We start from the raw sequence: 115,343 nt of genomic DNA on the forward strand, positions 1-115,343 counted from the left end.
GTGAAGACGGCTTCAATCGCCTGCGCGTGTTCGGCACACTGATGCCGCGCGGTGGTGATCTGGTCACCCATGGTTACGTCAATATCATGCCGGGCGGCAAGGTGCTGTTCGATGTGACCGAGGGCGGCGGCACGGCAACAGGCCGCCTGCGCGTGGGCACCTTCTTCGATGACGAACAGACCGACGGCGCGCTGGTGATCTCCAAGGGCGCCTTCCTCGAACTGAACGTGGCACAGGGCTACTACGGCCAGGACTTCCGTCGCGATCTGGTGGAAGGACCGATCTACCAAGGTGGTTTCGAAGAAGCCGTGCGCTTGGGGGATACCGGCTACAGTGCCAGCATCACTGGTGGTGATGTGTTCCGCCCGCGCCACAACTCGCTGTTGAGCTTCAATGTGAAGCAGACCGCCGATGGTCTGTGGTTGACCGCCAACCCCGGCTTCGACCAGGTGGGGCTGTTCGCCAACGGCACTTCGGGCGATGGCCTGGGCCGCGCATTGGCAACCGCCTCCGATCGCCAGGACAAAGGCCTGAAGTCGCTGCTCGGTGCACTGCAGTTCGCCGATCGCGACGTAATCGCACAGCAGGCCGGAGCCCTGCGCGGTGATGCGCACGCCAGCCTGCGCCTGGCCGACACTGCGCTGGTGGGCAGCATCGGCAACGTCGTGCAGCAGCACCAGGCCGCGATGCGCAGCGGCGGGGACGCCGACGGCCTGGCTTCGCAGGCCGCGCAGTCGGTCTCATCTCAACCGGGCATGCGCCATGGCAGCCTGTTCAACCAGCTCGCCATGCATCTGGTCGAGCCGGCGTCGGGCAGCGCTGCGGGCAGCGGTGATGCTGGACGCAACCATGGCATCTGGGCCCGCGGTTTCGCCAGCCATGGCCGCATCGATGCCGACGGTGGCGTGGCGGGGCTCAGCCACAACATCGGCGGCATCGTGATCGGTGCCGACACCCGCGTGGCCGATGACCGCGTTACCCTCGGCGTCAGCGTGGCAGCGGCCGACATGTCGACAAAGGCCAGTGACGGCTCCGGGTTCACCGGCGATGTGCGCGCGCTGGACGTGGGCGGCTACCTGGATGCGACCTACTCGCGGGGCTACCTGTCGGCAGCGGTGCGCTACACCGACCTGCGCCACGATACCCGCCGCAGCATCGGCGGTATCGATGGCCTGCAGCAGCCACTGCGCGCCAGGTACAGCAACGATGCGATCTCCGCACGGGCGGAGCACGCGTTCTCCTTCACCACCGGCAAGGGACTGGTGATCCAGCCGTTGCTGCCGGTGGTGGATTACGCGCGCACCTCGGCCACCCGCTTCAATGAAGGCCAGGGCGCGGGTGCCTTGGTGGGTCGCAGCGGCAGCCTGGAGAGCATCCGCGTGGGCGCAGGCCTGCAGCTGTTCAAGACCTTCGAGGGCAACAACGGCGAGCGCATCACGCCGCGCGCCCGCGTGGTCTGGCAGAAGGAACTGGGCGACTCGCAGGCCCGTTACAGCACCGGTTTCGCCGCTGCACCGGATCTGGTGTTCGGTGCCAGCAGCCAGGCCGTGGGCGAGCAGGTGCTGGCCTGGAACCTGGGTGTGACCAGCCGGGCCAGCGAGCGTCTCTCGATCATGGCCGATTATGTAGGCGAGCGCCGCGACGGGCAGATCCAGCATGGCGTGATGCTGGGGCTGGGCTACAAGTTCTAAGCGGTACACGGCACCGGCGATGTGGACATCGCCGGTGCCGTCCCCAGAAGGCGCGTTGCTGCGGTATGGTCGGCGTGGCATCCCACCCAGGCTCTTCCATGCAGATCGCCGTCTTCAGCGCCCGCCCTTACGATCGTCGTTTCCTTGAGGAAGCCAACCAGCGCGACGCCGCTGGAGAGGGCTTCGTGTTTGTCTACTTCGATGCGGCCTTGGATGTGCATACGGCTGCTCTGGCCCAGGATTGCGCGGCGGTCTGTGTGTTCGTCAATGATCGACTTGATGCACCGGCGCTGCACGCCCTGCATGCAGTGGGTGTGCGGGCAGTGCTGCTGCGCTGCGCGGGCTTCAACAATGTAGATCTTGCAGCGGCAAAGGCGCTTGGCCTGTTTGTTGCCCGCGTGCCGGCCTATTCGCCAGAAGCGGTGGCCGAGCATGCACTGGCACTGGTGATGACCCTCAACCGTCAGACCCACCGCGCCTACAACCGCGTGCGCGAGGGCAATTTCATGCTGGATGGCCTGCTTGGGCGCACCCTGCATGGCCGCACGGTCGGCATCGTCGGCACCGGCAAGATAGGCTTGGCCACCGCGCGCATCTTCAAGGGTATGGGCTGCACCGTACTGGGGCACGATCCGTATCCGTCGGCAGGCTTTGCGGATGTGGGCGAGATGGTGGGCATGGAGGAACTGCTGGCCCGTGCAGACATTGTGTCGCTGCATTGCCCTTTGACACCGGACACCCAGCATCTGATCAACGACACCTCACTGGTGCGGATGAAGCCGGGCGCGATGCTGGTCAATACCTCGTGCGGCGGGCTGGTCGATACCCATGCGGTGATCCGCGCGCTGAAGTCGCGTCGGCTGGGTCATCTGGCCATCGATGTGTACGAGCAGGAGAGCGCGTTGTTCTTCCAGGACCTTTCCGGAGAGATCATCGACGACGAGGCCTTCCAGCGGTTGATGACCTTCCCGAACGTGCTGGTGACCGGCCACCAGGGCTTCTTCACCGTGGAGGCGCTGCAGGAGATCTCGGCGATCACGCTGGGGAATCTGCGGGATTTCGCGGCGGGGCGGGTGTGTGCGAATGCGCTGGGTGTGGAGTGATACAGGCGCGTATCGGCGAGTTGTGACCCGTTCAAAGTGCAATTTCAGCGCTGGCAACAGTGCGATGTGAAGCCAAGGCATCTGCCTGCCTGGGTGATGTTGCGCAATGCTTGCGTTTTGTGAACGGATCGATACAATTCGAAAAATTCATATTGAGTTCAGGATTTTCACAGTTCGTTGATTTCATCCACAGGATTTGGAGAGAGCATGAAGCTCCGTGCGACAGGTACGTCCCGTTCCAGTTTTCTGTTGTTGTCTGCGATTTCCCTGTTCCTTTGCGGTCCGGCGATCGAGCCCACCGCTGCGAAGTCGGCCAAGGTCGTCTACAAAAAGGACGGTAAAGGAGGAGCCGGCTCTCGTTCACCTCCGGCACCCGCGCCACGTACTTCCAATCTTGGTCGGATCACGGTCAAGCCACCGACAGGTGGTACCACCAGCCTGCCTGGCATTACCGTCCGGCCGCCTTTGACATCGACACCGACCCTCGGCGGATTGTGGGGGCGAGGAGGCGGAGGAGGAGGTGGCTACGGAAACGGAGGGGTCTGGCCTTCGCAGACCGCCAAGGAACAGGAAACCGATGACCGCAGCGATCTGTGCGGCATCAACAAGGACGACGTCCGCGGCAATCCTGTCGTTCTCTATTCGGGCAACAAGATCGAACCCGAGGTGGACTTCGCTAGTGCAGGTGAGATGGGCCTGTTCCTGCAGCGTACCTACAATCACCACTGGAGTGCGACCGGCCTGTTCGGCAACCATTGGCTGAGTAACTTCGACTTCTCGCTCGCGTTCTCCGGCGGCCAGTCCATCGCCTGGAACCAACGACCGGATGGTCGCCGCATCAAGTTCCAGCTTGATACCGGCAGCGGTCGCTGGAACGAAACCAAAGCGCAGGCCGTGGCCTACATCGTCAAGAATGCCAATGGCACGTTCACTCTTCACAATGAGGAGCGCGGCACGGAAACCTATAGTGCCGAGGGTTACATCACCGAGCTGCGCAACGAACAGGGCGTGGCCTGGACGTTCGCCTACAACAACCGGTACCTTCAGAGCGTCACCCACTCATCGGGGCGACGGGTGCAGTTCGTCTGGACCGGGGGACAAGTCACCCAGGTCACCGACCCATCTGGCAACAGCTACCAGTACGCCTATACAGCAAACGTTTTCGGTGCCGGCCGTGGTCGCCTTGCGAGCACGACACTGCCGGGTGCACCGACCACTACGGTCAGCTATCACTATGAGGATGGACGCTTCCCGGGGGGCTTGACCGGCAAGTCGTTCAACGGTGTGCGCTATTCCACCTTTGCCTACGACGAGAACAAGCGAGCCACGCTCAGTGAGCACAGTGGCGGCGTCGAACGCTACACCTTCAGCTACAACGTGCAGAGTAGCGAGGCCGTGGCACCTCCCCCGTCGCCGATTCGTCCTGGCGGCGTGCGAAATGATGAGGAACGTGGCTGGTGTGAGGACACCCGCAATGGTCGCATATGCTATCAGCCGCGTTCCTTGCCGGGCCCGATTCAGCTGGGCGCTGGTGCCGCGAACATGGCAATCACGGCGGGGAACGGCGCGCAGCCGCTGAACGCAATGGAAACCAAGCCGCGCCCGATCAGGATCAAGGTGACTGAGACCAGTCCGCTGGGGCGGAAGACCACTTACTCGTACGAAGAGGGGCGGCAAGTCTCGGTCGCCGGCGATGCCTCACCACGCTGTGCGGCGTCCTACAAGGAGCGCAGCTACGACAGCAATGGTTATCCCGACCTAGTCCACGATTTCGCCGACAATCTCATCAATTTCGACTACACCGCGCAGGGCTACCTGCTGAAGCAAGTCGAAGCAGTGGGCAGCAGCGCCGAGCGGACGACGACCTATGAGTGGGACACCGCGCGCAACCGGCCGTTGAAGGTCACAGTCGTCGGCGACAGTGAAGTGGTCTATGCCTATGACGCGCGCGGCAACCTGGCCAGTACCACGGCACACAATCTGAGCGGTCGTGGCGTGGCAGGGCAGGCCCGCACGGTCACCCAGACCTACACCTACCATGGCAACGGTCTGACCGCTTCGGTAAGGACCGACGGGCCACTGGCGCAGGACGACGTGACATCGACCTACAACTCCCAGGGTGACCTGGTCAGTGTGGTTAATGCGTTGGGCCACACGACTACTTACAGCGGACACAATGGCCTCGGCCAGCCGACCCGGGTCACGACTCTGAACGGCCAGATCATTGAGTATGTCTATGATGCGCGCGGCCGCGTCGCAACCCAACGCGAGAGTTTTGGCAACAACTGGGCGACCACGACCTTCGGCTACGATGGCGCTGGCAACCTTGCCAGCGTGACACGTCCAGATGGAGTGACCGAGCGCTACGAGTACGATGCTGCGCGCCGACTGCTGTCCGAAGTCGTCCCGGTTGGCGATGGCACCTATGCGTGGACACGCTACAGCTATGACGCAGCATCGAATGTGATCCGCAAAGAAGTGGCTCACGCCGATTTTCCGGCGGGCAGCTCCGTGACCGGTGTGATTGATGAACTTACCCATGATGCAAACTGGAACTGGTTCTTGCGCGGGTGGGCCTGCACTACGGGCTCCAACGCATCCATTGAAGTACATGGGTATGCCGACGGTGGAGTGTTCCTTGCCGGGACTCTGGCGAACAAGGCCAGTGAAAGTGGAGTGGCAGCGGCCTGTCAGGCTGGGGGGAGTGCCTATCGTTTCGAGCTGCCGGTAACGCTTGCCCAACGGCAGCAGTTGGGTGGGCGCAAGATCGTCATCTATGGTCTGTCCCCGCAGGGAGGCGGCTACAACCGCGCGTTGGGAAATTCGGGTGTGTTCGCCATCCCCCAAGCCACGATCGCCGGCGATATCAGTGGAGTCACCCACGATGGCCAGGGCAATTTCTCAGTTGAAGGCTGGGCCTGCTCGGTCGGTGTGGATGCGTCCATCGATGTGCACGCTTATGTCGGTGGATCCGCCGGTGCAGGCGCCTTCGCCGTCAGCGGGCGCGCCAACCTGCCCACCGATGGAAATGTTGCCAACGCCTGCCAGGCAAAGGGCTCTGCCTATTGGTTCAAGCTTCCGTTGGATGCTGGCCTGCGCCAGACGCACGGCGGCAAGTCTATCCACGTACATGGCATCTCTCCGGTCGGCCAAGCAAACCTAACCATCAACCGTTCGGGAACGTTCACCGTTCCGTCGATCGTACGCAATGCGGAGTTCATAACCTTCAACGCGTCGTCGACCCACATCTACAACGGCCAACAGGTGACCTTGACGGCGCAGGTGCGCAACACCGGTAACGTTACGTGGGACGGCAATACCTACCTTGCCTGGGGGCAAGACTTCCTCACCCAGTCACACGGCCTGTCGGCACCGGTCCCGCCGGGTGGTGTCGCCACCTTCGAGTTCGACGTGGCTCCGTATCACAACGGTGTGGGTATTGGGACTTACAACTATGTCGCGCGGATGGCGACCAGCGGTACTGCATGGGGGCCCAATCCGTATGTGGGCATCGTGGTGGAGAACCTTGATTGGTACTGCCCGGGTGGACCCGGCAGCCTCGATTGTCAGGAGCCGATGATCGTTACCCCGCCCGTGTGGCTGGACACTTTGGAAGGAGCCCGCTGATGTCCATGATTGCGCTGACCATGATGGGGTTGAACGCGGTGACCTTCAGCGTCAACTACGATTATGACGAATTGGGCCGCGTCGTCGCCGAACGCGGCAACAATGGACAGAACATCCGCTACGCCTACGATGCCGAAGGGCGGGTAACCCAGATCACCGATTCGCAGAATCGGGTCACCCGCTTGAGCTATGATCCGCTTGGACGGGTGGTGCGGTCGATCGACGCCGCCGGTGGCAGTACCAGCTTGTCCTATGACCTCGGTGATCGCCCGGTCCAGGTAATTGATCCTCGCGGATTGGCGACGACGTATGAGCACGATGGCTTCGGCCAGCTGCTCAAACAGGTGAGCGCGGACACTGGCACTACCATCCATCAGTACAATGCAGCGGGCCAGCGGACGGTGACGACGCGCAATGATGGCAGCACCGTTGGCTACAGTTACGATGGACTGGGGCGGCTGGCCTCGATCGAATCGGAGGGGCAGCGGCAGGACTTCAGCTACGACTGGTGCGCTTGGGGCAAGGGCCGGCTGTGTGGGCTGGCTGCACCGGAGTCATCCACTCACTTCGCCTTCGTTCCCAGTGGCCAGGTATGGATCCGGCGCGACTTTACTCTGGCCCATGGGCAGCAGACCGACCACAGCACTACATATGCCTATGATGGCATCGGCCGCCTCAGCGAGATCACCTATCCCAATGGCGACAAGGCCAACTACGGCTACGACACAGGCGGCCACCTGACCTCGTTATCCGCAGTGGTCGATGGAGCGACCATGCCGGTGATTACCCAGGCAGCTTGGAAAGCCACGGGCGCGCGCGCGCACATGGCCTACGGCAACGGCCTGGTGCGCGGCTACAACCATGATCTGGACGGGCGCCTGACCGCCATGTCGGTCTGGGGCCCGAACAGCGCCAAGCTGAGTTATTGGGACTACCAGTACAGCGCCGATGGTGAGATCACCGGCATCGTCGATACAGTCACTCCGAGCATGACTCAGACCATCGGATACGACGCGCTGAGCCGGTTGACCAGTCTGAGCCGCTTTGGGGTCAGCAACCAGTTGACTTACGATGCCGGTGGCAACCACAACCGCTATCAAGCTGGAAATCAGTTGACCCAGTACGGCATCGACCCAAGCAGCAACCGGGTACTGAACTACACCAACCAGGATGGCAGCCGGGTCTATCAGTATGATGCGCTCGGCAATCGCATCAGCGAGACGGCCGGCAGCCGGGTCACGACCTTCGACTACACTCCATTCAATCGCATGAGTCGCAGCAACGTGGCTGGATTCATCACCGACTATGTGCTCAATGCTCAGGGTCAACGGGTGGCGAAGGTCAACGCCAACGAAACCACCCATTACTTCTATGCCGGGCAGAACCAGATGCTGGCCGAGTTGAAGAATGGTGCATGGTCGAACTACTTCTGGTTCGGCACCGAGCTGGTGGGGTTGGGGCGCAGCGGTCAGGTCAACTTCGTCCACACCGATCACCTGGGGCGTCCTGAATTCGTCAGCAACGGCAACCGTGCCACAGTCTGGAAGGCCTACAACTATGCGTTTGGCCGCAGCGTGCAGCAGGACGACATTGGTGGCTTGAACATCGGTTTCCCGGGGCAGTATCAGGATGCAGAGACCGGGCTCTGGTACAACGGCTTCCGCGACTACGATGCAAGCATTGCCCGCTATGTGCAGAGCGATCCCGTGGGATTGGCAGCGGGTACCAATACCTACGCTTACGTAGGCAGCAATCCGCTCAGCCGGGTCGATCCGCTGGGCCTGGCCGAGTGCGGAGAAGACGAGAAAAAGGTTGACCTGTTGGGGGCCGTGCTGGGCGTAGCCGATGTGGTCGAAGGCTACGCGACGATGTCAATGGCGTTGTCTAGTGCGGCGATCGCCGCGGCCGGCGAGCAGTCGGAAGTTGTATTGGGTTCAATGGCCGTGGCGGCGAACGGATATGCAAGCATCAATGATGGCGTCAATGGGTTCATGACCGCATTCGACGGCATCGAGCGGCCGTCGAGTTACGAGCAGGTGGGCGGAGCATTGCTTGGCGCACATGGTGCCGAGTTTGGGCGATTGGCCTCCAAGGTCACTACCTACTCAGGCGCATTGCGTGGTGTTCGCGGGATGCTGAGAGGTAAGGCGACAGATTCGGATGTATTGAGTACGATCAAGGGCGCCAAGCAGACCGCCGACGATTCCTGCACCTGTGAGTAATCTATGTTCAGAGCCAATATGAAGTGGGTCAATCTGGTGGTGACGCTGCTTATCGTTATTCTAGCGATCCGTTACCTGTGGAACCGGGGAATGGCTGGACAGCTGGGAGGCATGCACGATGTAGCCTTGGCGGGATTCGCATTCTTCTGCCTGTTCATCGCTTTCCTGACAGTGCAGTCGATCCGCCGCGGCAGGGGCAAGCGGGGGTAGTCGCAATGGCCGGACTTGGATTGACCTACCGAACAGCACGCCCTACAATTCCCTGCTACGCCGGAATAGCTCAGTTGGTAGAGCGGCGCATTCGTAATGCGTAGGTCGCAGGTTCGACTCCTGTTTCCGGCACCAGTTGCATGAAAAGCCCCGACCTTGGTCGGGGCTTTTTGTTTGTGCCCACGGGCAATGGCCGGTCGGCAGCTTCACCCATGGAAACACACCTTCATTGGCGCCTCACCATCACCGCATCCCGCGCCAACCACCACGCGAGCTGCCGCAGGTACCCGCCCACCGCACCGGCCATTACACCCAGCAGCAACCGCCGCAACACACGCGCAGATCGCAGGCCAGCCTCCCGCAACCAAGGCAGCATCGCCATCACCTGTGCACCCAGCAACAGCGCCAGCACATCCAGCCCCAGCGCATCCACCACCGGCAACAACGGCAGCAGATCCGGACTGCAGGCCAGCACGATCACCAGCACCGTACCGAGCACGGCCATCACGCGGCGCCCAGCGGGCAGGGTGGTCCAGTGCAGCAGTCTGGCAATCAGGCGCATGGCGTTCCTTGTGTCATGGGCGTGAGCCCTCACCAGGGCGCAAGCGCACCGGCTGCCGCAGCACGGTCTTCAGCCGAGCGGCTTCGGTCCTGCGCGGGTCGCTCAGGTAGATCTCGTGATGGGGGCCGGCAAAGGCATATCCCAGAGCAGGCATCAGCTCGTCATGAAGATGCGCCAGGATCGGCCCTTCGTCATCGTAGGCACCCACATGCAGGGTCTGCAGGCAGAGACCTTCCTCGAGCGTTTCATGGCGAAGGCTGGCCGGCGCCTCACCCAGCTTCTTCCGCGCCTTGCCGAGGGCAGCCTCCAGCTGCTCTGGACTGATCCCCTCCGGCGTACGGATCATTACCGTCCACACCCACTCATCCTTGCGGCGTGCCACGAAGCTGGCGGGATCCTCGGCCGTCCACAGCGCTTCCAAGGGCGGCACCACGTAGTCCTGTCCGTCGGCTTTCAACGCGAACTTCAGCGCATAGCTCACCGCGTACAGCCACTGCACCGCCTGCAGGTAGGCCGGGGCGGTGTTCGGGTCGCCGTGGCCGTCGACCATCAGGTAGGGCAGCGGCGGTACGTTCACCGTCACGAACCGGCCCGCCGGGGGCTGGTACAGCGCGCGATCGCGTCGCTTGAAGTCGATCTTGTCCATGGGCCTTCCTCCTGCGTGGAGCATCCCATGTCCATGCCCCGGCAAGCATGCCTGAACAGGTTCAGTAGACTTTGCCGAACCCGGTCGGAGCCCCCGCCATCGCCCGGTGCCAGGATGCTGCGCTCGGGCGTTCTGCCCGCCATGCCACGCAGTGCGACAACGTGTCGCAGTCAGAATCAGGCCTTTCCTGCGCTCGATCATTGTCAATGCCTTTCTTAAATGGTGCGTGACGGCCTAAAATTGAAAGGCTGACTCGACCCCACCTCCCTGCCTGTCTTCCGGACAGGTGGGACCGGCTTTGGCCGGAACAGGCAGGACGGGGAACGGCATTCCCTCGCAATTGGATCGACCGATGATTCCGTTGAAAACCCTTGGGCGCTGGTTGCGCCCGGGCCTGCTGCTGTCGTTGCTGGTGATGCTCACCGGCTGCGATGCCGTGGCCATCCTCAGTCCGAAGGGCCAGATCGGCCAGGATGAGAAGACCCTGCTGATCACGGCTACCGTGCTCATGCTGCTGGTCGTCATCCCGGTCATCATCATGACCCTGACCTTCGCGTGGAAGTATCGCGCCTCCAACACCAAGGCCCGCTACGAGCCGAAGTGGTCCCACTCGACGGCGATCGAGGTGGTGGTGTGGTCCATTCCCTGCATGATCGTGCTGGTGCTGGCGGTCCTGACCTGGCGTTCGTCGCACGCGCTGGACCCGTACAAGCCGCTGGAATCGGACGTCAAGCCGGTCACCATCGAGGCGATCTCGCTGGACTGGAAGTGGCTGTTCATCTATCCGGAAGAGAAGGTGGCGGTCGTCAACGAAATCAAGTTCCCGGTCAACACGCCGCTGAACTTCAAGATCACGTCCGATACGGTGATGAATGCCTTCTTCATCCCGCACCTGGGCAGCATGATCTACTCGATGGCTGCGATGGAGACCAAGCTCCATCTGATCGCCAACGAGACCGGTGAATTCCCGGGCATGTCCTCGCACTACAGCGGCGCGGGCTTCGCCAAGATGCATTTCACCGCCTACTCGGTCACCGATGCCGAATACCGCCAGTGGCTGGACCAGGTCCGCGCCGGCGATCAGACCCTGGACAAGGCTTCGTTCAAGGCCCTGGGTGATGCGCGCAACGCCGAGTGGTATCCGGTCACCTACTTCGGCAAGACCGAAGAAGGCCTGTTCGACTGGGTCCTCGCCAAGCACATGGGCGACAACAAGCATTACGGCATGAAGCACTCGCACGCCGGTGCCGCCGCTGCCGATGCCGCCAGCCATGAAGCGCACGAGGGCCATGCCCCCAGTGATGCACATGATTCCAAGGAATCGGGTGAAAACCTGGATGCCAACGAACACGAACACGCAGGCCATGCCGGCCACGCGGGCTCGGGAGAATGAACATGTTGGGAAAACTCTCTATTGAGTCGATCCCCCACGATCCGATCGTCCTGACGACGTTGATCGGCGCAGTACTGGGTGGCCTGGGCGTGATGGCCCTGATCACCAAGTTCAAGCTGTGGGGCTATCTGTGGAAGGAGTGGTTCACCTCGGTGGATCACAAGAAGATCGGCGTGATGTACCTCATCGTCGCCTTCGTCATGCTGCTGCGCGGTTTCTCCGACGCGATCATGATGCGTACCCAGCAGGCGCTTGCCGTCGGCGGGTCCGAGGGTTACCTGCCGCCGCACCACTACGACCAGATCTTCACCGCCCACGGCGTGATCATGATCTTCTTCGTGGCGATGCCGCTGATCACCGGCCTGATGAACCTGGCCGTGCCGCTGCAGATCGGTGCGCGCGACGTCGCGTTCCCGTTCGTCAACTCGCTCAGCTTCTGGCTGTTCGTGTCCGGCGCGGTGCTGATCATGCTGTCGCTGTGGATCGGTGAGTTCGCTGCCACCGGCTGGCTGGCGTTCCCGCCACTGTCTGGCATCGAATACAGTCCAAGCGTAGGCATGGACTACTACATCTGGGGGCTACAGGTCGCAGGCCTGGGTACCACGCTGAGCGGTATCAACTTCTTCATCACCATCCTGAAGATGCGTACCCCCAGCATGAAGCTGATGCAGATGCCGGTGTTCACCTGGACCGCCCTGGTGACCAACGTGCTGATCGTCGCGGCTTTCCCGGTACTGACCATCACCCTGGTGCTGCTGACCCTGGACCGTTACCTGGGTACGCACTTCTTCACCAATGACGGTGGCGGCAACGCCATGCTGTACATCAACCTGATCTGGATCTGGGGTCACCCGGAAGTCTATATCCTGGTGCTGCCGGCGTTCGGTGTGTTCTCCGAAGTCATCGCGACCTTCTCGCGCAAGGCGCTGTTCGGCTACAAGGGCATGGTCTACGCCACCGCCTGCATCGGCGTGCTGTCGTTCATCGTGTGGCTGCACCACTTCTTCACCATGGGTTCGGGTGCCAACGTCAATGCCTTCTTCGGCATCACGACGATGATCATTTCGATCCCGACCGGCGTGAAGATCTTCAACTGGCTGTTCACCATGTTCCGCGGTCGCGTGCAGTTCACCACGCCCGTGCTGTGGACCATCGGCTTCATGGTCACCTTCACCATCGGTGGCATGACCGGCGTGATGCTGGCGATCCCGGCCATCGACTTCGTGCTGCACAACAGCCTGTTCCTGATCGCCCACTTCCACAACGTCATCATCGGCGGCGTGGTGTTCGGCATGTTCGCCGGCATCACCTACTGGTGGCCGAAGATGTTCGGCTTCCGCCTCAATGAGTTCTGGGGCAAGTGCGCGTTCTGGTGCTGGTTCATCGGCTTCTACGTGACCTTCATGCCGATGTACGTGCTGGGCTTCATGGGCATGACCCGTCGTCTGCAGAGCACGGTCAACCCGGCCTACGAGCCGCTGCTGCTGGTGGCTGCCGCAGGTGCCTTCATCGTGGGTGCCGGCATCCTGTGCCAGATCATCCAGGTGGCCGTGTCGATCCGCGACCGCAAGAAGACCGCCGACCTGACCGGCGACCCGTGGGATGCCCGTACGCTGGAGTGGGAAACCTCTTCGCCGCCGGCCTTCTACAACTTCGGCAGCCTGCCGGAAGTCACCGAGCTGGACGATTTCTGGGAGCGCAAGCAGCGTGGTGAAGCCTGGCCGAAGCCGGCCAAGTACACCGACATCCACATGCCGCGCAACACCGGCACGGGCGTTGTCATCGGTGCCTTCAGCCTGGTGTTCGGCTTCGCGATGATCTGGCACATCTGGTGGCTGGCCATCGTCGGCTTCGTCGGCATGATCGCCACGTTCATCTACCGCACCTTCGACCAGGACGTGGACTACTGGGTCCCGGCTGCCGAGGTGGAACGCATCGAGAACGAACACCGCAAGCACCTGGAATCCCAGGGCCTGGTGAAGTCGGAGCTGAAGGCATGAGCACCAATACCTCGACCCTGAGCCACGGGCACGCCGCGCAAGCGGCGGCCCATGGCCATGACGACCACGAGCACCACGACACCGGCGGCAACACCGTCTTCGGTTTCTGGGTGTACCTGATGAGCGACTGCCTCATCTTCGCCTCGCTGTTCGCCACCTATGTGGTGCTGGCCGGCGGTACCGATGGTGGCCCGACCGCGAAGGACCTGTTCGAACTGCCGTTCGTGGCATGGGAAACCGCGCTGCTGCTGACCTCCTCGCTGACCTTCGGCCTGGGCATGATTGCCATGCACCGCAAGCAGATGGGCCAGATGTACCTGTGGCTGGGCATCACCTGGCTGCTGGGCTTCGGCTTCATGTGCATGGAAGTGTGGGAATTCCAGCACCTGATCCATCAGGGCTATGGTCCGGACCGTAGTGCCTTCCTGTCGGCGTTCTTCGCCCTGGTCGGTACCCACGGCCTGCACGTCAGCGCCGGCCTGCTGTGGCTGCTGGTGATGTTCGTGCAGCTGAAGAAGTACGGCCTGACCCCGACCAACAAGACCCGCATGGCGTGCCTGAGCCTGTTCTGGCACTTCCTGGACCTGATCTGGATCGGCGTGTTCTCCGTCGTCTACCTCAATGGAGCGCTGTAATGGCACATGACAACCATGCACACGACCATGCCGCCGGCGGCGAAAGCCATGGCAGCGTGAAGTCGTACCTGATCGGCTTCGTGCTGGCGGTGGTGCTGACCGTCATCCCGTTCTGGATGGTGATGTCGGGCGACTTCTCGCGCACCGTCAACGGTGTGGTGATCGCGATCACCGCGGTACTGCAGATGCTGGTCCACCTGGTGTTCTTCCTGCACCTGGACCGCTCTTCGGAAAGCCGCTGGAACGTCAACGCTGCGGCCTTCACCGTGGTGGTGATCGGCATCATCGTGGTCGGTACCCTGTGGGTCATGCACAACATGAACGTGCACATGATGCACTGACGTCTTCGCGACGTTGCCACGCAGAAAGGCCGCCCTCGGGCGGCCTTTTTGTTTACTGGTAGCGCCGGGTGATGCCCGGCGACGCATCAATGCCGCCGGACATGGCAGGTGTGTGGTGGTAGTGCCGGCCGCTGGCCGGCAATTGCGGGAAGCCGGCCAGCGGCCGGCACTACCCGTAGATCCACGGCATGCGTGGATGAACCGCCGGCTCAACCCACCCGGCGCAGGAACTCGTCCGCTTCCATCGGCCGCCCCAGGTGGTAGCCCTGCAACTGGTCGCAACCCAGTTCGCTCAGGTACTCACGCTGTGCCTGGGTCTCCACGCCTTCGGCCACCACCTGCAACTGCAGGGTGCGGCCCAGCGCGATGATCGACGACACGATGGCGGCGTCCTCGTCGTTGCGCTCCAGGTCGTGCACGAACGCACGGTCGATCTTGAGTTCGGTGGCCGGCATCCGCTTCAGGTACAGCAGGCTGGAGTAGCCGGTGCCGAAATCGTCGATGGCGATATGCACGCCCATCGCGGTCAGATCGTTGAGGATCGCCAGGCTGGCGTCGACATCCTTCATCGCCGTGGTCTCGGTGATTTCCAGGGTCAGCCGCGCCGGTTCGATCCGGTGCCGTTGCAGCACCTCGCGCACGCTGTCCAGCAGCGCCGGCGAGGCGAACTGCAGCGGCGACAGGTTCACCGCCATCGACCATTCCGTATGCCCGGCCTCGTGCCATGCACGCAGCTGCGCACAGGCGCGGTCCAGTACCCAGTCGCCGATCGGCAGGATCAGGCCGCTGCGCTCGGCGATGGGAATGAACACATCGGGCGCCAGCAGGCCCAGTTCCGGGTGCTGCCAGCGCAGCAGGGCCTCGGCGCCGGTAGCCGGTGCGCCAGCGGCCGGGAACTTCGGCTGGTAGTGCAGCAGCAGCTCGTCACGCGCGATCGCCTTGCGCAGGTCCTGCAGCAGGCGCAGCTGGCGGTTGGCACTGAGCTGCATCGACGGAGTGAAGAAGGTATAGCCGTTACGGCCGGTTTCCTTGGTGTGGTACATCGCCGCGTCGGCGTGCGCCATCAGCTCGCGCTCGTTGCTGGCATCGTCCGGGTACAGGGCGATGCCGAGACTGGCGCTGACCTGCAGTTCGGCCGCATCCAGCGTGAACGGCTCGCCGGCGGCGGCGATGATGCGTTCGGCCACCACCACCGCGTCGTCCGGGATATCGATGGCCAGCACGATCACGAACTCGTCGCCGCCGAGGCGGGCGAAGGTGTCCTGCGGCCGCAGCAGGCCGCCGATGCGCTGTGCCACCGCCACCAGCAGGCGGTCGCCCAATTGGTGGCCGTAGGCATCGTTGACCGCCTTGAAGCCGTCCAGGTCGCAGAACATCACCGCCACCGCGCGGCCACGACGGTGCGCCTTCTCGATGGCCTGCTCGATGCGGTCCTGCAGCAGCATGCGGTTCGGCAGCTGGGTCAACGGGTCATGCAGGGCGGCCTGGATCAGCTTGTCGTTGGCGTGCGCCAGCGAATCGGCCAGCAGGCCGGTGCGCACGCGCATCTGCCGGTCGAACAGCGAGGCGACCAGAGCGATGCCCAGCGTGGCCACGGTGGTGACGATCACCAGCACCGCCAGCCAGCGGGTGTCGATGCCGCCACTGCCGACCGCGCCGCAGATGCTGCCTTCAGGGAAACGTGCGGCGGCCATGCCGGTGTAATGCATGCCGACGATGGCGAGCCCCATCACCAGCGAGGCCAGGGCGCGCAGGCGCAGCGTGTTGCGCTGCTCGGCCCGCAGCCGGAAGGCAATCCACAGCGCCGCACCTGCGGCACCGATGGCCACCGCAATGGAAGCGGCGAACCAGCCTGGGTGGTAGTCGATACCCGGCTGCATGCGCATCGCGGCCATGCCCAGGTAGTGCATGGTGGCGATGCCCAGCCCCATCAGCACCGCCCCGGCCAGCAGCCGCCGCCACGGCAGGCTGGGCCGCGACACCAGCCACAGTGCATAGGCCGAAGCACCGATCGACACTGCCAGCGAGTACAGGGTGATGCCGAGGTCGTAGCCGACCGGGATCGGCAGGTCGAAGGCGAGCATGCCGATGAAGTGCATCGACCAGATGCCCAGGCCCATCGCCGCCGCGCCACCGGCCAGCCACCAGCGCGCCACGCGGCCTTCGGCCGTGGCCAGCCGGCCGGCCATGTCCAGCGCCGTGTACGAAGCAAGAATGGCCACCAGCAGGGAGATGGTGACCAGGCTCTGACTGTAACTGCCAGTCATGTCGGATCCAGTGGGGGAGGGAGGGGCGCCCGCAAGGCGCACGCCCGCGACCCCTATCGGCGCAGGTGGGCGGGACTTGAGCGGTCGCAGCAGCTGCGACCCGGCTCGGCTATCCTGCCACGCCTGTTCCCGTTGCTGGAAATCATCCGATGGCTAAAGCCCGCACCGCCTACGTCTGCAATGAATGCGGCGCCGAATTCAGCAAGTGGCAGGGCCAGTGCACCGAGTGCAACGCCTGGAACTCGCTGTCGGAAATCGTGCTGGAAAGCGCGGCGGCGGCCAAGGCGCCGGCCTCGCGCCGGGCCGGCTGGGCCGGCAAGATCGACCCGCCAAAGATCACCGCGCTGAAGGACGTCGAGCAGACCGAGCATCGCCGGGTCTCGACCGGCATCGGCGAGTTCGATCGCGTGCTGGGTGGTGGCCTGGTCGAGGGCGCGGTGGTGCTGGTCGGTGGCGACCCGGGCATCGGAAAATCGACACTGCTGTTGCAGGCAGTGGCGAAGATGGCCGCCGTGCTGCCGGTGCTGTACGTCACCGGCGAGGAATCACTGGCCCAGGTGGCCGGTCGCGCGCACCGCCTGGAGCTGCCGCTGGACGGCGTCAACGCGCTGGCCGAGACCGGGGTCGAATCGATCCTGCAACACGCGTCCAAGGCCGGCCCGCGGCTGATCGTGGCCGACTCCGTGCAGACCCTGTGGACCGAGAGCCTGACCGCCGCGCCGGGCTCGGTCAGCCAGGTGCGCGAGAGCGCGGCACGGCTGGTGCGCTTCGCCAAGGAGACCGGCACCGCCGTGTTCCTGGTCGGCCACGTGACCAAGGAGGGCGGCATCGCCGGCCCGCGCGTGCTGGAGCACATGGTCGATGCGGTGCTGTATTTCGAGGGTGAGAGCGGCAGTCGCTTCCGCCTGTTGCGCGCGTTCAAGAACCGCTTCGGTGCGGTCAACGAGCTGGGCGTGTTCGCGATGGGCGACAAGGGCCTGAAGGAGGTCTCCAACCCGTCGGCGATCTTCCTGTCTGGTGGCAGCACCCACCAGCCGGGCAGTTGCGTCATGGTCACCCGCGAGGGCACGCGGCCGCTGCTGGTGGAAGTACAGGCGCTGGTCGATGCCTCGCCGCTGTCAAACCCGCGCCGTGTCGCGGTCGGCCTGGAGCAGAACCGCCTGGCGATGCTGCTGGCGGTACTGCATCGCCACGGCGGCGTGCTGGTCGGCGACCAGGACGTGTTCGTGAATGTCGTGGGTGGCATCCGCGTGCAGGAAACCGCGGCCGATCTGCCGGTGCTGCTGGCGGTTCTGTCCTCGCTGCAGGACCGCCCGCTGGCGGAAAAGACGATTGCTTTTGGCGAAGTCGGCCTGTCCGGCGAGATCCGCCCGGTGCCCAACGGCGAGGACCGCCTGCGCGAAGCCGCCACCCATGGTTTCAAGCGCGCCATCGTGCCCAAGGCCAATGCGCCCAAGGGTGGTTCGGTGAAGGGCATGGAAGTGATCGCAGTGGAGCGCCTGTCCGAGGCCATCGACGCGGCGTGACCGCGCCGGTAGCGCCGGACCATGCCCGGCGCTACCGGCGCGGATCTGGAATACGACCTCAAACACGGCAACGGTCAGCCTCCCTGTGCTAGTTTTTCCCGCTCGACGAAGGCGCCCTCTGGCGTCTTTCCGTGCCCAGGAGTAACCGATTACATGCAGGACACCGCACTCACCGCCCCCAACGCCGAAATTCGTCGCGCCGGGGTCGATCTCAATGGACTGATGACGGTGCTGGGCAAGCACCTGTATTCCACCCCGGTGGTGGCGCTGCGCGAGCTGGTGCAGAACGCGCACGACTCGATCATCCGCCGTCGCATTGAACAGCCTGGCGTCGAGGTGCCCTCGCGCATTTCGGTGCAGGTCGATGCCGCCGCTGGCGTGCTGCGCATCAGCGATACCGGCGCCGGCCTGACCCGCCAGGAGATCCATGATTACCTGGCCACTGTCGGCGTTGGCTACACCCGTGGCCTGCGCCAGGGCGGCGAGGACGATGAAGGCCTGATCGGCATGTTCGGCCTCGGCTTCCTGTCGGCGTTCGTGCTGGCACGCCGGGTCAGCGTGCGCACCACCTCGTACCAGACGCCGGAGCTGGGGCACCTGTACGTGTCCAGCAACGCCGAGCAGTACACCGTCAGTGAAATGCCTGCGCGTGCGGTTGGCACCGAGGTGGAGCTGGAGCTGCATCCGGATTTCCTGCCACTGGCCAACGAAGCGCGCCTGCACGAGGTGCTGGGCCGCTATTGCGCGCTGCTGTCCGAGCCGATCTTCATCGGCGCCGGGGCCGAGGCGCTCAACCCTGAGCCGCCGCCGTGGCGCGGCCAGGGGGAGGTCGCCGTGCATCCGGTGCAGGCGCGGCGCCAGGCGCTGCAGTTCGCGGCGCGCTTCGAGCATGATTTCGAGCCCATCGTGACCGTGCCGCTGCGCGCGGACGGCAGCAGCGATGCCACAGGCATGTTATGGGTGCAGGACGGTGCCACCTACGGCACCAGCGACAATCGCAACCTGTCGGTGTTCGTGCGCGGGATGCTGCTGGACGACGATGCGCGCGACCTGCTGCCGCCGTGGGCCGGCTTCATTGGCGGTGTGATCGAATCCTCGCGGCTGACGCCCACTGCCAGCCGCGAGGACCTGCAGCGTGACGACCAGTACCGCGCCGTGCAGCATGCACTGCTGGAAGCGCTGATCGATGGCCTGGCCGACGTTGCACGGCAACAGCCGGAAGCCTGGCGGCGCGTGCTGAGCCGCCACAACGAGGCACTGCTGGGCGCGGCGCTGTGTGATGACCGCCTGTTCGAACTGCTGCTGGAGCATGTTCGCGTGCCGACCTCGCAGGGCGACCTGCCGGCCAGCGCGTTGCCGGCACGTGGCGCGGTGCACGTCATCCTCGACAACGGCGGCGGCTTCGAGGAAATGCTGTTCCGCGCGATGGGCGTACCGGTGGCGCACGGCCATCGCTATGCGGTGGTGCCGTTCCTGCGGCGCTGGGCCCAGGCCAAGGGCCTGCGTCTGGTCGAACTCGGCACCGAGCAGGGCAATCGCGCGCTGTTCCGTACCGATGACAGTCTTGATGAGACGCAGCTGGCGTGGCTGCGCGAGCAGCTGGGCGATGGTGAACAGCTGCTGCCCGCACGCTTCAGCCCGGAGGCGCTGCCGGTAGTGGTGGTGCCCGACCGCGAGGCAGAGCTGAAGCAGCGCCTGGAAGACGACGAGAACGACAAGCGCGTTTCAATGGCGGCGCTGCGCCTGGCCCGGCAGTTCACCGCGCGCATCGAATCGCGCGCGCCGTCGCGGCTGTACCTCAATCTCGACAACCCGGCGGTGCAGGCCCTGCTGCGCGCCCAGCGCGACGGACATCCGCAGGCCGAAGCCGCTGCACGCCTGTTGCGTTCGCTGAAGATCATCGTCGCCGCGCAGGGCCGTCCGCTGGCTCGCACGGCCGCCACGCCCGGCCCGGATCTCAATGGCGCCTTCGCCGATATTGCCGGTGCCCTGCAGCAGATGCTGCGCTGAGCACCACCCCCTCTCATCCAGCCTTCGCTAGACAGGAGCATTTACCCCATGGACATCTGGAACTGGGTCGAAAAACTGCAGGGTGACCTGCGCCAGGCCGGCCAGGCGCAGAACGCGCACCTGCTGAACCGTCTCGCCGACGAGGTCAGCGAACTGCAGGTCGACCGCGTTGACGCACTGCTGCCCGAAGCGCGTGCGCTGGGCAAGGCGCTGGACAACCCCTGGGTCGATGTCTACGTCGGCCACTGGGCACTGCGCAACCGCGTCGGCAACCGCGTCGAAGGTGAAAGCGCGCTGGGCGAAGCCGTGGCGCTGTTCGAGCGTGCGCACCGCGAGGACACCCTGGAATGCCCGCAGTCGATCTGCGTGACCCAGGACCTGGCTGCCTGCTACGGCAACATCGATGGCCCCGGCTGGGTGCCGGAACGTATCGAGGTGTGCGATGAAACACTGGGTCGCATCGACCCGAGCTGGGCCTGCTTCCAGTGCCTGAGCTGCGAGAAGGCCGATGCACTGCTTGACGATGGTCGCGGCCAGGACGCGCTGGACTACCTGCAGGTGCAGTCGGATGCGATCGAAGCCTGTGGCAAGGAAGTGTTCGACAGCTTCCCGGAGATGCAGATCAAGATCCTGTTGGGCATGGGCCGCGCCGAAGAAGCGCTGGTACTGATCGAGAAGCGCGAGGCCGAAGTGGCCGCGTCCGGCGAGTACGAGCCGGCCAACTGTACGGTGCCGCGCCGCTTGTCCAAAGCCTGGGCGCTGGCTCAATTGGGCCGCGACGAAGAGGCGCTGCAGCAGCTGGTGCCGTGGAGCGAGCTGACGCCGACATACTGGCGGCTGTGGGCGAACACAGCTGCCGCACTATGCCAGCGTGATCCGACGCGCAATACCTGGGACCTGGGCACGCGCTTCAATACCATCATCGAACACTTCGCCCGCGTCGGCTCGCACCGCCTGCTGATCGAGGTGGCCGCGCTGAGCCTGGAGCTGGCCCTGCAGCGTGGCGCGCGCTGGGTCGCGCAGCGCCAGCTGGAGCTTGCCCGTAGCCATCTGGCGCAGCTGCGCCAGGACCGCGGTGCGGCTGCGCTGGTGGCGGGCCTGGCTGCGCGCATCGATGCGTTGCCGGAGGTCGCACCGCTGCCGGTGCCGGCCGCTGAACTGCTGGCTTGGCTGAACGAGCAGGGGGAGCAGAATCAGTCGCGCGATCCCGAACGTGAGGCGCAGTGGCTGCTGCAGGCACAGGCGCAGCTGCCAGATGATGAGGCGCTGGCCGAGATGGCCGCCTCTGCGCTGAGCGCCTGTGGTGCACAGACGGAAGCGCGCGCATTGCTGTGGCGCTTCGTGCGCGCGCACGCGCAGGACGATGGCCCGGCCGCCTACACGCTGATGCGCTGGCTGACCGAGCAGGGCGACGACGACGGCCTACGCCAGCTGGCAGATACCTATCGCGGCAGCGTGCCGGTGTTCGCGCACTGGTGCGAGGTGCAGCGCGCCCGCCGCGTGTCGGACTGGCCGGCGCTGGAGCAGGCCGCGCAGGCGCTGCTGGCGGCCTCGCCGGGCTCGCATGGCGCACGCGGCACGCTGGCGCGGATGTACATGGAAACCGGTCGCTTCAGCGAGGCGCAGGCCAGCTATGCGCAGCTGGTGGAGTTGCTGGAAGAGCCCAACGCCGCGCACTGGGACCACATGAGTGCGGCCAGCGCGGCACGCGACTGGGACGCGGTGCGTCGCTCGGCGGCGGCGATCGGCATGGAGCTGTCCAGCCAGGACGGCGTGGTCGAGGAGCCGTGGGGCTGGGTGATCATCCGCAGCGAAGAGAATGGCGAGCCGATGGAATACTACGCACGCCGTAGTGGCCCGGTGACCGCACGCATCGTCGAGAACGCGCCGGCCAATCGTGCGCAGCAGGTGGGCGACTGGGTGGTGTTCGACGCTGCGCTGGTGCATCCGGCGCCGGAGGAAGAGGAAGCGCGCGAGCATTTCATCCCGACCTATGCGCAGGTGCATGTGCTGGAGCGCGGCGGCTTTGCCCGCAGCTGGCTGGTCGACGGCGCGCACCCGGGCGAAGACGCGTGGAATGCCTTCGTCGAAGCCGCCGAGGCACAGGGCTGGAAGGTGTGGTCGCACAGCCGTGCGGACTACACCGTGACCGATCCGGACATGGAGGAGGGCACCCTGCCGGGCGTGCTGTTCACCGTCGCCCAGCCGCAGGATCATGCGCCGCTGGCGCTGCACCGCCTCCTGCAGCAGGAGACCGCGAAGTGGCCGCACCCGCACTGCTGGCTGCGCCTGGCCGAGGCCTGTGACCAGGATCGCCAGCCGCACCTGGACGTGATCGAGCGTTACGGGTTGTAAGCGTGATATCGGGTAGTGCCGGCCGCTGGCCGGCAACGCCATGAGATCCTGTGTTGCCGGCCAGCGGCCGGCACTACCTCAAGGAGATATACATGCGAAAGACAGGGATGTTCATGATCGCCGGGCTGCTGCTGGCCCCCGCCGTGCAGGCCGCGCAGGCCTGCCAGGAACCAGTGGCTGTGGCCCGTGCCTTCTACGAGGCAACCACCGGCAATGGCGATCTGCTGGAGCCGCCGCCGGCGCTGGTCAGCCCGGCCTTCGCCAAGGCCCTGCGTGGCGAGCGCGCCTGCCAGGTGCGTGAGGAAGGCATCTGCACCATCGATTCCGATCCGTGGCTGGACGCCCAGGACGGTGACATCGACAGCCCGGTGCGTTACAGCTGGAAAGAGATCTCGGCCACGACGGGCCAGGTTGAAATGCGCTATTCGGTATGGAATACGGCCTACCTGACCCGCCTGCCGATGGAGCGCCAGGGCCAGGGCTGCTGGCAGGTGGACGACATCCTTACCAACAGCGGTCGTTCGGTACGGAAGATCCTGGCCCAGCCGGTGCCTTGACCGTCTACGGCATCCACGCATGGCGTGGAGCTACTCCATCTGCGATTGCCGGCCAGCGGCAAGCACTACCGGGGTGGGTGCCGACCGTTGGTCGGCACGCCTTTATCGCGAATGCCCGAACACCAGTTCGATCACGAACTGGCTGCCGAAGAACGCCAGCAACAGCAACAGCATCGCCGCCAGCGTCCAGTGCACCGCTTTCATGCCGCGCCAGCCGTAGCGTCGGCGGCCGATCAGCAGCACACCGAATACGATCCACGACAGCACGCTCAGCACGGTCTTGTGCACCAGCTTCTGCGCCAGCAGGTCGTCGACGAACAGCACGCCGGTGACCAGGGTCAGGGTCAGCAGCGCGAAGCCGACGGTGATCACCCGGAACAGCAGCGATTCCAGGTCGGCCAGCGGCGGCAGCGCCCGCAGCCACGGGCGGAACTCGCGGCGACGCAGGGCGCGCTCCTGCAGCCACAGCATGATCGCCAGCAGCGCGGCGATGCTCAGCGTGGCGTAGGCCAGCAGCGCCAGCCAGGCGTGGCTGGCCAGGCGCCAGCCCAGCACCTTGCTCGGTTCGTGGCCGTAGCCGTGGTAGGCCAGCAGCAGTACCGCGGCCAGCGGGAACACCACCACGCCCAGTGCCGACATGCGCCCGCGCGCACCGACCAGCGAGGTCAGCCAGGCCATGCCCAGGCCGACCAGCGACAGTGCGGCGAAGAAGTGCATGTCCGGCCCGCCGTTGGTGCGCATCGCCACCATCACATGGTAGCCGCCATGCAGCAGCATTGCCGGCAGGGCCGGCCACAGCCAGCCCGGGGAGCCGGTGGTTTCATCGCGGCCGAGCGCGCGCACCAGCAGGGCACTGGCAGCCAGGTAGAGCAGGACGGCGATGAGAACGATTGTCATCGTTGCAGTTTCGCATACCCCCGCGGTGGTGGCGACGGCCGCAGCGTCGCAGTCCGGCGGGCAGGGCGGACCCGTTATACTGTCTGCCTTATTGTCCCCCGTTTTCAGACAGGTCGTACCGCATGTTCGAGTCCCTGACCCAGCGCCTTTCCGGCACCATCGAGCGCCTGCGTGGCCGCGGCCGCCTGACCGAGGAGAACATCCGCGAGGCGACCCGCGAGGTCCGCATTGCGCTGCTCGAAGCCGACGTCGCGCTGCCCGTGGTGCAGGCCCTGATCGAGCGCATCAAGGTGCGTGCGGTCGGCCAGGAAGTGCTGAAGTCGCTGACCCCGGGCCAGGCCCTGATCAAGGTCGTGCGCGACGAGCTGACCGCGGTGATGGGCGCCGAAGCCAGCGACCTGAACCTGAATGTCCCGGCCCCGGCGATCATCCTGATGGCGGGCCTGCAGGGCGCCGGCAAGACCACTACCGTGGGCAAGCTGGCCAAGCACCTGAAGGAAAAGCGCAAAAAGAAGGTGATGGTGGTCTCGGCCGACGTCTACCGTCCGGCCGCGATCGAACAGCTGAAGACCCTGGCCGAGCAGGTCGGCGTGCTGTTCTTCCCGTCCAGCGCCGACCAGAAGCCGGAAGCCATCGTCCGCGCCGCCATTGACGATGCGCGCAAGTCGTTCGTCGACGTGCTGCTGGTCGATACCGCCGGCCGCCTGGCCATCGACGAAGCGATGATGGCCGAGATCAAGGCCCTGCACGCGGCGGTCAACCCGGCCGAAACGCTGTTCGTGGTCGATGCCATGACCGGTCAGGACGCGGCCAACACCGCCAAGGCCTTCGGCGATGCGCTGCCGCTCACCGGCGTGGTGCTGACCAAGACCGACGGTGACGCGCGTGGCGGTGCCGCGCTGAGCGTGCGCTACATCACCGGCAAGCCGATCAAGTTCGTCGGTGTCAGCGAAAAGCCGGAAGGCCTGGACGTGTTCCATCCGGACCGTATCGCCAGCCGCATCCTCGACATGGGCGACGTGCTGTCGCTGGTCGAGCAGGTCGAGCAGCAGGTCGACAAGGACAAGGCCGCCAAGCTGGCCGAGAAGGTCGCCAAGGGCAAGAAGTTCGACCTGAACGACATGCGCGACCAGCTCGAGCAGATGCAGAACATGGGCGGCATCGGCGGCCTGATGGACAAGCTGCCGGGCCTGGGCAACATCCCCGACCACCTGAAGCAGCAGGTCAGCCAGGGCAAGGAAGTGCCGCGCATGATCGCCATCATCAGCTCGATGACCAAGAAGGAGCGGCGCAACCCGAACCTGCTCAATGGCTCGCGCCGCGCGCGCATCGCCAAGGGCTCGGGCGTGACCCCGGCCGACGTCAACAAGCTCATGAAGCAGTACATGCAGATGGAAAAGATGATGAGCAAGATGGCCGGCGGCGGCATGAAGGGCATGATGCGCAGCATGAAGGGCATGATGGGCGCCATGGGCGGCCGCGGCATGCCGTTCCGTTGATACGGGCCCCGTCCGCACTCTGATGTAGCGCCCGAGCCCATGCTCGGGCGGCGGCGCCGAGGCGCCGCATCAAACAATCAAACAGTCGAGCAAGCTCGACTCTACCCCTGTTCTGCGCGCACCATGGAGGCCTGTCCGAAACGATGGGCCGCCATGCAGATGTCCGCTGTTGCTTCCCGCGCCGAGGCGTTCTGCCAGCGCTTCGACGTTTCCGTTCCGATCCTGCTGGCACCGATGGCCGGTGCCTGCCCGGTGCCGTTGTCGGCCGCGCTGGCCAATGCCGGCAGCATGGGCGCGATGGGCGCGGTGTTGTCGTCGCCAGCCGATATCGGCCGCTGGATGGATGACTTCCGCGCCGTCTCCACCGGCCCGGCGCAGGTGAACCTGTGGTTGCCGGACCCGGCAGCGACCCGTGACGTCGCCGCCGAGGCAGCCAGTCGTGCTTTCCTCGCGCAATGGGGACCGGATGTACCGGCCAGTGCTGCCGACGCCACGCCCGCCGGTTTCGAAGAACAGTTCGCAGCGCTGCTGGCCGCCTGCCCGGAGGTGGCCTCGACCATCATGGGCGTGCTTTCGCCGCGCCACGTGCAGCAACTGAAGGATGCGGGCATTGCCTGGATTGCCTGTGCGACCACGCTGTCTGAAGCGCGTGCTGCACAGGATGCTGGCGCCGACGCGGTGGTGGCGCAGGGCGTGGAGGCCGGTGGTCATCGCGGTTCATTTGATCCGGCGATGGCCGAGCGTCAGCTGGTTGGACTGTTCGCGCTGCTGCCACGCCTGGCCGACCACCTGCAGATTCCGGTGATCGCCGCCGGTGGCATTGCCGATGGCCGTGGCATTGCCGCCGCGCTCACCCTGGGTGCCAGCGCGGTGCAGATCGGCACTGCATTCCTGCGCACGCCCGAAGCGGCGATCGCTTCGGCGTGGGCCGATGGATTGGCGGCCAGCGAACCAGAAGACACCTGGCCGACCCGTGCTTTCAGTGGCCGCCTGGGTCGCGGCCTTGCCACGGCCTACGTGCGCGCTGCCGCCGCCGAAGGTGCGCCGGCGCCGCGCCCGTACCCGGTGCAGCGCGGCCTGACCGCGCCGATGCGCAAGCAGGCAGCGCAGGAAAACCGGTTGGCCGCAATGCAGGCCTGGGCCGGGCAATCGGCATGGATGGCGCCGGCACGACCGGCCGCCGATGTGCTGCACGACATGTGGAGCCAGGCGCAGGCATTGCTGAAATGACGGTGACCTGCAACGGCCGGCCAGCACAGGTCGAGGATCTGCTGCCAGCGCTGGTCAACTACGGCCACTTCACCTCGCTGCAGGTGCGGGGTGGGGCGGTGCAGGGACTGGAGCTGCATCTGGCGCGGTTGTCGCACGCTACGCGTGAACTGTTCGGCAGCGAGCTGGTTGTGGCGCAGGTGCAGGCCTGGATGGCGCAGGCCCTGCAGCTGGCTGGGCTGGCTGATGCCTCGCTGCGGGTGACGGTGTACTCGCGCCACTTCGATTTCCGCAATCCGCTGGCGGTGGTACCGGTGGACGTACTGGTGGCGGTGTCCTCGCCGGTGACGCTGGCCGCCCCCAAGCGTGTGTGCAGCGTGGCCTGGCAGCGCGAACTGCCGCACATCAAGCATGTCGGCACCTTCGGCCTGTTCGCCGAGCGCCGCGCGGCAATGGCTGACGGCTTCGACGATGTGCTGTTCGTTACCGCCGATGGCGAAATGGGTGAAGGCAGCACCTGGAACCTGGCCCTGCACGATGGTGAGCGGCTGCTCTGGCCGCAGGCGCCAGCCCTGCGCGGTACCGCCGAGGCCTTGCTGAAGCAGCACTGGCCCGGCCCACAGGCCACGCGACCGCTGGCGCTGGCTGAACTGGGGGGTGTGAAGGCGGCCTTTGCCTGCAACGCCAGCGGCCTGTGGGCGCTGGACGCCATCGACGGGCATGCCCTGCCGGGTTCGCAGGCGCTGGCGGAACAGGGCAGGGCGGTGCTGGCGGCGGTGCCCTGGCGGGGATTGGGGTCAGATCCCTTGTCCCCTGCAAAAGGGATCTGACCCCGGCTGGCCAACCCCGGGGTTGGCTCCGGCCGACACTGCCGCTATAATCGCCGGCTTACCGCGCCATCCTGGCGACTGGGCAATAGGAAAAAAAGACCATGGTCAAGATTCGACTGACCCGCGGCGGCGCCAAGAAGCGTCCGTTCTACCACATCATCGTGACCGACGTTCGCAGCGCCCGTGATGGCCGCAACATCGAGCGCGTCGGCTTCTACAACCCGGTTGCACAGGGTGGCGAGAAGCGCATCGAGCTGGATCTGGCCCGTGTTGACCATTGGGTCAAGAACGGCGCCCAGCCGACTGAAAAGGTCCGCAACCTGATCAAGGAAGCGGCCAAGTCCCAGGCCGCTGCGGCCTGATCCCGAAGGGCCGCGCCTGGCGCGGCCCGTCTGGTTGAACGCAGATGAAAGATAACGAGCGCCGCATCCTGCTGGGCAGGATTGTCGGCGCTTTTGGTGTGCGCGGCGAAATAAAGCTCGAGTCCTGGACCGAGCCGCGTTCCGCTATTTTCCGTTACCAGCCGTGGATCCTGCGCAGCCCCAACGGGCAGGAATCGACGCTTGAAGGCGCCCGTGGCCGCGACAGCGGCAAGCATCTGGTGGCCCGTTTTCCGGGTATCGAAGATCGCGATACGGTCGAGGCGATGCATGGCACCGAGGTCTACGTGGCCCGCAGTGCACTGCCACCGCCGAATGCCGATGAGTATTACTGGGTCGACCTTGAAGGCCTGGATGTGAAGACCACCGAGGGCGTTGCCCTGGGCCAGGTCTCGCACCTGTTCAGCACCGGCGCCAACGATGTGGTGGTCGTGCGCGGCGATCGTGAGCGGATGATTCCGTTCGTGTTGCCGGAGTTCGTCAAGTCGGTCGACTTCGAGGCCAACCTGGTCGTGGTCGACTGGGACCCCGAGTTCTGAGTGTGAGCATGCGTTTCGACGTCATCACCCTGTTCCCCGAGTTCCTCGCCCAGTCCGCCGGACTGGGCGTGGTCGGGCGTGCGCAGGAGAAGGGCCTGTTCAGCCTGCACGGCTGGAACCCCCGTGATTACGCTGAAGGCAACTACCGCCGGGTGGACGACCGTCCGTTCGGCGGTGGCCCGGGCATGGTGATGCTGATCGAGCCGCTGCAGGCCTGCCTGCAGGCGATCCGCGATGCTGATCCGACCCCGGCGCGGGTGATCCATCTCAGCCCGCAGGGTGCGCCGTTGACCCAGGCCAAAGTGCGGGAACTGGCGGCGTTGCCGCGCATGGTCCTGCTCTGCGGCCGCTACGAGGGCATCGACGAGCGCTTCCTGGAAGCCAATGTCGACGAGGAGATTTCCCTTGGCGATTACGTGCTGTCCGGCGGTGAGCTGGGCGCGGCGGTGATCATCGACGCCGTGGCCCGTCTGCAGGACGGTGCCCTGAACGATGCTGAATCGGCCGCCCAGGACAGCTTCGAAGGTGACCTGGGCCTGCTCGACTGCCCGCATTACAGCCAGCCGGCCCAGCATCCGCTGGGTGACGTGCCGGAGGTGCTGCGCTCGGGCAACCATGCGGCCATCGCCGCCTGGCGCCGCCAGCAGTCGCTGGTCCGGACCGCGCATCGGCGCCCGGACCTGCTGGATGAACAGGCACTGGGCAAGACCGACCGAAAACTGCTCGACCAGGCCCGCCAGGCCCGGAAACAGAAGGCCAGCCCCTAGCGCAGGGCTGGCTTTTTCGGCTATCATGGCCAATTACCGCCAGCTTCGGCCGGCGCGCGCAGTACCCACAACAAACGTGCAGCACAGTCCAGTGACTGCATCAGCCTACGTTGTCGAAACGACACGCCCACCCGAACAAGAATCGGTGTAACCCATGAGCAAGCTGAACAAGTCCATCGTCGCGGAATTCGAATCCGCCCAGATCACCCGCGAACTGCCGAAGTTCAGCCAGGGCGACACCGTTGTCGTCAACGTGAAGGTGAAGGAAGGTGCCCGCGAGCGCGTGCAGGCCTATGAAGGCGTTGTCATCGCGACCAAGAACGGCGGCCTGAACTCCTCGTTCACCGTCCGCAAGATCTCGCACGGCTACGGCGTCGAGCGCGTCTTCCAGACCCACAGCGCCATCATCGACTCGGTCGAAGTGAAGCGTCGTGGTAAGGTCCGCGCCGGCAAGCTGTACTACCTGCGTGGCCTGGAAGGCAAGGCTGCCCGCATCAAGGAAGACCTGGCTGCCGCTGCTGCCGCCAAGGCTGCCCGTCTGGCCGACAAGGCCTGATAAACAACTTCGGTTGTTGCCGCGACGGCCACCTTCGGGTGGCCGTTTGCGTTTCCGGCATCGCATCGGCCACGATCAGGCGATGAACGAGATCAACCCACGCTATCCCGCCGTGATCCAGTCGGCGTTGCGCTTCCTTGACGGCAAGGGGCTGGCGCGCGTGCAGTCGGCACCGTTGCTGCACCGGTTGTTGTGGCGCATGGGCATCGCACTGCCGCCGCCGATCCTGGCCGGCTTCGCCACCAACGCACTGGTGCAGGGCCTGCTGTTCGGGCTGTTCTGGACCGGACTGATGTGGCTGATGTTGTGGCAGGGCAGCGAGCGCCCGCTGGTGCTGCTGTTGTTGGCCGGTCTGTTGGCCGGTGCCCTGTTCGGTATCGTGATGGCGGCCCTGATGCGCTCGCTGCGGCGTCACCGCAAGCTACCGGACTGGCGGCAGTTCCTGGCCCGTCAGGCGGACTGAGCCGATGGCGCACCGCGCCATGACCGACAGGCGCGCGTCGCGCTAGGCTGCCGTTTCATCCTGATGGACGTGCCGTGCGATGCCTGCCAAGCGAACCGCACCCTCCACCGCGCCCAAGCTGCTGTCCGGTGGTAGCCCGCAGATCGCCAAGGGCGAGGGCGATGCTACGGTGCAGGCCTATATCGCGGCGATGCCGGACTGGAAACGACCGCTCGGCGCGCGGTTGGATGCGCTGATCGAGCAGGCCGTGCCCGGCGTGCACAAGGCGGTGAAGTGGAATTCGCCGATGTATGCGGTTGCCAAGGGCGAGGGCTGGTTCCTCAGCTTCCATTGCTTCACCCGCTACATCAAGGTGGCATTTTTCCGGGGCGCCGCACTGAAGCCGATACCGCCCGAGCCGTCCAGGAGCGCAGACACGCGCTACCTGCACATTGCACAGGACGGCGTGCTGGATGAAGCCCGGTTCCTTGACTGGGTGCGCCAGGCCGCGGCATTGCCCGGCGAGCGCATGTAAGCCCACCGTTCCGATCTGCTTGCCGACGAGAACCGCTGATGGCCACGCACGCGCCGAATCCTACCGATGCCGGAACCCCGGCTGCCGAACTGATCGATGCACGCATCGCCGAGCTGGGCGACTGGCGTGCCGAAACGCTGGCGCGCGTGCGCGCGTTGATCCATGAAGCGCTGCCCGACGTGCAGGAAACCTGGAAGTGGCGCGGCACGCCGGTGTGGGAGCACAACGGCATCCTGTGCACTGGCGAAACCTACAAGCAGGCGTTGAAGCTGACCTTTGCCCATGGTGCGGCGCTGGCCGACCCGAAAGGCCTGTTCAATGCCAGCCTGGAAGGCAACACGCGACGTGCGATCGACATCCATGAAGGCGCGATGCCCGATGCCGCAGCGTTGAAGGCGCTGCTGCGCGAAGCGGCTAAGTTCAACGCGGCGAAAAAGAAGCGGTAGAGCCGGCCGCTGGCCGGCTGTTGCGCGATGCTTCCGGAGAGGCATGAAGCTGCCGGCCAACGGCCGGCACTACCGTGGTAATCACCGGCGGTCGGTACTAACGTGGCGGCGCGGACTCCAGTGCGGCATCTGGGTCGGCCACCGGCGAGGGCGGGCAGGCCGGAATCTCCGACGGCGTGGCCAGTTCTTCGGCATGCGACGGCTTGCCGATCATCGTGGCCTTGCGCCAGCCACCCCAGCGGTAATACGCCAGCGACAGCAGCATCGACACCAGCGAGCTGACCGGGAAGCTCCACCAGATCGCATCGGCGCCCCAGTACGGCTGCAGCAGCTCGGCGAACGGTACGCGCACGCCCCACAGCGAGCCGGCCAGGATCAGCAGCGGCGGAATCACCGCGCCGGTGGAGCGCACCACGCCGGAGATCACGAAGCTGACGCCGAAGAACAGGAACGAACCGATCACCACATGGTTGAGGTGGCGGGCGATGTCCAGCGCCTCGCTGGCCGGCGGCAGGAACAGCGCCAGCAGCTGCCGATCGAACAGCACCAGCGGCAGGATCAGCGCGCCGGTCAGCAGGAAGTTGAACAGCACGCCCTGCCGCGCGGTGCCGCGCACGCGGTCCCAGCGCTGTGCGCCGACGTTCTGCGCGGCCATCGTCGAGCACGCCGCACCGATTGCCATCGCCGGCATCTGCAGGTAGTTCCACAATTGCAGCGCGGCGCCGTAACCGGCCCCGGTGTCGGTGCCGTACTGGTTGACCATGGTCATCAACAGGATCACCGACAGTGAGATCAGCACCATCTGCAGGCCCATCGGGACGCCCTTGATCACCAGCGCCTTGAGGATGGTCAGGTCGAGCTTGAGCAGGCGCATGTCGTCACGGCCCAGCCACAACGTGTGGCGCTTGTGCCGCATGTACAGCAGCAGGCCGGCCAGCGACAGCGTCTGCGCGACCAGCGTGGCCCAGGCCGATCCTGCGATACCCAGCGCGGGGAATGGTCCCATGCCGAAGATCAGCACCGGATTCAGCAGGATGTCCAGCGCCACCGACACCATCAGGAAACGGAACGGCGTGCGTGAATCACCGGCACCGCGCAGCGCGGCGGTGAGGAAGGCGAACGCGTACAGCGTCGGCATCGCCAGGAAGATGATCTGCAGGTAAGCCTCGGCCAGCGGCAGCGAGGCAGCCGGCGTGCCCATCGCTGCCAGCAGCGGATGCGCCATGAACCAGCCGGCGATGGCGATGATCACCGACAGGCCGATGAAGAAGGTGGCGCTGGTACCGACCACGCGCCGCGCCTGCGCGATGTCGCGCGCACCGATGGCCTGGCCGATCAGGATGGTCGAGGCCATGCCGAAGCCGAACACCGAGCCGATCAGGAAGAACATGATGTTGTTGGCGTTCGCGGTGGCGGTCAGTGCCGCCTCGCCGAGGAAGCGCCCCACCCATACCGCATTCACCGAACCGTTCAGCGACTGCGCGATGTTGCCGGCCAGGATCGGCAGGGAGAACAGCAGGAGATTGCGGCCGATCGGGCCGGAGGTCAGGTCAAGCGGCGCTTTGGCCATGGAGTGGTGATCGAATCCCGGGAGGCGCACACTAGCACCAAGCCGGTTTGCGGGATGTGGCAATGCATCAACGACTGCGGGTGAAGCGGAGCATGACGTTGGCCTTGATCGGCGTTGTACTGGCCGCATGTTCGACAGGTGACCGGCTGGGCGATACCCAGGTGCGGCCGACCGACCGTCCCGAGTGCCTGGTCGGCAGCCAGCGCCAGGACCTGTCCGCCGGTGTACCCACGTTGATCGGGGGCAGCGGCTGCCGCACCGACCCCGACCATCCGCGCCCTCTGAACAAGCCACCGGAGTAGTCCGCACCGATGCCTGAGCTTTCCCCGTTGTCGCCCAGTGTCCGCCTGGACATCTGGTTGTGGGCGGCCCGTTTCTTCAAGACCCGCAGCCTGGCCAAGCAGGCCATCGAGACCGGCAAGGTCAGCGTGGCCGGGCAGCGCCCGAAGTCCTCGCGCGCGGTACGCGTGGGTGAGCAGCTGCAGGTGGATCGTGGCGAGGAGCATTTCGAGATCCAGGTGCTGGGCCTGAGCGACCAGCGCGGGCCGGCGCCAACGGCACAGCAGCTGTATGCCGAGAGCGAGGCTTCGAAGGCGCGCCGTGCCGAACAGCGTGCACTGCACATCGCGGCACGCGATGGTTTCCAGCCGCCGGAACACAAGCCGGACAAGCGCGCGCGGCGTTTGATCCGGGCGTTGGGCGACATCGACGCGCTGTAGCGAAATCCTGATTCCAACGGATTGTTCCTATCGCGGTGCGAAAGAGGGCGCCGGTCACGGTGCGTTCGGATTGCGCTGGGCAGGCTGGTTTTTCACCTATCGGAGGCCTGCCCATGCGTCGTCTGCTGTTATGCCTGTCCCTGCTTGCTGCTGCGCCACTGCACGCTGCCGACATCACCTTCTGGGACGTACCGCAACGCGGTGGCAACAGCATGAACATGTCGCCTCCGGACCGGAAATACTTCGAGGCGCTGCGTGCGACCGGTGCGACCTGGGTGCGGCTGGTGCCGGACAAGTGGAAGGGGCAGGGCGGTCGTGACTTTCTGATCGGCAACGCCGATGACTATCGCGGACTGGTTCCAGCCGACCTGGCCACGCTGCGGCGGGTGCTGGATGACGCCGATGCGGCCGGGCTGAAAGTGGTGCTGACGCCGCTGTCGCTGCCGTTACTGCGCTGGAAGCAGCACAACGGCGATGTGGTCGACCAGCGCCTGTGGCAGTCCTTCGACAACCAGGAGCCCGCCCGGCGTTTCTGGCGCGATCTGGCCACGGCGCTGAAGGATCATCCTGCCTTGGCCGCCTACAATCTCATCAATGAACCGGTGCCCGAGTACGGTGCAGGCCTGGCCGAGCATGCGTCCAGCGAGGCGATGAAGCAGTGGTATGCCGGTGTGCAGGACGGCCCACGCGACCTGCGCCGCTTTTATTCCGGGTTGATCGCCAGCATCCGCGAGGTCGACGCCGCGATGCCGCTGATGCTGGATGCGGGCTGGTACGCCGCCGCCGACGGTTTCAACTACTGGCCGGCACCGTTGGCGGATTCGAAACTGCTGTACAGCGTGCACATGTACGAGCCGTACGCGGCAACCAGTGCGCCGAACCAGACGCGCGCCAAGCCCTGGCGTTATCCGGCACAGGTGCCGTTCGGTGGAGGCAGCGAGCGTTGGGATGCGGCGCGTGTGCGCCGTTACCTGCAGCAGCCGATGACGTGGGCCGCCTCGCATGGTGTCGGTGCCAACCGCATGGTGGTGGCCGAATTCGGCTGCATGCGGCGATGGCCGGACTGCAGCCGCTACCTGCAGGATGTGCTGCAGGTGCTGGAACAGGACAAGGTGCACTGGGCCTTCTACGCCTTCCGCGAGGATGGCTGGGACGGCATGGACTACGAACTGGGCGACAAGCCGCTGCCGTGGTCGTACTGGCAGGCGCAGGAAAAGGGCCGCCATGTCGAGCCGCCGCGCTTGATGCAGGCGCCCTTGTTCGCACCGATCCTGCAGCGTTTGAAGGCGGGCAACCAGTAAGCCGCCGGGCATGGCCCGGCGCTACCCATGGAGATGCCGATAGCGCCGGCCCATGCCCGGCGAGGCTTTCCGTCAGCGCTTGCCGCCGAGCAGATTGCCGCCCAGCTTGAACAGATCGCCCACGCCCAGCTGACCATCACCGTCCTGGTCCAGCAGGCTGCCGAGCAGGCCACCGGCCAGGCCACCCTGCTGCTGCACCTGCTGCTTTTCCTGGCCCAGGGCCTGGCTGAGCGAGCCGGCATCGGCTTGGCCGCCGCCCAGACGCTGTGCCAGGAAGGCCATCACGATGGGAGCAAGGATCTGTAGCAGCTGGCTGGTGCGGCCACTGTCGAGTTGGGTGGCCTGGGCCAGGCCGGTTTCCACCTTCTGCTGGCTGCCGCCGAAGATGTGGCCGAGGATACCGGCGCCATCGCTGGCCGCACCGCCGCCGCCACCGCCCAGCACCGAACCGAGCACGCTGCCCAGGTCCAGGCCGCTGTGGTTGTTCTGCAATGCGCCGAGCAGCGCTTGTGCGCCCTGTGGCTGCGAGGCGTTGTTGCCCAGCGCGCCCATCAGCACCGGCAGCGCGGCACTGATCGCGCCGGAAGCCTGGGTATCGCTGATGCCAAGCTGCTGCGACACCTGTTGCAGCGGGGCGCCCTGCAACTTGGTCAGAAGTTCATCGGTCAGGCTCATCTGGGGAATCCTCGATTGGGGTTGGGCGTGCAGAAGGTACGACGCGGACCGTTAAAACGGCGACGCCGCCTCCCGGGGAGGCGGCGTGCCGTACGCAGGGGAGGGCGATCAGAGCTCGATGTCTTCCGCACCCGGGGTCGCAGCGGGGAAGTCCGCGTCCGGCTGCGCCGGCTTGAACGGGTCGGACGGTTGGCCGGCCAGTGCCTTCAGGGCCGCAGCGATGCCGGCACCATAGGCCGGGTCGGCCTTGTTGCAGTTGTCGATGTGGCGCTGCTTGATGAAGTCCGGCGCATCGCCAAGGGCGCGGGCGGTGTTGGCGAACAAGCGCTCCTTCTGGGCCTGGTTGTAGCTGCGGAACAACGCCCCGGGCTGGCTGAAGTAGTCGGCGTCATCCTCACGGAAATTCCAGAAGTCGGCGTCGCCCCGGATCTTCATCGGCGGCTCGCGGTACTGCGGTTGCTCCTGCCACTGGCCGTAGCTGTTCGGCTCATAGTGCGGCAGGCCACCGTAGTTGCCATCCACGCGCATCGCACCATCGCGGTGGTTGCTGTGCACCGGGCAGCGCGCTGCGTTCACCGGAATCTGGTGGTGGTTCACGCCCAGGCGGTAGCGCTGCGCATCGGAATAGGCGAACAGGCGTGCCTGCAGCATCTTGTCCGGCGACGGGCCGATGCCCGGCACCAGGTTGCTCGGTGCGAACGCCGACTGCTCCACGTCCTGGTACCAGTTGACCGGATTGCGGTTCAGTTCGAACTGGCCCACTTCGATCAGCGGGTAGTCGCTCTTCGGCCACACCTTGGTCAGGTCGAACGGATGCACGCGGTAGGTTTCCGCGTCCAGCTCCGGCATGACCTGGATGAACAGCTTCCACTTCGGGAAGTCGCCCTTCTCGATCGCGGCGAACAGGTCGCGGCCGTGGCTTTCGCGGTCATGGCCGACCAGGATCTGTGCCTGCGCGTCGGTCAGCGATTCGATGCCTTGCTGGCTGACGAAATGGAACTTGACCCAGAAGCGTTCGCTGTCGGCATTGGTGAAGCTGTAGGTATGCGAGCCGAAGCCGTGCATGTGGCGGAAGCTGCGCGGGATGCCGCGGTCGCTCATCACCACGGTCACCTGCAGCAGGGCTTCGGGCAGCAGCGTCCAGAAGTCCCAGTTGTTGCGCGCGCTGCGCAGGTTGGTGTGCGGGTCGCGCTTGACCGCCTTGTTGAGGTCGGCGAACTTGCGCGGGTCGCGCAGGAAGAACACCGGGGTGTTGTTGCCGACCAGGTCCCAGTTGCCTTCTTCGGTGTAGAACTTCAGCGCGAAGCCGCGGATGTCGCGCTCGGCGTCGGCGGCACCGCGCTCGCCGGCTACCGTGGTGAAGCGGGCGAACATCTCGGTCTGCTTGCCGACCTTCTCGAACAGCCTGGCGCGGGTGTACTTGCTGATGTCGTGGGTGACAGTGAAGGTGCCGAACGCGCCCGAGCCCTTGGCGTGCATGCGGCGCTCGGGAATGATCTCGCGGTTGAGGTTGGCCAGCTTTTCCAGCAGCCAGACGTCTTCCATCAACAGCGGGCCACGCGGGCCGGCGGTCTTGCTGTTCTGGTTGTCCACCACCGGTGCGCCGAAGGCCGTGGTCATCGGCGTGACCGGATCATCACCATGCTTCTGCTTCGGCGTGGTGCTCAGCTCGCGCTGCTGCTGGGCGCCTTCCTCAGGCGACGGGGCGCTGTGGTAAGGGCACTTGGCGTTGTTGTTGTCGGACTGGCTCATCGGCTGGCTCCTGGTGGCGGTGAAGACGTGGGAGAAACATCTTCACTCGACTTTAGCTATGGCCAGATGAAATGAATAATCGAATGATTCATTCAGGTTGATAGATTCTGTCAATTGGAACGCAGAATCAGATTTGCGCAACCTTTCGATGGGCCTCCCGCAAGGCGGCGGGAGGCCATGGGCGTGCGCTGCGGTTACAGCAGCGCCTTCAACCGGTACAACGCTTCCAGCGCCTGCTTCGGGGTCAGTTCGTCGGGGTCGATCGCGGCCAGTGCTTCCTGTGCCTTGCTCGACGGTACCGCGAACAGGCCGAATTGCTGCGGTGCATCCAGCGCCTGCGGCGCCAGCTCGGCGGCATGGCTTTCACCGCCGCGCTGCTCCAGCTCGGCCAGGCGGCGCCGTGCCTGCGCCACGGTGGCGCGCGGCAGACCGGCCAGCGCGGCCACCTGCAGGCCGAAGCTGCGGTTGGCCGGGCCATCCTTCACCGCATGCATGAACACCAGCGCCTCACCGTGCTCGACCGCATCCAGGTGCACGTTGGCGATGCCGCTGCGGCCGCCTTCGTGCTGCTCGTCGGCCAATGCGGTCAGTTCGAAGTAGTGGGTCGCGAACAGCGTGTAGCAGCGGTTCTCATAGGCGAGGTGGCGCGCCACGGCATCGGCCAGGGCCAGCCCGTCGTAGGTGGAGGTGCCACGACCGATCTCGTCCATCAGCACCAGCGAATGCGCGGTGGCGTGATGCAGGATGTAGCTGGTCTCGGCCATCTCGACCATGAAGGTCGACTGCCCGCGTGCCAGATCATCACCGGCGCCGATGCGGGTGAGGATACGGTCGATGGGGCCGATCAGCGCACGGCTGGCCGGCACGAAGCTGCCGATGTGGGCCAGCAGCACGATCAGCGCGTTCTGCCGCATGTAGGTCGATTTACCACCCATGTTCGGGCCGGTGATGACCAGCATGCGACGGTCCGGATGCAGGTCCAGGTCGTTCGGTTCGAACGGCTGCTCGCGCACCGCCTCGACTACCGGGTGGCGGCCACGCTCGATCTTCAGGCAGGGCTCGGCCTGCAGTTCCGGGCGTGCCCAGTCCAGAGACTGCGCGCGTTCGGCGAAGCCGGCCAGCACGTCCAGTTCGCTCAGCGCGGCAGCACACTGCTTCAGCGGTTCCAGCTGCCCGCCGAGGGTATCCAGCAGCTGCTCGTACAGGTACTTCTCGCGCGACAGCGAACGGTCGCGCGCGGACAGCACCTTGTCCTCGAAAGCCTTCAGCTCTTCGGTGATGTAGCGCTCGGCATTGGTCAGCGTCTGCCGGCGGGTGTAGTGCACCGGGGCACGATCGGACTGGCCCTTGCTGATTTCGATGTAGTAGCCGTGCACGCGGTTGTAGCCCACCTTCAGGGTGGCAATACCGCTGCTTTCGCGCTCGCGTGCTTCCAGGTCGACCAGGAACTGGTCGGCATGGGTGGACAGGCGGCGCAGTTCGTCCAGCTCGGCATCGAAGCCGTCGGCCAGCACGCCACCATCGCTCAGCTTCAGCGGCGGCATCTCGGCGATGGCGCTGGCCAGCAGGTGCGCGCATTCGTCGTGCTCGCCGAGTGCGGCGTGCAGGGCCTGCAGGCGCGGCGAATCCAGCGGTGCCAGCACGTCGCGCACGGCTGGCAGCAGGCCCAGGCCATCACGCAGGGTAGAGAAGTCGCGCGGGCGCGCCGAGCGCAGGGCGACGCGGGTGAGGATGCGTTCGAGATCGCCGAGGCGACGGAACTGCTCGCGGATGTCAGCATCGCTGCCGCGGTCGATCAGCGTTTCCACTGCGTGGTGGCGCTGTACCAGTACCTCGCGCAGGCGCAGCGGGCGATGCAGCCAGCGCCGCAGCAGGCGTCCGCCCATCGGCGTCACCGTGCTGTCGAGCACGCCCAGCAGGGTGTTGCGGGTATCGCCGTCTACGCGCGTGTCCAGTTCCAGATGGCGGCGTGTTGCTGCATTCATCGCGATCGCTTCGCCGGCGGTTTCCATCGCGATGGAGGTCAGGTGCGGCAGGCGCTGCTTCTGGGTTTCCTCCACATAGCCGAGCAGGGCGCTGGCTGCTGCAGTGGCGCGGGGCTTGTCATCGATGCCGAAGCCGCTCAGATCATGCAGCTTGAAGAAGGCCAGCAGCTGGCGGCGCCCGCTGTCGGCGTCGAACAGCCACGGTGCGCGGCGGCGCACGCCGGTACGCTGGCGCAGGAATTCCGGCCAGTTTTCCTCGTCGGGCACCAGCAGTTCGGCCGGTTCCAGCCGTGCCAGCTCGGCTTCCAGTGCGTCGTCGGTTTCCACCTCGTTGACCAGGAAGCGGCCACCGGCCAGGTCGGCCCACGCCAGGCCGTAACCCTGCTTGCTGCGCGACAGCGCCATCAGCAGGGTGTCGCGGCGTTCATCCAGCAGGGCCTCGTCGGTGACCGTGCCGGGGGTGACGATGCGCACCACCTTGCGTTCGACCAGGCCCTTGGCCAGGGCCGGGTCGCCGATCTGTTCACAAATCGCCACCGATTCGCCCAGTGCCACCAGCCGTGCCAGGTAGCCTTCGTAGGCATGCACGGGTACGCCGGCCATCGGGATCGGCGCGCCGCCGGAGCTGCCGCGCTGGGTCAGGGTGATGTCCAGCAGCCGTGCCGCCTTGCGGGCGTCATCGTAGAACAGCTCGTAGAAGTCACCCATGCGGAAGAACAGCAGCAGGTCCGGATGGTCGGACTTGGCCGCGAAGAACTGCTTCATCAGCGGGGTGTGGTCCTTGGACGCCTTGGCGTTGCTGGTGTTGTCTTTTGTATCAGTCACTTGGGGCGTTTCGCGTCTTGGGCAGGGCGTCGGGGCGTGGCCATGCGACCACGGCCGGCAGGGCCGTTAGTGTAGCGACCTGGGGCGGTCGGTGATCCGCAGCGTCGGTGGTCCGGGCAGGGCCGTTGGCCGGGCTGTCTGCAGGCCAACGCCACACGCCCATACACCTGTGGTTTGGTTGATTTCCGTAGGCCCCCACGGTAGTGTCAGCCCCGGCGATTTCCGCCAAACGGCCTCCATGGAAACCGGGGCAACTCATCCCCGGGCGGGCGTTGATGGAAAGAACAAGCATGACTGCAGCCAGCACGGCCGCCGAACCTCGTTACACCTGGCGTACCGTCCTGCTCAGCATTCTGGTCGCCCTTGTCCCGCTTGCCGGATCCGCACCCTACAACCTGCTGAAGGCGGTGCTGCTGCTGGCCCTGCTGGTCACCGGCGTGGTCCTGATCCACCGCCAGCCCGATGTCCGCCTGCGCTACCGCATCGCCCGGTTCATCGTGATCGTCTGCTTGCTGCGCCTGGCCTACTCCTTCTACAGCATCGGCTGGCACGGGCTGCGCTGGAACGAACTGGACCTTCCGGCACAGACACTGATCTACCTGGGCACGGCCGCGGTATTCGCCACCGCCCTGGACTGGCGCCTGATCTGGAAGATCTTCGCGTTGTCGACCCTGATCTTCGGTGGCTCGTGCATCGTGCAGCACCACATGATGGGGCTGGAACGCGCACATGGTTTCAGTGGTGGCGAGTGGACGGCCATCGAGTTCACCATGGTCACGCTGTGCATGGCGCTGTTCTCGGTCATCCGGCTGATCCAGCCGAACGTCCATCCGGCCGAGCGCTGGCTGCACGGCATCGCCATCGCGGTGGGCGTCTACGGTTCGATCCTGGCGCAGAGCCGGGGGCCGATCCTGGCGTTCATTCCCGCGATGTTGATGGTGATCGCCGTGCACGTCCGGCGCACCCGTCGCTGGCGCGGCGCGCTGGCCTTTGTCGGTGCGCTGGTCATCGGCGTGGCCGGTGCCACCACCATGCTGAACCATCAGGTCATCCAGCGCTTCGGTGAGGTCAGTGGCGAAATCTCCGGTTTCAGCCAGGAGAACGAGGTCGGCTCGGTCCGCGAGCGCATTGCCATGTGGGGCGTGGCGGTCGACGCCTTCGCGGAGCACCCGTTGGCCGGTGTTGGCCTGAACCAGTTCGGCACCTATGCACGCGAAGGTATCGCCCGCGGCGAGGTCTCCGACTCGATCGTACGTTACAACCACCCGCACAACGAATACCTGGAAGCGGCGGCGACCGGAGGTGTGCCGCTGTTGGTGATCATGCTGCTGATCTTCATCCTGCCCGGCATCCACTTCGCGCGACGTCTCGGCCATGCCGATGAGACGACCGCGATGATCGCCACCGCAGGACTTGCCGTGGTCATTGTCTACGCACTCTCGGCGTTCACGGACAACGTGTTCTACCGGGCGATGCCGCATTCGTTCTATTTCTACCTGGTGCTGGGCTTCATGCTGGCGACCGCATTGCCTGCGCGCAACCTGCACCGGGAAGGGAGTGCCCGCTGATGGCACATATCCATCTGCTGGCCGCCGACAACCAGCGTGGCCTGTCCCATGACATCCAGGTGATCGAGCGCTCGCTGCAGCAGCTGGGGCACGAGGTGACCGTCAGCCGTCTGGATGCAGTGCGCAATGGCGGCGCCTGGAAGCTGCGCGGGATGCGCCTGCGCAGGCTGCTGGCCTCGTGGCTGAGCCTGGGCCGGAAGCCGGCACGGTTCGACATCAACATCTCGCTGGAGCATGTCCGGCCGGCAAGCTTCGGCCTGGCGAAGGTCAACCTGCTGATTCCGAATCCGGAATGGGTGTCTGCACGCAGCCTGCGCATCCTGCCGCGGTTCGATGCACTGCTGACCAAGACCGAAGAAGCCACGCGCATCTTCAATGCGCTTGGCCTGCGCGCGCTGGAGGTCGGCTTCTGCAGTCGTGACCGTCACGACCCTTCGGTACCGCGCAAGCCGCGCAGCTTCCTGCATGCAGCTGGTACCAGTCGCATGAAGGGCACGGCAACGCTGGTCGAGGTCTGGAAGCGCCATCCGGAGTGGCCGTTGCTGACCGTCCTGCGGAGTGGTCCTTCGGACGAGGACGAGGGCGGTGCCGCGAACCTGCGGATCGTCCGCGAGCGCCTGCCCGATGAGGAAGTGCAGCGCCTGCAGAACGAACATGCGTTCCACCTGTGCCTGTCGCAGACGGAAGGCTGGGGCCACTACCTGGTGGAGGCGATGAGCTGTGCGGCGGTGGTGATCACCTGCGATGGCGCGCCGATGAACCAGATGATCGACGACAGTCGTGGCATCCTCGTTGCTGCCCATGAGGGCCAGCCCTGCCACTTGTCCAGGACCTGGCACGTGGACGAGGCTGCGCTGGAACAGGCCATCGAGCGTGCCTTGGCGATGGATGCGCTGGAGTGGAGCCGTTTGGGCGCGGATGCGCGCGCGTGGCATCTGGCCAGCGCGGTCGCGTTCCCGAAGCGGCTGGGTGAGGCCCTGGCCAAGCTCTGAGGCGAACACGCTGTGGTTGGTGCGTGCTCAGGCGGGGACCAGCGTGACATGCGGGTGGCCGTTGAAGATCTCCATCACGATCTCGAAGTAGGTCTGTCCCTGGCCCTGTTGCAGCGCCGCCAGCTGGTCGGCGATCACCGCGGTGTTGAAGGTGCCGGCCTGATCGAGTTTTGACTGCAGCCAGGCCTGGGTGGTCACGCGGCCCAGTGCTTCGCGGCTGTGCTCGATGTCGCGCCACACAACCGTGGTGGAGGCATGACCAGCGAGAGCGCCGTAGCCACCCCACAGCAGATCATCCAACGCGTCCAGGCTGGGTCCCAGCTGCCAGTCTTCGTCGGCCATGAACACGCGATTGATTTCCACGTAGAGACTGGCGATGTCGTTGATGGACGCGCCTTCGATGTGCAGGATCCGGGTCATCTGCCGACTGTAGCCGTCCCGGGCGTCGCCATGCCATGACATGCCCGGTCCGGGACAGTTCTGTCATGTGCAGATAATCCAGGGTCATCGTGCACAGGGTGTGGCGTGATTATGGCGTTAAATCCATGTGATTTTCATCGGGCGCTGGCGTGTCAGCGGTATTCGATAAATGATATGGCGCCATTATCCGCTTCTTTATTTTCTGACTACCTGCACAGTTTCATGTATTTGGATCGGTCCATATATAAAGTCCCGTAAAGTTTCCCGTCGCTGCGCCGCCATCGAACGTACGGCCACGATCAAGGGAATTGAGATGCTTGCCTTACGTAATCTCCGTGTGGGATCCCGGCTTGGCGCCGGCTTCGGTCTGCTGCTGCTGTTCATCATGGCCATCGTCGGCCTCGTGCTGTATGGAAATCAGCTGAAGTCCGCCCAGTTCGAGAAAGTGGTGGACGTCAACATGGTGAAGATGCGTTTGTTGAATGACATGCTTGATACCAACAACGCGGTGCTGATGCATCGCCGCCTGATGGTGATCAAGCGTGGTGACGAGTTCGACAAGGATTACCAGCGTGCCCAGGAGTTGTCGCGGACCTATGACGGTATCTGGGCCAAGTACATCAAGATTCCGCGTGATGCTACGGGCGATACCCTGGTCGCACGCATCGAGGCCGCCCGCAAGGCCACCGATGCGTCAACCCAGCAACTGCATGAGCGCATGAAGTCCGGGGATTTTGATGGCGCAGCGAAGGAGCTGCTGGCCGAGCACGGATTGGCAACGGCCTGGAATGAATCCATTTCGGCCCTGCTGCGCCATCAGGAAACGCTGACCGAACGCAGCCGCGAAGAGTACCGCGCAACAGAATCGTGGACCGGCACGCTATCGATCGCGTTCGGGGCACTGAGCCTGTTGCTGGGCACGTTGGCGGCCTGGGCGATCACCCGCAGCCTGACCCGCCCGCTGGAAGGAGCGGTGAAGCTGGCCGATGGCATCGCCAATGGCCGTCTGGACAGCAGCATCGACGCCACCGGCAACGACGAGGTGACCCAGCTGCTGAAGTCGATGCAGCGCATGCAGGCACAGTTGCAGTCGGTGATGGCGGCACAGGGCGAGCTGGCCCGCCAGCACGATGCCGGCAGCCTCAGCTACCGCATGGATGAAAGCGCGTTCCCCGGCGACTACGGGCGCATGGTGCACGAGACCAATGCGCTGGTCGGCTCGCACGTGCAGGTGCAGAACCGCTTGATCGAGGTGATGAAGCACTACGCGCGTGGCGACCTGTCGGTGGACATGGATCCATTGCCCGGCGAGAAGGCGGCGATCACCCAGGCGATGGATGAGACCAAGAGCAGCCTGTCGGCGATCAACAGCGAGATCCGCCGCTTGGCAACCGCCGCTGCGGCAGGTGACTTCAGCCTGCGTGGTGACGAGGATCGCTTCGCCTACGATTTCCGCGACATGGTGGCGGGGCTCAATCGCCTGATGCAGACCACCGACGAGAACCTGGTACAGGTCTCGACCCTGCTGCAGGCCATCTCGCGCGGTGACCTGACCGTGCGCATGCAGGGCGATTTCCATGGTGTGTTCGCGCGCATGCGTGATGACTGCAATGCCACGGTCGATCAGCTCAAGCAGATCGTCGGTCGCATCCAGGCCAGTGCATCCAGCATCAACCTTGCGGCAGGTGAGATCGCCTCGGGCAACACCGACCTGTCGCGGCGTACCGAGCAGCAGGCGGCTAACCTGGAAGAGACGGCGGCATCGATGGAGGAGCTGACCTCCACCGTGAAGCAGAATGCCGAGCATGCACGCCAGGCCAACCAGCTCGCCATCGGCGCGCATGGTGTCGCCTCGCAGGGCGGCGAGGTGGTCGGCCAGGTGGTCACCACGATGACGGCCATCGAGGCGTCGTCGAAGAAGATCGCTGAGATCATCTCGGTCATCGACGGTATCGCGTTCCAGACCAATATCCTGGCGTTGAACGCCGCGGTGGAAGCCGCGCGTGCCGGCGAGCAGGGCAGGGGGTTTGCAGTGGTTGCCAGCGAGGTACGCACACTGGCGCAGCGTTCGGCAGGCGCGGCCAAGGAGATCAAGGGCCTGATCGAAGACTCGGTCGGCAAGGTCGCCGACGGATCGGCCCTGGTCCGCCAGGCCGGCACCACGATGGGTGAGATCGTGGCCTCCGTGCAGCGGGTGACCGACATCATGGCCGACATCTCCGCCGCCTCGCAGGAGCAGAGCTCGGGTATCGAGCAGGTCAACCAGGCGGTGGTGCAGATGGACGAGACCACCCAGCAGAACGCGGCCCTGGTGGAAGAAGCGAGCGCCGCCGCACGCTCGATGGAGGAGCAGTCCAACCTGCTGGCCGAGGCGGTATCGGTATTCCGCACCGGCGCAATGACGGCCGCAGCTGCGGTACGCCCGGCCTTGGCTGCAGTAGCTGCCACTGTTACCCCGGTGCGCCGTTCTGCACCGCTGTCGCCACGCATCGAACCGACGCTGGCGGCCAATGCGGGCGGCTGGGAAGAGTTCTAGCAGGGTTGAAATGCCGGCAGGGAGACGGCGCCCATCGCGATGGCTGATCGCGATGGGCGCGGATTTTCTTCCTGAACGGGTGATGGCCGATGAAGTGGCGGACACATGCATTTCACTTCCGGTTGCCAACCGCGGGAGGAAACTTGTGCCATACCGGACCTCAGGAGATGGCCATGAAGACTTCGACCCGATTGCTTGTGCTGGGCACGCTGCTGGCGGCATCGTCCGTTGCCGGCGCACAGACCTACGGACCACGTGATGAAGGACGCAAGTTCAATGACGGCAGCCGCGTGGTCTGCAAGAACGTGGAAGTGCAGCGCAACTCGCGCGACCCGAACCGCATCACGGGTACCGCGACTGGCGCCGTGATCGGTGGCCTGCTCGGCAACCAGGTCGGCGGCGGCAACGGCAAGAAGCTGGCCACCGTGGCGGGTGCCGTCGCCGGTGGTGCGGCGGGCCGCCAGATCCAGGGCAACAGCCAGCAGAAGAATGGTGATCGCGTGGTTGAACGCCGCTGTGAGCGCGTCTACCGCTGATTGATCGACCCGTCACCCCTTCCACACTGCAGTACTCGGACGCCGGCCCCACGCCGGCGTTCGTCGTTATGCAAAAAGGGGACGGGGGGGATTAAGTCGCAATCCCCCCAATCGGCCGCTTACGACTTAATCCCCTCCGTCCCCTTTTTTGCGAGGAGGCGCCAGGCGGCGAGGGCACCGTAGAGCAGCAGCAGGGTGCTGAGGGTGATCAGCTCGTGGCTGACTTCCGCAAGACTGGCATCCATCTGGTTCAGGCGCACCATCAGGTTGATGCCCGAGGTGGTCGGCAGCAACTGCGCCAGCCAGACCAGCGGTTGCGGCGTCATCACCGCCGGCCACGACAGGTTGGCCAGGAAGAACAGCGGGATCGAGGTGGCAATGATGTACTGGAACGCACGCTCGCGGGTGCGGAAGAAGCTGCCGACGAACAGGCCGAACGCCACCGTGGCGGCGATGAACAGGGTGCCGCCCAGCAGCTGGCCCAGCGGGTTGCCGCCGCGCGGATAGTCCTGCACCCAGGCGGTGAAACCGGCGTAGTAGAACAGGCCGAACAGTCCGATCAGGCCGAAGCCCAATGCCATGCCCCCCAAAGTCGGGAGGTCGAAGCGCAGTCGCCGACCGAGTGCGAGGCGGCGGCCGCCGAGCAGGACGCCGATGCCCATCAGCAGCGTCTGGTGCACGATCAGCTCGGCCACGCCGGGCACGATGGCGCTGCCGTAGCCTTCCTGGGTGTTGTACAGCGGGCGCTGCACCAGGGTGATCGGTGGTGCCTGCGGCGCGCCCATGAAGGCGGCCTGGCCGACCACGGCGTCACGCCCGAAGGCACCCAGTGCATCGGCCACGCTGCCCAGCACCCAGCTGGCGCGGCCCAGGTAGGCACCGTTGCCGAGCAGCACCAGCTTGGCAGGATGGCCGCGCAGGATGTCGCGCTCCAGGTTGGCCGGGATCAGCACGACGCCTTCGGCGTGGCCGGCTTCCAGCTGTTGGCGTGCGCTGTCGATGTCGGCCGGTTGCCCGACCACGCGCGCGACCCGCAGTGCATCGAGCTTGCGCAGCAGTTCGCGGCTGGTCGCGCTGTGGTCTTCATCCACCACCAGCACCGGCAGGTTGCCGGCCACCTGGTGGCGGTATGCGGCCGGGTAGAAGAACGAATACAGGATCACCGCGCCGACCATCACCACGATCGCATAGCGGTCGCACAGCACCGCCATCAGGGTCTGCCGCAGGCTGCGCCAGAGTGCGCTCATGCGTCGGCTCCCGCCGGTTGCGCGGCTTCGGGCGTGCGCGCGAAGGCGATCAGGCGCAGGCCGCCGATGCCACCGGCCACGACCGCCATCAACAACAGCGTGGCCAGTGGCCATACCGAGACCTGCAGCGGCGAACCGATGAACTGCTGCTGGGTCTGCAGCTTGATGTAGGCGCTGAGCGGCAGCAGCTGGTGCCAGACGCGGGTGAACAGGGGGCCGTCCAGTACCGGGAAGGTGGCGCTGGAGAACGCCAGTGCGGTGCCGATGCTGAGGCCGACCGCGGACAGTGCGGTACCCATGTCGCGGGTGACGCCGACGAAGAACAACGCGTAGGCGGCGGTGGCCAGATAGAACAGTGGCTGTGCGAGCAGCAGCAGGAGCACGCTGCCTGCCACGCCATCGCCGCGCAGCCAGGCCAGGTAGCCGATGCCGAGTGCGCCATACAGCGAGAACAGCAGGATGTACGGCGCGACCTTGCCGGCAATCGCCGACCATGGTGTGCGGCCCATCCATGCGGGCAGGGTCCCGTCGCGGATCTCGCGGCCGAGGCTGCCGGCCACCGCAAGTGCCAGCACCAGCGACAACACCGCCGGGAAGATCAGCGGTAGCAGGAACAATTCGTAGCTGCGTGCAGGGTTGTAGAGGATGTCCGACTGCACCGCGATCGGCGCCGCACGCAGCTTGCCCGGGCCGACCTGCAGGCCGATGCGCTCGCGCAGCAGGCGCGCGTTCCAGGCCGAGACCGCGTCGCCGATATCGCGCGCAGCGGATTGTCCAGTGGTCATGTAGGTAGCGTTGTAATAGGCGAACACCGTGCCCTGGCGGCCACGCAGCGCCTGCCGGGTGACGTCGCGCGGCACCAGCACGATGGCGAACACGTCCAGGCTGCGCAGCTGCGAGCGTGCGTCTTCCAGGTCCGCCGGCTGGCTGGCGATGCGCACGCCGGGACTGGCATCGAGCATGCGCAGCAGCAGGCGGCTGTCACCGCTGTGGTCGAGGTCGACCACGGCGATCGGAATGTCGCGCATTACCGAGGGCGTGAACATCCACGCCATCACCGCCAGCATCAGCAGCGGCAGCACGGTGACCAGCAGCACATCGGCGCGGTTGCCGCGCAGCGACTGCAGTTCACGCCGCCAACTGGCGGCGAAGCCGCCGCGGCCGGGGCTCAGTGCTGGGGCCATGCGAACAGCACGCTCATGCCGGGGCGGAAGCCCTCGATGCGGCGTACCGGGCGCACCCGCACCTCGAAGCTGCGGACATCGTAGCCGGACGACTGGCGGGTGGTACGCCAGGTTGCATAGTCGCCGGCCGGGTTGATGAAGTAGACCTCGAATTCGCCGTCCAGGCCGAGCGCCGGCACGCTGCCCTGCAGCTTGCTGCCGACCTTCAGGCCCTGCATCTGCGATTCGCGCAGGTTCATCGCCACCCACATGCGGTCGATGTCGACCAGGGTGAACACCGGGTAGCCGGCCGGTACCAGTTCGCCCGGGTCGGCCATGCGCTTGTTGATTTCGCCGGCCACCGGCGCGCGCCCTTCCACTTCGACACGCGCGGCGTTGACTTCGGCCACTGCGCCCTGTGCCTGCTGCACCTGGCCCTGGGCGGCGCGCTTGTCCTGCTCGCGTGCGCCGGCCAATGCCATGTCGTACTGCGCGCGGGCGGCACGTGCCAGTTCGCGCGAACTGGTGGCCTGGGCATGCGCTTCATCGCGCTTCTGCCGGGTCATCACCCCTTCGTTGAACAGGTTCTGCACGCGCTGGTAAGTGGCTTCAGCCAGCGTCGCACCGGCTTCGGCCCGCTTCCAGTTCGCTTCGGCGGCGCGGATGTCTTCGCTGCGCGCACCTTCGTCGGCCTTGTCGGCCACTGCCTGTGCGGCGGCCAACGCGCCGTGCGCCTGCTGTTCCTTGGCGGCCACTTCGGGGCTGTCGAGCAGGAACAGCACCTGCCCTGGCTGCACGCGGTCGCCCTCGCGCACCTTCAACTCGGCCACGCGCGCGGTGATCTTGGCGGCCACGTTGATGGTGTCCGCATCGGCCATGCCCTGGATCTGGTCGGCAGGGCTGCGCCAGGCCAGCCACAAGCCCAGTACCACCACGACCAGCAGCACCACTATCAGGATCGGGCCCAGGCGGCGCTTGGCCGGAGGTGTCGTCGCATCGTCGTGCAGCACATCACTCATGGTCGATCACCTCGTCCGCACGCCGCCGGAACTCTTCGAAACGGTCCATCTGTCCACTGACCTCCAGCAATTGCGCCAGCGCAATATCGTATTGGTAGGCGGCCTGCGCGCGCTCGACACGGGCGCCACCCAGACCGAGCCGCGCGTCGATCACATCCAGCGAAGTCGCTTGGCCTTCGCGGAACGCCAGCTCCTGCAAGCGCAGGTTTTCCTGTGCCTGGGCGATGCTGCTGTCGAGCAGCACGTACTGTTGGCGCGCGGTCTCCAGCTCGTTCCAGGCCTTGCGCACGCCCAGCGCGACCTGGTTCTCGGCCTCGCGCAGGCCCGCTTCGGCCTGGTCCTGCTGCGCACGTGCGGCGCTGATCTGCGCCGGACGCGAGTTCGGCGACAGGAAGGTGTACTTCAGGCCGATGCCGAACGCCCAGTCCGGATCGGTCAGCATCTCGTCGCGGCGACGGAAGTCGTACTGGCCGAAGGCAAAGATCTGCGGCTTCAGCTTGGCCTGCTGCACGCGCACGCCCTGTTCGGCCTGTGCCACCATCGCCCGCAGGCGTGCGATCTGCGGCTGGCGCGCCTGCGCCGTGCGCTCGAAGCTGGCCACCGGTTCCAGCGGCACGCGCTGCACGAACAGCGGCGATACCGGCTGTACCTCGCCGCCACTGCGCAGCAGGGTGGCCAGCGCGGCCTTCAGCGTGGCCAGGTCGTTCACCGTCTTCTGGTACTCGCGCTCGGCCTTGTCGCGGGCCACGGTGGCCTGCAGGCGCTGGGCGCGGGTGGCGAAGCCCTCGCGTTCCAGTTTCTCTGCGTCGGACAGGTGGCGGTTGAGGCCATCGCGTACGTCGCGGCGCACGTCCACTGCCTGCTCGGCCAGGCGCTGGCCGAAATAGGCCTGGGCCAGCTGCACGGTCAGCGACTGGCGCTGTGCTTCGCGCTCGGCACTGGCCTGTTCGTGGGCGGCGCTGGCGGCACGTTGCGCGGCCGGAATCACGCCGCCGGTGTACAGCGGCAGCACCGCGGTGACCACTGGGCGGGTGCGCCAGTCGCGTTCGGTGAACGACAGCGGCGAGTCGATGCCAAAGGCCTCGGCGACAGGCGCCAGCGAACCCAGTGGCAGGGTGAGGGTCTTCTGGAACTGCAGCCTGCGTACTTCGCCGGTGATTTCCGGCAGGCGCAGCAGTCGGGTGGCGTCCTGCAGGTCCTGCTTGTTGCGTACCGATGCGTCGGCGGCGGCCAGTGCATCGGAAACCTGCTCCAGCCGCTGCCGAGCCTGTTCCCAGTCCAATGCGGGTGCATCGGTGAGAGTCTGCGCCGCTGCAGCCAGTGGCAGGCAGGTTGCCAGCGCCAGCGCGGCCTTCGCGCGGTGCATCCTTGTACGTCGGCCGATCACGCCCATGCCGTCCCAGTGATGAAGAAGTGCGCAAACGGTAGTGCGCGTGGCGTGAAGCCGGGGTCTGCGATCATTGGTTGGTCCTCAACGAAGGGTGCCGCTGGCTGCAGCGCGCAGCGCCTGGGTGATGTGCTGCAGCGTGCTTGAGCGCACGGCTGCATGCTGCCAGTACAGTGGCACATCGAGCCAGCGGCCGGGTTCCAGTACCACCACGCGGCCGGCGCGCACAGCCGGTGCGACCAGGGTTTCCGGGGCCATGCCCCAGCCGAGTCCGCACGCGGCGGCTTCGACGAAACCGGTGGAGGAGGGCAGGTAGTGTAGCGGCGGCTGCAGCCGCGCGCGGGTCAGGCGCCGCACGAAGCGCCACTGCAGTTCATCCTTGCGGTTGAACACCAGCATCGGCGCGCGTGCCAATGTTGCGGCCTGCATGCCGGTGCTGAAGTACTGGTGGGCGAAGCGGGGCGAGGCGATGGCGTGGTAGCGCATCGCGCCGAGCGGGTGCACGTTGCAGCCCTTCACAGGCTGGCTTTCGGCGGTGACCGCGCCGAGCACACTGCCATCGCGCAGCAGCTGTAGGGTGTGGTCCTGGTCGTCCATGCGCAGGTCGAACAGGTAGCCATGACCTTGGTGCAGGTCGGCGATGGCCGGCACGAACCAGGTATCGAGCGAGTCGTCGTTGACCGCCAGCGGGATCGGCGTGCGTGCGGTGTCGTTGCCGCGTTCGGGCAGCAGTTCGGCCAACGCCTCGGCTTCCAGCGCCTGCATCGGCCGCACACGGCGCAGCAGCGCTTCACCTGCGGCGGTGGGCCGGCACGGTGCCTGGCGCACGACCAGCACCTGGCCGAGCCGATCCTCCAGTGCCTTGATCCGCTGCGACAGCGCCGACGGGCTGATCGACAGGCGGCGCGCGGCCGCCTCGAAACTGCCTTCTTCCAGCACCGCGGCGAAGGCGGCCAATTGCGGATGTACCAGGTCCACGTGGAAGCCTCTTCAGTTTTTCTGCACAGGATAAAGAAAAAGCAGATTGTCTTAACGGGACCATTGGCCGCACCCTGCGCGTCCCTTCACTGCCTGGCCCGTCCCTGATGTGGATTGCCGCTACCGCCGCCGGTCTGTTCGCAGGTGCTGGCCTGATCATCGCCATCGGTGCGCAGAACGCCTTCGTGCTGCGCCAAGGCCTGCAGCAGCATCATGTGGGAACAGTGGTACTGGCCTGCGCCGGCGCAGACATCGTGCTGATCCTGGCCGGGGTGGGCGGGATGGCCGCGCTGGTGCTGCAGTGGCCGCTGCTGCTGCAGGTGCTGCGTTTCGGTGGCGCGGCATTCCTGCTCTGGTACGGCCTGCAGGCGGGGTTGCGCGCGTGGCAGGGTGGCGGTGCGCTGGCCGCAGCTGACGCACAGGGCGGCAGTGGACGACAGGTGTTGCTGACCTGCCTAGCCTTCACCCTGCTCAACCCGCACGTCTATCTGGATACCGTGGTGCTGCTGGGCAGCCTGTCCACGCGTTATCCCGGCGATCTGCGCTGGGCCTTCGCCGCCGGTGCCTGCATTGCCAGTGTGGCCTGGTTCTGCACGTTGGGCTATGGTGCACGCCTGTTGCAGCCGGTGTTCCGCAGGCCGAGTGCCTGGCGGATGCTGGACGCGGGCGTGGCGGTCTTCATGTTCTGCCTCGCCATACTGCTGCTGTTGCGCCCGCTATCGCCATGAGTGAATGACCCACGCCGCTGTTGTGTGCTTGATCTGCCGATACGTTTCACGCGGCCGGCTATCCCACGCTTGAGTTGTACCGCGTGCATACGCTGATCACAGCGGGAGTTCCCATTGCAGGCGAAGACCGGGCACGGAACGTCGGGTGTTGCGAAGTACCTGCGATCCGCCTTCGTCGAAACGCCACTGGCCGGTATCGAGGTCCTGCGCCAACAGGTTCGAGGCGGTCAAGCGCAGCTTGCCGCGCCGTTCGCTTGCGTACTGCGCCCAAGCCTCCAGCTCGCGTCGATAGGACGTGATGTCCAGCTCGCTCAGGCTGTAGCGTATTCTGCCTCCGCTGCGATGGGTGTACGCCAGGCCACTGCTCCAGCGCGATGAAATGCGGTAATCGAGCGACGCACTGGCGGTGAATGGCACCTGGTCTTCAATCCGATTGTCAGGCCCGGGAAGATCCCTGACCCGGGAGTGGTTCCAGGTGGCGTTGCCGCGCAGCTCGATATCCGGCGCTCTGCGGTACAGACGTGCCAGCGGCATCCTGCCATCCATTTCGATGCCCCAGGCCGTGGCGCGGGTACCGTTGACCGGCGTCGATACCCAACGCCCTTCACGCAGGATGGTTTCATTGCGGATCGGCGCGTCGATGCGGCGCAGGTAACCGCCGATGCTCCCCTGTGTACCTTCACGGCCGTGCATTTCCCAGGCCGCATCCAGACCCCATGCCAGTTCCGGACGCAGCGCTGGATTCCCGATCTCGTCGGGGTTCAGTGGGCGGTTGTTGGTGGAGGTATACGGCCGCGGGACCAGTGAGCGCAGCGCCGGTGCGCGGAAACTGCGGCTCAGTGATACCCGTAGCTGGTCCTTGCCCTTTGCGCGCTTCCAGAGACCCTGCAGGACCGGCGTGAAAACGCTGGCCCGGTGACGCATCGCAGCGAAGCCACGCCCTTCGCTGCGGGTCTGCAGTTGTTCCCAGCGACCGCCGACATAGAAGGCGCTGCGCGTTCCCAGTGGGAACTCGTCCTGCGCATAGACGGCGATGCGGTGCAGGCGCGCATCAAAGGAAAGGTCGCTGATCGTCGATGGCTCATCCGGGGAGTACCGGAGTTGCTGCAGGCGTGATTCGCGGCGCGAATCCATGCTGCTTTCGGCACCGACCTGCAATGTATGGCGACCCCGCGCCGGCAGAGTCCACTGCACGCGGGTAGTGCCGCCCAGCACATGCAGCTGCGCATCGGTGCGATCGAGAAGGTTGTCCTGCTGCCCCGCATCCTGTCCCTGCTCGCGGAAGCGGTAGTTTTCGCGGTTGCCATCCAGTGCCAGACGCAGGTTCAGGCTGCCGCCGTCCGGTAGCTCCTTCTCCCACTCCGCGCTGGCCTGGCCCTGGTCAAGGCGCAGGCGCGTGCGCTGCTGGTAATGTGGAGTACGCAGTTCCGCACCAAGCGCCGTTTCCCAATCGATGTACATGTCGCGACGGAAGTCGGATGCATCCACCAGGGCCTGCAGTGAAAGAGTGGTGTCCTCGCTGGTTCTGAGCGTCAGTGAGGGGGCGAGCGAGACGCTGTCACGATGCCCGGTGGCGCGCAGGCGGGATTGTCGATGCAGCAACGGCGCGCCAACACCATCCCAAGCATCTTCTCTGCTGCGTTCCTCCACCAGGAAGCCACGGGCAGTAGCTGTGGCGGTCAGTGCAAGATCTCGGTCCAGGCCGGCATGGGTCTGCCGCCAGCTTGCCGATGGGGTGCTGCGACCCTGATTTTCGGCCCATGAAAGTGTCAGTCGCTGGCTGTCTTTTGCAATCGGCGCGCGGGTGACGATGTTGAGTGTACCGGCGACGGCACCCGTGCCCTGGTCAGCAGTAGGCGCGCGCAGGATTTCGATGCGCTCGATCAGATCGGTGGCCAGCGAGTCCAGGCTGAAGCCAGCGGGCGTACGCTGGCCGTCCAGCAGGATCTGCGTGTAGCCGGCGCCCAGGCCGCGTAGTGACACGCTGCCTGGGCGGCCCGGAGCACCACTGGAAACGCTGATGCCGGGCAAGCGCTTGAGTGCCTCCAGCAGGTCGGTGTCGCCATGCCGTTGCAGTGCCTCGCGGTCCACCACGATGCGACTCGCGGTGTCGTCACGGCGAGCATCGTAACGCTCGGCCTGGACGTGCACTGCATCCAGATCGGTCGTGTTTGAAGGGGCGGGTGTCGTTGGTGGAAGGGCCGCAGCATTCGCTGGTGCCATCAGGCAGCCAATAGTGAGCCACATGCCAGCGTGTGGCCGCAGCGTTGTCGGGGAAGGCGATGATCGTCGCATGGTCGTGCAGTTCCTTTGTCACGGCGGGACAGCGGGCCGCAGCAGGTCCTCCCGCGGCCGGGTATCGAAACGATGCATGGAGGCGGCGGCAGAGCGCCGATCAGTGCATTACTGCAGCCAGTCCTGGGGGTCCACTCGTGTTCCGTTGCGCAGCAGTTCCATGTGCAGGTGTGGGCCGGTGGTGCGCCCCGTGTTGCCGCTGCGGGCGATGGGATCGCCCCTGCGCACGCGCTGGCCTGGCTGTACCGCGAAGTCCTGCAGGTGCGCAAACAGCGACTGCCAGCCAGCGCCATGATCAATCACGACAACCGTGCCGTAGTTGGCGCCATCGGGATAGGCGTGGGTGGCAGCGATCACAGTGCCGTCGGCGGGGGCGAGCACGGCGGTGCCTCGGCGCGCGGCGAAGTCGGTGCCGCGATGGGCGCGCTGGCGGAAGTCAGAAACATGACCGAACACGCTGGTAACCCGCGCATTGGACAGCGGCGCAGCGAATGAAGGGGCTGGCGGCAGCGCGGCTTCCAGAACTGTTACTGATGTGACCGGCAATGGCAGCGGAAGAGACGGCGGCCCTGCCATCGCGGCGGCATGGACGGTGGCCAGACCGAGCGTGCAGGCGGTACCCAGCGCGACCAGCAGCAGGACGCTGGTGATACCGGGGCGGCGACCCGCATCGCCCTGCAGCATATGCTGCAGGCGTACCTGGTGGCCGCCGAAATCGCGATGGGTCAGGGCACTGGCTGGTTGCTCTCCCGTAGCATGGCGAAGTGTCTGGATATAGGCGTGGGCCAACAGGCGGCCATCGTTGCTGGCGCCCCCCTCGGCCAGTGCACGCGCATCGCATTGCAACTCGGCGGCCAGCTGCACGCGCGCGGCAATGTGTCGTACGAATGGATTGAACCAGTACAGCGCACCGACCAGTCGCATCAGCGCAGCGCGCTGGGGATCGCGGCGCTGCAGATGGGCCGCCTCATGGCCAATGACCAGGCGTAGCGTTCGATCCGGCAGGGCAAGACTGGCTGCCGGCAGGATGATCTGTGGTTGCGGCCTGCACAGGGCAAACGGCGTGCCGTTGCCGGCTACAAAACGCAGCGCGACCCCTTTCTGCTGCAGCTCCCGCATGACCTGGCGCGATTGCGGTCCCGGCAGTTGCATTGTCTGCAGCGGCTGACTGTCGCGCAGCAGGGCGCGCAGCCGGCGGCTGGCCAACGCCCACCGAGCGAGAGCCAGCAGGGCCCCTGCGATATGGACGGTCAGCAGCAGTGGCGTCAGCCAGGCCATCAATGGTTCGGTGGCCGCGAGTGCAGGCAGCTGCACTGGCAGCAGTGCGCCGGTGCCGCTGTCCAGCGCAACCGGCAATGCGCTGGACAGCTCCTGCAACGGCGTGGCCTGCATCGGCAGCATCAGCGCCAGCAAGGGGGGCAGCACAGCGCACAACCACGCCCCCAGCCAGAAACGCGCCGACGCATGCGAGAGCCCGAGCTGGCGCTGCAACAGTTGCGCGCCGTACCAGACCAGGCCAGCCCCCAGTAGGCTCGCAGCGAGGCTGATCATCCACAGGCCGGTTGATGGCAGGCTCATGGCTGGTCCTCGTCGCCCTGGAGCAGCAGCGCCTGCAGTTGCTCGATTTCCTTGTCGCTCAGCAGGCGGCTTTCGGCGAAGGCCTGGGTCGGCAGCGGCCCGTCGATCTCCAGTACGCGGCGAGCGAAGTCGGCACTGAGTGCGGCCAGGGTGGCCACCTTGCCGACCTGGGCGCTGTAGACATTCAGGCCGTGCTGGCTGCCCTCTTTCACCAGCCCCTTGTCGACCATCCTTTCCAGCGTCTTGCGCGTGGACGAATACGACCAGTCCAGTGCAGCAGCTGCCGCGTTGTGCAGTTCACGCGCACTGCAGGCGCCATCGCGCCACAGGCACTTCAACAACTCCAGTTCGGCGTTCGAAGGTGTTGGGGGGCGGGGCATGGCCAGACCTGTGCGTGCGATTGATGTCGCGAGTGTGCGACATCTGTCGCATGCCATGCAAGAGGGGCATCGAGGCGAGGAAGCACTGAGGTCAGTCGATCGCCATCCGGTCGATGTCGCACAACGGCGTTTCGCCGGGGCGCAGGGTCAATACGCGCACGCCGCTGCGGGTGACCGCCACGGTGTGCTCGAACTGCGCCGACAGCTTGCCGTCGCGGGTGTAGACCGGCCATTCGTCAGGCTGTTGGCGGATGGCCGGCTTTCCCTGGTTGAGCATCGGTTCGATGGTGAACACCATGCCTTCTTCCAGCACCATGCCGGTATTGGGATGGCCGTAGTGCAGGATCTGCGGTTCCTCGTGCATTTCCTGGCCGATGCCGTGGCCGCAGTATTCCTTCACTACGCTGTAGCCGTGGCTGCGCGCATGGCGGGCGATGGCGTGGCCGATGTCGCCCAGCCGCGCACCAGGACGCACGGCGGCAATGCCTTTCCACATCGCCTGGTAGGTGGTCTGCACCAGCCTGCGCGCGGCGTAGTCGACCTCACCGACCAGATAGGTGGTGCTGGAGTCGGCAATGTACCCGTTCTTTTCCAGGGTGATGTCGAGGTTGACGATCTGGCCGTTGCGCAGCACGTCGGTGGTGCTGGGCACGCCGTGGCAGATCACGTTGTCGATCGAGGTGTTGAGCACGTAGGGGAAGCCGTACTGGCCCTTGCTGGCCGGCCGCGCCTGCAGTTCATCGACGATCATGCGTTCGACGAAATCGTTGATCTCCATGGTGCTACGGCCCTGCAGCGGCAGCCGGTCGAGTGCGGCGAACACCTGCGCCAGCAGGCGGCCGGATTCGGCCATCAGCGCGATCTCGTCGGGATGCTTGATGATCGCCATTGGCTCAGGCCTGGCCCGGCGACAACAGCGGCGGCTGCACGCCCGCCGCCCGCAGTTCGCTGGCGACGATGTCCTGGAAGCTGAGCGTGGGGTTCAGCTCGCACAGCATGCCGACCCTGATCCAGAAATTGGCCTGGGCATTGATCGAGCGGCTGGAAACGGTGCAGGCACGGCGCAGCTGGTCGTGCAGGGTGTCATCGATGTTGACGATGCCCATGGGCGGTCCTGGAGGAGTTGATATACGAAGCGTATACGTTTCGTATATCCACCTCAAGGCCAAGCGGTTCAGCTGGCGTCGGTGGCAAAGCGCAGGCGGTTGCCGTCCGGGTCGTGTAGCAGCATCTCCCGGCTGCCCCATTCGGTGTCGTGTGGCGGTTGCTCGATCGGCACGTTGGCGGCACTGAAGGCGCGGTGCAGGCTGTCGACGTCGTCGACGATGAAGTACACCGCGCCGCCGACCTCGCAGTCACCGCTGTGTTCGGTGAGGAAGATCGTCTGGCCGTCGCGGGTGAGCTGGGCGAACAGCGGGAAGCCGGGTTCGAAGCGGTGTTCCCAGTCAACCACGAAACCGAGCCCCTGTACGTAGAACGGCACGGTGGTATCGGCGTGGCGCATGCGCAGCTGGGGGATGACGGTCTGGGGCATGGCGGCGGCTCCTGGGGTGGGAACCCAGTGTAGTGTCGGCCGCTGGCCGGCATCCTCGTGGGACTGGGAACAATGAGGTTGCCGGCCAGCGGCCGGCACGATCAACGCGATCAGCAGGCGGTCGGCACCGAGGCCATCGCCGCCAGTAGCTCCCGGTTCACCTGCTGGTGCCGCGCCTGCCACACCGGCAGATCCCCGGCGCTGACGTCGGGCTGGCCATCCAGCGACGACAGCCAGCGCTTGAAGCGGCTCTGGTAGTGGGCCAGCGACACTTCGCCGGTGATGTCACTGCCGGCCAGGCCACCGGCGCGCAGCGCTTCGATCACCACCAGTGCGTGTTCCAGCTGGAAGCGGCCCTGGTCCCAGTTGCTGCGGGCGACGTCCTCGGCGAACACGTCCTTGTCGATCGACAGGTAAGTCGGCTGCGGCGACTTGGCCTGCTCGGCGGCGAATGCGGCGACCAGCGCCTCCGGATGCTCGAAGCGGCGGAATGCATGGCCCATGCCCAGGCGGTGACCCCAGCCCACGTCCACGTCCATGCACCAGTACGTCAGCCGGCCGCTCATCAGCGGGCGCCAGTGGTTCTCCCAGGCATGGCCGAGGCCGATGTCGCTGGAGGTGATGCCGAGCACGTGGATGTGCGAGATCTGTGGCAGCTTGCTGGCGGCGTTCACCCACGAACCGCAGTGCATGCCGAACGGGAAACGCATGTTGTCAGGATGGTTGTCCAGCACCACCAGCTGGAACGGCGCCTGCGTGCGCATGCGCTGCAGCAGCGGCAGGCTGAGGTGATGGAAGTCGCCACTGCCGAGCATCACCGTGCCGAGCTGCGCGGGCAGCGGTGCCAGCACTTCAGTGGCGAAACGCTCCAGGGTCGCATTGCTGCAGGCGAAGCGCAGCGGGTCGTGCCACTGCGACAGGGCCAGGGCCTGCGCTTGTGGCAGCGGCAGCACGCCACCGTCCAGGTCCAGGATCAGCGGGGAACGCAACGGCATCGTTCAACCGCCTCCGTCCGGTTCGCCCTGCAGGTACGGGGCCAGCCTGCGCAGGGCTGCACGCAGCAGCGGAGAACGGGCGTGGATCGCATGCCGGGTGGAGGTGAAGCTGGCACCCAGTTCGGCCTTGATCCGCGAATCGGTCCAGCCGGCCACGTAGTGGCTCAGGCGGTGCTGCAGCGCGTACTCGAGGTTGTGCATCCAGCTGACCGCGTACAGGTTGTGCTCGCGCGATTGCGGATAGGCCAGGCCGATGTACTTGTCCACCAGCTTGCCGGCATGCACGTAGCACAGGTTCCAGCCGATCAGCTGGCCCTGGTGGCGGTACAGGAACATCCGTCCCTGGCCCTGGCTGTCGGCCAGAAGATGCTGGAAATAGGGCAGGTCGAGCTGGTCGAAATGCACCGCGCTCTGCGCGAACACGCCCAGGTACAGCGCGTACAGTTCGGCCTGCAGCTGCGGGTCGGCCAGCGCCGGATCACCAGTGGCGACGCAGTCGATCTGCAGGTCATCCCGCGAGCGCAGCTTGCGCCGGATGTTCTTGCGGCGCGAGGACGACAGGCGGCCGAGATAGCCGTCGAGCGAATCGAAATCGATCGCCACCCAGGCCAGCGGCATGCCTTCCAGTTCAACGAAGCCGCGCGCCAGCAATGCCTGCAGGAACGCGCCGCTGTGTGCGTTGGCGGCGTCGTCCAGCAGCGGTGAATCGATGGCCAGGTCCTTGACCACCAGCAGGCGCGTATCGCCGGTCGCGTGACGCGTCACGTCCTCGGCCAGTGCCTCCGGCGCGACGTGCGCCGGCAGCGGGGTGTACTCGGTGCTGGTGGCACCGATGAAGCGGGTCTGCCAGGTGATCCACGGCCGCCACAGGCGCGACAGCGGCAGGCCGAGCAGCTTGCCGCGGAGTGCGTCGTCCATCGTGGTGGTCAGGTCCAGCGGCGCACGGAAGGTCGGCAGGCCACTGGGCAGGCGGCCTGCCTCGAAACCGAGCGGCGGGTGGGCCAGGAAGCCTTCCAACAGCGCGGCCGGTTCCAGCGCGGTGCTGGATGCACGTGACGTCATCTCCATCGGCACGGGAACCGGCAGCGCATCCGACCTCAGCCCTTGGCCTTGGTCAGCGCCTGGTCGAGCAGGGTGATCGCCAGGTCGATCTCTTCGTAGCTGATGTCCAGCGACGGCGCGAAGGTGATCACGTTCTTGTACCAGCCACCCACGTCGAGCACGAGGCCCATGCGCTTGCCGTCGTGCAGCAGGTCACCGGCCAGGCCGATGTCGACCATGCGGTCCAGCAGTTCCTTGTTCGGGGTGTAGCTGTCGGTCTGGCAGATTTCCGCACGCAGGGCCAGGCCCAGGCCGTCGACATCGCCGATTTCCGGGTGGCGCTTCTGCAGGCCACGCAGGCCGTCGAGGAAGTACGCGCCCTTTTCCGGCACGGTGCGCTCGTAATCCATTTCCTTGCCCAGCTTCAGCACTTCCAGGCCCAGGCGCGTGCCCAGCGGGTTGGAGTTGAAGGTGGAGTGGGTGGAGCCCGGCGGGAACACGGTCGGGTTGATCAGCTCCTCGCGCGCCCACAGGCCCGACAGCGGGTTCAGGCCGTTGGTCAGCGCCTTGCCGAACACCAGCACGTCCGGGGTCACGCCGAAGTGCTCGATCGCCCACAGCTTGCCGGTGCGCCAGAAGCCCATCTGGATTTCATCGACGACCATCAGGATGCCGTACTTGTCCAGCACGCGCTTGAGGCCGGTGAAGAAGTTGCGCGGCGGGATGACGTAGCCGCCGGTGCCCTGGATCGGCTCGACATAGAACGCGGCGTACTCGGCCTGGCCGACCTTGGGATCCCACACGCCGTTGTACTCGCTTTCGAACAGGCGCTCGAACTGCCACACGCAGTGGTCGGAATACTCGTCCGGGGTCATGCCCTTCGGGCGACGGAACGGGTACGGGAACGGGATGAACATCGCGCGCTCGCCGAAGTGGCCGTAGCGGCGGCGGTAGCGGTAGCTGGAGGTGATCGACGACGCACCCAGGGTGCGGCCGTGGTAACCACCTTCGAAGGCGAACATCAGGCTCTTGCCGCCACGCGCGTTGCGCACGATCTTCAGCGAGTCTTCAATGGCCTGCGCGCCGCCGACGTTGAAATGCACGCGGCCGTCGAGGCCGAACTTCTCGTGCATGTCCACGGCAATGGTCTTGGCCAGCTGCACGCGGGTCGGGTGCAGGTACTGGCTGGCCACCTGCGGCAGGGTGTCGATCTGGTCCTTCAGCGCGTCGTTCAGGCGCTTGTTGCTGTAGCCGAAGTTGCAGGCCGAGTACCACATCTGCAGGTCGAGGTAGGGCACGCCCGCACCGTCGAACATGTAGCTGCCTTCACCGCGCTGGAAGATCTTCGGCGGGTCGACGTAGTGGACGGTGTCGCCGAAGGAGCTGTAACGGGCTTCGTCGGCCAGCAGCTGCGCGTCGGAGGCGGCTGCGTCGGCGTTCTTGTCAAAAATGTTCATGCAGTTCGGTTCCGTGAAGGACGTTCGAAAGAGGACAACAGGGGGCGTGCTTGGAAGGGAGTGCTCAGGCGGTGGCCAGCAGCAGCGGCAGTGCGGCAGGCTGCGGGCTGGCGTCGATGCGACGTGGCTGCAGCAGGCTGCCATCAAGCAGGCGCGGCAACAGTGCGATTGCATCGTGGAAGGTGTCGATGGCGGCATGCTCGATGCCGGCATTGCTGCAATGGGTGATCAGGCGACGCTTGGCGAACACGAAGTCGGCGTCTTCGGACACGCAGAAGTCCGAGCTGCCATCGCCGATCATCAGCACGCGCGGTGCTTCTTTGGCGCGTGCCTGTGCGGCGCAGGTGCATTTGCAGGTGCCGCTGCGGCAACCTTCGGCCTGGTAGGGCGATTCCAGTTCCCAATGGTCATCGCACCAGCGCAGGTGGTTGGCCACCACCGGCAGCGGCGGCAGGCCATGGTTGGCGAGGATGCGGTGGATCGCGTAGTCCAGACCATCACTGACGATGCGCAGCGGCAGGCCGAGCTGGTCGGCACGGGTGACGAAGGCGGCGAATCCCGGATCGATCTGCACCTGGTCCAGGTGGGCATCGAGCGTGGCCGGGTCGAGCTTCAACAGCCGCACCTGGCCCTGCATGCATTCACGCGAACCGATCCGGCCGGCTTTCCACTGCTCTTCCAGTTCCTGCCAGCCCGGCTGGCCGTACTTCTCCAGCAGCGAGTCGATGACATCTTCGAGGCTGATGGTGCCATCGAAGTCACACAGGATGCTCCAGCGCATGGGCAGGTCCGTCGATGAAAGAAACGTCCGGCGCGATGCCGGGGCAGGCTCAATGTAGGCAGGCAGCCTTTCTCGTTCCTTTCCTGTTGAAAGCCCGCATTTCCGGTCGGGGAAAGCGTTCAGGAAGGTGCAGGGATGAATGCGTGTGGCGCAGGTCATGCCTGCGCCTGAAGGTCAGGCCCGGGCGAGTGCCTGCAGGATTTCGGCGGTGTCTTTACGGGTCTGCCAGGCGCTGTTGCCGAGCGTCAGCATGCGTGCGGCGAAGTCGCGCGCGTTGGGCATCGGGTCACCCGGCACGATGCCGCGCAGGTAGGTGTAGTCGGGCAGGGCATGGATGAACATGCGGCTGACTCCGAGCCCGCGCGGCCACAGCTCTTTCAGCACGCCATCGCGGGCCTGCTGGCTGGGCAGCAGCAGCATCAGCATCGGCCAGGTGCCGCCGGTACCGGCCAGTCCATCGACCACTTCCACCGCCGGCAGTTGCGCCAACTGCACCCGCAGTTGCAGGGCGCGCAGGAGTCCAGCCTGCAGGAAGGCAGGCAGGCGCCGCGCGGCATTGGCTCCGATGTTCTGCCGCCATCGGCTGACCCGGTGCTGCGGGATATCCAGCGCGAAGATGTCACCCACCGCTTCTTCGAGATCGCCACGCTGCAGCGCACGGCGTAGCGGATTGCCATACACCAGCGACAGCAACGGCGGGCGGTAGCAGGCGGCCAGGCCGAGCAGCTGAACGCTGCGCAGCAGCTCCCACCGAAGGTTGAAACGCGTCTGCTCGGCGGCATGCTCGGCCAGTGCCGCGCGCAACGCATCGTCACGACTGACCAGCAGGCCGCCTTCATGCAGGCTCAGGCCCTTGCCAGCGGCGAGGCTGAAGAATCCGATATCGCCACGCAGGCCGACACTGCTGTTGCCGACCCGTGCACCCAGCGCCTGTGCGGCATCTTCGATCACCCAGGCGCCCGCGGCGCGCGCAACTTCATTGGCCAGATCCACATCGGCAATGCGTCCTCCCAGGTGGGTAGGCAGGATCGCAAGCGTGCGCCCATCGGCCAGCCGCTTGAGCTGGCCCGGATCGAAGTCGAAATGTCCGCGACGGGTGTCGCACAGCTGCACACGCAGGCCCAGGCTGTGCACCGCGATCGGTACCAGTGGGCAGGTATAGGCCGGCATGATCACGGTATCGCGCCTGGGCGCGCGCCTGCGCAGCGTACGCAGCGCGATCAGCAGCGCGTGGGTGCCGGAGCAGGTCAGCTGCAGCGGAGGGGTACCCAGTTGGCTGGCCAGGATCTCGCGCAGGTCGCCACCGCCGGGAAGGAAGTCGCTGGCCTGCATTGGCAGGCCAGCAGTGGGCGGCAGTTCGCGCGCGAACAGGCTCATCGCAACGCGCTCACGTCGTGGCTTCGGCAGGGCTGTGCGGGTCGTCCGCCTCGGCACGGCCGAGGCAGACGATGCCGGCCACGATCAGTACCGCACCGAGCAGATGATGCAGCGTCAGTGGTTCATTCAACAGCCACGCCGACAGCAGCAACACGCTGATCACCTCCAGGTGCGAGGCCGCGAAGGCAGGTCCGATCGGCGCGTGGCGCAGCAGGCTCATCCAGGTGAAGAACGCGCCCACGTAGCCGAGGATCGCGCCGTACACCCAGGGCTGCGACAGCACGCGCAACAGCCAGGCGGTATTGGCTTCGACCGGCAGCGCGGCATCGCCGGCGTACTTGAAGCACAGCTGGGCCAGCGTATCGAAGGCCATCAGCAGCGGGAAACCGATCACATACAGGCGCCTCACGAGCCGGCCCCCACCACCGCCACGCCGGCAGTGACCAGCAGCATGCCGGTCACCCGCAGCGGTGTCAGTTTCTCGCGGAACAGTATGCGGCCGGCGATCATCAGCGCGACGATGTTGATCGAGCCGAGCAGCACGCCCTTGGACAACGGCACCAGTGACAGGAACGCGATCCAGGCGACGAACTCGAGCACATAGCAGGCGATTCCCAACCACAACCAGGGCCGGCTCAGCATGTGCTTCCAGCGCTGCAGGCCCTCTGCTTCATTCGGGTCGCTGGCGGCGGCCTTGAACGCAAGCTGGCCACCGGTATCGAGCACCACGTTGACCAGCCACAACAGCGTGGCGAGTGACCCCATTTCAGGCCACCGCCTTGAGGACGCCGCTGCGTTCACCGATCTCGCTGAAGAAGCGCGCGCTGCGACGGATCACGTCGCGCCGTTCGCGATCGATGGTGATCATGTGGTAGCTGTCTTCCAGCACCACCAGTTCCTTCGGGCCGCTGACCCGCGATATCACCAGCTCGGCGTTGCCCATGCTGGCCACGTCGTCCTCGCGGGCGTGCATCACCAGACAGGGGGCGGTGACCTGGTGCAGGTGGCGGCGGGTCCAGTTGCTCAGGGCGCGCATTTCGGCCAGGGCATGCCAGGGGTTGCCCGGCAGGCCGGCGGCGGCGCTGTCGCCGGACAGCATGGCTGCGCTGACCTGCGCGCGCAGGCGCTCGTCACGCAGGCCGTAGGGCGGCTCTTCCATGAACATGCGATCGCGGCCGATGTTGAAGCGCTTGAACCACGGCAGCAGGAACGAGAAGCGGGCCACGGCCGGAATGTTCCAACCGTCGTAGCGGAACGTGGCGCCGTATACGCCCACGCCGGAAACCCATTCCGGGCGGCGCGCAGCCAATGCCAGCGACAGTACCGCGCCCATCGACAGGCCGCCGACGAACAGCTGGTCAACCTTGCCGCGCAGGGTCGCTGCCGCATCTTCCACGCCCTGGTACCACTGTTCCCAGGTGGTCGCCAGCAGGTCGTCGACGCTGCCGCAATGGCCGGGCAGCTGCACGCCGTGCACGGTGAAACCGGCATTGTTCAGGCCCTTGCCCAGCATGCGCATTTCCGCTGGCGTGCCGGTCAGGCCGTGAACCAGCAGCACGCCCTGCGGGCCACCGGGGAGGAAGAAGTCGTGCGTTTCGGTCACCTGGCGGCTCCGGGGCGGCAGTGGGGATGGTCAGGATCGCAAGCGCGATTTTCACCAGCCTTTCAGCGCCCCGGACCGGGTCAGGGGGCCTTCAGCAGCGGCAGCGTGATGGTGACCTTCAGTCCGCCGCCGGCACGGTTGAGGAAGCCCAGGCGTCCACCGAAGTGCTCCACGGCCTCGTGGGCGATGGCCAGGCCCAGGCCGGTGCCGCTGGACGTGGTGCCCGGGGCGCGGAAGAAACGCTCGCCCAGCCGTGGCATCACGTCCTCGGGCACGCCGGGGCCGTTGTCCTCCACGTACAGCTCCACATCATTGTCGTCCAGCGCCTGCACGCCGACCGTGACGGTGGCGCCGCGGCCTGCATAGCGCAGGGCATTGTCGATCAGGTTGTCCAGCGCATCCTGCAGCAGGGCGCCGTTGCCGAGCACACGCAGCGGCTGGCTGCTGCCGCGGTAGCCGAGGTCGATGCCATCGCGGATCGCTTCCGGCACGCGGGTGCCCACCCATTGCGGCAGCAGGGTGCCAAGATCCAGCGCTTCGACGGTTTCCGGCACGGTCTGCGCGCGGCTCAGCGCCAGCAGCTGGGTGCTGACCCGCGCGGTGCGCTGGTTGAGCCGGCGGATGTGCTGCAGCGCCTCGCGCACGGTATCCGGGTCGCCATGTGCCAGCGCCTGGTCCACGTGCAGGGCCATGCCGGCCAAGGGCGAGCGCAGCTGATGCGCGGCATCGGCGATGAAGCGGTTCTGCAGCGTGATCATCTCCGCCTGGCGGGCGAACAGGCCATCGATGGTGCTGATCAGCGGTTGGATTTCTTCCGGTACGTCGGCATCGGAGATCGGCGCCAGCTCGCCACGGCGCTGTGCCAGGCGGGTGGTCAACGGGGTCAGGATGCGCAGGCCATAGGTCACGCCGAACCAGACCAGCGCCGCGGTACCCAGCGCCAGCATGGTCATCAGCGGGATGATGATCATCAGGATCTCGCGCGCACGCTGTCGGCGGTCGGCCATGCTCTCGGCCACGGTCACCGCCAGCTGGTCCTGCGGGTCGTTCATCGCCTGCGTGCAGACGGTGGCCATGCGCACCTGCTGGCCGTTGAGGGTACCGTCGTAGAGCGCAGGATGCACACCCGTGCAGTCCTGCGAAGGAGCGTACGGGCTGAAGTCCGCATTGCCGCTGAGCGTACCCATGCGGCTGCTGTCGACGTTGAAGTAGCGATGGCCGTCGGGGTCGTACTCGATCAGGAAGCGCGCCTGCGGAGACAGGTCGCTGGTCACCGGCATGGTGCTCAGCATCTGTGCGAACGAATGCGTGTCGTCGATCAGGTTGCGGTCGTGGATGCGATTGGAATAGTCCAGCGCAACGTAATAGGCAAGGACCGTGTTGAAGATCAACAGGCCCAGCATCGGCAGCGCCAGGAAGGCGAGCAGGCGCCGGCGCAGGCTGGGCGGGCCACTGATCACGGCGTGCTGTCGTCCTGCGCGTCTTCCAGCATGTAGCCCAGCCCGCGTACGGTGCGGATGCCGATGCCGCCGGGTTGCAGCTTGCGGCGCAGGCGATGCAGGGCGATGTCCAGGCCGTTGTCGGTCAGGTCCTGGCCCCAGTCGCACAGCGCTTCGACCAGCTGTGCGCGCGAGACGATGCGTTCGGCACGCACCGCCAGTGCGGACAGCAGGCCGAATTCGCGTGCGGTCAGCTCCAGCGACTGCTCGTCGATCCACACGCGGTGTCCGGCCAGATCCAGCCGCAGGCGGCCGATGCGCAGGTCCGGGTTGCCATTGCTGGTGACCCGGCGCAGCTGCGCACGCACGCGCGCCTCGAATTCGTCCAGCGCGAACGGCTTGACCAGGTAGTCATCGGCGCCAAGGTCGAGCACCCGCACGCGTTCGGCCAGGCCGTCACGGGCGGTCACCACCAGCACTGCCAGGCCATCACCGCGCTGGCGCAGGCGCTGCAGCACGTCACGGCCGTCCAGCTGCGGCAGGCCCAGGTCCAGCACCAGCAGCGCGTACTGGGTCGAGCCCAGCGCGGCATCGGCGTGCGCGCCGTTGTCGACGTGGTCGACCACATGGCCCTGCCGGCGCAACGAGGCGCACAGGCCGGAGGCGATGTCCGGGTCGTCTTCAGCAATCAGAACGCGCATGCGCGTGGGCTCCAGTAGCAGTCAGGCCGGCCGGATGATCGCGGTGGGCCTCTCGGCTGCCGAGGGTAGCCGCAAACCGGGTGAAGGGGGAGCGCGCTGGCGCTTGCAGGCGCCGCCGCGCTGTCCTTCCATTCAGTCCTGCAGGCCGGGCTCGCCCTGCGCCAGCGGCACCCGCGAGCCATCCAGCAGGCCCCGGCTGAGCGTGCTGTTCTCGATGAACAGCAGTTCGCCGTTTTCACCGTTCTTGATGCTGCTGTCGATGGCGATCACGCGGTCGCCGTGGAAACTGCTGACGTGCGGCATCGAGGTGTGGCCGACCACGATGCGCTTGAGCTGCAGGCGATCCAGCACCGCCTGTACGCCCTGCGTATCGAGGCGGCCATCGAAGTAGCCGCGGTACCAGATCGGGCTGGTCTTGCCGTCATACAGCGGCGCGGTGGCCGGGTCGGCCTTCACTTCGGCCTTGGGCACGCCCAGCGACGCCTGGTAGGCCGCATTGGTGCGAGCTGGCTCCAGCGCCAGCTCCACCGCCTCGGGCGAGATGCCGCCATGCAGGAACAGAGTGTCGCCGATCTTCAGCAGCACCGGGCGGGTGCGCAGCCACTGCCCGATCACCGAATCGGCACCGTACAGCTGCGGGTAGCTGCGGCCGAGCAGCTGCGCGCTGCGCAGGTACTTCGGATTGACGTAGCGGAGGTCGTCGTACAGCACCATGGTTTCGTGGTTGCCCAGCACGAAATGCACCGCGCCGCCGGCGGCGGCCGCCTGCTGCTGCAGGCCGTACAGCAGCCAGAACGCTTCGGTTACCTGCGGGCCGCGGTCGAATACATCGCCGGCGACCACCAGCGTGTCCTTGCCCAGTGCCCAGCGGTCCTGCGCATCGATGACCTGGTTGGCGCGCAGCAGGCGCACCAGCAGCCCGTACTGGCCATGGATGTCGGACAGCGCGACGATGCGCGGCGCAGCCGGAAGCACGGAGGCCGAAGGCGCGTTCGGTGCCGCCACATGCACGGTGTGCCCGTAGCCACAGCGCGCTGCGATATCGGTGCCTGCAGTGCCCATGGCAAGTGTGCGCGACTCGACCTTGTCGGCGCAGATCCACTTGGCCTGCAGTTGCTCGCCCTGGCGGAACACATAGGGGCCATCGGCGTCCACATGGGCGGCGGGGGCCGCGACCTCGCGTGCCTGCGTGGTTGCTGCGGCGCAGGCCAGCACCGGCAGCAGCAGGGCGGTCAACAGGGAAGGGCGATAGCGCGACATCGGCAGCGTCCGGCAGCGGAAAGGCCTGATCCTAACCGGCGTGGCCGGGCGGCGGTGTGCGCGAACGGGCGGGTCAGCTGCTGCCGCTCCCGTCCTTGAGCTTGCGCACACGGGTGGCAGAGGCTGGCAGCGGTTCGCCATCGCGACCGCGTGGCTGCATGTAGGGCAGCGGTCGCCGTGTGCTCGACTCGATCAGCTGGGAGTGCGCTTCACCGGCGCCGAAGCGGTGGCGCTCGCCCCACTGGCGCAGGGCGACCAGCAGCGGGAACAGTTCCAGGCCAGCGGCGGTGAGCACGTATTCCTGATATGCCGAGCCGTCGGAGGCGGGCTGCAGCCGCAGGATGCCTGCTTCGACCAGCCGGCGCAGGCGGTCGCTGAGGATGTTGCGGGCCGCACCGAGGCTGCGCTGGAAATCGCCAAAGCGGGTGACGCCATCGAAGGCATCACGGATGACCAGCAGCGCCCAACGGTCACCGAGCAGATCGGCGCTGCGGGCAACGGGGCAGGGGCTGTCGGCGTGCATGGTGGACCTCTCTGATGTGGTTGCAGTTTAAAACCAATGGCAGTAGCCTGCATCAAGTTTCAAATTGCAACTACATCATGACTGCAGCACCCATCCCACGCCCCCTGCTGGTCCTGCTCGCGGTTGCCGCAGGTGCCAGCGTTGCCAACGTCTATTACGCACAGCCATTGCTGGAACGCCTGGCACAGGCCTTTGCGCTGGACCCCGCGCTGGCCGGGGCGGTACTGGCAGCGACCCAGGCGGGCAGCGTGTTGGCCTTGCTGGGCCTGCTGCCATTGGCCGACAGGGGCGATCGCCGGCGCCTGCTACGCCTGCAGTTGATGGCGCTGGTGGTCGCATTGCTGTGGTTGGCGGCCGCGCGAACGGCCGTGTGGCTGTTGTCGGGCATGCTTCTGGCCGGCCTGCTGGGCACCGCGCTGACCCAGGGGTTGATCGCCTACACCGCATCGCTGGCACCGGCTCAGCAGCGCGGGCGCGTGGTCGGCATGGTGCAGGGCGGTGTGTTCATTGGCCTGCTGCTGGCGCGTGTAGTGTCCGGCGTGGTGGCGGCCGCCGTTGGCTGGCGCGCGGTCTATCTGCTGTCGGCGGCGCTGATGGCGGCGTTGGCAGTGCTGCTGTGGCGGCGTCTGCCGGCGGTGCCGGTACCGGTGGTGCCGCCGGGCTGGCGTGCCTTGATGGGGGCGATGCTGGGCATGCTGCGCGATGACCGGACGCTGCGTGAGCGCGGTCCGTTGGCACTGTTGCTGTTTGCCGGCCTCAATGTGTTCTGGGCGGCAGCGCCACTGCCGTTGTCGGCGCCACCGCTGCACTGGTCGACTGCCGCCATCGGTGCGCTGGGCCTGGCTGGGGTGATCGGTGCGCTGTTTGCGGCGCGGGTCGGGCACTGGATGGACCGTGGATTCGCGCATCGGGTCAGCCTCGGCGCGCTGCTGCTGATGCTGGTCGCGTGGTGGCCGCTGCTGGGGTTGCCGCATTCGGTGGGCATGCTGTTGCTGGGCGTGGTCGTGCTCGATCTGGGCGGGCAGGCGCTGCATGTATCGAACCAGGCCCTGTTGCTGCGCGCGCCGGGCGAACAGCATGGGCGCCTGGTGGCGCTGTACATGCTGTTCTATGCGCTGGGCAGTGGTGCTGGTGCAGCGGCCGGGCCCTGGATGCAGGCGCGCCATGGCTGGCCGGCGGTATGCCTGCTGGGCGCCGGCATCGCGTTGCTGGCGCTGCTGTGGTGGGCGGCGTGGCGGATACCGCGCCGTACCGCAATGTAGCGACGCGCGCGCCCGGGGTTGCCGCTACCGCTGCAATGCCCGCCGCCCGGGGGCTTCCTGCAGTGCATCGCTGGCCACCACCACTCGGTTGCGGCCACTGCGTTTGGCCTCGTACATCGCCGCGTCGGCACGGGCCATCAGCCGCTCGTAGTCCGGATGACCATCATGGCCGGCGACACCGATGCTGGCGGTCAGGCTCAATACCTGGCCGTTGGCCAGCGGTACCGGCGATTGTGCGATCTGCCGGCGCAGGCTTTCGGCAATCACTGCCGCCTGTGATTCGCTGGCGGCGACCAGCACCACCACGAATTCCTCGCCACCGTAGCGGAACAGATAATCGCTGCCACGGGTGAGCTGGCCGAGCACCCCAGCCACATGCTGCAGTGCGCGGTCACCCGCATCGTGGCCGTGGCCGTCGTTGATCGCCTTGAAATGATCCAGGTCGAGCAGCAACAGCGAGAACGGCGTACGGTTGCGTGTAGCCAGCTCGATTTCCCGGCGCAGCACGGTCGGCAGGAAGCGGCGGTTGAGCAGGTTGGTCAGCGCGTCGCTGCCGGCATCGAGTTCGCCGATGCGCTCGAACAGCAGGGTCATCAACGTGCGGATCGCGGCCAGGTCCTCGCGGATCGCTGGCAGCACTGTAAGCCGCTGCGCAGGATCATCGGCGGCGGCCCGCTGCAGGCAGCCGTCGATACGCGCCATCAGCTGGTCGACCTGCTGTGTCTCGCTGCTTTCGCCGAAGCTGGGAATGCCCTTGTGGGTGAACCACAGGCCAAACTCGGAAGTGGCCAGGCTGGCGCCGTCGCTGCCCTGCACATGGCCGGCCAGGGCGTAGAGCAGCGCGTTTTCCCAGTCCAGCAGCAGCGCGCGCTGGCGCTCGCGCTCGGTGCTGACGTTCTGCACCAGCGAGAACAGCCGGTACGCAGCATCGGCGCGGGTGGAGCGTTCGCGGGCATGGGTGTAGGCCAGGGTCATGCCTTCCATGGCGATATCCATGATCGCGCTGAGGCAGTCGATGGCGGCGAACGCAGTGTCGCTGTCCGGCGCATCGTCGCGCAGGCGCACGAACAGTTCATGCTTGAGCACGCGTGCGCCACGGGTGACCAGGTCGACCGGAATGCCGACGCGGGCGTGCACGTCGCCGATGATCCGTTGCGAGGCCACCGTGTTGGCGATGCCGCTGGCATCGGTGGTCAGCAGCTGCGCCAGCCAGCGCTGCATGGCCGGCTGCAGGCGCTGCTTGACCTGGTCGTGGGAAAGGAAACGGCGTGCACGGGTGTCCTGCAGCAGCACTTCGTAGAAGCGTTGGGCCAGGGCCGGTGGGGCATCGGCGGCCGCGGCATGCAGCAGCGCGGTGGCGGCAGGGCCGGCCTGCAGCAGGCACTGCTGCCAGGCCTCGGCCAGCGGCTGGCTGGCGTCGTCCAACTGGGGTGGTTCCACGTCGATCTCTGATTGCGTACGGCAAACCACGGGTATCGGCCGTGGCGGCGTGCGGTTGATGGCGGGCTAGCCGACCAGTTTAAGCGCGATGCAGGCTTGCGCGGTGCGCAAAGCACATCGGCACGGCTGCGGCAATGCGTGAACGCATTTGAGAATCACTCGCATTGATGGGAGAATGCGCGCACGGATCGGGCTGTGGCTACCTGCAGCGGCGCTCCGCCTCCCCCTCGTCGTTGCCTCAAGCCCTTTGCCAGAGGCCCCGTTGCCCTGCCAGAAGGTCCAGATCATGTCCCGAGCCGTTGTCCCTTCGCCGCGCCCGCTGGCGCTCGCCGTTGCCGCCCTGCTGGCCGGCAGCGCGCTGACCGCCCACGCTGAAACCGACGCCACCGATATCGACACGGTGCATGTCACCGCTTCGCAGATCGCACGGCAGGCGCTGGGCACCTCGACCATCACCGCCGAGGACATCGCCAAGCGGCCGCCTGCCAACGACATCGCTGAACTGTTGCGGACCATGCCAGGTGTCAACCTGACCGGCAACAGCGCGTCGGGCCAGTACGGCAACAACCGCCAGATCGATCTGCGTGGCATGGGCCCGGAAAACACCCTGATCCTGGTCGACGGCAAGCGCATCGGCGCGCGTGATGCTGTGCGCATGGGCCGCAGCGGTGAGCGCAATACCCGCGGTGATACCAACTGGGTGCCGGCGGAAATGATCGAGCGCATCGAAGTGCTGCGCGGCCCTGCAGCGGCGCGCTATGGCTCCGGTGCTTCCGGTGGCGTGGTCAACATCATCACCAAGCGCCCGACCGGCGATCTGACCGGTGCGGTCGACCTGTATGGCCTGGTGCCCGAGCACAGCGCCGAAGGCGGCAGCGAGCGCGTCGGCCTGCAGCTGAGTGGGCCGATGACCGACACCCTGTCGTTCCGCTTGTACGGCAATCTCAACAAAACCGATGCCGACTCACTGGACCTCAACCGCCAGTACGCCACCAACCCCAACGCAGTGCCGCCAGCCGGCCGCGAGGGCGTCAAGAACCGCGACGTCAACGCGCTGCTGCGCTGGGACGTAACCGCCAACCAGGTGGTCGAGTTCGAAGCCGGCACCAGCCGCCAGGGCAACATCTATGCCGGCGACCGCGCCGTCAGTACCACCGGCACCTCGACACCGATCGATCTGGGGGCTTTGGCCGAGCAGCAGGCCGAGACCAACCGCATGTACCGCAATACCGGCGCGATCACCCATCGCGGCCGCTGGGGAGACGTGACCTCGCGGGTAACGGCGGCAGTGGAAGCGGTGAACAACTCGCGCATCAATGAAGGCTTGGCCGGTGGCCCTGAAGGCAGCTTCAACGGCACCGACTGGTCGACCTCGCGCCTGCGCAATTACCAGCTGGACGGCGAAGTGAGCTTCCCGACCACGCTGGGCGGTGCCGAGAACATCTGGACGCTGGGCTTCGAGTACCTGGACAGCCGTCTGACCGACCCGTATTCGATGAGCCAGTCCAGCAGCAGCGGCGGCGGCTTCCCGGGGCTGTCGGCCGACCGTGCGCGCGGCAAGGCCGATGCGCAGACCACCGCTGTATTCGTGGAAGACAACATCTATCTGGGCGAGCGCTGGATCGTTACCCCGGGCCTGCGCTTCGACCATCACAGCCAGTTCGGCAACAACACCAGCCCCAGCGTCAACGCGCAGTTCCGTATCAACGGCGACTGGGTGGTGAAGGGCGGCATCGCGCGTGCGTTCAAGGCGCCGAACCTGTACCAGTCGAATCCGGACTATCTGTACTACACCCGTGGCAATGGCTGCCCGAACGCACTGCCGAGCCTGGGTGCCGGCTGCTACATGCGCGGCAATGCGGACCTGAAGGCGGAAACCAGCCTGAACAAGGAACTAGGCATCGAGTGGGCACCGCAGAGCGGCTGGCAGGCGTCCTTGACGTACTTCCACAACGACTACAAGGACAAGATCCAGGCCGGCTACACCCAGATCGGGCTGACTGCCGATACAAAGGGCCGCATCTTCCGCTGGGAGAATGCACCGAAGGCGATCGTGCAGGGGCTGGAAGGCAACCTGGTGATTCCGCTGCTGGGCGAGCAGGGCAACCGCCTGAAGTGGAGCAACAACTTCACCTACATGGTGGAGAACGAGAACAAGAGCACCGGCCAGCCGCTGTCGGTGATTCCGAAGTACACGATCAACACGATGCTGGACTGGCAGGCCACCGACAAGCTATCGCTGCTGCTGACCGGCACGTTCTATGGCAAGCAGAAGCCGGCTACCACCAACATCAACAATGATCCGCGTTGCACCGGCACCTGCGATCCGTCGATCGCACTGCAGGATCGCGGTGCGTACAACATCTGGGGCGTGAGCGCGCGCTACAAGGTGACCGAGACGGTCAGCTTCGGCTTCGGCGTCAACAACCTGGCCGACAAGCGCCTGTTCCGCGAGGCCAACAGCAGCGATGCCGGCGCGGCCACCTACAACGAACCGGGCCGCGCCTACTGGGCCAGCCTGCGATTCGGGTTCTGAGCACACGCGGGTAACGGCCCGCTGCGTTCGTCAGGCATGGCCTGGCGCTACGGGGTAGCGCCGGGCCGTGCACGATGGTATCGCCCAGCAATCCGCGCCCCGGTAGCGCCGGGCCATGCCCGGCGAAGGTATCGGTGGCCTGCAATGTTATAAACACCGTGATAGTTTCCCAACGCCCTCCGGCGTAGCCTGCCTCCCATCGCAAAGGAGCTGTTGCCATGGGCCACGACCACGATCACCTGCCGTCCGAGATCCGCCACGAGAAACCCTTGTGGTGGGCACTCGGCCTGACCTCCACCTTCCTCGTTGTCGAAGTGGTGGGTGCGTTCTGGACCAACAGCCTGGCGCTGCTGTCCGACGCCGCGCACATGGCCACCGACGCTTTGGCGCTGATGATCGCGCTGGTTGCGGTGAGGCTGAGCCGGCGCCCGCCGGATGCGCGTCGCACCTACGGCTATGCACGCCTGGAAGCGCTGGGCGCGATGATCAACGGCGCGATGCTGTTCGTAGTCGCTGGTTACATCCTGTGGGAGGCGATCGGGCGCTTCCGCGAACCGCAGGAGATTGCCTCCTCCGGCATGCTGGTGATCGCCGCCGCGGGCCTGGTCATCAATCTGATCTCGATGCGCCTGCTGCAGGCCGGTAGTGGCGAGAGCCTCAACGTGAAGGGCGCCTACCTGGAAGTGTGGGCGGACATGCTTGGCTCGGTGGCGGTGATTGCCGGCGCGTTGTTGATCAAGTGGACCGGCTGGAAGCCGATCGACCCGATCCTGGCGGTACTGATCGGCCTGTGGGTGCTGCCACGTACCTATGTGCTGATGCGCGAGGCGATCAACGTGCTGCTGGAAGGCGTGCCCAAGGGCATGGACGTGGCCAAGGTGCGCGACAGCCTGTCAGGTCATGCCGCCGTGCTGGACGTGCATGACCTGCATGTGTGGGCGCTGGCCTCCAGCACCCCGGCGCTGACCGCGCACATCGTGATGCGTGATGGCACCGACGCTGATTCACTGCGTCGAGAGCTGGGCGGCCGCCTGCACGATGACTTCGGTATCGAGCACGTGACGCTGCAGATCGAGGCCGACCACTGCGGCGAAGCCTGTGGTGAGCCGGCACCGGCCAAGGGCGGTGAGCACGAGGGCCATGAAGGGCATGACCACGGCGAGGATGCACAGGGTCATCGTGGCCACGTGCATCGCTGATCGACATTGAAGGCCGCGCCGGGGATGCCCGCTGCGGTCATTCGTCCCGCCGCGAGGCCAGCCGATCCGCCAGCCGGGTCGGCTCCGGCAGCCGATATCCGCGCAGCGTGCGCTGCACCCAGTCCAGCGCAGTATCCGCACTGACCCGATGGCCACCGGCCACGAACAGCGGCTTGCAGCGCAGCTTGCTGCGCAGCACCCAGCCGAGCTGCTCGTTACCGTCCAGCAGCGGCGTATGCGCGCCGGCGTCTGTGCCCGGTTCGACGAAGCGGCCCACCAGTTTCGATTTGGCCACGCCGATGCTTGGCAGATCGGTGACCACGCCCAGGTGGGCGGCAATGCCGAGCCGCCGTGGATGGCTGATGCCGTGGCCATCGACGAACGCCAGGTCCGGTACGTGCGGCAGCAGCGCCAATGCGGCCAGCAGCGCCGGCAACTCGCGGAAGCTGAGCAGGCCGGGGATGTAGGGCATCACAGTAGGGATGCGCGCGATTTCCTGCGCCACAGGCAGCAGCGTCTTCGCATCCAGAAGTACCGCCGCGGCACGGGTGGTGGCGCCGTCATCCTCGAAGCCAACATCCAGCCCGGCCAGCCAGCGCACCGTGCGTGGCAGCCGGTCCTGGCGTTCCACGCGACCGGCCAGCTGGATCTGCTGCTCGCGGGCGGCGGCGACGCTGCCTTCCCAGCGTCCGGGGTCGATCACCGTATTCATTGGTTGCAGCATCGCATGTGTGGGGCCACGGCGCGGTGAGCGGCGCCCGGGGCTACAATGGCGGCCTGCCTTTCCTCGCGTTGGAGACCCTGCAGTGACCCGTAAACTCGTACTGTTGCGCCATGGCCAGAGCCAGTGGAACCTGGACAACCGCTTCACCGGCTGGGTCGATGTCGACCTGACCGAGCAGGGGCGCCGGGAAGCGGCTGCCGCCGGTCGCCTGATGCGCGAGGAAGGCCTGCAGTTCGACGTCGCCCACACCTCCGTGCTGAAGCGCGCCATCCACACCCTGCAGGGGGCGCTGGCCGAGCTGGAGCAGGACTGGCTGCCGGTGAACAAGTCCTGGCGCCTCAACGAACGCCATTACGGTGGCCTGCAGGGCCTGGACAAGGCCGAGACCGCCGCCAAGCACGGCGAGGACCAGGTCAAGGTGTGGCGTCGTTCGTACGACATCCCGCCGCCGGCGATGGACCTGGAAGATCCGGGCCACCCGATCCATGACCGCCGCTACGCCGGCCTGGATCGCAACGCGCTGCCGGGCACCGAATCGCTGGCGACCACCCTGGATCGCGTGCTGCCGTACTGGCACGACGCCATCGCGCCGCAGCTGAAGGACGGCAAGACCGTGCTGGTCACCGCCCATGGCAATTCGCTGCGCGCGCTGTACAAGTACCTCAACAACGTGTCGCGCGAGGAAATCCTCGAGCTGAACATCCCGACCGGCATTCCGCTGCTGTTCGAGTTGAACGACGACCTGACGGTGAAGTCGTTCCGCTACCTGGGCGACCCGGAAGCGGCCCGCAAGGCCGCTGAAGCCGTGGCCAACCAGGGCAAGGCGAAATAACAACGAAGGGCCGGCGCAAGCCGGCCTTTCGATTTGTAGAGTCAGGCCATGCTCGATTGCTCTCCGTTCCGGGTTCATGACCCCTGCGGCAAGAGACCAGCAGCAGTCGAGCACGGCTCGACTCTACAGAAGCGGTGCCCTGTGACCTTTGGCGGTCCCCGCCGCGGGCCTGCCCGGCTACCCTGTGAAATTACCCGCAGGAGAGCCTCATGAACTTCCGCAACCTGGCCCCGTTGGGCCTGACCATCGCCATCGCCGCCTCGCTGGCTGCCTGTGGCAAGAATGAAACCGCGCCGGCCGCCAACGCCGACGCCAAGCCGGCCTTCGACCAGTCGCAGATCAAGACGCCGCTGATCTCGCTCAACAGCGCCGACCTCGATCCGGCCATTTCGGCCTGTACCGACCTCAATGGCTTCGTCAACAGCAAGTGGCTGAAGGCCAACCCGGTGCCGGGCGACCAGACGACCTGGGGCAGCTTCGAGATCCTTCGCGAGCGCTCGCTGGAAGTGCAGCACGCACTGGTGCAGCAGGCCGCCGCCAGCCAGGCCAAGGCCGGCTCGGTGGAAGCCAAGATCGGTGACATCTGGAAGACCGGCAACGATGAAGCCAAGATCGAGGCCGCCGGCCTCGCTCCGCTGCAGCCGCAGCTGGACAAGATCACCGCACTGAACGACACCGCCGCCATCACCCAGTACCTGCGCGACAGCCAGGCCGAGGGCAAGGGCGTGCTGTTCTCGCTGTTCGCCAATGCCGATTACAAGGATTCGGCCAACGTCATCGCCTACGTGGGCCAGGGTGGCCTGGGCCTGCCGGAGAAGGGTTACTACTTCGACGATGCGCAAGCCAAGATCCGAGACGCCTACGTGGCCTACATCGCGCAGGTGCTGACGCTGTCCGGCGTGGACGCGGCGCAGGCTGCCGAGCAGGCCAAGGCCGTGATGGCCTTTGAAACGCGCCTGGCCAAGGCCTCGATGTCGCGCATCGAAATGCGTGACCCGGCCAAGCGCTACAACCCGCTCAGCGCCGCCGATGCCGACAAGCTGACCCCGAACTTCAGCTGGACCGCGCTGTTCGACACCCTGAAGGTGCCGGCCGCGCAGAAGTTCTCGCTGGCCCAGCCGGGCTTCTTCGGTGAAATGGACAAGATGCTCGCCGACGTGCCGGCCAGCACCTGGCAGGCGTACCTGCGCTTCCACACCATCGACGACGCCTCGCCGTACCTGAGCAGTCAGTTCGAGAAGGCCAACTTCGATTTCTATGGCACCACCCTGCGTGGCCAGAAGGAAATGCAGCCGCGCTGGAAGCGCGTGCTGGAGTCGGTCAACGGCGGCATGGGTGAAGCCCTGGGCCAGCTGTACGTCGACGCCGTGTTCCCGGCCGAGTCGAAGGTCGCCATGCAGCACCTGGTGGAAAACCTGTCGCAGGCGCTGAAGGCGCGCCTGGAGCAGCTGCCGTGGATGGGCGAGGAAACCAAGAAGAAGGCGCTGGAAAAGTGGGCCAGCTTCACCCCGAAGATCGGTTACCCGGACAAGTGGCGTGAGTGGACGGGCCTGCAGACCAGCGGTGACAGCTACCTGGGCAACATGCAGGCAGCGCGTGCGTTCAACTACCGATACATGCTGGACAAGATCGGCAAGCCGGTGGACAAGACCGAGTGGGGCATGACCCCGCAGACCGTCAACGCCTACTACAACGCCACCAAGAACGAGATCGTGTTCCCGGCAGCGATCCTGCAGGCGCCGTTCTTCGACGCCAAGGCGGATCCGGCATTGAACTATGGCGGCATCGGTGCGGTCATCGGCCACGAAATGATGCACGGCTACGATGACTCGGGCAGCCAGTTCGCCGCCAACGGCAACTTCGACAACTGGTGGACCGACGCTGATCGCAAGGCCTTCACCGAGCGTACCGACCAGCTGGTCGCGCAGTTCGATGGCTACGAGTCGGTGCCGGGCGTGTTCGTCAAGGGCAAGCTGACCCTGGGCGAAAACATCGGTGACCTCGGTGGCCTGACCGTGGCGTATGACGCGCTGCAGATGGCGCTGAAGGAAGACCCGAAGGCGAACGTGGAAGTCGACGGCCACAGCCAGGACCAGCGCTTCTTCATGAACTGGGCCACCGTGTGGCGCCGCAACTTCACCGATGGTGAGCTGCGTGTGCGCCTGAACACCGACCCGCATGCCCCGGCCAACTTCCGTGCCAACGGCGCGCCGTCGAACATGCCGTCGTACGCCGCTGCATTCCAGTGCAAGGCCGGTGACGCGATGGTGCGTGCCGACGACAAGCGCGTGGTGATCTGGTAACCGATCGCAGGTGATGCGTGAAGCAAGGCCCGGCGAACGCCGGGCCTTTTTTCTTCTAGGCCGGTAGCGAGGGGGGGCTGGTAGAGTCGACTGTTAGTCGACTATCGCGCGCAGCGCGGGATTTTCGCGATCTGGACGAATAGCAGTCGACTAATAGTCGACTCTACCGGCGGGTCGTTTCACGTGCGGGAAGATCTCATGCCAACTCAGGCTCCCGCGCCAGCATGCGATGGAAGCGTTGCAGCACGTAGGGATCGATCAGGCCGCCGGATTGCTCGTCAATGATCCGCATCACCTTTTCGTGTTCCATCGCAGTGCGGTAGGGGCGCACGCTGGTCATCGCATCGTAGGCATCGGCGATGGTGACGATGCGTGCGCCGAGTGGAATGTCCTCGCCGCGCAGGCCGTCGGGATAGCCACTGCCATCGAAGGCCTCGTGATGGGTACGGATCAGCCGTGCCACCGGTACGGCATCGCTGCGGCCGGTGGCCATGAAAATATGCTCGCCACGCACCGGATGCTCGCGCATGATCGCGCGCTCCTCGTCGGTATGCCGGCGCGGGGCCAGCAACACATCGTCGGGAATGCCGATCTTGCCGATGTCGTGGAAACGGGCGGCCAAGCCGATCTGCGCGCAGGCTTCATCGTCGAGGTCGCAGCGTGCGGCCAGGCGCTGTGCGAGCAGGCCGACGCGGTCGCAGTGGTGGCGGGTGTAGGCGTCGCGCATCTGCAGCGACATCGAGAGGGCATCGATCAGGCAGGCCTGCGCATGCAGCAGGTCGGGGGCGGGTACGGCGTCAGGGAACATGGTCATCCGCCCGCACCGGGTGGGGGCCGGTGCGGGGTGTTCGGGGGGGCGATCAACCCGGGGCGAGGGTGGTCAGAAGGGCGCGGGCCGCATTGAAGCGGTCTTCCGGCAACGGCAGCGGGTGCTTGATGCGCAGCTTGTCAGGCCCTTCCATGGCGTAGAGGTTCGGTTGTTTCTGGATCAGCTGGATCACCGCCATCGGATCGATGTTCGGCTTGGACTCGAACACGATGCGGCCACCGTTCTCGCCCAGATCCAGCTTGCGGATGCCCAGCGTGTTGGCTTTCAGCTTCAGCTCGGCAATGGCGAACAGGTGCTTGGCCGCATCCGGCAGCAGGCCGAAGCGGTCGATCATCTCCACCTGCAGTTCGCGCAGCGCATCACTGTCGCGCGCGCTGGAGATGCGCTTGTACAGGGTCAGGCGAGTGTGCACGTCCGGCAGGTAGTCTTCCGGAATCAGTGCCGGCACGTGCAGTTCGACCTCGGCACCGCGCACTTCCTCGCCGGCATCCAGGTCGGGGAGCTTGCCCTGCTTGATGCTGCGTACCGCGCGTTCCAGCAGCTCGGTGTAGAGGCTGAAACCGACCTCGGCCATCTGCCCGCTCTGGTCTTCGCCCAGCAGTTCACCGGCACCGCGGATTTCCAGATCGTGCGTGGCCAGGGTGAAGCCGGCGCCGAGTTCGTCCATCGAGGCGATCGCTTCCAGGCGCTTTTCCGCGTCAGGGGTGATCGAACGACGGTCGGGGGCGACCAGGTAGGCGTAGGCACGGTGGTGCGAACGACCGACGCGGCCGCGCAGCTGGTGCAGCTGGGCCAGGCCGAAGCGGTCGGCGCGGTTGATGATGATGGTGTTGGCGTTGGGGATGTCGATGCCCGATTCGATGATCGTGGTCGACAGCAGCACGTTGAAGCGCTGCTTCTGGAAATCCAGCATCACCTTTTCCAGTTCGCGCTCCGGCATCTGTCCGTGGGCAATGCCGATGCGCGCCTCCGGCACCAGCTCGGACAGCTCGCGCTGCATGCGGCCGATGCTTTCCACGTCGTTGTGCAGGAAGTACAGCTGGCCGCCACGCGCCAGCTCGCGCTGGAAGGCTTCGCGCAGCAGCGCGTTGTCCCACTGGGTGATGAAGGTCTGCACCGCCAGCCGGTTCGGCGGCGGCGTGGCGATGATCGACAGGTCGCGCAGGCCGGCCATGGCCATGTTGAGCGTGCGCGGGATCGGCGTAGCGGTCAGGGTCAGCAGGTGCACGTTGGCGCGTAGCGCCTTCAGGGCTTCCTTCTGGCGCACGCCGAAACGCTGCTCCTCGTCGACGATGACCATGCCCAGGTCCTTGAACTTCACGTCCGGCTGCAGCAGGCGATGGGTGCCGACAATGACGTCGATGGTGCCGGCGGCAACCTTCTCCAGCTCCGCTTTGATTTCCTTGGTGCTCTTGAAACGTGACAGCACCTCGACCTTCATCGGATAGTCGGCGAAGCGGTCGCGGAAGTTGCGATAATGCTGTTCGGCCAGCAGCGTGGTCGGCACCAGCACGGCGACCTGCTTGCCGGCGCTGGCGGCGGCGAACGCGGCGCGCACTGCGACCTCGGTCTTGCCGAAGCCGACATCGCCGCAGACCACGCGGTCCATCGGCTGGCTGCTGGACAGGTCGCGCAGGGTGGCGTCGATCGCAGCCAACTGGTCCGGGGTTTCTTCGAACGGGAAACCGGCGGCGAACGGCTCGTACATCGCGCGGTCCACCTGCAGTGCGAGGCCGGCACGCGCCTGGCGACGGGCCTGGATCTCCAGCAGCTCCGCAGCCACATCGCGCACCTTCTCGGCGGCCTTGCGCTTGGCCTTGCTCCACTGCTCGCCACCGAGCGAATGCAGTGGCGCGGTTTCCGCTGAAGCGCCGGAGTAGCGGCTGATCAGGTGCAGCTGGGCCACCGGCACATACAAGCGGTCGCCCTTGGCGTATTCGATTTCCAGGAATTCGCCGGGCATGCCGCCGACGTCCATCGCGATCAGGCCACGGTAGCGGCCGACGCCATGGTCCTCGTGCACGATCGGCGCACCCTCGGTCAGTTCACCGAGGTCGCGGATGATCGCTTCCGGTTCGCGGCCGGCACGGCGCGTGCGGCGGGTGCTGCCGGCGCGCTCAGGGAACAGCTGGCGCTCGGTCAGTACCGCGATGCGCGGATCGTCCAGCGCAAAGCCATCCTCCAGCGGCGCCACCGCGATCGCGAAGCGCGCGTCGTCGGCGAGGAAGCTGGGCAGGTCGGCCACTACCGGTGGTTTCAGTTCGGCGGCCTGCAGCACTTCCAGCAATGCCTCACGGCGGCCGGGTGAATCGGCGGCGATCAGCACGCGGCCCGGGTAGTGGCCGAGGAAGGACTTCAGCGCATCGCCGGCCGGTGCTTCGCGTGCGGCCACCGGCAGCGGCGGCAGCGGCTGGTCGCCCAGCGCATGGGCATCTGCGATGCGCGCGTGGTCAGCCGACCATACCTCGATGCGAGGAGTGTCGTTCAGTCGCTCGCGCAGCAGCTCCGGCGACAGGTACAGCGCCGATGGCGGCAGCAGCGGCCGTTCCACATCGTGGCGGCGCTGCTCGTAGCGCTCGCCAGTCTGCGCCCAGAACACCTCGGCAGCTTCGCCGGCCCCGGCGCAGACCACCGGCAGGCTGCCGTCGGGCAGGTAGTCGAACAGGGTCGCGGTGCGCTCGAAGAACAGCGGCAGGTAGTACTCGACGCCGGCCGGGGCCAGCCCGGATTTCAGGTCCTGATACAGCGAACTGCGCCGGGTATCGACATCGAAACGCTCGCGCAGCGTGGCCAGCACGCGGGCGATGCTGGCCTCGTCCATCGGCACTTCGCGGCCCGGCAGCATGTGCACCGCCTCGACCCTGTCCAGCGAGCGCTGGCTTTCCGGATCGAAGGCACGGATCGAGTCGATGTCCTCGTCCAGCAGCTCCACGCGCAGCGGCTCGTCGGCACCCATCGGGTACACGTCGAGCAGGCCGCCGCGCACGGCGAAGTCACCCGGATCCATCACCTGCGGCACGTTGCGGTAGCCGGCGCTTTCCAGGCGGCGCTTCTCGGCTTCCAGGTCCAGGCGCTGGCCGACCTTCAGGTCGAAGCTGCCACCGATCACGTAGCTGCGCGGGGCCAGCTGCTGCAGCAGGGTCTGCACCGGCACGATCACCAGACCGCGCTTCAGCGCGGGCAGGCGGTGCAGGGCGGACAGGCGCTGCGAGATGATGTCCGGATGCGGGCTGAAGCGGTCGTAGGGCAGGGTTTCCCAGTCCGGGAAGGCAACCACCGGCAGGGCAGGGTCGCCGCCGAGCAGGGTGTGCAGGTCGGCTTCCAGCTGGTTGGCGCCGTGGTTGTCACGGGCGATCACCAGCAGCGGGGCGTCGTGCGCACGCGCGGCCTGGGCCAGATACCAGGCCAGGGCGGTCGGCGAGGCGGGGGCGCGCCACCAGGCGCGGAGCTGGCCGGCGCGCGGCAGCGGCGGGGCGGGGTATGAGGTACGCGACATGGACCCCGGATTTTAGCAGAAGCCCGATCGAAGCCCGGTGGGTCGCGCCGGCCGATGGCCGGCAGCCTCATGTGCCGTTGGGGGAACGCAATGCCGGCCAGCGGCCGGCACTACCGGAATGCATCGCCGGGCACGCCCGGCGCATCCTTCAGTTGTCCAGTTCCAGCACCATCCGCACCAGGCCCTCGGCGCCGGTCGGGTGCGGGACCGGCTTGAAGCCCAGCGAGGCGGCCAGCTGCTTCATCGGCTCGTTCTCGGCGGCAACGTCGCCGTACAGGCGGTCCAGATACTTGCCACGGGCCCATTTCACCAGCTTGCGCATCAGCTGCCGGCCCAGGCCCTGGCCGATCAGGAAGCGACTGATCAGGATCGCGTACTCGGCTTCACGGGTACCGGGGATGATCGAGGCCCGGGCGACCGCGCCGACTACCGCCTCACCGGCGGGCAGGGATTCGGCAGCGACCAGGGTGATCTCGGTCTTCGGATTCGGGTGGGTCAGGCGCTGGGTGGTTTCCGGCGAGAGCTCGGTCACCGCCTGCAGGAAACGATCACGGATTTCTTCCGGCCCGAACAGGCTGAACGCTGCTTGCAGCGGCGCGCCATCTTCCGGGCGGATGGGGCGGATCAGCAGCTCGTGGCCGCTGGGAGCCTTGAAGATCTCATGCCAGGGCGGCATGCGGTTGCGAGTGGCCATACCGGGTGATTCCTTGGTGGTCCATCGATTGTGGCATCACCGGGGCTGCATTCCGTGAACGAAAGGCTCACGGCGGTACAGCCTCGTGAAGGCCGTTATTCGGGTGCTTTGAGCCAATCCAGGCGGGTGCTGGCGCCGGGCTCGCCCAGGTGCTGGCGCAAGGCCGGCAGGGCCGGGCCGACCACCCGGTCGAACTGCCAGGGTGGGTTGAGCAGCAGCATGCCACTGCCGTTGAGGCGCAGCGGCGAGTCGTCCGGGCGCACCAGGAATTCGATCGTCATCGCCGATTTCACCGGCAACGCGCTGGCCTTGCGCAGGAAATGCAGGATGGTGCGGCGCTGCTTGATCGGGAACCAGACCGCACAGGTGGCCTGCGGCCAGCGCGCCAGGGTCTCGGCCAGGGCGGCCAGGACCGCCTGGTATTCGGCATCCTGGGCCTCGTAGGGCGGATCGATCAGCACCAGGCCGCGGCCGATCTTGCTGCCGTTGAACTTCGGCGGCAACAGCGAGCGCAGCAGCACGTAACCGTCGCCCGGATGCACGCCGACCCGGCTGTCATGGGCGAACAGCGCTTTCAGCGTGGCTGTTTCGGCTTCCTGCAGCTCACAGACCGCCATGCGGTCCTGTGCGCGCATCGCCTGCGCGCTCAGCAGCGGCGAGCCCGGATAGGTGGTCATCGCACCGACCGGATTGCCGGCCTGTACCGCCTTCAGGTAGCGCTCGACCACCTCCGGCAGCTTGGGCTGGGCCATCAACCGCATGATCCCGGACTCGGCCTCCAGGGTCTTGCGGCTCTCTTCGCTGGCCAGCAGGTAGCGGCCGGCACCGCCGTGGGTGTCGAGCACGAAGAACGGGCTGTCCTTGCGCTTGAAGCTGTCGATCAGGGCCAGCTGCACGATGTGCTTGAGCACATCGGCGTGGTTGCCGGCATGGAAGGCGTGGCGATAGTTCATGGGCGGCAGTGTACGGGGCGGCGGCCGCAGCGGCTATGCTGCGCGCCATGACAGCTCCCGTTGCCCATGTCCTGCTGGTCGAGGACGAAGCCGCCATTGCCGAAACCGTGCTCTATGCGCTGCGCAGCGAAGGCTATGCCGCCAGCCACTGCCTGCTCGGCGGTGAGGCTCTGCTGCGGCTGCAGGCCGGCGGCATCGACGTGGTGGTGCTGGATGTCGGCCTGCCCGACCTCGGCGGTTTCGAGGTCTGCCGCCGGCTGCGCGCCTTGCCGGGCCCCGTGGCGCAGCTGCCGGTGATCTTCCTGACCGCCCGCAATGACGAGGTGGATCGCGTACTCGGCCTGGAGCTGGGCGCCGATGACTACATGACCAAGCCGTTCTCGCCGCGCGAGCTGGTGGCGCGGGTGCGCGCGCGCCTGCGCCGTGCGCTGCCAGCGGCATCGGCCACAGCCAGCACCGAAGGTGGCTGGCAGGAGCGGGGCACCTTCGCCATCGACCGCGAGGGCCGGCGTATCCGCTTCCGTGGCCAGGCATTGGACCTGACCCGCTACGAATATGCGCTGCTGGAGGCGCTGCTGCAGCGTCCCGGCGCCATCCTCAGCCGCGCCCAGCTGATGGACCGGGGCTGGGACAGCAGCGCCGACAGTGCCGACCGCACCGTCGATACCCATGTCAAGACGCTGCGCGCCAAGCTGCGTGCGGCCGGTGCCAGCGACGATCCGATCCGTACCCACCGTGGCCTCGGCTACGCGCTGGAGGTCTAGCGATGCGCCTGGTGCTGAAGCTGTTCCTCGGCTTCTTCCTGATCACCGGCATCGCCGCGTTCTTCGTGATGCGCGTGTTCGTCAACGAAGTGAAGCCCGGTGTGCGCCAGGCGATGGAATCGACCCTGGTCGACGCGGCCAACGTACTGGCCGAGATGGCTGCCGCCGACGTCAAGGACGGCACCATCCGCAGCGGCAGCTTCACCCGCAATCTGGCCAAGGCGCGGCAGCGCGACCTGAAGGCGATGGTCTGGCGCTTCCCGAAGCGCTCGCTCGACTACCGGGTGACCATCACCGATGCCAAGGGCATCGTCATCTACGACTCGCTGGGCCGTGACCTGGGCCGCGACAACTCGCGCTGGAACGATGTCTACCGCACCCTGCGTGGCGAGTACGGCGCCCGTTCCAGCCCCGAGATTGCCGGTGAAGAGGGCGATACGGTGATGCACGTGGCTGCACCGGTATACGACCCGGTGGATGGCCGTACGCTGATCGGCGTGCTCAGCCTGGCCCAGCCCAACCGCAGCATCGATCCGTTCATCGCCGCCAGCCAGCGCGCCATCATCGAGCGTGGTGCGTGGCTGATCGGGTTGTCGGCGCTGGTCGGCGTGCTGGTGACGATGTGGCTGACCACCGGTCTCGGCCAGCTCAGCCGCTATGCGCGCGCGGTCACTGCCGGTGAACCGGTGCCACCGCCACGCCGCCGCCGCGACGAGATCGGCGATCTCGGCCAGGCGCTGGAAACCATGCGCCGCAAGCTGGAAGGCAAGGCCTACGTCGAGCAGTACGTGCAGTCACTGACGCACGAGATGAAGAGCCCGCTGGCAGCGATCCGTGGTGCCGCCGAGCTGCTGCAGGAGCCGCTGCCCGAGGCCGACCGCATGCACTTCGCACGCAGCATCGTCGACCAGCAGGAACGCCTGACCGAGACCATCGACAAGCTGCTGGCGCTGGCCGAGGTAGAGCAGCACGGCTGGCTGCAGACCCGCGACCCGATCGCAGTGCCGGTGCTGCTGGCCGATGCTGCTGCGGCGGCGCAGGTGCGCGCACAGGCGGCCGGGGTGCAGGTCCGCATCGGCAGCGTGCCCGACCTGCGCGTGCAGGGCGATACCTATCTGCTGCGGCAGGCGCTGCACAACCTGATCGACAACGCAATTGCGTTTTCTCCGGCCGGCGCGGAGATCGCGCTGCAGGCCGAGGTGGACGGGCAGGGCGTGCGCCTGCAGGTGGCGGACCGCGGTGCCGGCATTCCCGACTATGCGCGCGAACGCGTATTCGAACGCTTCTACTCGCTGGCCCGCCCCGGCAGTGGCCGGCGCAGCTCCGGGCTGGGGCTGCCGTTCGTGCAGGAGGTTGCGCGCCTGCATGGCGGCCGCGCGAGCGTCGACGACCGCGAGGGTGGCGGCACCGTGGCCAGCCTGTGGTTGCCGCTGGCCGTGCCGGGCCAGCGCCCGCGGCGCTGACTTCACACTCGCTTCAAATTCGCCACAAACCCTGCTCACCGCAGCGGTCCATCCTGCAGCCCTCTCCAACGAGGATGGACCATGAAATCCCTGAAGATGCTGCTGAGGTTTGCCATTGTCGGCGGGCTGATCCTGCTGCTGCTGATCCCGCTGATGATGATCCGCGGGGTCATCAACGAGCGCAGCCAGTACCGCGATGAGGCGTTTGCGCGGGTGGCCGACAGCCGCGCCGGCGTGCAGCGCCTGGTGGGTCCGGTGCGTGTGGTGCCGTGGGTGGAACGCAAGGAAGTTGAACTGGTCGACCCGCTGGGAGTCAAGAAGACCGAGGTGCAGGTCACCGAGGGCCATTGGCTGCAGATGCCGGCGTCGCTGGAGGTCGGCGGCGAGATGCTGCCGAGCCAGCGCGAGGTGGGCCTGTTCAAGGTGCCGGTATACAGCTGGAACGGCCAGATGAAGGCCACCTTCGCCGCTGACGACTATCCGGTGAAGGCCGGCCGCAGTTATGGCCAGCCGTACGTGGCGCTGGGCATTTCCGATGTGCGTGGCCTGGTTGGCACACCGAACCTGCGCGTGGATGGCAAGCAGCTGCGCCTGTTGCCGGGTGTGGGCGCGGCCAGTGAGGTGGGTCGTGGCCTGCATGCAGCGGTAGCCGGTTTCGCCGAGGATCACGGCGGTACCCTGGCCGGCAGTGAGGTTGAACTGGAGCTGCGCCTGGACGGCAGCCGCATGCTGTCGGTGGTGCCGGTGGGTGATGACACCAAGATCGCATTGCGCTCCAGCTGGCCGCACCCGTCATTCAGCGGTGCCTTCCTGCCCAACGAGCGTCGTGTCGATGCACAGGGCTTCGATGCACGCTGGGCGGTGTCCTCGCTGGCCTCCGATGCCCAGCGGCAGCTGCGCAGCGACGGTGCGATCGATTCGCAGGCGGTGACGGTGTCGCTGGTTGATCCGGTCGATGCCTATACCCAGGCTGATCGTGCTTCGAAGTACGGCGTTCTGTTCGTGGTGCTGACCTTCGTCGGCTTCATCCTGTTCGAGCTGATCAAGTCGCTGCGCATCCATCCGCTGCAGTACCTGATGGTCGGCCTGGCGCTGGCGATCTTCTTCCTGCTGCTGATCAGCCTGTCCGAGCACATCGCGTTCTGGAAGGCCTATCTGGTCTCTGCGGTGGCCTGTATCGGCCTGCAGGCGGTGTACCTGGCCAACGTGCTGGGTCACTGGAAGCGCGGCCTTGGCTTCGCTGCGCTGCTGACCGTGTTGTATGGCGCGCTGTATGGCCTGCTTGTATCGGAAAACAACGCGCTGCTGATGGGCTCGCTGCTGCTGTTCGTGATCCTGGCGCTGGCGATGTGGGTGACCCGCCGGGTCGACTGGTACGCGCTTGGCGCGGACCTGAAGTAAGGAGCAGGCCATGAGCTGGCGCCAGGGATTGCGGCAACGGGCACGGCAGGGCATTCCGGCCCTGCTGGAAGTGGATGCGCTGCTGCAGGCACATGGCGTGCTGGCGGCCCTGCCGGGGGCACGGATCGCCCCTGGCCTGGTCCGCTTCCAGCTGGCAGCGGTGACCTGCGAGGGATTGCAGGGCCAGGGACTGGCCTGGCTGCAGGGCGCGCGGCAGGGACGCGGCGCGCTGGCAGGCAGGGTGCCGCGCTACCGGCCATGGAAGGCCGGGGCACAGGCGCTGGCCGAGATCGGTATCGGTGGCCTGCCAGGTGACTGGCCCGCACATGCGGCGGTGTATGGCTGCAGCAGCATCGACCGGCGGCACTGGTTGCTGCTGCTGCCGGAACGGGCGCAGTTGTGGCTGGGATGGAGTGGATGAGGTGGCTGGCAGGTGCGAACCAACCACTCTCCCGTGGGTGCGAGCCTTGGTTTGCACGCTTCCATGCCGCCCATGACCGATGGGACGGTATCGCCGCGCCCCTGCTGGCTAGACTCGATGGGTTGATGATCGAGCCGAAGGGCAGGGGTGTGGCGTGTTGAAGTGGAGCGGGCTGAAGTGGGGCATGCTGGCCGCAGCGCTGGCAATGGGTGGCAATGCAGGCGCGCAGCAGCGCGAGACGGTGGACCTGGACATGGTCAGCCGCATCCGCCAGGAGGCCTTCCATCGTTCGCAGGTGATGGACACCTTCAGCTACCTCACCGAACGCATCGGCCCGCGCCTGACCAACTCGCCGGCGATGGGGCGCGCCAACGCCTGGACCCGCGGTAAGTTCAACGAATGGAAGCTGGACAACGTCCACGACGAAGCCTTCGATGACTTCGGCCGTGGCTGGGAGTTCACTTCAGCCAGCGTAGAGATGCTCGGTGACCGCGTGCAGCCGCTGCATGCGCTGCCCAAGGCCTGGACCCCCGGTACCAAGGGCCCGGTCGAAGGCGAGCTGGTGCAGGTCGAAATCAAGAAACCCAAAGACATCGAGAAGTACCGCGGCAAGCTGCGCGGCAAGATCCTGCTGCTGGGCGAGGCGCGCGAGTACAAGCGTGGAACCGAGGCGGATTCGCATCGCCACGATGCCACCTCGCTGGAGGGCCTGCAGGAGTTCACCCTGCCCAAGGACAAGGACGCCACCGCCGAGCGTGCGAAGCGGGTCAAGGAGTACCAGGAGCGCCAGCAACTGGCGACCAAGGTCAATGCGTTCTTCGTGGAAGAGGGCGCGCTGGCCTCGATCAGCATCAGCAGCTGGGACAATGGCATCATCCGTGTCGCCGGTGGTGGTTCGCGAAAGGCCAATGAGTCGGTGGGCATCCCCGAGCTGGCGATGATCGCCGAGCACTTCAATCCGCTGGTGCGCGCACTGGAGGCCAAGCAGACCGTGCGCCTGCGCGTGGACGTGGCCGCGCGCTTCACCGACGAGGCCGACCAGCCCGGCTACAACACGCTGGCCGAGATCCGTGGCAGCAGCAAACCCGATGAGGTGGTGATGATCGGTGCGCACCTGGATTCCTGGCACAGCGGTACCGGTGCGGCCGACAACGCGGCCGGTGTGGCGGTGATGATGGAGGCGATGCGCATCCTCAAGGCCACCGGCGCCAAGCCCAAGCGCACCATCCGGGTGGCGCTGTGGAGCGGTGAGGAGCAGGGCCTGATCGGCTCGCAGGCCTATGTGGCCAAGCACTTCGGCCGGTTCCCGGAACCCACCGACCCGGCACAGAAGGCGCTGCCGGCCTCGCTGCGCGAACCGACCGGCGCGCTGCAGAAGACCCGCGACTACAGCAGGTTCCAGGTCTACTTCAACATGGACAACGGCTCGGGTCGCTTCCGTGGCATCTATGCGCAGGAAAACCTGGCAGCGATGCCGATCTTCGAAGCGTGGCTGGCGCCGTTCCATGACGTCGGCGCCACCACCGTGGCCACTCGCAACACCGGCAGCACCGACCACATCAGCTTCGACCGCATCGGCCTGCCGGGCTTCCAGTTCATCCAGGACCGGCTGGACTACTTCACCAACGTCCACCACAGCCACCTGGACACCTGGGATCACGCCGAGCCGGAAGACCTGAAGCAGGCCGCCGCCATCGTCGCCTCGTTCGCCTACAACGCCGCGACGCGCGAGCAGTCCTTCCCACGCAAGCCCGAACCGCAGCCGTGACAAAAAGGGGACGGAGGGGATTAAGTCGCTTCTCCCCTCCGTTTCCCGGCCGCAGCCCCAGGAACTGGGCAGTCGCGACTTAATCCCCTCCGTCCCCTTTTTCCGTAGGCGGCGGTGGGCTGGTAAAATCGGGGAATTCCCGTTCCTCGAGCCGTCCATGACCTGCCGCACCCGCTTCGCCCCCAGTCCCACCGGCTACCTGCACATCGGTGGTGCCCGCACTGCGCTGTACTGCTGGCTGGAGGCCCGCCACCGTGGCGGCGAGTTCGTGCTGCGCATCGAGGACACTGACCGTGAACGCAGCACCCAGGGCGCGATCGACGCCATCCTGGAGGCGATGGAGTGGCTGGGCCTGGACTATGACGAAGGCCCGATCTACCAGACCGACCGTGTTGCCCGTTACCTGGAAGTGGCCGAGCAGCTGGTGGCCGACGGCAAGGCCTACTACGCCTACGAGACCCGCGAAGAGCTGGACGCGATGCGCGAGGCGGCCATGGCCAAGCAGGAAAAACCGCGCTACAACGGCGCCGCGCGCGAGCTGGGCCTGCCGCGCAAGGACGATCCGAACCGCGTCATCCGCTTCAAGAACCCGCTGCAAGGCACCGTGGTGTTCGACGACCTGATCAAGGGCCGCATCGAGATCGCCAACAGCGAGCTGGACGACATGGTCATCTTCCGCCCGGACGGCTACCCCACCTACAACTTCGCGGTGGTGGTGGATGACTGGGACATGGGCATCACCGAGGTCATCCGCGGCGACGACCACATCAACAACACCCCGCGCCAGATCAACCTGTACGAAGGCATCGGCGCGCCGGTGCCGAAGTTCGGCCACATGCCGATGATCCTGGACGAGCAGGGCGCCAAGCTGTCCAAGCGCACCGGCGCGGCCGACGTGATGCAGTACAAGGACGCCGGCTACCTGCCCGACGCGCTGCTGAGCTACCTGGCCCGCCTGGGCTGGTCGCACGGTGACCAGGAGCTGTTCAGCCGCCAGGAGCTGATCGAGCTGTTCGACGTGAAGGACTGCAATTCCAAGGCCTCGCGCCTGGACATGGCCAAGCTGGGCTGGGTCAACCAGCACTTCCTGAAGACCGAGGAGCCGGCCAGCATCGCGCCGCACCTGGTCTACCAGCTGCAGAAGCTGGGCCTGGACGTGGCCGCTGGACCGGCACCGGTGGACGTGGTGATCGCCCTGCGTGAACGCGTACAGACCCTGAAGGAAATGGCCGAGAAGGCCGTGGTCTGGTACCAGCCGCTGAACGAGTACGACGAAGCAGCGGTGGCCAAGCACTTCAAGGCCGGTGCCGAGGTGGCGCTGGGCAAGGCCCGCGAGCTGCTGGCGGCCTTGCCGGAATGGACCGCCGAGGCGGTGGGCGTGGCCCTGCACGACACCGCCGCCGCGCTGGAGATGGGCATGGGCAAGGTCGCCCAGCCGTTGCGCGTGGCCATCACCGGCACCCAGGTCAGCCCTGACATTTCCCATACTGTGTATCTGGCCGGACGCGATCAGGCCTTGAAACGCATTGATGTGGCCATCACCAAGGTAGCAACGGCCTGAGGCATCCTTGCCAGGCCCGAACCGGAGAACACGCATGCCCGCCAAGACCGCCACTGCTTGTACCGCCCCGCACCATCACGTCCACGACGCATCGGATTTCGTGGCGGTGGTCGAGCGTGTCTCGCGCGAACGCGGGCTGCGCCTGACCCCGATCCGCGCCAATGTGCTGAAGCTGATTGCCGAGGCCGGCAAGCCGGTCAAGGCCTACGAGCTGCTGGAATGGGTGCGCAACGGCAAGGGCGTGGGCGCTGATGCCCCGCCTACCGTATACCGCGCGCTGGACTTCCTGATGGCCAATGGCTTCGTGCACAAGCTGGAATCGGTGAATGCCTTCGTGGCCTGCCACCACCCCAGCAGTGCCGCGCACTCGGTGCCGTTCCTGATCTGCAACAGCTGCCACAGCGCGGTGGAACTGGAAGACCGCGAGATCGTCACCCAGCTGGAAAAGCGCGCCAAGGAGCTGGGCTTCCAGCCGCAGGCGCAGACGTTGGAAGTGCACGGCCTCTGCGCGCGCTGCGCCGGGTGACGCAACGGTAGTGCCGGCCGCTGGCCGGCATGAGGAGCGGGGGTCAGATCCCTTTGCCATTGGCAAAGGGATCTGACCCTGTTTCATGACAAGGCTAGTCCATCGGCTTGCTCGCCGTATCCACCCGCACGATCACCGACATGCCAGGCCGCAGCTGCGCGGCCAGTTTCTGGCCTTCATTGATTGATATCCGCACCGGCAGCCGTTGCACCACCTTGGTGAAGTTGCCGCTGGCGTTGTCCGGGCGCAGCACGCTGAATTCCGAGCCGGTGGCTGGCGCGATCTCCTGCACGCGGCCGCGCAGCACCTGGCCCTGGAACGCGTCCACCGAGAACGAGGCAGGCTGGCCGATCGCCATCGCCCAGGTCTGGCCTTCCTTGTAGTTGGCCACCACCCACAGCGTGTCAGGCACCAGGAACAGCAGCTGGGAACCGGCTGCGACGTACTGGCCCACGCGCACGCTGGCTTCGCTGATCTGGCCGTCGCGCGGCGCGTGGATCACCGTGTTGGCCAGATCGATGCGCGCCAGTTCCAGCTGCGCCTGAGCGCTTTCCACCTGGGCCTCCAGGCTCTTGCGCGCCACCTGGGTTGATACCAGCGTTTCCTCGGCGATGCGGATCTGCGCCTGCGACTGCTGCACGCTGGCTTGTGCCGAGGCCTGGGTGGTGCGGAACTTGTCGCGGTCGTTGATCGATACGAGCTGCTGCGCGGCCAGCTCCTCGTAGCGCTTCAGCTCGTTGCGCGAGCGTTGCAGCTCCGCCTGGCCGGCTGACAACGTGGCCTGCGCGGAGGCGATCTGCGCACGGTTCTGCGCCTGCGACTGGTCCGAGTTGGCCAATGCCGCGCGTGCGCTGTCCAGGGTCGCCTGCGCCTGGGCGACACGTTGCGTGTAGATGCGGTCATCGATGCGCAGCAGCGGCTCGCCCTCCCTCACGTGCTGGAAGTCCTTCACCAGCACTTCGGTCACGTAACCATTCACCTGTGGCGCCATCACCGTGATCTGTCCGCGTACATAAGCGTTGTCGGTCACCATCACGCTGCTGGTGAACGGCCACAGGTGCCAGGCGCGCAGGATCAACGCGATGCCCAGCAGCGCCACTACCACCATCACCACCACGCTGCGCGCGCTGGGCTTGAGATATTTCGGCGCGGCAGCCGGTGCCGCCGGCGTGGGTGCAGGCGCCGCATCGGTCGGCGGCGGTGGAGTGACGTTGTCGGCGTCGATGTCGTCGGGGCGGGGCGGGACGGGAGGCATGGAGGAGGACTCAGCGGGGCGCGGCCGGCGTGGCCGCAGCGAGGGAGGTGGGGTGGCGCTTGCGCCATTGCTTGAGCACGGCGGTGCGCAGTGACAGCAGCAGCAACCAGCACAGGAAGCCGATCGCCAGCCAGCCGCTGAGGGTGAACACGTCGTTGAAGCCGCGCACGTTGGCTTCGCGGCGCGTGGTCTGCGCCAGCTGCGCGCTGCCCTGCGCACTGCGCAGCACCGGGTCGGTGATCTGTGCGCTGTACAGCTGTTGCTGGATGCGCAGGCGCTGCGCCACCACCGGGTCGGCCGGGTCGAGCTGGCTGGTCAACGCGCTGGAGTACAGCTGCTCGCGGTGCAGCTGGAAGGTGCCCAGCACCGCTGAGCCGGCCAAGCCGCCCAGGGTCTGGGTGATCGACAGCGTCACCAGGAAGGTGATCATGTGATCCACACCCTGCTTCAGCGCAGCGGAAATGCCTAGCATGATCAGCGGGCCCATGAACATGCCAGCGCCCACCGAAGCCAGGAACTGGCTGACGTAGAAATCGTGCGGCCGATCCATGCTGGTGCGGTGCTGATCGAAGAAGGCGGCAGCGCCCAGCAGCAGGATCGCCATCAGCAGCTGGGCGATCAGCCGCTTCGGGCCGAAGGTCAGCGATGCACCGGCGATGCCTGTGACCACGCCCGCGAGGATCACCACGAACAGCGGGCGCATCTGGTCCGGGCCCATGCCCAGCGTGCGCATCAGGTTGACCACGCCATAGGACTGTTCGGTGGTCAGGAAGCGGATCAGGAACGCGCCGACGATGAAGTGCAGCACCGGCAACTTCGATAACCAGCGGATCTGCAGCAGCGGATTGCGCCGGTAATGTTCGATGATGAAGGCGGTGGTGGACAGCGCGATCGAGGCGACCAGCGCCCAGCCCAGCCACGGTGTGTTGAGCCACCAGCGGGTGTAGCCCTGCGCCAGCACGATCACCAGCAGGGCGACGGCGGGGGCGAGCAGGGCGAAGGTGAGGAAGTCCAGCGGCTCGAAGGCCTTCACCTGGATGCCGGGCGGCAGCTTCAGCACCACCACTGCCGCGAACGCGCACAGGGCGAGCCCGGCTTCGAACGAGTACAGCTGGTGCCACTGGCCGGTATCGACCAGGCCGGGCGAGACGATCCAGGCAATCGGCACCGCCAGCTGCGACAGGCCCACGCCAACCACCAGCAGGTTGCCGGTGAAGCGGCGCGGCAGCGCCTGCAGCATGTACAGCGTGCCCAGTGTCGAACAGGCCGCGCCGGCGAAGCCACTGGCAGCACGGGTCAGCATCGTGGTCTCGAAGCTGCCGACGAACAGATGCAGGACGGCCAGGGCTGCGTACAGGCCCAGCCCGATCTCGGCGAACAAGCGGATGCCGTACTGCTGGCGGAACTTGAAGGCCAGCAGGTTGGCCGTGACGTTGACCATTGCATAGGCAGCCACCAGCCAGCTGCCCTGGGTCGGGGTCAGTGCCAGCTGGCCCTGCAGGAATGGCAGGTTGGCGGTGACCAGCGCATTGCCGAGGCCACCGGTGATCGCCACCAGCAGCGACACCAGTGCATAGGCCACACGTCGATACGGTGGGTGCCAGGGCATTGAAGCCGAGCCCGGCATGGTCGGCTTCTCGTGCTCCTCCCAATCCGGAACCGGCTTCAGATACGGCTGGACCATCAGCGGGCCTCGCTGGTTGCTCCCTGGAGACCCCCGCGCAGCAGCTGCAGGGCACGCCCGGCCAGGTGGGCGCGCTCGTCGCGGGTCTTGCCGCGCAGGGCTGCGCCCAGCATGCCCGAGATCAGTGAAATGTCCGTCTTCTCCAGGTCGGCACGGCACAGGCCAGCGGCCTTGGCGCGGGCGATCGGTGCTTCCAGCAGATCGCGCACGGTCTCGCGCGCGGTGCGCATGGCTGGCACATCCGAATCGACTGCACGCCAGTAATCGGCCAGTGCCGGCGAATCGATGATGCGCTGGGCCATACCCTCGAACACTTCGAACAGGGCATCGTCGCGGTCGCCGAGCTGTTCGACCTGGCGCCGGATGCGGTCGACCGTACGCTGCAGCAGCGCCTGGATCAGCGCGGTTCGGTCGGGGAAGTTGCGGTACAGGGTGGCGCGGCCCACCTGGGCGCGTTCGACCACCAGGTCCAGCGGGGCGGTGACACCGTGTTGGCCGAACACATGATCGGCGGCGTCGAGGATGAGGGCACGGCGGGCAGCAGCATCGGCACGTTGGGCAGTCATGGAATTATTTTCGGACAAAAGTGTCCGATTGGCGAGACTTTGAGTGACGGGATTGTCCGCTTGTTGTGGTACGCACATCTTTGTGACGGGTGCGTGATGGAGTCGGCCGAAACAAAACCGGGGGCCCGAAGGCCCCCGTGGGATGGCGTGGGGTCAGAGCCCCTTCCTTCGGAAAGGGAGCCGACCCCGCCGTGCGCGATCAGAAGAACGCGCGGATGCCGAATGCGACGCCACGGCCCGGCAGCGGCGAGTAGTCGCGCAGCAGCGAGGTATGCGGGCGCACTTCGCGGTTGGTCAGGTTGCTGCCATCCAGGAACACCTCGTAGCTGTTGCTGGCGTTGCGATCCCAGCGGTAGGCCAGGTGCGCATCGACCAGGGTGTAGCCGTCGCTCGGGGCTTCGTTCTGGGCGACATCCTTCTGGCGGCTGTAACGCACCGCACCGACCGAGGCGCGCCAACCGTCCTTCGACCAGCGCAGGTCGGCACCGACGCGGGCCGGGGCGATGCGCGGCAGGTAGCCGGTGTTGGCCAGCTCCACCGAGTAGTTGTGGCTGTGGTCGCCATGCGGCACGGCAATGTCGAGGTTGCGGCTGCCGCTGCCATCCAGCTTGGCCTTCACGTAGTCGCCGAACAGGCGCAGATCCCAGTCACCGGCGCCACCCTCGAACAGGTGCACCAGCGCTTCGGCCTCGGCACCGCGGAACACCGCGTCCTGCTGGGTCCAGGCGCGAACCGGCAGCCCCTCGGTAACGCCGGTGTCGGCCAGGTAGATGAAGTCCTTGAACTTCGTCTGGTAGACCGAGGCGGAGAAGTCCAGGCGCTCGCTGTGGGTGTGGATGCCCAGTTCCACGCGCTGGCCGCGCTCGGTCTTCAGGTTGGCGTCGCCGATTTCCAGCGAGCGGGTGGCAATGTGCGCGCCGGCGGCATACAGCTCTTCGTTGGTCGGTGCACGCTCGGAGCTGTCCACGCCGATGCGCAGGTCAACGGCATCGTTGAGCTTCCAGATGCCGGCGGCAGACAGGTTGGTGGCGCCGAAGGTGCGGCGGCGATAGTCACCGGTCGGGTCCAGCTTGACCTGGTCGTGGCGGCCGCCCAGTTCCAGCTTGAACGGGCCGAACTGCTTTTCCTGCAGCACGAACAGGCCGATGTTCTTCGTGCCGGTATCCGGAACGAACGCCTCTTCGCCCTTGGCACCGAAATCACTGTTGCCGAACTGCAGGCCGAAGGCGCCGTCCCAGCCGCCGATCTGCTGCTGCACGGCTTCCAGGCGCGCCTCGATGCCGCGGTTGGTGAAGCGGGTGGACGGCGTGCCGGCCTCCAGCTCCACGTGCTCGTAGTCGGTGTAGGCCACGCGTGCATTGATGTTCTTCAGGAACGAGACCGGGTTGTAGATGCCGGCCTTGGTCTCGAAGCGGTTCTGCACCATGTCGATGCGCACGTCATGCTCGTCGCCGCCTTCCTCTTCATCGCCATGGTCGTGACCGTGGTCATGGCCATGATCATCACCATCGGCGTGCACGTGCGCGCCGTTGGGAATGCCGTAGTTGGTGCGGTAGGTGCTGGCCGACGCACCGAAGTAGCCGCCTTCGCCCAGCCACGTTGCGCCGACGCCACCGGCGCGGGTACGGATCGAGCTGTTGTCGAGGCGGCCGCGACGCGGCTCTTCGCCTTCCTCGCCCGCGTGGTCATGGTCGTGATCGTGATGGTCTTCAAGGCTGTCGATCACTGCATAGCCGGGAATGCGGTAGTCGTCGCCATTGCGCACCAGGCCGTCCACATGCAGCACGACATTGCCGCTGACGCCATCGAGGCGGAACATGCCGCTGCGTTCGTTGTTCACCGAATTGCCGCGCAGTTCGGCGCGGCCGCTGAGCGGGCGCTCCGGCAGCTCGCGTGCGATGCGGCCATCCACCACATTGACCGCGCCACCGATGGCACCACTGCCGAACAGCAGCGTGGCCGGGCCCTTCAGCACTTCGATCTGGTCGGCCAGGAACGGCTCGATGCTGGTGGCATGGTCGGCGCTGACGGTGGAGGCATCCATGTTGCCCATGCCATTGGACAGCACGGCCACGCGCGGGCCTTCCTGGCCGCGGATGATCGGGCGGCCGACGCCAGGGCCGAAGAAGGTGCTCTGCACGCCGGGCAGCTTGGCTACGGTATCGCCGAGGGTGCCGGCTTTCTGCTCGTCCAGTCGTTCACCGGCCAGCACATCGACCGGGCGCGCCAGCGATTCGGCATCGCCCTGCAGCGGCGAGGCAGTCACCTGCACCGACGACAGTTCGGTCAGGTGGCGGTCACGATGCGAGGAGTCCTGGCCGGCTGCAAAAGCGGCGGACGGCAGCAGGGCGGCGAGGGCCAGGGCCAGGGAATGCGGCTTGAGCCGCGGGGTGTGGGCGGGCATGAAAGAGTCCTTTGTTACTGTATATCAATCGCTGGGCGCACGAATCCCGTCAGCGGGACAGGGGGAGGGAAACCGTGCGGGTCGGGAACAGATGTTATATTATTCCATAACGATTCGCCGACCCTGCTGGAAGTCATGTCCCTGTCCTCACGCCTGCGCCACCTGCTTGACCGTTTCGGCGCCACTGGTTCGATGCTGTGCGCGGTGCACTGCGCAGTGATCCCCGTGCTGCTGGCGGCGGCGCCGTCGCTGGGCCTGTCGTTCTGGCTGAGCGATGGGGTGGAACAGGCGCTGGTGGTGTTCGTCACGCTGCTGGGGCTGTTCAGTCTGGTCTGGGGTTATCGCCGGCATGGCGCGCTGCGTGCGCTGGGCTTCCTGATCCCTGGCCTGGTCGCGTTGTGGGCTGGCGTGCTGTACGACCCGCTGCACCACAGCGCGGTGCCGCATGCGGTGGTGATGACCATCGGCGGCCTGCTGGTCGGCGTCGCGCACCTGGTCAACCTGCGCCTCAACCACGGCCACGTGCACGACGCCAGCTGCGCGCACTAGGCGCTCCGTGATAGGCTCTCCGATCGTGCGCGGGGGCGCCCAGCAAGGCGGCCCCGCCGAACCCGTGTCAGTACGGGGTAACCAGATTTCACATTTGAGGAGTTGAAGACATGGGTAAGGGTGACCGCAAGACCGCCAAGGGCAAGCGCTACAACGCCAGCTACGGCAACGCCCGTTCGCACACCGCGAGCAAGGTCGCCGTAGGCGCCGCCGCCCCGGTTGCCAAGAAGACCGTGGCCAAGGCTCCGGCGAAGAAGGCTGTGGCGAAGAAGGCCGTCGCCAAGGCCTGATCCGGCCGGTCGACTGCTTCGAAGAAAAACGCGGCGCTTGGCGCCGCGTTTTTTTATGCCCGTCGTTCCGGTTGCTGCGTTCGCCGGGCCATGCCCGGCGGATGACGCTCGATCAGCGCAGCGTCTTCTTCAGCGTTTCCGCATTGCCGTCGTTCGGCGCCGCCGGTACCTGCAGCAGGTGGGCCAGCAGCGGGTAGACGTCGATATTGTCGAAGCCGTCGATCACCAGGCCCTGGCGGAACGACGGGCCGCTGGCCACGAACACTGCACGCATCGACGGCAGGGCATTGTCATAGCCGTGCGAGCCACGATCCTGATGGTCGCGCTTGGCGATCTTCTCCTGATGCAGGGCATCCCAGCCTTCATCCATCACGCAGACGATGGCGGGAATGCGCGGGTGAGTGCCGTAGTGCAGGCGCGCCGGCAGGTTCTCTTTCTTCCAGCACTCGTACCGGTCGTGACGACCGAGCAGGGCGCGCTCGGCGGCGGCTTCGTGACCGGCCAACGGCGCAAAACCCACCGACTGGCCCTGGCTGACATTGCGCGCGATGGCCGGGTCGACCATTGATTCGGTGGAGATCACCTGGCCGACCGGGACGCTGGCCATGCCATGGTCGGAGACCACGATGACGTTGGTGGTCGCGGCCAGGCCTCGTTGCAGCAGGCCGTCGAGTACCTGCCCGATGATCTGGTCGGCGCGCACGATGGCGTCGGCGTACTGCTTCGATTCGGGGCCGTGATTGTGGCCGGCCTTGTCCACGTGCTCCATGTACAGCGTGGTCAGGCGCGGTGCGTCGGCATCGGTCTGTGCAAGCCAGTCCAGCACGGTGCCCGCGCGTTGTTCCAGCGGTTCCTTGCCGTCGTACACGCGCCACTGGCTCGGGCGCACGCCACGGATTTCCGATTCGCTGCCCGGCCACGAGGTGGTGGCCGAACGTACGCCGGCGTTTTCGGCGCCGACCCAGATCGGTTCACCGCCCCACCAGCCGCTGGTGGTGACCGCCTCACGGTTGCTCAGCTCGAACCTGCCCAGCGTTGCATCGTCCATGCTGTTGTTGACGATGCCGTGGTGGTCCGGGCGCAGGCCGGTGACGATGGTGTAGTGGTTGGGGAAGGTCAGCGAAGGATAGGACGGGGTCATCCAGCGAGCACGCACACCGCCATCGATCAGTCGCTGCAGGTTCGGGGTCAGGCCGCGGTCCAGCGCATCGGCGCGCAGGCCGTCGATGGAGATCAGCAGCAGCTTCGGCGGCACAGCCGCAGCGACGGAAGTGGAAGCGGAGGCGGAGGCGGAAGGGGCGGGCGCGGTGGTGGTGCAGGCGGCCAATGGCAGCAGCAGCGCCAGCGCGCAGGTCAGGCGTACGGAAGTCATCCGCCCATGATAAGCCGGTGCAATGACGCGCCCAAGACACGGCGCGCTATCGCGCGCCGTGTCCGCGCATTTTTCCTTGTCCCCGCGCCTGTCTGCGCGCCGTCTTCAACAAGAAGGGGCTTTTCCTCAGACATGTTCCTGATGCTTCCATCCACGCATGGCGTGGATCTGTCGTGTCGACCAAGGTCGACACCTACCCACAGCCGCGGGAATCTGTCGAAGGTGGGGCGGTATGGGGAGGCAGGACCGTTGGCGCCATGGATGGCGCCATCGAGCCCCCATGGACGGGTTCACGGCGTGTCCTGCCCACCCATACCGCCCCGCCCAACGCGTAGAAAATCGGAGCTGTATTGGCTATTGACCTTGCCCTTGCCTCTGCGGGTGCCGGGCGCAGCCCGGCCAGCCCTCTCAGGCGAACAGCGGAGCCTGGCGTTGTTCCAGTCGCAGCAGTGCGGCCTTGGTTTCCAGTCCGCCACCGAAGCCGGTCAGCGCGCCGTTGCTGCCGATCACACGATGGCAGGGCAGGATGATCGGCAGCGGGTTGCGTCCATTGGCGGCGCCGACGGCACGGGTCGCGCTGGGCTGCCCCAGATGCTGCGCCAACTGCAGGTAGCTCCAGGTCTGGCCGAACGGGATCAGCGCCAGCGCCTGCCACACGCGCAGCTGGAACGGCGTACCGCGTGGCGCCAGTTCAAGGTCGAAGCTGCTGCGTTCGCCGTGCAGGAACTGCAGCAGCTGCTCGCGTGCTTCCGGCAGCGCATCCGGCGCGTAGTGCCAGTCGTCGCGGCCGCGTGCCGGGTGACGGTTTTCCGGGAACAGCACGTGCGACAGACCACGCTCGTCACCGGCGATGGTCAGCACGCCGATCGGGCTGTCGAAACGGTCGAACAACAGGGTCATGTCGGTTCTCCAACGAATGTGCCGGACAGGTGCCAAAGATGCAGCACGGCATAGGCGCGCCAAGGGCGCCACGGTTGCGAGCGTGCTTCGGTGGCACGTTCGCTCAGGCGCTGGCCCTGCGCATGGCCGAGCACCTGCTGCAGTACGAGGTCGCCGGCGGGGAAGGCATCGGGCTGGCCGAGCCCGCGCAGGGCGATGTACTGCGCAGTCCACGGTCCGATGCCAGGCAGTGCCACACAGCGGGAAACGAACTCTTCCAGCGCCTGGCCCGGGCCGAAGTCGAGCGCGCCACTGGCACAGGCGGCGGCAAGCGCACGTACGGTGGCGGCGCGGCTGCGTGGCAGGCCGATCGATTCCAGCGGCGCTTCGGCCAGAAGCTCGGGGGCCGGGAACTGGCGATCGAATTCCGGCGGCATGCCCGGCAGGTGCGCGCCATAGGCATCCACCAGCCGCCGCGCGAAGGTAGTGGCCGCAGCCACGCTGACCTGTTGGCCGAGCACTGCGCGCACGCCTACTTCGAAACCATCCCAGCCGCCGGGCACGCGCAGCCCGGGGCGTTCGGCAATGCCGCGCGCCAGCAGCGGCTCTTCGCCGAGCGCGGTGTGTACCTGCTGCAGGTCGGCGTCCAGATCGAACACGCGACGTACGCGGCGCACGATGTCCGGGATCAGTCGCGGATCGACCGCGCCCAGCTGCAGCCGCAGTTCCGGGCGTTTCGGGTCGGCGGTGACGCGCAGCAGGGTGGGGCGCTCCGGTGTGCCGAGCACGCGCTGGTAGTTGTCTTCGCCGATCAGCTCGATGCCGGGCAGGCTGCGCTTGCGCAGGAAAGCCAGCATGCGCGGGAAATCCAGTGGTGGCCGGTATGCCAGACGCAGTACCAGGCAGCCATCGTCGGTGGCCAGCGGCTGGTGCTGGCGACGCAGTGCGGTCGGCGCCATGCCGCAGCCTTGCAGGAACGCGGTATTGAAACGGCGCAGGCTGTTGTAGCCGGCGGCCAGTGCGACATCGGTCACCGGAAGCGTGGTTTCGGTCAGCAGCTGCTTGGCCAGCAGCAGTCGATGGGTGGCGTGGATCTGCCCTGGCGTTGCGCCCAGATGTTCGACGAACAGGCGCTGCAGCTGGCGCGCGCTGAGTCCGATCTTCTCTGCGAGGTCGGCTACTGGCTGCTCCTGCAGGAAGCCGCCATGGATCAGGGCCAGTGCGCGCTGCACGGTCTGCCCGGCCAATGCCTGCTGCGCCTGCGGTGCCAGCTCGGGGCGACAGCGCAGGCACGGGCGGTAACCGGCTGCCGCAGCAGCGGCCGCCGTCGGGTAGTAGGTGATGTTGCGCGGCTTCGGTGGCGGTGCCGGGCACACAGGGCGGCAATAGATGCCGGTGCTGCGCACGGCGGTGAAGAACACGCCGTCGAAGCGTGCGTCGCGGGCCAGGCGGGCGCGGTCGCAGGCGGCGGTGTCGAGGGCGAGGGCGGTGTCCATGGCGCCAGTCTAGGCGCGTGCGGGCGGGGATACTCGCCGGATTCGGACATGGATGCTGGAGGGGGGGGGCTGGCAGGGCCGCGCCCTGCACCCGCCTAGGCCAGAGCAACAGCAACAGCGGACTTCCGGGAGGGCGGGGTGGGTCCGGTTGCAGGGGGCGCTGCAAGACCCACCCCGCCTTCGACAGGTTCCTGCGACCTGTCGGGACGGCGTTCCGCAGTGCTGTTGGTGGGTGTCGACCTTGGTCGACACGCTTTTTTCCAAGGGTCAGAAGGGGTTCAGTGCCACGCGCTGAATGCGCGTCGTGGACGGGTAGACTGTGGCTCTTGCTCTCATGAATCCCGGTTGCCCGATGTCCGCCAAATTCCGCTGGTTGCCCCTGTTGTGCCTGGCCCTGGCGGGCTGCAGTCAGTTGGAGAATCCGGGCAATGTGACCGCTGCCGACAAGGCGGCGCGGGCGCCGGCCAGTGATGGCGAGAACATGGTGTCGATCAATGCTGCCGATGCACCGCCGCCGCCGGCGCCGCCGCGCAGCCGGGCGGATCGGCCATGGCCGCAGGCGCAGCTGGAGAATGGCCGCGCCTGGGTCAGCTGCAGCACCGAGTATGCCGGCGATGCCGGCGACGGCACCGAGCTGGAAGGGCTGCAACGCGACCAGATCAGCCAGGCGCTGGCGCCGTGCGCCGAGCGAGGCCTGTTACGCGTGCGCTACGCCGGCAAGATCAATCCCGGCTTTGCCGAGATGATGTGGCGTTTGGCCGTGGTCGCCGACGAACAGAAGATCCACAAGCGCATCCTTGACCTGGACTCCAGTGGTGGCCAGGTGGAATCGGCGATCGTCGCCGGCGACAGCATCGGTGAATCGGGCTGGACCATCTGGGTGCGCGAAGGCTCGATCTGCCACAGCGCCTGCGTGTTCGTGCTGGCCGCCGGTGACAACCGCCTGCTGTCAGGCAAGGTCGGCATCCACCGCATGATGCGCATCAGTTCCAAGGCCACCTCACGCGCTGAGCTCAACCGCGAGCTGCACGAGGTCTACGACAACGTGAAGGATTACCTGCAGCGCAACGGCGTGGCGGTAGGCGTGGCCGACCTGATGATGACGGTGCCCAATCGCAGCCTGCGCCTGCTGACGCCGGACGAACTGCGCCAGTACGGCCTGGACGGCACCAACGCGGTGCAGGACGACCTGGAGCGGATCAAGCAGATGCGTGCCTGTGGTGACGACTTCGTGCAGCGCAAGGACGCGTTCCTGATCGCCTTCGACCAGCAGTGCAAGCACGAAGGCGCCGACATGGAATCGATCAACAGCTGCGGCCAGGCGTTGAAGCAGCGCTTCGGCTTCCCCGATGCGGTGTGCCCGGAAGAAAGCCCACTGTCGGAGATCGATGTAGCAACGCTGCCGCCCGCGCCTTCGGAGCCACCGCCGGTGGCCGAACAGGCACCGGTGAACACTGCCGCGCCCGCTGCACAGGCCGATGCAGCAGTGGTGGAAGGCAGCGCCCCGGCACGCTGACGGCGTAGTCACTGCGCTGGCGTAGACTGCGGTTCTTTCCCGAGAACCGGCGGTGTCCATGAAGCGCGTGCTCCTGCTGCTGTCCTTGCTGCCCCTGACTGCATTGGCGCAGGCGCCTGCGCCCGCCACGCCTGCACCGGCGCCCGCCCGCCCGGCACCTGCTTCGCCAGCAGCAGCAAAACCGGCCACGGCCGGCGCACCGGCGCTGACCGCCGCGCAGCAGGCGCAGGTACAGAAACAGGACGCGGAAATGGGCGCGGCCGCAGTGAAGGCGGCGCAGCTGGTCGATGCCAACCGCGCCGGCGAATTGTGGGATGGCGCTTCGGCCGTCGCACGCCGTGCTGTACCGAAGGCGGCCTTCGTCAGCCAGTTGGCCAGCGAGCGTGCGCGGCTGGGCGCCCTGGCTGGCCGCGGCCAGCCGACCATCACCCGGGTCAAGTACAACGCCGGTGCGGCGGTACCCGAAGGCCTGTACATCAACGTCAGCTTCCCGACCCGTTTCGCCAACAGCGCACAACCCGTACGCGAACTGGTGTCGTTCCGTTTCGACGAGGACCATGTGTGGCGCCTGGCCGGTTACAGCCTGCGTGCGTCGGCACCCTGAGGAGATGAACGATGGCAACTGAACTGACGATGCTGGCCTGGTCGGTGCTGCTGGGCTTCGTCTACATCTTCGCCACCTCCACCGTAGTCACCCGCGAGCGCGGGATGAAGTGGAATGCCTCGGCGCGTGATGGCGAAGCCAGGCCACTCAGCCCGCTGGCCGGTCGCCTGCAGCGGGCCCAGGCCAACTTCCTGGAGACCTTCCCGTTCTTCGCCGCTGCTGCGATCGCGGTGGTGGTGGCCGGGCGCGGCAACGACACCACCGCATTGGCGGCGCAGGCCTACTTCTGGGCACGGGTGGTCTACCTGCCGCTGTATGCCGCAGGCGTGCCCTACGTGCGCAGCCTGGTCTGGGCGGTATCGCTGCTGTCGATCCTGGCGCTGGTGTTCGCGCTGCTGTGATCGTGGCCTGATCCAGATCAAGGCCGCTCAGGTCCGCAGCGCTATGCTGGCTGCGACTGAATCAACGGCAGGAGGCGCGCATGCGCAGGATGGACGTGGTGGTGGTCGGCGCCGGACCGGCGGGTCTGTGCTTCGCGCGCGCGCTGGCCGGCAGTGGCCTGCAGGTCGGCATGGTCGAAGTACAGCCGCGCCAGGCGCTGGCCGAGGCTGCCTTCGATGGCCGTGAGATCGCGTTGACCCATGCCTCGCGGCAGAGCATGGAACAGCTGGGCCTGTGGCAGCGACTGCCGGACGCCGAAGTCGCCGAATTACGCGATGCCAAGGTGATGAACGGCAGTTCGCCGTTTGCGTTGACCTTTGCCAGCAGCCAGGTCGATGGCCAGCCGTTGGGCTGGCTGGTGCCCAACCATCTGATCCGCCGCGCTGCATGGGATGCCGTGCAGGACCAGGACGGACTGGAACTGTTTGACGGGCGCAAGGTGCAGAGCGTGCAGGCCGATGCGCAGGGCCATGTGGTCACGCTGGATGACGGCAGCACGCTGCACGCGCGCCTGCTGGTGGCCGCCGACAGCCGCTTCTCAACAACCCGCCGCATGCTCGGCATCGGCGCGCAGATGCGCGACTTCGGCAAGTCGATGCTGGTGTGCCGCATGCAGGTCGAGCGTGATCACCACCACACCGCATGGGAATGGTTCGGCTACGGCCGTACCATGGCACTGCTGCCGCTCAACGAGGGCCAGGCGTCTGCGGTGGTCACCTTGCCGCCGCGCCAGATTGAAGCGCTGCTGGCGATGGACGAAGTGGCCTTCGGTGACGCCATCAGTGACTGCTTCGAGCACCGTCTGGGCCGGATGCAGCCGGTGGCCACGCCGCAGGCGTATCCGCTGGTTGGCGTCTATGCGCACCGTTTTGTCGGCGAGCGTTCGGCGCTGATCGGCGATGCTGCGGTGGGCATGCATCCGGTCACCGCACATGGCTTCAATCTGGGCCTGGCCAGTGCGCAGCGGCTGGCACAGGGCATCGTCGAACAGCAGCGTCGCGGTGCCGACATCGCCGCCGCCGGCATGCTGGCCAGCTACCAGCGCGGTCATCGGCTGGCATCGAGGCCGCTGTACGAGGCCACCAACGCGATCGCCAGCCTGTATACCGACGATCGCCGCCCGGCGCGGCTGCTGCGCGCGGCCGGCCTGCGCCTGGCACAAGGCGTGGCACCGTTCAGGCAGCTGATCGCCTCGCACCTGACCCAGCGCGTGGCCTGAACCGGTTCAGATCAGCCCGTTCAGATCAGCCGGCGGCCAGCACGCGGATCTGGCTGTCGGCGAATTCAACCACCTGGCCTGCGCGGATCTTGCAGGCCTTGCGCAGTTCGACCTCGCCGTCGACCAGCACCTGGCCTTCGCTGATGACCATCTTGGCCTCGCCGCCGCTGGTGACCAGGTCGGCCAGCTTGAGCAGCTGCTTGAGCTCGACGTAGTCGCCGTCGAGGTCGAATTCGAGAATCTGCATGGAACGGGTTTCCTGGGAAGGGGCGCCGGATTCTGGCCGGGCCGGGAGAGGGCGCGTATTGTGCGCCAGCACGGGGCATGACGGCACACGCACGGCAACCTGTATGCATGGTTCAGGATCAATGCGGTATGATTCCGCTCTGAGCGAGTGAAATCTCCTCCAACCGAGCAGCGCCAGGGCACGCGATAAGAAGGGCGCCCAAAGCGCGGACCATCACCTTTTTTATCGCACTGCCAGGAAGACGGCAGTGTCTTCGGAGTTCCCCATGTCCCAAGAATCCCAAGCGCAGCTGCAGTTCGCGCAGCTCGGCCTGTCCGAGTCTGTCATGCAGGCGGTCACCGCCATCGGCTACGAAACCCCGTCGCCGATCCAGGCTGCCACCATCCCGGCGATGCTGGAAGGCCGTGACGTGCTGGGCCAGGCCCAGACCGGCACCGGCAAGACCGCCGCCTTTGCGCTGCCGGTACTGTCCAACATCGACCTGCAGCAGATCAAGCCGCAGGCGCTGGTGCTGGCCCCGACCCGCGAGCTGGCCATCCAGGTCGCCGAGGCGTTCCAGTCCTATTCCTCGAAGATCCCCGGCTTCCGCGTGCTGCCGGTGTACGGCGGCCAGCCGTATGGCCAGCAGCTGTCGGCGCTGCGTCGCGGCGTGCACATCGTGGTCGGTACCCCCGGCCGCGTCATCGACCACCTGGATCGCAGCACGCTGGACCTGTCCGAGCTGAAGACGCTGGTGCTGGACGAAGCCGACGAAATGCTGCGCATGGGCTTCATCGACGACGTCGAAGCCGTGCTGAAGAAGCTGCCGGCCAAGCGCCAGGTGGCGCTGTTCTCGGCCACCATGCCGCCGCAGATCCGCCGCATCGCGCAGACCTACCTGCAGGATCCGGTGGAAGTGACCATCGCGGCCAAGACCACCACCTCGGCCAACATCCGCCAGCGCTACTGGTGGGTGAGCGGCATGCACAAGCTGGACGCGCTGACCCGCATCCTGGAAGTCGAGCCGTTCGACGCGATGATCATCTTCGCGCGCACCAAGGCCGGCACCGAGGAGCTGGCCAGCAAGCTGCAGGCCCGTGGCCTGGCCGCTGCCGCCATCAACGGCGACATGCAGCAGGCGCAGCGTGAGCGCACCATCGCCATGCTGAAGGAAGGCAAGCTGGACATCCTGGTCGCCACCGACGTGGCGGCCCGCGGCCTGGACGTGGAACGCATCAGCCACGTGCTGAACTACGACATCCCGTACGACACCGAAAGCTACGTGCACCGCATCGGCCGTACCGGCCGTGCCGGCCGCAGCGGTGAGGCGATCCTGTTCGCCACCCCGCGCGAGAAGGGCATGCTGCGCCAGATCGAGCGCGCCACCCGCCAGCCGATCGAAGAAATGCAGCTGCCGAGCGTGGAAGCGGTCAACGACAACCGCATCAACAAGTTCACTTCGCGCATCACCGAGACCCTGGGCCAGGGCGGCCTGGACTTCTACCGCCAGCTGCTGGAACGCTTCGAGACCGAGCAGAACGTGCCGGCCATCGAAGTGGCTGCTGCGCTGGCGAAGATGATGCAGGGCGATACCCCGTTCCTGCTGCAGCCGCCGGTGCGTGCACCGCGCGAAGAGCGTGCGCCGCGTGAGCGTTTCGAGCGCAGCGAGCGCCCGGAACGTGGCGACCGCAACGAACGTGGCCCGCGCTTCGAGCGTGGCCCGCGTCGTGACGATGCCGAGGGCGGCTTCGAGCAGCGCCCGCGCCGTGACGTGCCGCCGCGCGGTGCACCGGAGCAGGGCATGGAAACCTACCGCATTTCGGTCGGTCACCAGCATGGCGTGAAGCCGGCCAACATCGTCGGCGCCATCGCCAACGAAGCTGGCCTGGAGAGCCGTTTCATCGGCCGCATCGACATTCACGACGACTTCTCGCTGCTGGACCTGCCGGCGCAGATGCCGTCGGACGTGCTGACCCACCTGCAGAAGGTGTGGGTCTCCGGCCAGCAGCTGCAGATGCGTCCGCTGGCGGCCGGTGAAGAGATCAATCCGGCGCCGCGTCCGTTCAAGCCGCGCTTCGACAAGCGTGGTCCGGGCGGCCCGGGTGGTCCGGGTGGTCCGGGTGGTCCGCGCCGCAGTGGCCCGGGTGGCCATGGTGGCGACCGCGGTGGTGACCGCGACAGCCGCCCGCCGCGCCGTGACGGCTTCAAGCCGCGCGGCCCGCGCAGCTACTAAGCCACACCTGCGGTCCTGAACATCGCCAGCCTCCGGGCTGGCGTTGTCCGTTGTGGGCCCGGAAAAGGGGACGGAGGGGATTAAGTCGCTTATGCCCGGCAGTGCGCTTATGCCGAAAACGACTTAATCCCCTCCGTCCCCTTTTCGCATGGCAAACACATTGGCGGTCATAGGCTGGCTCGGTTCCAAGGGAGGTTGTCACCGCAGCACATTCGGGGGGATCCGGGATGGGTAGGAGTGGCACGGACCAACACAGCCGGCGGGTGCCGATGACCCGTGGGCTGGGACTGCGATTTGCGTTGCTGACGGGCATGGCGATCGGATTGGTCGCCTTGTCCGCCCTTATCCAGGAGCTGCAGGCGGCGTCCACGGCCTGGATTGCCGGGCAGGGCTACTGGTCACGGGGGCAGCAGGATGCGACTGCAGCGTTGAGCCGTTATCTGGCGCGCGGCCATGCCCAGGATCTGAACGACGCGCGGCAGGCGCTGCAGGTGCCCCTGGGCGATCTGCAGGCAAGGCTGGCGCTTGAACAGGCCGAGCCCGATGAGTCTCGGGCGCGGCAGGGCTTCCTGCAGGGCGGCAATGCCCGCGCCGATATTCCGCGGTTGGTGTTCTCGTTCCGCTATGCGCGGGACCTGGGTGCGTTCCGCGAAGCGACCGCGCTGTGGCGGCAGACCGATGGCGACCTGATGGCGGTGCAGGACCTGGTGGCGGAGCTGCAGCGGCGGCACGGCGGAGGCAGCTTGCCATTGACCGATCGTGATCGCTACCTGCAGCAGCTGCGGGATCTTGATCGACGCCTGCAGGTACAGGCGCAGGCGTTCTCGCAGGCGCTGCTGCGGATGGCCACGATGGTGCGGGTGGCGACGCTGATGGTCGGCGGCCTGTCGGTACTGGCGATCAGCCTGATGGCGGTGGCCCTGGCGCGTCGCGTCGGCAAGGACCTGACCGAGCATGAGAGCCGCTTCCGTGCCGCGTTCTACCAGGCCAACGTCGGCATGCTCAAGCTCGACACCGATGGCAAGGTGATGGAAGCCAACCAGGCGATGGCCGATATCCTCGACTATCGCCGTGACGTGCTGCTGCAGATGTCACTGGGTGACCTGCTGATGGAAGGCGAGCTGGTCATCGATGGCGTGGGCCGCATCGACTGGGACCGGCAGCTGCGACCGAGCGAGCTGCGCTTCTGTCGCCGCGATGGCAGCCTGGTCTGGGGGCGCTGGAGTGGTACCGGCGTGCGCAGTGCCGGTGGTGGGCTGTCGGTGTTCGCGATCATCGAGGACGTCAGCCAGAACCATGCACTGGCGCGCGAGATCGAGCATCACGCCAGCCACGATCCGTTGACCGGCCTGATCAATCGTCGAGAGATCGAGCGGCTGCTGGAACGTTCACTGCTGCAGGTGCGCAGCGAGGGCGGCACGCATTCGCTGTGCTACATCAACCTGGATCACTTCAAGCTGGTCAACGACAGCTTCGGCCATGCTGCCGGTGACCAGATGCTGCGCAGTTTCGCCGACTACCTGGTGGCAGCAGTGCGTGATGGTGACTGGGTGGGCCGGCTCGGTGCCGATGAATTTGCGGTGTTCCTCGCCCATGCCGGGCAGGACGAGGCCAAGCGGGTACTGCAACGGGTGATCCGCAACCTGGGCCAGGCCACGTTCCCGATCAGCGAGGGCAGCCCGCAGTTGAGCTGCAGCATCGGCGTGGTCGAGGTCAGTGCCGAGGCGCCGGACGCGAACTGGTTGATGAGCGCCGCCGACAGCGCCTGCTATGCGGCCAAGCAGGCCGGGCGCAACCGTGTGCACTGCTTCAACGAGAACCGCATGGCGCTGGAGGAGCGGCGCCAGGAAGCCGAGCGCCTGCAGGGCGTCAGCCTGGCGATGGCCGAGAACCGCATGCTGTTGTATGCACAGCGCATCGCCCGGGTGGGGGATCCGTCCTACCTGCACTACGAAGTGCTGGTGCGCATGCGCGGTAGCGATGGCAGCCTGCACCTGCCCGGCCAGTTCATGCCGGCCGTGGAGCGTTATGGCATGGCCGTGGCGCTGGACCGGCACGTGCTGGGGCTGCTGTTCCGCCACCTGCAGGTCTGCCCGGCACACGTGCGCCAGCTGGGGCTGTGCAACGTCAATGTGTCCGCGCAGTCGATCGCCGAGCCCGGCTTCCTGGCCTTCGTCTGCGATCTGCTCGAGCGCAACCGCGCGCTGGCCTCGAAGCTGTGTTTCGAGATCACCGAGACCGCGGCGATCAGCAACCTCAGCCAGGCCCGCGCTTTCATCGATGCGGTGAAGGCACGCGGCTGCCGGATGGCATTGGACGATTTCGGCTCCGGCCTGTCCTCGTTCGGCTACCTGCGCCAGTTGCCGGCCGACATCCTCAAGATCGACGGCGCATTCGTGCGTGACATGGATACCGACCCGATCAGCCACGCCACCGTGCGTGCGATCAGCGAGCTAGGGCGTGAACTGCAGATGGAGGTGGTGGCCGAATGGGTGGAGACCGCCGAGGTGGCCGCCGCGCTGACCCGGCTCGGCGTGCAGGGGTTGCAAGGGTATGCGATCGAGCGACCGCAGCCGCTGGAACGGATGACCCTCAGTGACCTGAGGCCGGTGCGCCTGGTGGCGGTGAAGGGGCCTCCGGCAGCTGGCTGAACGGCCGGTGGCGACTTTGGTCTACACATGCGCTGCGCGCCCGGCTGCGATAATGCGCGCCAGGGGCGACGCGCAGTGGGCGCGGACGTAAGCAGGAACAGGATGTGGCGTGGGCGTCAGGCAGTGGCGGTACGAAACAGGGGCGCTGCTGGTCGTCCTGCTGATGGGAGTGCTGTTTCCCGATCCGGCGCGCGCGCGCATGGCCGAGGCCGGCCGGGATTTCCTGCTGGTTGGCGCACCTACGGATGAACCGACGCCGCATCGTGGCTGCACGCCCGCGATGCTGGCCGGGCCACGCGAGCAGGTAGAGGTACCGGCGCCGCCCGGGGGGTGGTCGGGGCAACCCCAGGCCCTGGATGTGTTCAACGTGTTCGCTGGCGAAGTCCGCGTACAGCATGGCGACCGCGAGATCTGCGGCAACATGCACGATGCACGCACCCGTGATTCACGCTTCCGTGCCGGCATCGGCCTGGTGGCGGTGCCGGCGGCTGGCAGCCATGAGCCGTTCCTGGTGTCGTGGCAGGCGCCGCTGAAAGCGCGCTGGGTGCCGACCTTGCGGCTGGGTGCGCCCAGTCCGGTCCAGCAGAACGATACCGCCCGCCTGCTGGTGCGCGCGGCCTGCATCGCGGTGGCGATCGCGCTGGCGCTGTCGGCATTGATGGCCTACCTGACCACCCGTGACCGCAGCTTCCTGGTCTACATCGGCGCGACGTTCGTGGTGGTGGTGTGGCAGGCGATTCTTGGCGGCTTGAGCGGCTACCCCGAACCCTGGCTGCCGGTGGGGGAGCGTGGCGCATGGTGGCTGCTGGCGCTGACCGCTGCGACCCAGGCGCTGGTACTGCCCGCTCTGTGGCGCCTCAACGGCGGGGACCGCCTGCTGCCACGCTCACGGCCGGCACAGCAGGGCGTGCTGTGGGGCCTGATGGGATTGGCCGCGCTGGTACCCTGGCTGCGCTGGGAAACCCTGGCGCTGCTCGCGCAGGGCCTGCAGCTGAGCTTCATCCTCGGTTGCCTGCTGTCACTGGCCGCCGGCATGCGGGCGTGGTTGCGTGGTGACTGCTGGGCGCTGGCAGGCCTGGCGGCGCTGGTGCCGCTGCTGGTGATGATCGCCGCCGATGCCAGCAGTGCGGAGTGGCTGCTGGAGTACCGGGTGGAAGCACTGCAACTGTCGGTGACCTGGCTGCTGATGATGGCGGCCTATGCCCTGAACCAGCGGCTGGGGCGGCTGCGCCAGCAGCGTGATGAGCTGCGCCAGCTGGCCGAGACCGACGGCCTGACCGGATTGCCCAACCGCCGCGCCGGCCTGCAGCAGCTGGCCCGGCACCTGGAGCGGGTCGATCGTGAGCGTGGCCCGCTGGTGATCGGCTTCCTGGACATCGATCTGTTCAAGGACATCAACGACCGCCACGGCCATGCGGTGGGGGACCAGGTGCTGGTGGCGGTGGCGCGCGCGCTGCGGACTGCGGTGCGCAGCGAGGATGAGGTGGTGCGGATGGGCGGCGAGGAATTCCTGCTGCTGATGCCGGGCATGCCGCGCGAAGCGGCGTCGGCGCGGCTGGATCGGCTGCGCCAGCGCATCATCGAGGCTGGCCAGGCATTGCAGGTCCCAGGGCTGGAGGTCACGGCCAGCATCGGCCTGGCACAGTGGCGTCCGGGCGAGGATGACCTGGCCGCGCTGCTGCGCCGGGCCGACCATGCCATGTACGTGGCCAAGCGGGCGGGCCGCAACCGCGTCTTCGACGGCGAAGAACTCGATCCACCCGTGCCGGAATGAAGCGCAGCGGGCGGCGATGCCGGATAATGGGCCGATGACCACCCGACTCAACAAACATATCGCCGACACCGGCTTCTGCTCCCGCCGCGAGGCCGATCGCCTGATCGCCGCCCGCCGGGTCACCGTCAACGGCCACCCGGCCGGTACCGGCGCGGTGGTGGGCGAGGAAGACCAGGTGCTGGTCGACGGCCAGCCGCTGCGCGCGCGCGTTGCACGCAAACCCGGTACCCGCCGCCACGTCTACATCGCGCTGAACAAGCCGGTGGGCGTGACATGCACAACCGAAACCTCGGTCAAGGGCAACATCGTCGACTTCGTTGGCCATGAACAGCGCATCTTCCCGATCGGCCGTCTTGACAAGGAGTCTGAAGGGCTGATCCTGATGACCAGCAACGGTGACAT

98 protein-coding genes and 1 tRNA gene (2 of these 99 cut by a window edge) are annotated in these 115,343 nt (G+C 66.4%); 53 read left to right on the top strand and 46 right to left on the bottom strand.

Annotated features, from left to right (window positions below; translation table 11 throughout):
- From AC13GA_RS04475 to AC13GA_RS04495, 5 genes are all read left to right on the top strand, one after another.
- Positions 1–1,691: the 3' portion of an autotransporter outer membrane beta-barrel domain-containing protein gene (locus AC13GA_RS04475; protein ID WP_482997600.1), read on the top strand. Its footprint begins 1,183 nt before the window's first position; 1,691 of the gene's 2,874 nt are visible here — the last part of the coding sequence; the start codon falls outside the window, past its left edge; the stop codon is at positions 1,689–1,691.
- Positions 1,692–1,789: 98 nt separating this feature from the next.
- Positions 1,790–2,794, top strand: a complete 1,005-nt coding sequence (locus tag AC13GA_RS04480; protein ID WP_482997601.1) for a 2-hydroxyacid dehydrogenase — start codon at positions 1,790–1,792, stop codon at positions 2,792–2,794.
- 207 nt (positions 2,795–3,001) lie between these two features.
- Entirely contained in the window at positions 3,002–6,421 is a 3,420-nt protein-coding gene (locus AC13GA_RS04485) for a DUF6531 domain-containing protein (protein ID WP_482997602.1), read from the top strand.
- Complete coding sequence (locus AC13GA_RS04490) at positions 6,421–8,643, top strand: RHS repeat-associated core domain-containing protein (RefSeq protein ID WP_482997603.1); 2,223 nt, start codon at positions 6,421–6,423, stop codon at positions 8,641–8,643. The genes AC13GA_RS04485 and AC13GA_RS04490 overlap by 1 nt, the downstream gene beginning before the upstream one ends.
- Positions 8,644–8,912: 269 nt before the next feature.
- Positions 8,913–8,988 (top strand) — tRNA-Thr (locus tag AC13GA_RS04495).
- Between the two features lie 91 nt (positions 8,989–9,079).
- Here AC13GA_RS04495 and AC13GA_RS04500 read toward each other — a convergent pair.
- Positions 9,080–9,415: a hypothetical protein gene (locus AC13GA_RS04500; RefSeq protein WP_482997604.1), complete on the bottom strand. Its 336-nt coding sequence runs from the start codon at positions 9,413–9,415 to the stop codon at positions 9,080–9,082.
- 13 nt (positions 9,416–9,428) lie between these two features.
- The gene (locus tag AC13GA_RS04505) at positions 9,429–10,061 is read right to left on the bottom strand and encodes a GyrI-like domain-containing protein (protein ID WP_046983283.1); all 633 of its coding nucleotides are present in this window, start codon (positions 10,059–10,061) and stop codon (positions 9,429–9,431) included.
- 352 nt (positions 10,062–10,413) lie between these two features.
- Here AC13GA_RS04505 and cyoA point away from each other — a divergent pair, with 352 nt between their 5' ends.
- Genes cyoA through cyoD form a run of 4 tightly spaced genes read left to right on the top strand, consistent with a single transcriptional unit; the run spans position 10,414 to position 14,430 of the window.
- The gene (cyoA, locus tag AC13GA_RS04510) at positions 10,414–11,454 is read left to right on the top strand and encodes a ubiquinol oxidase subunit II (RefSeq protein ID WP_046983282.1); all 1,041 of its coding nucleotides are present in this window, start codon (positions 10,414–10,416) and stop codon (positions 11,452–11,454) included.
- Between the two features lie 2 nt (positions 11,455–11,456).
- Positions 11,457–13,454, top strand: coding sequence for a cytochrome o ubiquinol oxidase subunit I (gene cyoB / locus AC13GA_RS04515; RefSeq protein WP_012510427.1), 1,998 nt, complete (start codon positions 11,457–11,459; stop codon positions 13,452–13,454).
- The gene (cyoC, locus tag AC13GA_RS04520) at positions 13,451–14,089 is read left to right on the top strand and encodes a cytochrome o ubiquinol oxidase subunit III (protein ID WP_012510428.1); all 639 of its coding nucleotides are present in this window, start codon (positions 13,451–13,453) and stop codon (positions 14,087–14,089) included. The genes cyoB and cyoC overlap by 4 nt, the downstream gene beginning before the upstream one ends.
- Positions 14,089–14,430: a cytochrome o ubiquinol oxidase subunit IV gene (gene cyoD / locus AC13GA_RS04525; protein WP_004148769.1), complete on the top strand. Its 342-nt coding sequence runs from the start codon at positions 14,089–14,091 to the stop codon at positions 14,428–14,430. The genes cyoC and cyoD overlap by 1 nt, the downstream gene beginning before the upstream one ends.
- Positions 14,431–14,639: 209 nt before the next feature.
- Here the strand turns inward: cyoD and AC13GA_RS04530 are convergent, their stop codons facing one another.
- Positions 14,640–16,697, bottom strand: a complete 2,058-nt coding sequence (locus AC13GA_RS04530) for a putative bifunctional diguanylate cyclase/phosphodiesterase (protein ID WP_482997605.1) — start codon at positions 16,695–16,697, stop codon at positions 14,640–14,642.
- A gap of 149 nt (positions 16,698–16,846) precedes the next feature.
- Between AC13GA_RS04530 and radA the strand changes: the two genes are divergently transcribed.
- The 4 genes from radA to AC13GA_RS04550 all read left to right on the top strand — a co-directional run bounded on the left by radA (position 16,847) and on the right by AC13GA_RS04550 (position 23,145).
- Positions 16,847–18,223 (top strand): DNA repair protein RadA, encoded by a 1,377-nt coding sequence (radA, locus tag AC13GA_RS04535; protein WP_046983278.1) that lies wholly within the window; start codon positions 16,847–16,849, stop codon positions 18,221–18,223.
- A 153-nt stretch (positions 18,224–18,376) separates the two neighbouring features.
- Positions 18,377–20,233 (top strand): ATP-binding protein, encoded by a 1,857-nt coding sequence (locus AC13GA_RS04540; RefSeq protein WP_136638331.1) that lies wholly within the window; start codon positions 18,377–18,379, stop codon positions 20,231–20,233.
- A 48-nt stretch (positions 20,234–20,281) separates the two neighbouring features.
- Complete coding sequence (locus tag AC13GA_RS04545; protein WP_253079813.1) at positions 20,282–22,588, top strand: tetratricopeptide repeat protein; 2,307 nt, start codon at positions 20,282–20,284, stop codon at positions 22,586–22,588.
- Between the two features lie 92 nt (positions 22,589–22,680).
- Positions 22,681–23,145 (top strand): YqhG/Tai3 family protein, encoded by a 465-nt coding sequence (locus AC13GA_RS04550; protein ID WP_482997606.1) that lies wholly within the window; start codon positions 22,681–22,683, stop codon positions 23,143–23,145.
- A 102-nt stretch (positions 23,146–23,247) separates the two neighbouring features.
- On the opposite strand, the gene AC13GA_RS04555 is transcribed toward AC13GA_RS04550, so the two are convergent.
- Positions 23,248–24,042, bottom strand: a complete 795-nt coding sequence (locus tag AC13GA_RS04555) for a cytochrome C assembly family protein (RefSeq protein ID WP_482997607.1) — start codon at positions 24,040–24,042, stop codon at positions 23,248–23,250.
- 122 nt (positions 24,043–24,164) lie between these two features.
- On the opposite strand from AC13GA_RS04555, the gene ffh reads away from it, so the two are divergent.
- From ffh to AC13GA_RS04605, 10 genes are all read left to right on the top strand, one after another.
- Entirely contained in the window at positions 24,165–25,541 is a 1,377-nt protein-coding gene (gene ffh / locus AC13GA_RS04560) for a signal recognition particle protein (protein ID WP_004149025.1), read from the top strand.
- 153 nt (positions 25,542–25,694) lie between these two features.
- Positions 25,695–26,771: an NAD(P)H-dependent flavin oxidoreductase gene (locus AC13GA_RS04565; protein ID WP_295377587.1), complete on the top strand. Its 1,077-nt coding sequence runs from the start codon at positions 25,695–25,697 to the stop codon at positions 26,769–26,771.
- The gene (locus AC13GA_RS04570; protein WP_482997608.1) at positions 26,768–27,580 is read left to right on the top strand and encodes an aminotransferase class IV family protein; all 813 of its coding nucleotides are present in this window, start codon (positions 26,768–26,770) and stop codon (positions 27,578–27,580) included. Before AC13GA_RS04565 ends, AC13GA_RS04570 begins: the two co-directional genes overlap by 4 nt.
- 101 nt (positions 27,581–27,681) lie before the next feature.
- A complete protein-coding gene (rpsP, locus tag AC13GA_RS04575; protein ID WP_004149033.1) occupies positions 27,682–27,942 on the top strand; it encodes a 30S ribosomal protein S16 in 261 nt (86 codons plus the stop codon).
- Positions 27,943–27,986: 44 nt separating this feature from the next.
- Entirely contained in the window at positions 27,987–28,499 is a 513-nt protein-coding gene (gene rimM, locus AC13GA_RS04580; RefSeq protein WP_004149035.1) for a ribosome maturation factor RimM, read from the top strand.
- Positions 28,500–28,507: 8 nt separating this feature from the next.
- Positions 28,508–29,266, top strand: coding sequence for a tRNA (guanosine(37)-N1)-methyltransferase TrmD (gene trmD / locus AC13GA_RS04585; protein ID WP_482997609.1), 759 nt, complete (start codon positions 28,508–28,510; stop codon positions 29,264–29,266).
- A gap of 154 nt (positions 29,267–29,420) precedes the next feature.
- Positions 29,421–29,822, top strand: a complete 402-nt coding sequence (rplS, locus tag AC13GA_RS04590; RefSeq protein ID WP_482997610.1) for a 50S ribosomal protein L19 — start codon at positions 29,421–29,423, stop codon at positions 29,820–29,822.
- An 82-nt stretch (positions 29,823–29,904) separates the two neighbouring features.
- A complete protein-coding gene (locus tag AC13GA_RS04595) occupies positions 29,905–30,285 on the top strand; it encodes a DUF6404 family protein (protein ID WP_012510438.1) in 381 nt (126 codons plus the stop codon).
- 79 nt (positions 30,286–30,364) lie between these two features.
- Positions 30,365–30,799 (top strand): DUF1801 domain-containing protein, encoded by a 435-nt coding sequence (locus tag AC13GA_RS04600; RefSeq protein WP_482997611.1) that lies wholly within the window; start codon positions 30,365–30,367, stop codon positions 30,797–30,799.
- A 38-nt stretch (positions 30,800–30,837) separates the two neighbouring features.
- Positions 30,838–31,245 carry a DUF1801 domain-containing protein gene (locus AC13GA_RS04605; protein WP_482997612.1) on the top strand — a complete coding sequence of 136 codons (408 nt, stop codon included), beginning with the start codon at positions 30,838–30,840 and terminating at the stop codon, positions 31,243–31,245.
- Between the two features lie 97 nt (positions 31,246–31,342).
- Here the strand turns inward: AC13GA_RS04605 and AC13GA_RS04610 are convergent, their stop codons facing one another.
- Entirely contained in the window at positions 31,343–32,815 is a 1,473-nt protein-coding gene (locus tag AC13GA_RS04610) for an MATE family efflux transporter (protein WP_482997613.1), read from the bottom strand.
- A 62-nt stretch (positions 32,816–32,877) separates the two neighbouring features.
- Here AC13GA_RS04610 and AC13GA_RS04615 point away from each other — a divergent pair, with 62 nt between their 5' ends.
- The 3 genes from AC13GA_RS04615 (at position 32,878) to AC13GA_RS04625 (ending at position 34,835) form a co-directional block, all read left to right on the top strand.
- Positions 32,878–33,117 carry a hypothetical protein gene (locus tag AC13GA_RS04615; protein WP_317233314.1) on the top strand — a complete coding sequence of 80 codons (240 nt, stop codon included), beginning with the start codon at positions 32,878–32,880 and terminating at the stop codon, positions 33,115–33,117.
- Between the two features lie 9 nt (positions 33,118–33,126).
- Complete coding sequence (locus tag AC13GA_RS04620; RefSeq protein WP_482997614.1) at positions 33,127–33,534, top strand: RNA-binding S4 domain-containing protein; 408 nt, start codon at positions 33,127–33,129, stop codon at positions 33,532–33,534.
- Positions 33,535–33,647: 113 nt separating this feature from the next.
- Complete coding sequence (locus AC13GA_RS04625) at positions 33,648–34,835, top strand: glycoside hydrolase family 5 protein (RefSeq protein ID WP_482997615.1); 1,188 nt, start codon at positions 33,648–33,650, stop codon at positions 34,833–34,835.
- A gap of 72 nt (positions 34,836–34,907) precedes the next feature.
- Here AC13GA_RS04625 and AC13GA_RS04630 read toward each other — a convergent pair whose 3' ends face one another.
- The 3 genes from AC13GA_RS04630 to mutS all read right to left on the bottom strand — a co-directional run bounded on the left by AC13GA_RS04630 (position 34,908) and on the right by mutS (position 40,012).
- Positions 34,908–35,510, bottom strand: coding sequence for a DUF937 domain-containing protein (locus AC13GA_RS04630; protein ID WP_295377619.1), 603 nt, complete (start codon positions 35,508–35,510; stop codon positions 34,908–34,910).
- Positions 35,511–35,618: 108 nt separating this feature from the next.
- Positions 35,619–37,262, bottom strand: coding sequence for a catalase (locus AC13GA_RS04635; protein WP_482997616.1), 1,644 nt, complete (start codon positions 37,260–37,262; stop codon positions 35,619–35,621).
- A gap of 194 nt (positions 37,263–37,456) precedes the next feature.
- Positions 37,457–40,012 (bottom strand): DNA mismatch repair protein MutS, encoded by a 2,556-nt coding sequence (mutS, locus tag AC13GA_RS04640; protein WP_482997698.1) that lies wholly within the window; start codon positions 40,010–40,012, stop codon positions 37,457–37,459.
- 350 nt (positions 40,013–40,362) lie between these two features.
- Between mutS and AC13GA_RS04645 the strand changes: the two genes are divergently transcribed.
- Complete coding sequence (locus AC13GA_RS04645) at positions 40,363–41,640, top strand: O-antigen ligase family protein (RefSeq protein ID WP_482997617.1); 1,278 nt, start codon at positions 40,363–40,365, stop codon at positions 41,638–41,640.
- The gene (locus tag AC13GA_RS04650; protein WP_482997618.1) at positions 41,640–42,632 is read left to right on the top strand and encodes a glycosyltransferase family protein; all 993 of its coding nucleotides are present in this window, start codon (positions 41,640–41,642) and stop codon (positions 42,630–42,632) included. Before AC13GA_RS04645 ends, AC13GA_RS04650 begins: the two co-directional genes overlap by 1 nt.
- A 27-nt stretch (positions 42,633–42,659) precedes the next feature.
- On the opposite strand, the gene AC13GA_RS04655 is transcribed toward AC13GA_RS04650, so the two are convergent.
- Entirely contained in the window at positions 42,660–43,052 is a 393-nt protein-coding gene (locus AC13GA_RS04655) for a barstar family protein (protein ID WP_482997619.1), read from the bottom strand.
- A gap of 313 nt (positions 43,053–43,365) precedes the next feature.
- On the opposite strand from AC13GA_RS04655, the gene AC13GA_RS04660 reads away from it, so the two are divergent.
- Both AC13GA_RS04660 and AC13GA_RS04665 read left to right on the top strand, forming a co-directional pair.
- Positions 43,366–45,588: a methyl-accepting chemotaxis protein gene (locus AC13GA_RS04660; protein WP_482997620.1), complete on the top strand. Its 2,223-nt coding sequence runs from the start codon at positions 43,366–43,368 to the stop codon at positions 45,586–45,588.
- Between the two features lie 167 nt (positions 45,589–45,755).
- Entirely contained in the window at positions 45,756–46,124 is a 369-nt protein-coding gene (locus AC13GA_RS04665) for a glycine zipper 2TM domain-containing protein (protein WP_032127541.1), read from the top strand.
- Between the two features lie 119 nt (positions 46,125–46,243).
- Here AC13GA_RS04665 and AC13GA_RS04670 read toward each other — a convergent pair whose 3' ends face one another.
- The 5 genes from AC13GA_RS04670 to AC13GA_RS04690 all read right to left on the bottom strand — a co-directional run bounded on the left by AC13GA_RS04670 (position 46,244) and on the right by AC13GA_RS04690 (position 51,918).
- Positions 46,244–47,371: an ABC transporter permease gene (locus tag AC13GA_RS04670; protein ID WP_046983259.1), complete on the bottom strand. Its 1,128-nt coding sequence runs from the start codon at positions 47,369–47,371 to the stop codon at positions 46,244–46,246.
- On the bottom strand, positions 47,368–48,555 hold the full coding sequence (locus AC13GA_RS04675; protein ID WP_482997621.1) for an ABC transporter permease: 1,188 nt from the start codon (positions 48,553–48,555) through the stop codon (positions 47,368–47,370). The genes AC13GA_RS04670 and AC13GA_RS04675 overlap by 4 nt, the downstream gene beginning before the upstream one ends.
- The gene (locus AC13GA_RS04680) at positions 48,540–49,553 is read right to left on the bottom strand and encodes an HlyD family secretion protein (RefSeq protein ID WP_075674992.1); all 1,014 of its coding nucleotides are present in this window, start codon (positions 49,551–49,553) and stop codon (positions 48,540–48,542) included. Before AC13GA_RS04680 ends, AC13GA_RS04675 begins: the two co-directional genes overlap by 16 nt.
- The gene (locus tag AC13GA_RS04685) at positions 49,546–50,946 is read right to left on the bottom strand and encodes a TolC family protein (protein WP_482997622.1); all 1,401 of its coding nucleotides are present in this window, start codon (positions 50,944–50,946) and stop codon (positions 49,546–49,548) included. Before AC13GA_RS04685 ends, AC13GA_RS04680 begins: the two co-directional genes overlap by 8 nt.
- Before the next feature lie 78 nt (positions 50,947–51,024).
- On the bottom strand, positions 51,025–51,918 hold the full coding sequence (locus AC13GA_RS04690; protein WP_482997623.1) for a LysR family transcriptional regulator ArgP: 894 nt from the start codon (positions 51,916–51,918) through the stop codon (positions 51,025–51,027).
- 107 nt (positions 51,919–52,025) lie between these two features.
- Between AC13GA_RS04690 and AC13GA_RS04695 the strand changes: the two genes are divergently transcribed.
- On the top strand, positions 52,026–52,646 hold the full coding sequence (locus AC13GA_RS04695) for a LysE/ArgO family amino acid transporter (RefSeq protein ID WP_046983254.1): 621 nt from the start codon (positions 52,026–52,028) through the stop codon (positions 52,644–52,646).
- 96 nt (positions 52,647–52,742) lie between these two features.
- Here AC13GA_RS04695 and AC13GA_RS04700 read toward each other — a convergent pair whose 3' ends face one another.
- From AC13GA_RS04700 to AC13GA_RS04785, 18 genes are all read right to left on the bottom strand, one after another.
- Entirely contained in the window at positions 52,743–54,797 is a 2,055-nt protein-coding gene (locus AC13GA_RS04700; protein WP_482997624.1) for a TonB-dependent receptor plug domain-containing protein, read from the bottom strand.
- A 252-nt stretch (positions 54,798–55,049) separates the two neighbouring features.
- On the bottom strand, positions 55,050–56,519 hold the full coding sequence (locus tag AC13GA_RS04705) for a peptidoglycan DD-metalloendopeptidase family protein (protein WP_426353969.1): 1,470 nt from the start codon (positions 56,517–56,519) through the stop codon (positions 55,050–55,052).
- The gene (locus tag AC13GA_RS04710; protein ID WP_046983251.1) at positions 56,516–56,899 is read right to left on the bottom strand and encodes a BlaI/MecI/CopY family transcriptional regulator; all 384 of its coding nucleotides are present in this window, start codon (positions 56,897–56,899) and stop codon (positions 56,516–56,518) included. The genes AC13GA_RS04705 and AC13GA_RS04710 overlap by 4 nt, the downstream gene beginning before the upstream one ends.
- A gap of 91 nt (positions 56,900–56,990) precedes the next feature.
- A complete protein-coding gene (gene map, locus AC13GA_RS04715) occupies positions 56,991–57,782 on the bottom strand; it encodes a type I methionyl aminopeptidase (RefSeq protein WP_337302154.1) in 792 nt (263 codons plus the stop codon).
- A 10-nt stretch (positions 57,783–57,792) separates the two neighbouring features.
- Entirely contained in the window at positions 57,793–58,005 is a 213-nt protein-coding gene (locus tag AC13GA_RS04720) for a ParD-like family protein (RefSeq protein ID WP_253077686.1), read from the bottom strand.
- Between the two features lie 68 nt (positions 58,006–58,073).
- Positions 58,074–58,433, bottom strand: coding sequence for a bleomycin resistance protein (locus tag AC13GA_RS04725; RefSeq protein WP_046983248.1), 360 nt, complete (start codon positions 58,431–58,433; stop codon positions 58,074–58,076).
- 110 nt (positions 58,434–58,543) lie between these two features.
- Positions 58,544–59,428 carry an arginase family protein gene (locus tag AC13GA_RS04730; protein ID WP_482997625.1) on the bottom strand — a complete coding sequence of 295 codons (885 nt, stop codon included), beginning with the start codon at positions 59,426–59,428 and terminating at the stop codon, positions 58,544–58,546.
- 3 nt (positions 59,429–59,431) lie between these two features.
- Positions 59,432–60,496 carry a GNAT family N-acetyltransferase gene (locus AC13GA_RS04735; RefSeq protein ID WP_482997626.1) on the bottom strand — a complete coding sequence of 355 codons (1,065 nt, stop codon included), beginning with the start codon at positions 60,494–60,496 and terminating at the stop codon, positions 59,432–59,434.
- 29 nt (positions 60,497–60,525) lie between these two features.
- Positions 60,526–61,926, bottom strand: coding sequence for an aspartate aminotransferase family protein (locus AC13GA_RS04740; protein WP_482997627.1), 1,401 nt, complete (start codon positions 61,924–61,926; stop codon positions 60,526–60,528).
- Positions 61,927–61,990: 64 nt separating this feature from the next.
- The gene (locus tag AC13GA_RS04745) at positions 61,991–62,707 is read right to left on the bottom strand and encodes an MtnX-like HAD-IB family phosphatase (RefSeq protein ID WP_482997628.1); all 717 of its coding nucleotides are present in this window, start codon (positions 62,705–62,707) and stop codon (positions 61,991–61,993) included.
- Between the two features lie 174 nt (positions 62,708–62,881).
- Entirely contained in the window at positions 62,882–64,084 is a 1,203-nt protein-coding gene (locus AC13GA_RS04750; protein ID WP_482997629.1) for a DegT/DnrJ/EryC1/StrS family aminotransferase, read from the bottom strand.
- Between the two features lie 10 nt (positions 64,085–64,094).
- Positions 64,095–64,493, bottom strand: a complete 399-nt coding sequence (locus AC13GA_RS04755) for a DMT family transporter (protein ID WP_041864489.1) — start codon at positions 64,491–64,493, stop codon at positions 64,095–64,097.
- Positions 64,490–64,849 carry an EamA family transporter gene (locus tag AC13GA_RS04760; protein WP_012510464.1) on the bottom strand — a complete coding sequence of 120 codons (360 nt, stop codon included), beginning with the start codon at positions 64,847–64,849 and terminating at the stop codon, positions 64,490–64,492. Before AC13GA_RS04760 ends, AC13GA_RS04755 begins: the two co-directional genes overlap by 4 nt.
- A 1-nt stretch (position 64,850) precedes the next feature.
- Complete coding sequence (locus AC13GA_RS04765) at positions 64,851–65,687, bottom strand: alpha/beta hydrolase (protein WP_136638306.1); 837 nt, start codon at positions 65,685–65,687, stop codon at positions 64,851–64,853.
- An 80-nt stretch (positions 65,688–65,767) separates the two neighbouring features.
- On the bottom strand, positions 65,768–67,147 hold the full coding sequence (locus AC13GA_RS04770) for a sensor histidine kinase (protein ID WP_046983241.1): 1,380 nt from the start codon (positions 67,145–67,147) through the stop codon (positions 65,768–65,770).
- Positions 67,144–67,827, bottom strand: a complete 684-nt coding sequence (locus tag AC13GA_RS04775) for a response regulator (RefSeq protein ID WP_004150098.1) — start codon at positions 67,825–67,827, stop codon at positions 67,144–67,146. Before AC13GA_RS04775 ends, AC13GA_RS04770 begins: the two co-directional genes overlap by 4 nt.
- 132 nt (positions 67,828–67,959) lie before the next feature.
- Positions 67,960–69,087 carry a metallophosphoesterase gene (locus tag AC13GA_RS04780; RefSeq protein WP_482997630.1) on the bottom strand — a complete coding sequence of 376 codons (1,128 nt, stop codon included), beginning with the start codon at positions 69,085–69,087 and terminating at the stop codon, positions 67,960–67,962.
- Between the two features lie 73 nt (positions 69,088–69,160).
- Positions 69,161–69,610 carry a winged helix-turn-helix transcriptional regulator gene (locus tag AC13GA_RS04785; protein WP_136638302.1) on the bottom strand — a complete coding sequence of 150 codons (450 nt, stop codon included), beginning with the start codon at positions 69,608–69,610 and terminating at the stop codon, positions 69,161–69,163.
- A gap of 77 nt (positions 69,611–69,687) precedes the next feature.
- Here AC13GA_RS04785 and AC13GA_RS04790 point away from each other — a divergent pair, with 77 nt between their 5' ends.
- The gene (locus tag AC13GA_RS04790) at positions 69,688–70,872 is read left to right on the top strand and encodes an MFS transporter (protein WP_482997631.1); all 1,185 of its coding nucleotides are present in this window, start codon (positions 69,688–69,690) and stop codon (positions 70,870–70,872) included.
- 24 nt (positions 70,873–70,896) lie between these two features.
- On the opposite strand, the gene AC13GA_RS04795 is transcribed toward AC13GA_RS04790, so the two are convergent.
- The gene (locus tag AC13GA_RS04795; protein ID WP_253077679.1) at positions 70,897–72,312 is read right to left on the bottom strand and encodes a GGDEF domain-containing protein; all 1,416 of its coding nucleotides are present in this window, start codon (positions 72,310–72,312) and stop codon (positions 70,897–70,899) included.
- 286 nt (positions 72,313–72,598) lie between these two features.
- Here AC13GA_RS04795 and AC13GA_RS04800 point away from each other — a divergent pair, with 286 nt between their 5' ends.
- A complete protein-coding gene (locus AC13GA_RS04800) occupies positions 72,599–74,848 on the top strand; it encodes a TonB-dependent siderophore receptor (RefSeq protein WP_253077678.1) in 2,250 nt (749 codons plus the stop codon).
- Positions 74,849–75,066: 218 nt separating this feature from the next.
- The gene (locus AC13GA_RS04805; RefSeq protein WP_136638298.1) at positions 75,067–76,047 is read left to right on the top strand and encodes a cation diffusion facilitator family transporter; all 981 of its coding nucleotides are present in this window, start codon (positions 75,067–75,069) and stop codon (positions 76,045–76,047) included.
- Between the two features lie 37 nt (positions 76,048–76,084).
- Here AC13GA_RS04805 and nfi read toward each other — a convergent pair whose 3' ends face one another.
- Positions 76,085–76,759, bottom strand: a complete 675-nt coding sequence (gene nfi / locus AC13GA_RS04810; RefSeq protein ID WP_480982761.1) for a deoxyribonuclease V — start codon at positions 76,757–76,759, stop codon at positions 76,085–76,087.
- Between the two features lie 94 nt (positions 76,760–76,853).
- Between nfi and gpmA the strand changes: the two genes are divergently transcribed.
- Positions 76,854–77,603: a 2,3-diphosphoglycerate-dependent phosphoglycerate mutase gene (gene gpmA, locus AC13GA_RS04815; RefSeq protein ID WP_004150217.1), complete on the top strand. Its 750-nt coding sequence runs from the start codon at positions 76,854–76,856 to the stop codon at positions 77,601–77,603.
- A 209-nt stretch (positions 77,604–77,812) separates the two neighbouring features.
- Entirely contained in the window at positions 77,813–79,906 is a 2,094-nt protein-coding gene (locus AC13GA_RS04820) for a M13 family metallopeptidase (protein ID WP_136638295.1), read from the top strand.
- Between the two features lie 196 nt (positions 79,907–80,102).
- Here the strand turns inward: AC13GA_RS04820 and AC13GA_RS04825 are convergent, their stop codons facing one another.
- The 4 genes from AC13GA_RS04825 to AC13GA_RS04840 all read right to left on the bottom strand — a co-directional run bounded on the left by AC13GA_RS04825 (position 80,103) and on the right by AC13GA_RS04840 (position 85,878).
- Entirely contained in the window at positions 80,103–80,720 is a 618-nt protein-coding gene (locus AC13GA_RS04825; protein ID WP_428709204.1) for an HD-GYP domain-containing protein, read from the bottom strand.
- A gap of 46 nt (positions 80,721–80,766) precedes the next feature.
- The gene (gene mfd / locus AC13GA_RS04830) at positions 80,767–84,231 is read right to left on the bottom strand and encodes a transcription-repair coupling factor (RefSeq protein ID WP_478474997.1); all 3,465 of its coding nucleotides are present in this window, start codon (positions 84,229–84,231) and stop codon (positions 80,767–80,769) included.
- A 148-nt stretch (positions 84,232–84,379) separates the two neighbouring features.
- Entirely contained in the window at positions 84,380–84,925 is a 546-nt protein-coding gene (locus tag AC13GA_RS04835; protein ID WP_046987672.1) for a GNAT family N-acetyltransferase, read from the bottom strand.
- Positions 84,926–85,020: 95 nt separating this feature from the next.
- Positions 85,021–85,878 (bottom strand): 23S rRNA (adenine(2030)-N(6))-methyltransferase RlmJ, encoded by an 858-nt coding sequence (locus AC13GA_RS04840; protein WP_482997632.1) that lies wholly within the window; start codon positions 85,876–85,878, stop codon positions 85,021–85,023.
- Between the two features lie 35 nt (positions 85,879–85,913).
- Between AC13GA_RS04840 and creB the strand changes: the two genes are divergently transcribed.
- The 7 genes from creB to AC13GA_RS04875 all read left to right on the top strand — a co-directional run bounded on the left by creB (position 85,914) and on the right by AC13GA_RS04875 (position 93,782).
- A complete protein-coding gene (gene creB, locus AC13GA_RS04845) occupies positions 85,914–86,642 on the top strand; it encodes a two-component system response regulator CreB (RefSeq protein ID WP_295382006.1) in 729 nt (242 codons plus the stop codon).
- Between the two features lie 2 nt (positions 86,643–86,644).
- Positions 86,645–88,105, top strand: a complete 1,461-nt coding sequence (creC, locus tag AC13GA_RS04850) for a two-component system sensor histidine kinase CreC (protein WP_482997633.1) — start codon at positions 86,645–86,647, stop codon at positions 88,103–88,105.
- An 81-nt stretch (positions 88,106–88,186) separates the two neighbouring features.
- On the top strand, positions 88,187–89,506 hold the full coding sequence (creD, locus tag AC13GA_RS04855) for a cell envelope integrity protein CreD (RefSeq protein WP_046987669.1): 1,320 nt from the start codon (positions 88,187–88,189) through the stop codon (positions 89,504–89,506).
- Between the two features lie 10 nt (positions 89,507–89,516).
- Entirely contained in the window at positions 89,517–89,927 is a 411-nt protein-coding gene (locus AC13GA_RS04860; RefSeq protein WP_004150406.1) for a hypothetical protein, read from the top strand.
- Between the two features lie 184 nt (positions 89,928–90,111).
- Entirely contained in the window at positions 90,112–91,695 is a 1,584-nt protein-coding gene (locus AC13GA_RS04865) for a M28 family metallopeptidase (RefSeq protein WP_482997699.1), read from the top strand.
- Positions 91,696–91,852: 157 nt separating this feature from the next.
- Complete coding sequence (gene gltX, locus AC13GA_RS04870; RefSeq protein WP_046987667.1) at positions 91,853–93,256, top strand: glutamate--tRNA ligase; 1,404 nt, start codon at positions 91,853–91,855, stop codon at positions 93,254–93,256.
- Positions 93,257–93,290: 34 nt separating this feature from the next.
- A complete protein-coding gene (locus AC13GA_RS04875) occupies positions 93,291–93,782 on the top strand; it encodes a Fur family transcriptional regulator (RefSeq protein WP_004150412.1) in 492 nt (163 codons plus the stop codon).
- A gap of 94 nt (positions 93,783–93,876) precedes the next feature.
- On the opposite strand, the gene AC13GA_RS04880 is transcribed toward AC13GA_RS04875, so the two are convergent.
- The 4 genes from AC13GA_RS04880 to AC13GA_RS04895 form a co-directional block, all read right to left on the bottom strand.
- The gene (locus tag AC13GA_RS04880; protein WP_482997634.1) at positions 93,877–95,037 is read right to left on the bottom strand and encodes an HlyD family secretion protein; all 1,161 of its coding nucleotides are present in this window, start codon (positions 95,035–95,037) and stop codon (positions 93,877–93,879) included.
- A gap of 10 nt (positions 95,038–95,047) precedes the next feature.
- Entirely contained in the window at positions 95,048–96,721 is a 1,674-nt protein-coding gene (locus AC13GA_RS04885; protein WP_136640073.1) for an MFS transporter, read from the bottom strand.
- Complete coding sequence (locus AC13GA_RS04890; RefSeq protein ID WP_010483118.1) at positions 96,721–97,287, bottom strand: TetR/AcrR family transcriptional regulator; 567 nt, start codon at positions 97,285–97,287, stop codon at positions 96,721–96,723. The genes AC13GA_RS04885 and AC13GA_RS04890 overlap by 1 nt, the downstream gene beginning before the upstream one ends.
- 199 nt (positions 97,288–97,486) lie before the next feature.
- Entirely contained in the window at positions 97,487–99,691 is a 2,205-nt protein-coding gene (locus AC13GA_RS04895; protein WP_253077668.1) for a TonB-dependent receptor, read from the bottom strand.
- A gap of 135 nt (positions 99,692–99,826) precedes the next feature.
- Here AC13GA_RS04895 and AC13GA_RS04900 point away from each other — a divergent pair, with 135 nt between their 5' ends.
- Positions 99,827–100,240, top strand: coding sequence for a MerC domain-containing protein (locus AC13GA_RS04900; protein WP_136640070.1), 414 nt, complete (start codon positions 99,827–99,829; stop codon positions 100,238–100,240).
- A gap of 110 nt (positions 100,241–100,350) precedes the next feature.
- Entirely contained in the window at positions 100,351–100,530 is a 180-nt protein-coding gene (locus AC13GA_RS04905; protein ID WP_004150462.1) for a 30S ribosomal protein THX, read from the top strand.
- A gap of 112 nt (positions 100,531–100,642) precedes the next feature.
- On the opposite strand, the gene AC13GA_RS04910 is transcribed toward AC13GA_RS04905, so the two are convergent.
- The 3 genes from AC13GA_RS04910 to AC13GA_RS04920 all read right to left on the bottom strand — a co-directional run bounded on the left by AC13GA_RS04910 (position 100,643) and on the right by AC13GA_RS04920 (position 104,277).
- A complete protein-coding gene (locus AC13GA_RS04910) occupies positions 100,643–101,902 on the bottom strand; it encodes an alkaline phosphatase family protein (protein WP_337302003.1) in 1,260 nt (419 codons plus the stop codon).
- Positions 101,903–102,310: 408 nt separating this feature from the next.
- Positions 102,311–102,802: a methylated-DNA--[protein]-cysteine S-methyltransferase gene (locus AC13GA_RS04915; RefSeq protein WP_012510484.1), complete on the bottom strand. Its 492-nt coding sequence runs from the start codon at positions 102,800–102,802 to the stop codon at positions 102,311–102,313.
- Positions 102,799–104,277 carry a DNA-3-methyladenine glycosylase 2 gene (locus AC13GA_RS04920; protein WP_136640096.1) on the bottom strand — a complete coding sequence of 493 codons (1,479 nt, stop codon included), beginning with the start codon at positions 104,275–104,277 and terminating at the stop codon, positions 102,799–102,801. Before AC13GA_RS04920 ends, AC13GA_RS04915 begins: the two co-directional genes overlap by 4 nt.
- 352 nt (positions 104,278–104,629) lie before the next feature.
- Here AC13GA_RS04920 and AC13GA_RS04925 point away from each other — a divergent pair, with 352 nt between their 5' ends.
- From AC13GA_RS04925 to ubiM, 4 genes are all read left to right on the top strand, one after another.
- Complete coding sequence (locus AC13GA_RS04925; RefSeq protein ID WP_482997635.1) at positions 104,630–105,793, top strand: COG3904 family protein; 1,164 nt, start codon at positions 104,630–104,632, stop codon at positions 105,791–105,793.
- A gap of 58 nt (positions 105,794–105,851) precedes the next feature.
- Positions 105,852–106,397: a DUF4019 domain-containing protein gene (locus AC13GA_RS04930; RefSeq protein ID WP_046983173.1), complete on the top strand. Its 546-nt coding sequence runs from the start codon at positions 105,852–105,854 to the stop codon at positions 106,395–106,397.
- Between the two features lie 11 nt (positions 106,398–106,408).
- Positions 106,409–106,798 carry an MAPEG family protein gene (locus tag AC13GA_RS04935; RefSeq protein WP_032128357.1) on the top strand — a complete coding sequence of 130 codons (390 nt, stop codon included), beginning with the start codon at positions 106,409–106,411 and terminating at the stop codon, positions 106,796–106,798.
- A gap of 80 nt (positions 106,799–106,878) precedes the next feature.
- On the top strand, positions 106,879–108,057 hold the full coding sequence (gene ubiM, locus AC13GA_RS04940; protein ID WP_482997636.1) for a 5-demethoxyubiquinol-8 5-hydroxylase UbiM: 1,179 nt from the start codon (positions 106,879–106,881) through the stop codon (positions 108,055–108,057).
- Positions 108,058–108,082: 25 nt separating this feature from the next.
- Here ubiM and AC13GA_RS04945 read toward each other — a convergent pair whose 3' ends face one another.
- The gene (locus AC13GA_RS04945) at positions 108,083–108,304 is read right to left on the bottom strand and encodes an RNA-binding S4 domain-containing protein (RefSeq protein ID WP_006426190.1); all 222 of its coding nucleotides are present in this window, start codon (positions 108,302–108,304) and stop codon (positions 108,083–108,085) included.
- Positions 108,305–108,569: 265 nt separating this feature from the next.
- Between AC13GA_RS04945 and AC13GA_RS04950 the strand changes: the two genes are divergently transcribed.
- The 4 genes from AC13GA_RS04950 to AC13GA_RS04965 all read left to right on the top strand — a co-directional run.
- Positions 108,570–110,516 (top strand): DEAD/DEAH box helicase, encoded by a 1,947-nt coding sequence (locus tag AC13GA_RS04950; RefSeq protein ID WP_482997637.1) that lies wholly within the window; start codon positions 108,570–108,572, stop codon positions 110,514–110,516.
- A gap of 227 nt (positions 110,517–110,743) precedes the next feature.
- Positions 110,744–113,167 carry a putative bifunctional diguanylate cyclase/phosphodiesterase gene (locus tag AC13GA_RS04955; protein ID WP_136638672.1) on the top strand — a complete coding sequence of 808 codons (2,424 nt, stop codon included), beginning with the start codon at positions 110,744–110,746 and terminating at the stop codon, positions 113,165–113,167.
- Positions 113,168–113,276: 109 nt separating this feature from the next.
- Positions 113,277–114,941: a sensor domain-containing diguanylate cyclase gene (locus tag AC13GA_RS04960; protein WP_482997638.1), complete on the top strand. Its 1,665-nt coding sequence runs from the start codon at positions 113,277–113,279 to the stop codon at positions 114,939–114,941.
- A 34-nt stretch (positions 114,942–114,975) separates the two neighbouring features.
- Positions 114,976–115,343: the 5' portion of a pseudouridine synthase gene (locus tag AC13GA_RS04965; protein ID WP_012510490.1), read on the top strand. It continues 355 nt past the right edge of the window; only the first 368 of its 723 coding nucleotides appear in the window; its start codon is at positions 114,976–114,978; the stop codon falls past the right edge of the window.

Source organism: Stenotrophomonas sp. 22DLJC03, from assembly GCF_056861405.1.

Coding starts and splice junctions, on each gene's coding strand:
- AC13GA_RS04480 (WP_482997601.1), top strand. CDS start 1,790: ATGCAGATCGCCGTCTTCAGCGCCCGCCCTTACGATCGTCGTTTCCTT.
- AC13GA_RS04485 (WP_482997602.1), top strand. CDS start 3,002: ATGAAGCTCCGTGCGACAGGTACGTCCCGTTCCAGTTTTCTGTTGTTG.
- AC13GA_RS04490 (WP_482997603.1), top strand. CDS start 6,421: ATGTCCATGATTGCGCTGACCATGATGGGGTTGAACGCGGTGACCTTC.
- AC13GA_RS04500 (WP_482997604.1), bottom strand. CDS start 9,415: ATGCGCCTGATTGCCAGACTGCTGCACTGGACCACCCTGCCCGCTGGG.
- AC13GA_RS04505 (WP_046983283.1), bottom strand. CDS start 10,061: ATGGACAAGATCGACTTCAAGCGACGCGATCGCGCGCTGTACCAGCCC.
- cyoA (WP_046983282.1), top strand. CDS start 10,414: ATGATTCCGTTGAAAACCCTTGGGCGCTGGTTGCGCCCGGGCCTGCTG.
- cyoB (WP_012510427.1), top strand. CDS start 11,457: ATGTTGGGAAAACTCTCTATTGAGTCGATCCCCCACGATCCGATCGTC.
- cyoC (WP_012510428.1), top strand. CDS start 13,451: ATGAGCACCAATACCTCGACCCTGAGCCACGGGCACGCCGCGCAAGCG.
- cyoD (WP_004148769.1), top strand. CDS start 14,089: ATGGCACATGACAACCATGCACACGACCATGCCGCCGGCGGCGAAAGC.
- AC13GA_RS04530 (WP_482997605.1), bottom strand. CDS start 16,697: ATGACTGGCAGTTACAGTCAGAGCCTGGTCACCATCTCCCTGCTGGTG.
- radA (WP_046983278.1), top strand. CDS start 16,847: ATGGCTAAAGCCCGCACCGCCTACGTCTGCAATGAATGCGGCGCCGAA.
- AC13GA_RS04540 (WP_136638331.1), top strand. CDS start 18,377: ATGCAGGACACCGCACTCACCGCCCCCAACGCCGAAATTCGTCGCGCC.
- AC13GA_RS04545 (WP_253079813.1), top strand. CDS start 20,282: ATGGACATCTGGAACTGGGTCGAAAAACTGCAGGGTGACCTGCGCCAG.
- AC13GA_RS04550 (WP_482997606.1), top strand. CDS start 22,681: ATGCGAAAGACAGGGATGTTCATGATCGCCGGGCTGCTGCTGGCCCCC.
- AC13GA_RS04555 (WP_482997607.1), bottom strand. CDS start 24,042: ATGACAATCGTTCTCATCGCCGTCCTGCTCTACCTGGCTGCCAGTGCC.
- ffh (WP_004149025.1), top strand. CDS start 24,165: ATGTTCGAGTCCCTGACCCAGCGCCTTTCCGGCACCATCGAGCGCCTG.
- AC13GA_RS04565 (WP_295377587.1), top strand. CDS start 25,695: ATGCAGATGTCCGCTGTTGCTTCCCGCGCCGAGGCGTTCTGCCAGCGC.
- AC13GA_RS04570 (WP_482997608.1), top strand. CDS start 26,768: ATGACGGTGACCTGCAACGGCCGGCCAGCACAGGTCGAGGATCTGCTG.
- rpsP (WP_004149033.1), top strand. CDS start 27,682: ATGGTCAAGATTCGACTGACCCGCGGCGGCGCCAAGAAGCGTCCGTTC.
- rimM (WP_004149035.1), top strand. CDS start 27,987: ATGAAAGATAACGAGCGCCGCATCCTGCTGGGCAGGATTGTCGGCGCT.
- trmD (WP_482997609.1), top strand. CDS start 28,508: ATGCGTTTCGACGTCATCACCCTGTTCCCCGAGTTCCTCGCCCAGTCC.
- rplS (WP_482997610.1), top strand. CDS start 29,421: ATGAGCAAGCTGAACAAGTCCATCGTCGCGGAATTCGAATCCGCCCAG.
- AC13GA_RS04595 (WP_012510438.1), top strand. CDS start 29,905: ATGAACGAGATCAACCCACGCTATCCCGCCGTGATCCAGTCGGCGTTG.
- AC13GA_RS04600 (WP_482997611.1), top strand. CDS start 30,365: ATGCCTGCCAAGCGAACCGCACCCTCCACCGCGCCCAAGCTGCTGTCC.
- AC13GA_RS04605 (WP_482997612.1), top strand. CDS start 30,838: ATGGCCACGCACGCGCCGAATCCTACCGATGCCGGAACCCCGGCTGCC.
- AC13GA_RS04610 (WP_482997613.1), bottom strand. CDS start 32,815: ATGGCCAAAGCGCCGCTTGACCTGACCTCCGGCCCGATCGGCCGCAAT.
- AC13GA_RS04615 (WP_317233314.1), top strand. CDS start 32,878: ATGCATCAACGACTGCGGGTGAAGCGGAGCATGACGTTGGCCTTGATC.
- AC13GA_RS04620 (WP_482997614.1), top strand. CDS start 33,127: ATGCCTGAGCTTTCCCCGTTGTCGCCCAGTGTCCGCCTGGACATCTGG.
- AC13GA_RS04625 (WP_482997615.1), top strand. CDS start 33,648: ATGCGTCGTCTGCTGTTATGCCTGTCCCTGCTTGCTGCTGCGCCACTG.
- AC13GA_RS04630 (WP_295377619.1), bottom strand. CDS start 35,510: ATGAGCCTGACCGATGAACTTCTGACCAAGTTGCAGGGCGCCCCGCTG.
- AC13GA_RS04635 (WP_482997616.1), bottom strand. CDS start 37,262: ATGAGCCAGTCCGACAACAACAACGCCAAGTGCCCTTACCACAGCGCC.
- mutS (WP_482997698.1), bottom strand. CDS start 40,012: ATGAAGCAGTTCTTCGCGGCCAAGTCCGACCATCCGGACCTGCTGCTG.
- AC13GA_RS04645 (WP_482997617.1), top strand. CDS start 40,363: ATGACTGCAGCCAGCACGGCCGCCGAACCTCGTTACACCTGGCGTACC.
- AC13GA_RS04650 (WP_482997618.1), top strand. CDS start 41,640: ATGGCACATATCCATCTGCTGGCCGCCGACAACCAGCGTGGCCTGTCC.
- AC13GA_RS04655 (WP_482997619.1), bottom strand. CDS start 43,052: ATGACCCGGATCCTGCACATCGAAGGCGCGTCCATCAACGACATCGCC.
- AC13GA_RS04660 (WP_482997620.1), top strand. CDS start 43,366: ATGCTTGCCTTACGTAATCTCCGTGTGGGATCCCGGCTTGGCGCCGGC.
- AC13GA_RS04665 (WP_032127541.1), top strand. CDS start 45,756: ATGGCCATGAAGACTTCGACCCGATTGCTTGTGCTGGGCACGCTGCTG.
- AC13GA_RS04670 (WP_046983259.1), bottom strand. CDS start 47,371: ATGAGCGCACTCTGGCGCAGCCTGCGGCAGACCCTGATGGCGGTGCTG.
- AC13GA_RS04675 (WP_482997621.1), bottom strand. CDS start 48,555: ATGGCCCCAGCACTGAGCCCCGGCCGCGGCGGCTTCGCCGCCAGTTGG.
- AC13GA_RS04680 (WP_075674992.1), bottom strand. CDS start 49,553: ATGAGTGATGTGCTGCACGACGATGCGACGACACCTCCGGCCAAGCGC.
- AC13GA_RS04685 (WP_482997622.1), bottom strand. CDS start 50,946: ATGGGCGTGATCGGCCGACGTACAAGGATGCACCGCGCGAAGGCCGCG.
- AC13GA_RS04695 (WP_046983254.1), top strand. CDS start 52,026: ATGTGGATTGCCGCTACCGCCGCCGGTCTGTTCGCAGGTGCTGGCCTG.
- AC13GA_RS04705 (WP_426353969.1), bottom strand. CDS start 56,519: ATGAGCCTGCCATCAACCGGCCTGTGGATGATCAGCCTCGCTGCGAGC.
- AC13GA_RS04710 (WP_046983251.1), bottom strand. CDS start 56,899: ATGCCCCGCCCCCCAACACCTTCGAACGCCGAACTGGAGTTGTTGAAG.
- AC13GA_RS04720 (WP_253077686.1), bottom strand. CDS start 58,005: ATGGGCATCGTCAACATCGATGACACCCTGCACGACCAGCTGCGCCGT.
- AC13GA_RS04725 (WP_046983248.1), bottom strand. CDS start 58,433: ATGCCCCAGACCGTCATCCCCCAGCTGCGCATGCGCCACGCCGATACC.
- AC13GA_RS04730 (WP_482997625.1), bottom strand. CDS start 59,428: ATGCCGTTGCGTTCCCCGCTGATCCTGGACCTGGACGGTGGCGTGCTG.
- AC13GA_RS04735 (WP_482997626.1), bottom strand. CDS start 60,496: ATGGAGATGACGTCACGTGCATCCAGCACCGCGCTGGAACCGGCCGCG.
- AC13GA_RS04740 (WP_482997627.1), bottom strand. CDS start 61,926: ATGAACATTTTTGACAAGAACGCCGACGCAGCCGCCTCCGACGCGCAG.
- AC13GA_RS04745 (WP_482997628.1), bottom strand. CDS start 62,707: ATGCGCTGGAGCATCCTGTGTGACTTCGATGGCACCATCAGCCTCGAA.
- AC13GA_RS04750 (WP_482997629.1), bottom strand. CDS start 64,084: ATGAGCCTGTTCGCGCGCGAACTGCCGCCCACTGCTGGCCTGCCAATG.
- AC13GA_RS04760 (WP_012510464.1), bottom strand. CDS start 64,849: ATGGGGTCACTCGCCACGCTGTTGTGGCTGGTCAACGTGGTGCTCGAT.
- AC13GA_RS04775 (WP_004150098.1), bottom strand. CDS start 67,827: ATGCGCGTTCTGATTGCTGAAGACGACCCGGACATCGCCTCCGGCCTG.
- AC13GA_RS04780 (WP_482997630.1), bottom strand. CDS start 69,087: ATGTCGCGCTATCGCCCTTCCCTGTTGACCGCCCTGCTGCTGCCGGTG.
- AC13GA_RS04785 (WP_136638302.1), bottom strand. CDS start 69,610: ATGCACGCCGACAGCCCCTGCCCCGTTGCCCGCAGCGCCGATCTGCTC.
- AC13GA_RS04790 (WP_482997631.1), top strand. CDS start 69,688: ATGACTGCAGCACCCATCCCACGCCCCCTGCTGGTCCTGCTCGCGGTT.
- AC13GA_RS04800 (WP_253077678.1), top strand. CDS start 72,599: ATGTCCCGAGCCGTTGTCCCTTCGCCGCGCCCGCTGGCGCTCGCCGTT.
- AC13GA_RS04805 (WP_136638298.1), top strand. CDS start 75,067: ATGGGCCACGACCACGATCACCTGCCGTCCGAGATCCGCCACGAGAAA.
- nfi (WP_480982761.1), bottom strand. CDS start 76,759: ATGAATACGGTGATCGACCCCGGACGCTGGGAAGGCAGCGTCGCCGCC.
- AC13GA_RS04820 (WP_136638295.1), top strand. CDS start 77,813: ATGAACTTCCGCAACCTGGCCCCGTTGGGCCTGACCATCGCCATCGCC.
- AC13GA_RS04825 (WP_428709204.1), bottom strand. CDS start 80,720: ATGACCATGTTCCCTGACGCCGTACCCGCCCCCGACCTGCTGCATGCG.
- mfd (WP_478474997.1), bottom strand. CDS start 84,231: ATGTCGCGTACCTCATACCCCGCCCCGCCGCTGCCGCGCGCCGGCCAG.
- AC13GA_RS04835 (WP_046987672.1), bottom strand. CDS start 84,925: ATGGCCACTCGCAACCGCATGCCGCCCTGGCATGAGATCTTCAAGGCT.
- AC13GA_RS04840 (WP_482997632.1), bottom strand. CDS start 85,878: ATGAACTATCGCCACGCCTTCCATGCCGGCAACCACGCCGATGTGCTC.
- creB (WP_295382006.1), top strand. CDS start 85,914: ATGCTGCGCGCCATGACAGCTCCCGTTGCCCATGTCCTGCTGGTCGAG.
- creC (WP_482997633.1), top strand. CDS start 86,645: ATGCGCCTGGTGCTGAAGCTGTTCCTCGGCTTCTTCCTGATCACCGGC.
- creD (WP_046987669.1), top strand. CDS start 88,187: ATGAAATCCCTGAAGATGCTGCTGAGGTTTGCCATTGTCGGCGGGCTG.
- AC13GA_RS04860 (WP_004150406.1), top strand. CDS start 89,517: ATGAGCTGGCGCCAGGGATTGCGGCAACGGGCACGGCAGGGCATTCCG.
- AC13GA_RS04865 (WP_482997699.1), top strand. CDS start 90,112: ATGCTGGCCGCAGCGCTGGCAATGGGTGGCAATGCAGGCGCGCAGCAG.
- gltX (WP_046987667.1), top strand. CDS start 91,853: ATGACCTGCCGCACCCGCTTCGCCCCCAGTCCCACCGGCTACCTGCAC.
- AC13GA_RS04875 (WP_004150412.1), top strand. CDS start 93,291: ATGCCCGCCAAGACCGCCACTGCTTGTACCGCCCCGCACCATCACGTC.
- AC13GA_RS04880 (WP_482997634.1), bottom strand. CDS start 95,037: ATGCCTCCCGTCCCGCCCCGCCCCGACGACATCGACGCCGACAACGTC.
- AC13GA_RS04885 (WP_136640073.1), bottom strand. CDS start 96,721: ATGGTCCAGCCGTATCTGAAGCCGGTTCCGGATTGGGAGGAGCACGAG.
- AC13GA_RS04890 (WP_010483118.1), bottom strand. CDS start 97,287: ATGACTGCCCAACGTGCCGATGCTGCTGCCCGCCGTGCCCTCATCCTC.
- AC13GA_RS04895 (WP_253077668.1), bottom strand. CDS start 99,691: ATGCCCGCCCACACCCCGCGGCTCAAGCCGCATTCCCTGGCCCTGGCC.
- AC13GA_RS04900 (WP_136640070.1), top strand. CDS start 99,827: ATGTCCCTGTCCTCACGCCTGCGCCACCTGCTTGACCGTTTCGGCGCC.
- AC13GA_RS04905 (WP_004150462.1), top strand. CDS start 100,351: ATGGGTAAGGGTGACCGCAAGACCGCCAAGGGCAAGCGCTACAACGCC.
- AC13GA_RS04910 (WP_337302003.1), bottom strand. CDS start 101,902: ATGACTTCCGTACGCCTGACCTGCGCGCTGGCGCTGCTGCTGCCATTG.
- AC13GA_RS04915 (WP_012510484.1), bottom strand. CDS start 102,802: ATGACCCTGTTGTTCGACCGTTTCGACAGCCCGATCGGCGTGCTGACC.
- AC13GA_RS04920 (WP_136640096.1), bottom strand. CDS start 104,277: ATGGACACCGCCCTCGCCCTCGACACCGCCGCCTGCGACCGCGCCCGC.
- AC13GA_RS04925 (WP_482997635.1), top strand. CDS start 104,630: ATGTCCGCCAAATTCCGCTGGTTGCCCCTGTTGTGCCTGGCCCTGGCG.
- AC13GA_RS04930 (WP_046983173.1), top strand. CDS start 105,852: ATGAAGCGCGTGCTCCTGCTGCTGTCCTTGCTGCCCCTGACTGCATTG.
- AC13GA_RS04935 (WP_032128357.1), top strand. CDS start 106,409: ATGGCAACTGAACTGACGATGCTGGCCTGGTCGGTGCTGCTGGGCTTC.
- ubiM (WP_482997636.1), top strand. CDS start 106,879: ATGCGCAGGATGGACGTGGTGGTGGTCGGCGCCGGACCGGCGGGTCTG.
- AC13GA_RS04945 (WP_006426190.1), bottom strand. CDS start 108,304: ATGCAGATTCTCGAATTCGACCTCGACGGCGACTACGTCGAGCTCAAG.
- AC13GA_RS04950 (WP_482997637.1), top strand. CDS start 108,570: ATGTCCCAAGAATCCCAAGCGCAGCTGCAGTTCGCGCAGCTCGGCCTG.
- AC13GA_RS04955 (WP_136638672.1), top strand. CDS start 110,744: ATGGGTAGGAGTGGCACGGACCAACACAGCCGGCGGGTGCCGATGACC.